The following is a 111,569-nucleotide window of genomic DNA, read 5'->3' on the forward strand; positions in this document are numbered from 1 at the left end:
TGCGAAGCCGAGCGGGTAGACGTGCCACCAGATGGTGTGCTGCGAGCTGTTCACCTCTGCCACCGTACGGGTCGCGGCTCGACGGCGGTCCGGCGCGGGCCGGGGCGGGGCGGCGCAGGCGCAGGAGCGGGCCGGGGCGGCAGGGCAGCGCGGGGTACGGCGGGCGGCCCGACCGCTCAGCTTGGCCCTCGCGCGCGCCGCTGCTGTACATCTGGATCAATGACCGATCCCCGCTCCCTGCCCTACCCCCTCGGCGTCACCCCGCTGCCCGACGGCGGCGCGCACGTCGCCGTGTACTCCGAGACCGCCGACCGCATCTGGTTCTGCCTCTTCGACGACGACGGCGCCGAGCACCGCACCGAGCTCGAGAACCGAACCGGTCACGTCTTCCACACCGTGGTCGAGGAGGCGCGGGTCGGCTCGCGCTACGGCCTCCGTGTCGCAGGCCCCTGGGACCCTGCGAACGGCGTCCGCCACAACGAGAACAAGCTGCTGCTCGACCCTTACGCGACCGCCCTCGACGGCACGTTCGACTGGGGTCAGGCCGTCTTCGGCCACGACATGAACGAGCCCGAGACGCGCGACGACACCGACTCGGCACCCGCCATGCCGCGCAACGTCATCGCCGACCGCGACTTCGACTGGGGCGACGACGAGCGCCCGCTGACGCCGATGGAGGACACCGTCGTCTACGAGGTCCACGTCAAGGGCTTCACGAAGCAGCACCCCGACGTGCCCGAGGAGATCCGCGGCACCTACGCCGGCATGGGTCACCCGGCCGCGATCAAGCACTTCACCGACCTCGGCGTCACCGCGGTCGAGCTGCTGCCGACGCACCAGTTCGTGCAGGACAGCCACCTCGAGGAGAAGGGCCTCCGCAACTACTGGGGCTACAACTCCATCGGATTCTTCGCCCCGCACGACGAGTACGCCTCGAAGGCCGCCGGCACCCGCGGCGGTCAGGTGGCGGAGTTCAAGCAGATGGTCAAGGACCTGCACGCGGCCGGTCTCGAGGTGTGGATGGACGTCGTCTACAACCACACCGCCGAGGGCAACCACATGGGCCCGACCATCTCGTTCAAGGGCATCGACAACGCCGCCTACTACCGCCTGGTCGAGGGCGACGAGGGCAACTACTTCGACACCACCGGCACCGGCAACAGCCTGAACGTCAGCCACCCCGCCGCACTCGGTCTGATCATGGACAGCCTGCGCTACTGGGTCACCGAGATGCACGTCGACGGCTTCCGCTTCGATCTCGCGACGACGCTGACCCGTCAGGGCGGCGAGGCCAGCGAGCACAGCGCGTTCCTGACGCTGATCCACCAGGACCCGGTGCTGCGAAGCGTCAAGATGATCGCCGAGCCGTGGGACACCGCCGGCTACCAGGTGGGCGGGTTCCCGGCCGACTGGTCGGAGTGGAACGGTAAGTTCCGCGACGACGTCCGCGAGTTCTGGAACGGCGAGCCCGGCGTGCTGTCGACGTTCTCCGACCGCGTGCTCGGCAGCCCCGACGTCTACGAGGCCGACCGCCGGTCGCCGCTGTCGAGCGTCAACTTCGTCACCGCGCACGACGGCTTCACGCTCGCCGACCTGACGAGCTACGCCGAGAAGCACAACGAGGAGAACGGCGAGGACAGCCAGGACGGCGAGAGCGACAACAAGTCGTTCAACGGCGGCGCCGAGGGCCCGACCGACGACCCCGCGGTGAACGAGTACCGCGACCGTCAGCGCCGCAACTTCCTCGGCACGCTGCTGGTCAGCGCCGGGGTCCCGATGATCCTCGGCGGTGACGAGATCGCCCGCAGCCAGGGCGGCAACAACAACGCCTACTGCCAGGACAGCGAGATCTCGTGGTTCGACTGGGAGCGCGCCGACCGCGACCTGCTCGCCTTCACGACCGAGCTCATCACGCTCCGTCGCGAGAACCCGGCCCTCCGCCCCGACTGGTTCCGATACGCCCCCGAGGTCGAGAGCGACGACCACGTGCAGGTGCGTCGCGCCGACGACCACTCGTTCACGAGCGGCGACTGGCAGCAGGGCGAGAACAAGGCGATCACGTTCGTGCTGACCCACAAGGACGCCGACGCGTTCGCCTACCTCGTCAACGGCTCGACGGCCGTCGTCGAGTTCAACGTGCCCGACGCGCCCCACGGCGAGTGGGAGCTCGCGCTGTCGAGCGACCCCGGCCAGCAGGTCGAGGGTGCCGTCACGACGCTGCTCGTCCGCGACGCGAGCTTCACCCTGCTGCGGAGCCGCGCCTCCTAGGCACGTGCCGCACCGCGCCTCCTCGGCCGCCGGTCAGGAGGCGCGGTGCCGGCGCCGCCGGCACGTCGCGACCCGGCGGTTCAGGAGGCGCGGTGCCGGTGCCGCCCGCATGTCGCGACCCTGCGGTTCAGGAGGCGCGGTCCGGCCGCAGAGGGCGGTCGCAGCGACGTCGGAGGCCGACACGCAGAAGGGCCCGCGCCGCCGGTCGGCGGAACGGGCCCTTCGTGTCGTGCGGGGTCAGGCGGAGGCGAGCTCCGACCGGGTGCCGCGCAGGAAGTCGGCGTAGGTGGGCTCGCTCGAGGCGGCGGGCGTCTCGGGCTGCGAGGCGAGCGCGGTGGAGGCGCGGCGTCGCTTCGGGTACGCGGTGATGCGCACGGCCGAGACGCCGACCTCGCGGCGGTAGAAGCTGTCGCTCGAGGTGTCGACGCGGCTGCGGATGTGCGCGACCAGCGCCTCGTGTGAGAGGCGCTCGAGGGATGCGGCGCTCATCGGGCGTCCGCCGCGAAGAGGGCGGCCAGGTCGAGCGGCTGGGTCTCGGCCAGGTCGAGGACGGCGGGGGAGGAGATCGAATCGGGGGTGGAGATCATGGTTCAACTCATTTCTGGTGTCCCTGTGGTCACCGTGAGGGGAACTGGTGTCGCACCGCCGTGAACCGGTGCACCGTCACTCTCGCACCGGCTCCGAGGGTCGTCCAGTCGCCGACGGAGTCCGTTCGCATCATGGACAACGGGGTTCGTCGGCTGTCTCCGCCGGTGCCGAAGGGGCGGGCCCGCGTCAGCTCCGCCGCCCGACGAGGGCCTCGCCGAGGCGCTCGGTCTCGTCGTGGTCGACGACCCGCGCGACGCCGTCGAGCGACGTGAGGGGCGCGATCTGCCGACCGCTGGAGACCAGCCAGAGCGCGTCGGCCCGACGCACCTGCTCGAGCGTCAGCAGCGCGTACTCGACGGTCACTCCGCGTCGTCCGAGTGCGTCGAACGCGGCCGCCTGGGTCGTGCCGGCGAGGATCCCCTGGTCGGTGCGCGGCGTCACGTACCGGTCGCCGAAGCGGGCGATCAGCGAGGCGGACGGACCCTCGAGCGCGTAGCCGTCGCTGCTGACGAAGAGGACGTCGTCGGCACCGCGCCGGGCGGCCTCGCGCAGCACGCTCTTGTTGACGGCGTACGACAGCGTCTTGGCCCCCTGCAGCAGCCACGGCGAGGTCTCGGCCACGTCGTGCCGGTAACCGCGGTCGAGCGAGACCACCGAGATGCCCTGTCGGCGCTCGGGCGCGGGGTCGTCCATCACGGCGGTCCGCACCCAGGCGGTGGGGGTGCCGTCGCCGCCTTCGATGCCCCGGGTGACCGCGAGCTTCTGCAGCAGGAACGGAGCCGGCTCGTGCGCGGCGGCCGAGGCGAGGCACGCGGCGCGGAAGACATCGAGGTCGAGCTCGGGGAGATCGAGCATGGCGGCCGACCGCGCCAGGCGCAGGAGGTGCGGCTCGAGCGCCTGCACCGCCCCGTCGACGACGCCCAGGCCCTCGAAGACGCCGTCGCCTCGGGTGACCCCGAGGTCGGTGACGTGGATCGTCATGCTGTCGGGGTCGACGAGCCGGAAGCCGACGTCGCCGGGGCCCCGGGGCGGCGTGCCCCGCATCGGCCGGTCGACGACGACGAGGGAGGCGGGGGGCAGGTCGGACACGGCGGTTCTCCTCGGTCGGCGGCGGTGGTGCTGGTGGTGGCGGCGGAGGCGCGGGTCAGCCGCTGAGGGGGTGCGACGCCTCGTTCGATGTGCCGGCGGCAAGTCCGCCGACGAACTCGCGCAGGGTCTCGTCGGCCGTGCGGGTCGGAGCCCAGCCCAGCTCGCGACGGGCCTTCTCGGTCGACATCGCCGGGATCTTCGCGGCGATGTCGAGCCAGCCGGGCTCGGTCGGCTGGAGGCGCAGCAGCCAGGTCACGAGCGCGGCGGTGCGGAGCACCCGGTAGGGCACGGGCACGACGCGGCTGCCGAACGCCTCGGCGATCGAGTACGAGTCGACGAGGGGCTCGGCGGCGAGGTTGAACGCGCCCCCGGCCTGCCGGTCGATGGCGCGCCAGAAGGCGTCGGCGACGTCGTCGGCGTGCACCACCTGCGAGACGAAGCGGGGCGACAACGGCAGGAACGGCGGTCGGAACCGGCTGAGCCAGGTGGTCGGCACCCAGCGCCCGGCGAAGAGCCCGACGATCTCGCGCGCCGCCGCGGCCTGGAACACCAGCCCGGGGCGCATCCGCGTCACGACGACGTCGGGGTGCTGCCGCGAGAACCCGTCGAGCACGCTCTCGTTCGTCGCCTTGTACGACGAGTAGCTCGAGTGCCGCACGCCGCGCGTCTTGTACGACTCGTCGACCCGGCGCCCCTTGGGGCCGCGGCTGTAGGCGCCGACCGAGCTGGCGATCAGCACGTGCGGAACCCGGGCGCGCACGACGGCGTCGAGGACGTGGGAGGTGCCGGTCACGTTGGTCCGGTACATGGCGTCGCGATCGTGGCTGGGTTGCAGCGCCCACCCGAGGTGGACGACGGCGTCGGCCCCGGCGAACGCGGCGGCGAGCTGCTCGGGGGCGGCGTCGTCGCCGATGTCGATGCCGAACCAGGTGACGTCGCCGTAGGGCGGCGAGGCCGAACGCGGCCCGCGGCGTGCGACACCGGCGAGCTCGGTCACGCGGGGCTCGGCCTGCAGGCGCCTGAGGAGGGCCGTGCCCAGATTGCCCGTGGCTCCGACGACGACCACGCGCATGCGGGCTCCTCCTGGTTGTGCGACAAGGGGTGCGGGCGCTGCCCGCGTGTGCTGCGAGCGTACGCCTCCGGGCTGGACGGCCGGGGTGCCGGGCCCGCCCGCAGGCCCTCCGGTCGTCATCGTCATGCGGCTCGTGTCAGTCGCGCGGCTCGGGTCAGTCGCGCGGCGGCCCGGCCTCCGCGGCGATCCGCTCGACCGTGTCGCGATCGAGTGAGAAGACCTCGTCGCCGTCGTGGGCGTCGTACACCCGCACGACCGTCGATCGGACGCCGCCGACGTGCCCGCCGCCGGGCTCGACGTCCATGGGCTCGATGTCCACGACGACGAAGCCCGACCCGCGCACGGCGCGCTCCGTGCCCTCCGGCGCCGCGACGTCGGTGTCGTTGGCGACCCCGGGGGCCACGATGACGGGCACGCCGGCGAGGTCGCCGACGATGTGGTGGTGGTAATGGCCGGCGAGCACGACCCTGACGTCGGTTCCGTCGATGACCGCAGCCAGCGCCTCCGGAGCGCGGAGGGCCAGGGCCTCGTGCAGCGTGGTCGGTGCGGGCAGCGGCGGGTGGTGCAGCACCAGGACGGTGCCCCGCGCGGCGGGGGTCGCGAGCAGATCGCGCAGCAGATCGAGCTGGCGCGGGCGGAGGTCGCCGTAGCCGGCGCCCGGCACGGAGGTGTCGAGCCCGATCACGCGCCAGCCGTCGACCTCGACGACGCGGTCGAGCGGCGCATCGGGGTCTCCGCCGAACACCTCGGCGAAGCCCGCCCGCAGATCGTGGTTGCCGGGCACCAGCGCGACGGCCGCACCCCGTGGCGCCGCCCAGGCGTCGAGCCGACCGCGCAGCTGACGGTAGGAGGCGCTGCTGCCGTCGTCGGACAGGTCGCCCGACCCGACGAGCAGTCGCACCCCCTCGACCCGCCCCGCCTCGGTCAGCACCCGGTCGAGCGCCGCGGTGGTGTCGACGACGCCCTGGTGCAGGGTGCCGTCGCCGGTCAGGTGGGAGTCGCTGACATGGACGAGGCGGAGGGCCCCCGGCGCGAGTGGCTGCATGAGGTCAGCGTAGAGACGGCCGCCGACATCCGATCGCGCCGGGCCGCGCCGCGGGCGAGCGGGGTCAGTGGGCGAAGTCGTCGGCCGGGGCGAGGCGGGCGTCGACGCGGCGGCCGAGCTCGTCGAGCACGGCTGTCACCTCGGCCCACTGCGTGCAGGTCGGGGTGTTCGGCTCGACGTACAGGCCGTAGAACCAGCGCGGCAGCGCGAGCACCTCGACGAGCACCGTCTCGCTGCGGTCGAAGAACTGGGTGCGGTCGCGGCGCAGATCACCGGCGGTGAGCCGCTCGCCGGTCACGTGGTGGAACCCGGCGCGTCGCAGCGCCCGCGCCGTCAGTCGTGCCGACAGCCGGGGCGACGCCTGGCGGGTGGCCCGGTCGCCGACCACCGCGCGCACGTGCGCGAACACGAGCTCGGCGTCGTGCACGGCGTGCGGGCCGTCGCCGGGCGAGGTGCTCATCGTGTCACTGTGCCACCCGGCGCCGAGCCCGACGAGGCCCAGTTCGGGTCGCCCCCGGACGGGAGTCGCGGATGGGGACGCCGCAAGGGGTTCCGTCGGCGGTCGACCGGTGCCATGCTGCCGTCACCGACGAAGAGGAGCGATGATGCCCACCCAGCTCACCCCGTACCTGGCCTTCCGCGACACGGCGCGCGAGGCGCTCGACTTCTACCGCTCGGTGTTCGGCGGTGAGTGCACGGTCAGCACCTTCGGCGAGTTCGGCGTGGGCGGCCCGGCCGAGAAGGACCGCCTCATGCACGGCCAGCTCATCGCGGCGAACGGCATGCTGCTGATGGCCTCCGACCGCCCCGACGACATCCCCCTCGAGAGCGAGAACTCCATCTCGCTGTCGCTGTCCGGCGACGACGCCGACGAGCTCACGGCCTACTTCGCCGGGCTCTCGGAGGGCGGCGCCGTCGGCGTCCCGCTCGAGAAGGCCCCCTGGGGCGACAGCTTCGGCATGGTCACCGACCGGTACGGCATCCACTGGATGGTCAACATCGCCGGCGAGGCCGCCTGAACGCCGCCCGCCGCTGCCGGCGCCGACCACTGCCGCCGCCCGCCGCTGCCGGCGCCGCCCGCCGCCGCCGGCGCCGACCGGCGAGAATGGCGGGATGGATGACACCGCCCGCTGCCCCTGCCTGAGCGGAGACGTCTACGGCGACTGCTGCGGCCCCCTGCACCGCGGTGCCGCGGCGCCGACCGCCGAGCGTCTGATGCGCTCGCGCTACACCGCCTACTCGCTGCGCGACGCCCCCTACCTCGCCGCCACCTGGCACCCGTCGTCCCGGCCGACCGCGCTCGAGGTCGAGGCCGGCACCCGCTGGTTCCGGCTCGACATCGTGCGCACCGAGCGCGGCGGTCCGTTCGACGACACGGGCGTCGTCGAGTTCGAGGCGCACTCGAAGACCGACGGCGAGGTGCACGTGCAGCACGAGGCGAGCCGGTTCGTGCGCGACCGCGATCGGCGCTGGCTGTACCTCGACGGCGACGTCTCCTAGGCCGGTGCGCCTCGGGCCGGGGCGCCGGGCGTGCGGCCCGACGTCTCCGGGCGGCCGAGAGCCCGCGGCGCGGGAGCCAGCCGCTGCGAGTCGCGGGCCGGCGCGAGGAGCGTCGCGCGCCTCCCTCGCTCGTCGGGTTCCGTCGCGCTGCCGAGCACCTGCAGCCGCTCGGGCGTCCGCACCCTGATCGACGCCGTCCAGGCGCAGAGCAGCGCATCGAGGAGGTCCTCCCGGTGCTTGTAGGCCCGGTCCACGAGCGGCGAGGGCTCGTCGACGAGGAGGCGCGACACCGTGTGCGACGCGAGCGACAGCGGTGGGGTGGCCGAGTCCAGGGCACTCATGCGGGCGATCAGGTCGTCGCAGACCGCGGCCCGCGCGGCCCGGCGATCGGCGAGCGGCAGCGTCGTGTCGGGTCGCTTGTAGCGCGGCCGCCGGGTCTCGTAGCCCAGCTCGGACATGCCGACCAGCGTCGTGTACGGGTAGCACTCGAAGTACGACGACCGATCGGCCGGCACCTCGGCCACGCCGTCGTCGTAGACCATCCCCGCCGACTCGAGGCGCTCGCCGAGGGTGCGACCGCCCAGCCACGCCAAGGAGGCGCTGCTCGCGTTGGCCGCGACGTGCCAGCGACCGTAGGCGCGCGCCACCTCCCGCTCGCTCGGTCGCATGCCCGTCGCGTTCGGCACGAGCACCGGGGCGTCGATCGCGATCGACGAGCCCGGGGTCGCCCAGGCGCCGATCCACTCGACGACCTCGTCGACGCCGCGCGCCCAGCCGGCGTCGAGCACCGTGCCGTCGGCGTCGATCACGGCGAGACCGGTCTCGTTCGCGGGTCGCGCCGGGGTCGAGTCGCGCCAGGCGAGGTCGATGCCGACGAAGCGGGGTGAGGTCACGTCGGGGAGGCTACCCGCGCCTCCTCGGCTCCGGGCTCCGGTGGGTTTCGGTGCTAGCCGGGTGGTTCGGCGGGTTCCCGTGCTCGCCGGGTGCTTCGGCGGGTTCCGGTCCTCGGCGGCGGGTCAGCGCTGACCCGCCACGGATGACGGGAACCCGCCGAACCCGCCCCCGCCGCGCCGAACCCGCCCGCCGCCGCGCCGAACCCGCCCGCCGAACCCGTCCGCCGCGCCCGCCCCCACGCCGCACGGGCCGCCCGCGAGCACCGATACTGGGGGCATGTCGAGCACACCGGGCGGCCCCGTCGCCGCCGCGCCCGCGCCAACGCCCGCCGATCTGCGGCGGTGGCGCCGGTTCCTCGCCGACGAGCGCGCCGAGGAGAGCACCTACCGCGACCTCGCCCGACGCCGCACGGGCGAAGAGCGCGACATCCTGCTCGCACTCGCCGACGCGGAGGCCCGTCACGCCCAGCACTGGCTCACGCTGCTCGGCGACCGGGTCGGGCGCCCCGCGCGCACCGACGTGCGCACGCGCGTGCTCGGCCTGCTGGCCCGGCGGTTCGGGTCGATCTTCGTGCTCGCCCTGGTGCAGAGCGCCGAGGCCCGCTCGCCGTACGCGACCGACGTCGACGCGACCGACGCGATGGCGGCCGACGAGCGGATCCACGGCGAGGTGGTGCGCGCTCTGGCCGAGCGCGGGCGGATGCGGCTCTCGGGGTCGTTCCGGGCGGCGGTCTTCGGCGCCAACGACGGACTCGTCAGCAACCTGGCCCTCGTGCTCGGCATCAGCGCGACGGGGGTGTCGAACCGTGTCGTGCTGCTGACCGGCCTGTCGGGGCTGCTCGCCGGGGCGCTCTCGATGGGCGCGGGGGAGTACGTCTCGGTGCGGTCGCAACGCGAACTGCTCGATGCGTCGACCCCCGACCCCGCGACCCGCGGAGTGCTCGCCGACCTCGACGTCGACGCGAACGAGTTGGCGCTGGTGTTCCGCGCGCGCGGGATGTCGGCGGTCGACGCCGATGCGCGGGCCCGCGCCGTGCTCGGCGGGACGGACCAGGGGGAGGCGCCCTTCGGTGGTCCGGACGACTCCGGCTCACGAGGAGGTGCGGTGCGCGACCTGCGGGCCGGCGGCGATGTCGAGGCCGGCGACGCGCGCGGTGATGCGGCTGGTCCGGTCTCCGCTCCCGACGACGACCGGGACGCTCTGGGCACCGCGTTCGGAGCCGCAGGCTCGAGCTTCTGCTTCTTCGCATCGGGCGCGATCATCGCCGTGCTGCCCTACCTGTTCGGCCTCGAGGGACTCACCGCCGTCGTCGTCGCCGCGGTGCTCGTCGGCATCGCGCTGCTCGGCACGGGCGCCGTCGTCGGGTTGCTGTCGGGTGCGAGTCCGCTGCGCCGTGCCCTGCGGCAGCTCGTGATCGGCTTCGGCGCGGCCGCGGTGACGTATGCGCTCGGGCTGCTGTTCGGGACCGGCGGGAGCTGAGCCCGACGGCGACCCGCGGCGGGTCCCCGCAACCCGCGCTAGCTATTACGTTTCGATGCGCAGCCGCTTCGGCGGGCACCCCCAACCCGCGCGAGCTATTACGTTCTGGTGCGTAATGGCTTCGGCGGGTTCGTGTCACTCGCGGCGGGTCAGCGCTGACCCGCCGCGGAGGACACCGACCCGCCGCACCGCTTGCGCCGCCTCCTGGGCGGTCAGGCTCGGCGGTCGAGCTTCCAGGCGATCCAGGCCGTGACGAGCACCACGCCCGCCGCGGCCAGGCGGGCGCCGTCGAGCACCCCGTACCCGGTCGACCCCGAGAGGCTCATGTCGCTGCCGATGCCGATGCCCCAGACCGCCCCCGAGGTCGCGAGGCACACCACGACCGCCAGACCGATGATGCTCGAGGTCACCGCGTGCGACTTCGCGCCGACCTGGTCGACCGTCGTCGCGGCGCGAGACCAGCGGCTCGCGGCGAACCGGACGATCCCGAGCCAGAGCAGCGCCACGGCGCACGAGCCGACCACGTCGCTGCAGCGGTGCCAGCCGTAGGCGACCGTCTGCTCGGCGACGATCGCCGCGAACGCCGTGCCGACCACGAAGAGCAAGGGCCGCAGGTGACGGCCGAACGCCGTCATCACCGCGAGCAGACCGGCGACGGCGATGGTCGCGTGCCCGCTCGGGAAGCTGTTGCTGTAGAGCTCGCCGGTCAGGTCGGGGCGGGGCACGAACTGCTTGAGCAGCTGAGACGTGACGGTCGCCCCGATGATCAGCGCTGCCGACTGGATCGCGGCACCCGGGCGGCGGCGCAGCAGCGAGACGCCGACGGTGAGCACGAGGATCGCGAGCACGGCCGTGGGCGAGATCGCATCGAGCGCGACGCCGGACTGCAGCAGCGTGTTGCCGTCGACCGACGCGAGGATGCTGTCTTCGACCCGCTGGCCGGCCGGCGTCAGCACTGCCGCGATGTACACGCCGACGAGAGCGACGGCTGCGACGCCCGAGGTGACCGCCCACCGAGTGGCACCCGGGCGGCGGACAGCCGGGGGTGCGGAGACGGTCGGGTAAGCGGACACCGACCAATGAAACAACACGGTCGCTGGGCGGAACCTCCCACGGGGCACGGAATGACCCGAAAGCCGAGGGACTCCCAGGTTCGTCGGCCTGTCTGCGGTGAGCCTGGGAGGCGCGGGTCGGGCAGGTGGAGACTGTCACCTACCCGATCGAGGAGGATCCATGAGCACGACGAACAGCAACGAGCCGCACCAGGGCGGCGTCACCGACGAGGACAGCACCTTCGGCGAGCGCGACGACACCCCCACCGTCGAGGTGTCGGAGAACAGCGGCACGGCCGACGCCCCGCCCGCGCCCGGGTCGGACGCCGGCTCCGGTGACGGATCCGACGACGTGAACGGCCGCGACGCGACCGGCGACATGCGCGAGCGGACCGGCACCGCCGACGCCGACGACATCGACGAGCTGCTCGGCGAGCGGAACGACGACGCCGAGGGTCCGCGCGCTCCCTGACCCGCGCCTCCGGCGGGGCCTGACCCGCGCCCTCCGGGCCGATTGGCGGGGAGGCCCTGCCTCGTGTAGTGTTTCCTCTGGCCAATCGGCCGGAGAAATGCGCCTGTAGCTCAACGGATAGAGCATCTGACTACGGATCAGAAGGTTGGGGGTTCGAGTCCCTCCAGGCGCACACGACAAAAAGGCGGTCCACTACGTGGGCCGCCTTTTTCGTGCGCCTTCCGGGACTCGAACCCCCAGCGGCCCGGCGTCGCTGGCGCGCCGTAGGCGACCGCCGGATGCGAGACGACCACGTCCCTCCTGCACGTCCCGCTGATAGAGCTCGGCCAGCTCTCGTTCGGAGGCGAGTGGTGGGTATCGTCCTAGATCCACAGGTCAGGAGAACACATGCGGCACTACGACATCGCCCTCTTCGACATCGACGGAACCCTCTGCGACCCGGGCTCGGGCATCACGGAGGCTGCAGCCCACGCTCTGGCCCGGATGGGTGTCGTAGAGGCCGACCCCGCGGCTCTGCGTCGATTCGTCGGCCCGCCCTTGGAGCACTCCTTCCGTGATCTCTACGGGTTCGACGCGGCGGCCGTGACCGAGGCCGTCGGGCACTACCGTGATCACTACGCAGACGGGGGGATCGCCCAGTACCGTCCGTACCCGGGCATCGGCGAGCTCCTCGAACGTCTGCTCGCTGCCGGCGTCCAGCTCGGCGTGGTGACGGCCAAGATCCAGGAATTCGCCGAGGGCGCCTTGCAGACGACGGGGCTCCGTTCCTCCTTCACGACGGTGCACGGTCGTGCTCCCGACGACGTGGTCGGCAAGGCCGTCACGCTCCGTCGCGCGCTGCAGACCAGAAGCGCTTCGCCGGGACAGGTCGTGATGATCGGCGATCGCGAGCACGATGTGGAAGCCGCCCTGGAGAACGGTGTCGACGTGATCGGGGTGCTCTACGGCTTCGGGACCGCCGAGGAGCTCCGCCGCGCGGGCGCACGGCTGACGGCGGCCGCGCCTCGAGACGTGGGAGACCTCGTCCTGGGTGGACCGATCGCCTAGCGACCCCGACCCCGAGCCACCACCCGGAATCTGGGCGACGGCGTCGACGTGCATCGAGTGCCCGACGCCGCCGCCGTCGACGCCCCGACGTGAAGCCGGCGAGACAGCCGTCGAACTGAGCGTCAGCTCTGCAGGTCGACCAGCCATCGCTCGACGGAGCGAGGGCTGAGACCGAGGCGCTCCTGGGCGCTGGCCGCCGGGTCGATCAGCTCGGACTCCTGCGTGGCGCGGCAGCGTACGAGTCGACCACGGGGTCGGACCCGGCCTATTGATGAACAGGCTCGCACGGCAACCTGCATCCCCTGGCCGGAGTCGCTCACAGGCTCTGCAGATGCCGACCCCGATCCGTCTGTCGAGCTGAGATGGATGAACCGAGCAGGACGAGCCGAAGGGTGCGTTCGGCGGCGTCCCGCAGCAGCGCCTCCCCCTGGTCGACAGCGTCCTGAAGGGGCATCGGCGAGGGCGAGTCGGGCGTCACCGCTCTCGTCGAGGCCTCCGGTCTCTCGCAGCCGCTCGTGTCGCAGCACCTCAGGGTCCTGCGGGCCGCGTGGCTGTCTCGCGTCGGCCGTGAAGCCATTTACTCGGTGGCAGACCGGCACGTGTCTCACATCGTCGACGACGCCGTCGAGCATGCAGACGAGGCGCACCAGGGCTGACTGAGGCGAAGCGCGCATGTCCCCTAAGCTCAGGATTACAACGTTGTAAAATTTGGGGGCATAGTGACAGAGGCAGCAGCAAGGGCTCGTCGGGGGTGGCTGTTCGCCATCCTCGGTGCGTTCGCGTTGGGTGGATTCACGCTGTCGAGCTGGGCGGCCCGGTTGCCGGCGATCCGCTCGGATCTCGGCCTGTCCGACGCGGAGCTGGGGTTCGTTCTCTTAGCGACGACGTTCGGGTCCATGGCTGGGCTGGCCGCCTCACGCACATTACTTTCCGGCGTCGGTGGGCGGCGCGCCCTCCTCGTCACGGCGATGACGATGGCCATCGGTGTGGTGTCCGTCGCCCTCGGTGTGGCGATGGGGAGTGTCGGAGTGCTGCTCCTCGGGCTCGGTATCGCCGGGGCCGGTGTCGGTGCGACGGATGTGCTGATCAATATCGACGGCGCAGTCATCGAACGATTGTCTCGACGGTCGCTTCTGCCCCTCATGCACGCTGCCTGGCCTGGAGGAGCCGTGATCGGCTCGGGCGTTGGTGCTGCCTGCGCCGCTCTCGGCATCCCGCCTCAGACCCAGTTGCTCACCCAAGCTGCCCTGATCGCGATTGCAGGAGTCCTGCTCGTGCGCGCTATTCCATCAGGCAGCCGCGGAACCCGCCGGTCGAGGCCAGCGCCGGGGCCAGGACGGTCGCGAATGCCACTGCTTCGCTTGATCGATGGCCGGCTCCTGGCGATCGGGGTCGTGATGCTGGCCGCGGAGTTCGGTGAGGGGGCTGCCAACGGATGGATCAGTGTCGTCGTGCGGGATGCCTTGGATCAACCGGAGACCTTCGCAGCACTGGCGATCGCGATCTACTCCGCAGCTCAAGTGGTGGTGCGAGTCGCCGCTGGACCTCTGGTCGACCGATTCGGCCGGGCGAGCATGATCCGCTGGACCTCGATCCTGGGTCTGGTGGGCGTCGTCCTGTTCATCCTCGACCTCGGCACGGTGACGCTCGTCGTGGGCGTGGTCCTCTGGTCAGTCGGGGTCTCCATGGGCTTCCCCCTCGGCATGTCCGCTGCAGCCGAGGGGAACGATCCCGCGGCACGAGTGGCTCTGGTCGCGAGCGTGGGGTACGTCGCCAGCTTCATCGGGCCACCTCTGATCGGTCTGCTCGCCCAGGGGTTCGGGCTGCTGCCGGCGCTCTGGCCCGTCGCGACCCTCTTCCTCGTCGCCGCCGTTCTCGCGCCCGCACTCACAAGACGGCGCCACAGTCATCTGACCTGAGGTCGACCGGCCTGGAACCACACCCTCACATCACACGCTTCATCACGACGAGGCCATGACATCCCTTGGGGGCAGGGCGCACCCTCGGCCGGTGACCCAGGCCACGGCGAACAAGGGCCGCAACCCCTGGGCCGGCGACAATCCGTCACGTGAGCTGGGATCGACGTTCGATGAGGATCGTGTCTCGCCAACGTCCCACGAGGGGCCCGGCCAGGGGTGCGGCGATCCGCTCCCGCCGGCCGACCACCCGGAACCCCAGCTCGGCGTGGAGCGCGAGGCTGGCCGTGTTCTCGGGGAACACGACTCCCTGCAAGGTCCAGATGCCCGCTGCCTCAGTCGACTCCACGAGGGCCCGGAGCAACCCTCGCCCGACTCCGAAGCCTCGGGCGGCGGCATCGACGTACACGGAGTGTTCGACGACGCCGCCGTAGACAGCCCGGGGAGACACCGGTGAAACAGCAGCCCAGCCGACGACGCGGCCGGAGCGGGAGGCCGCGACGATCCGGTGCTCTGCGAGCCTCGAAGCATCGAACTGCTCCGGAGTCGGTGGAGCCGACTCGAAGGTCGCGTCGCCTCCGTCGATTCCCTGCTGGTAGATCGAGAGCACGGTGGGAAGGTCCGCCTCGCTCATCGGGCGGAGGGTGTAACTGTCGTCCACGGTGATCCCATCATTCAGCAGGCCCGGCACCCCACCGTACCCAGCGTCAGCCCTGTAGATCGACCAGCCACTGTTCGACGGAGCGAGGGCTGAGACCGAGACGCTCCTGGGCGCTGGTCGCCGGGTCGATCAGCTCGGACTCCTGCGTGGCGCGCCAGCGGTACGAGTCGACCACGGGGTCGGACCCGGCCTTGCCGAAGAGCGGTTCGATCAGGCTCCCGAAGTCGTCCGGCTCCTGGGACTCGAACTGGACGGCGCGACCGGACTGCGCTGCGAAGCCGGCGGCGAGATCCGCTCCGACCAGACCGGGAAGGGCGCCGACTCCGACCACGCCGACGACGGACGCGTCGGTGAGCAGCCGTGCGGCGACGTCCGCGACATCGAGGTGCGAGCTCCACGACACGGCGTAGTCCTGACGGATCGGGTAGCGGAGCACGCCATCCTTCTCCACGCCGGCCGTGACGGGAGGCAGCAGGAGGTTCTCGAGGAAGAGGCGAGGCGCGACGATCGCGACCGAGACGCCGGTTGCCGTGAGCCCATCGATCAGCGCGGCTACGGGGTTTGCGCCCGAGCCGTCGTCCTCGGTCGGGTAGCCGCTGGTGGAGACGACGACGCGGCCGGGACGTGCCCGGTCGACCGCGGCGACGATGTTGCGGGCGTGAGCGAGCTGCTGCTCATTCGTGCCGATCGGCAGGTGGACGAAGACGCCGTCCACGCCCTCGTAGGCGGCCGCCAGCGATGCGACAGAGGTGAGGTCGACGGCGACGGCGGTGCCGTCTCCCGAGTAGGTGGAGGGGTGGCGGACAGCCGCGGCAACGGAGGCGCCGGACTTGGTGAGCGCGGCGACGACGGGGGAGCCTTGGGCGCCCGTGGCGCCGTGGATGAGATAGGTCATGGACCCATTAGTGCATCTAGTGCATCGGTTACGTCAACTGCACTATTGGCCTAAGCTCTTTTTTCATGGCTTTCTGTGGGGATATCTGGCCCGAGTGCGGCATCGCGAAGTTCCTGACCCTGCTCGACGGCCCTTGGGCGACCCTCATCGTCCGGAATCTGCTCGAGGGGCCGGCCCGGTTCTCCGAGCTGAAGGAGTCGCTGCCGGGCATCAGTGCGCACACTCTGACGAACCGTCTCCGCAAGTTCGAGACGTCGGGCCTCGTCACCAGGACGGTCTACGCCGAGATCCCCCCGCGGGTCGTCTACGAGCTGACCCCGACGGGGCTCGGGCTCCGACCCGTGCTCGAGTCGATGAACGCCTGGGCGCTGGCCGTCCCCGCCGTCGCGGACACCGACGACGCCGCGACGGCGGACTCCCACCGACCTGCGGCGTCAGCCATCTAGGCTGAGAACCGGAACGAGCGGGAGGCGGCCACAGTGCAGTCGAGATGGGGACGCCTGGCGCGTGGCTCATCGGCGACCCTCGTTGCAGTGACCCTGGCAGCGTTCTCGCACGTCGCGGGTGGCGGCTCCTCTCCTGGCGTGCTCGGCGTCGTCCTCGCGATCGCCCTCTCGTTGCCACTGGGTGTCGCCCTAGCGGGAAGAGGCCCGTCGCTCGTCCGGCTCTCGATCGTCGTCGCCGTCTCTCAGGCGGCTTTCCACCTGCTCTTCTCCCTGGGGGGAGGAGGCGCTGCTCGTGTAGCCGTCACCGGCGGCGGGCACCACGCACACGAGACTCTCGTGCTCGTGGCTGACACATCGATGGCAGCGGGGGCGATGCCGGCGATGCACCACGGCGGCGTGATGTGGATCGCGCACGCTGCCGCTTGGCTGGTGACCGTCGCCGGCCTCTGGCGCGGCGAGAGGGCCGTCCGCGCTGCCATCGGTCTGGCGGACCGGGTTTTGCTGATCGTGATCTCCGCCACGGGGATCGCGGTGACCACCGCACCGCGGATCGCCCGGCACCTCGTGCCGCGAGTCGCACGGATCATCCCCCACGCGCTCCGCGCCGCGGCGCCTGCCCAGCCCCTTCGAGGACCGCCGCTCGCCGCCTGATCCGAGCTGATGCACGATGCGCCGAGAGCGCGTGTCGTGTGCTCTGCCGTCGCTCACACGCCGGCAGAGCTTCTTGCGCATCCTCGCCGTGGACGACGTCCCGGCATGCGCCCGTCTGCGTCGCTGCGACCGGACGAGCACTTTGGAAACTCCGGCACCCCGTGCCGACCAGAACGAGACGAGTCATCTTGTCCGCAACACACAACTCCGAAACCAAACGCGAACGACGGGAGTCGGCCCGCGAGAAGGCCCGCATCACCCGTGAAGCCGAGGCCAGACGCCGTCGGCGCAACAGGTGGGCCCTTCAGGGCGGTCTCATCGTCGGCGTGCTGGCGGTGCTGGCCGTCATCGCCCTCGTGATCACGAGGTCCCTCGTGCCGGCGGGCCCCGGCCCCCGGAACATGGCGAGTGACGGCATCCTGCTGTCGGGCGATGGCACGACCGTATCGGCCGTGACGACGGACGCGACGCCAGCCGACGGCTCCCCGACACCCTCGGCGGCGGGCACGACCGAGAAGCCGAGCATCGTCGTCTACCTCGATTACATGTGCCCCTTCTGCGGTCAGTTCGACACGACGAACGCCGAACAGCTCGAGACCTGGGTGAGCGAGGGAGCGGCCGAGCTCGAGATCCACCCCCTCGGGTTCCTCGACAACGCGAGCCTCGGGTCGAAGTACTCGACCCGGTCGGCGAACGTGCTGGCCTGCGTCGCGAACTACCAGCCTGATACTGCGCTCGACGTCAACACCGCCCTGTTCGCCCAGCAGCCGACCGAGAACACCACCGGCCTGACGAACGACGAGCTGGTCACGCTGGTGGAGGGCGCCGGCGTCGACGACCCTGCCGTCGCCTCCTGCATCACCGACGGCGAGTTCACGGAGTGGGTCACCTCCGCGACGGAGCGCGCGCTGAACGACCCGGTGCCGAACTCCGACCTCGCCGCGGTGTCCGCGACGCCGACCGTGCTGGTCAACGGCCAGCAGTACCAGGGCTCGCCGACCGACGCCGCTGCGTTCGCGCAGTTCGTGGCGCAGGTGTCGGGTGGGGCGACGGGCACGGAGGCGCCGTGAGGTCCGCGGAACCCCGGGCCGTCGTGACCATCGGGGAAGCCGTCGCCCGGATAGAGTCGAGGGATGACCGACAAGTCCGACACTCCCGCCAAGCGTTCTCGCGGCGAGCTCGAGAACGAGGTCATGAGAGCCCTCTGGCGTGCGGGCGCGCCTGCCTCGGCGAAAGAGGTCCAGGCGACCTTCGAGCTCGACGCGACCCCGGCGATCACGACCGTGCTCACGATCCTCGATCGTCTCCACAAGAAGGGGTCCGTCGTCAAGGCACCCGCTGCGGGCGGCGGATTCGTCTTCTCGGCGGCACAGTCGGAGTCGGAGTCCGCTGCGAGCACGATGGTCTCCGCCCTCGTGGCGAGCAGCGACCGAAGCGCTGCGCTGCTGCGCTTCGCCGGGCAGCTCGATCCTCGCGACGTCGAGGCGCTGCGGGCGGCGCTCGAAGCCGACTGACCCCTGGACGGCTGGTCCCTGGCCAGCTCGTCTCGGGCAGGGTGATCTAGGTGGCGGTCGCCTTGATCGTGCTCGCCTGCATCGGGGCGTCGCTCGTGCTGATCGTCGGTGCACCTTTCGTGCTGGCGCACGGCCGCTGGCGGTTCCGCTGGCCGCGGCTGGCGCTCGCCTCCTGGTACACCGCGTTCCTCGGCGGCATCGCGGCGGCTGCTCTCGGGCTCGTCAACTCGATGGCCGCGGTCGCATTCTCTCGGGAAGCCTCGTCGGACCCGATGGGTGGGTGGTTCGCGTCGACGGTGCTGGTCGTGGTCGGCTGGGGCGGTCTCGTCGCCGTCGGGGGGCTGGTGGCGCTCGTCACGACGCGCTTCGAGCCGCTCGCGGCGACGGACCGGGCCTTGCACCAGCAGATGGCGCTGGTGGCGGCCTGCCACCCGAGCACACGGGTGGGAGGGGTCGATGTGACCGTCGTGCCCTTCGACCGCGCCTTCGCGATGAGCATCCCTGCCCCGAGCAACCGGGTGCTCGTCACGACGGCGCTCGAGCGGGCTCTGACCGCCATGGAGCTGGCGGCGGTCGTCGAGCACGAGCGGACGCACCTGCGGCAGCACCACGGCGTGATCGCGCAGCTCGCGCAGCTCAACAGGGCGTGCACTCCGGGCCTGGCTGGAGCCCGGCACCTGGAGCGCACCACCAGGATGCTCGTCGAGCTCATCGCCGACGACGCGGCCGCGCGGCGCCTGGGAACGGTGCACACCGCCAACGCGCTGGTCAAGATGGCGCACCTCGCCCGGGATGAGTCGTTGTCGCTCCGCGCTCGTCGCCTTGTGGAGGCGAGCAACCGGCACTCACCGTCCCGTCGGCGGTCTCCGCTGGCAGTGCGCGTGCACGGCTGACCGACGTCAGCAGAGGCGCATCACCCGCGGGGTGCGCCTCCGCTGCGGTTCGGCTCGAACGAGCGCAGCCGCAGGCTGTTCGACACGACGAGCACCGACGACAGGGCCATCGTCGCCGCTGCGATCAGCGGGTTGAGCAAGCCGACCGCAGCCAGGGGGATGGCGAGGACGTTGTACCCGAAGGCCCAGACCAGGTTGAGCCTGATCGTCCGGAGCGTCTGGCGTGACAGCTGGACGGCGTCCACCACCACACGCAGGTCGTCCCTGACCAGGATGATGTCGGCGGCCTTCATCGCGATGTCGGTGCCCTGCACCATGGCGAGCCCCAGGTTGGCGGTCGCGAGAGCAGCGGAGTCGTTCACGCCGTCACCCACCATCGCGACCCTGTGGCCGTCGGTCTGGAGGGCGGAGATCGCAGCGGCCTTGTCGGTCGGCAGGACACCCGAGATGACCTCGTCGACTCCGATGGCTGCGCCGACCGTCTGCGCGACGCCGTCCGTGTCTCCGGTCAGGAGCACGGTGCGCAGGCCGAGTGCTCGGAGCCCCGCGACCGCGGCAGGTGCGGACGGCTTGATGTCGTCGTGCACCCCGAACACGGCCGAGGCGACACCGTCGACGGCCAGGAGGACCGCGGAGGCGCCGGTCGAGCCGAGCCGTTCGACCGCCTCGGTGAGCACGGCGTCGAGCTCGATCCCGTTCTCCCGGAGGAGGCGGGCGTTGCCGATGAGGATCTGGTGGCCGTCGACGACGGCGCGGGCTCCGAGGCCGGTCAGCGCCGTGAAGCCCTCGGGCGTCGACAGGATGCCGACCTCGGCGGATGCTGCCGCTGTGACGGCGCGGGCCACAGCGTGCTCCGAGGCCGTCTCGACACTGCCGGCGAGGCGCAGCAGGGTCTCGCGATCGAGTATCCCGGTGACGACGACGTCGACGACGCGCATGCCGCCGGTGGTGACGGTGCCGGTCTTGTCGAGGACGACGGTGTCGATGACACCGCTCGCCTCGAGGGCGTCCTGTCCCTTGATGAGCACGCCGAGCTGCCCGCCGCGTCCGATGCCGACCATGAGCGCGGTCGGGGTGGCGAGGCCGAGTGCGCAGGGGCACGCGATGATCAGGACGGCGATGCCGTTGCCGACGGCCGTCGAGGGTTCGGCACCGATCAGGAGCCAGATGGCGGTCACGATGACAGCGAGAACGATCACGCAGGGCACGAAGACGGACGAGACCTTGTCGGCGAAGGTCTGCACCCCGGCCTTGCGTCTCTGGGCGTCCTCGGTGAGGGCCGCCATCTGGGCCAGGCGGGTGCGGGCGCCGACGGTGACGGCGGTGATCTCCAGACGTCCGGTGACGTTGACCGTGCCGCCGATGGCGTCGTCTCCCGGTGCGAGGTCCGCGGGGACGGACTCGCCGGTCATGGCGCTGGTGTCGACGGTGGACGTCCCGGACGAGACGGTCCCGTCGACGGCGATCCGCTCGCCAGGGAGGACGACGACCGTGTCCCCGACACGGAGCTCGGTCGACGGCACGACACGCTCGGTGCCGTCGGCGTCACGGACGCGGGCCTGCCGGACGGCCAGGTTCCCGATGGCGTTCAGCACGTCGCCCGCGCGGCGGCGCGAGCGGGTCTCGAAGTAGCGTCCGCCGAGCTGGAACGTGACCATGCCCGCAGCGACGTCGAGGTAGATGGCGTCGGCGCCGGCGGGGGTCACGCCGAAGCCGAGCCAGTAGCCCGGCTCCGTGCTCGGGGCGAAGACGAGCGTGTAGACGGCCCACCCGAAGGACACGATGCTGCCGAGCGAGACCAGGCTGTCCATGCCGAACGTGCCTCGACGCAGGCTGCGCCAGGTCGCCTTGTGGAACGGCCACGCCGCCCACGTGACGATGGGCACGGCCAGCAGGACGCAGACGAGCTGCCATCCGTCGAACCGGAAACCGGGGACGAGCGCGAGCAGGATCGTCAGGTCGCAGAGCGGGATGGTGAGTAGAGCAGCCACGGCGAGTCGGCGACGCAGCGACGTGATGGTGGTCTCGGTGGCCCTGGCGGTCCAGCTGTCGTCGTCGCCCTGTCGCATCGCGGCGGCGTAGCCCGCCTTCTCGACCGCGGCGATGGCGGTGTCGACCTGTGCGGGTGCCAGCCCCGAGACGAGCGCGCGCTCGGTGGCGTAGTTGACCGAGGCGGTCACCCCGGGGAGCTTGTTGAGCTTCCGCTCGACGGCGTTCGCGCACGACGCGCAGGTCATGCCGCCGACATCGAGCTCGAAGTACGCCTCCGACGGGGCGGTGGTCGTGTCGACGGCTGCCGTGGGCTGGGAGGTGGTGGTCACGTCTGGTCCTTCATCTCGGGCACCCGCTCGGCGGTCGCCGTCGTCTCGGGCGTTCCCGAGGGGGTGGTGCTCCGGCCGGAGAGCCGATTGAGCATGTCGTTGTAGGCCTCGAAGCTGTCGTCGATGCCGCTGTCGAGGTGGCGGTCGACTCGCTTCGCGCGTCGGGAGTCCTGCCTCGACCACTGGGTGACGAGGGCGATGACGACTGCGATCAGGGGCAGCTCGCCGGCGGCCCAGGCGATGCCGCCGCCGACGTACTGGTCGTGGGCGAGGTCGGTCATCCACCACTTGCCGATGTACTCGTAGTAGTTCCGTGCGATCACGGTCTCGCTCGACATGATGACGACGCCGAAGAAGGCGTGGAAGGGCATCGCGGCGAGGACGAGGCCGAGCTTGCCGATGTGGGGCAGAGGCCGCGGCGGGTGGTCGACGCCGATGACGAGGCTGTAGAAGACGTAGCCGATGATGAGGAAGTCGAGGTTCATCAGCTGGTGCGACCAGTGGTACCTCAGTGCTTCCCCGAAGATCGGCGTCAGGTAGAGCAGGTAGTAGGTGCCGACGAATGAGACGAAGACGTGGATGGGGTGGTAGAAGGCATGGGTCAGGCGCCAGTTGAGCATGGCGGTGATCCACTCGTGCACGCCTGCGGGCTCGTTCCTCCGGTGTGCGGTGCTGGCTCGCAGGGCGAGCGTCACGACGCCGCCCATCACGAGCAGCAGCGGCCCGAGCATGTTGAGGGACATGTGCAGGATCATGTGCAGGCTGAACGACACGCTGGAGTACTTGCCGAGACCGGATGACGTCGTGAGGAACACCGTGGCCCAGCCGAGCACCCAGGCGATCGTGCGTCCCACGGGCCAGGCATCGCCGCGCTGTCGGAGCCGTCGGACACCCCAGAGGTACAGGCCTATCCCGGCGGCGGTCAGGACGGCGAAGAGGATGTTGGGCCGCCACTCCAGGAGGAGCACGAGCGGGCTCGGCTCGCTGTCGACGTCGTAGCCGAGGAACACCTGGTCCACCGAGGTGGGGACGAAGTACTGAGGAGGCGGGATGCGCGTCATGGCACTGGTGATCCCGAGGTGCGCGGAGAGCAGCAGAGCGGCGAGTGCCGTGATGGTCCAGGTCGAGTGCTGCGGAGCGGCAGCGGGCCGTGTCGCCCGCCAACCGAGCACGCCGAGGGCGCCGAGGAGGGCGAACCGCACCAGGAACAGCCACCCCGTCGCGCTCTCCCACGGGGCCGAGCCTGCCAGCATGAACGCGGCGATGATCGTCTGGGTGCCCGCCGCGATCACGCCGGTAACGACCGCCGTCCACCGCAGGCGGCGGGCCTCGACCGCGCCGAGGGCGTCCCCTCGCGCGGCAGCCCAGGCGACCAGGAACACGAGTCCTGTGAGGATGGTCGTGGCGGGTGTGCCGATGATGGCAGCATCTCCGCCGAAGTCGTGTTGCGGTCCGACCAGGACCTGCCCGACCACGACAGGGGCGAGGACGGCGAGGATGCTGAGGGCGAGCATGATGAGGAGCGGCTGCCATGTCCCCAGGAAGTTCGCCATCAGGTAGATGGTCCACGCGACGACAGCTGCCAGCACCCACGCGCCGGGCAGGTAGGAGGCGGACATCAGGTACGCGAGCGAGCCGGGTTCCAGCAGGCGATCGAGCGACTGCCCGCTGGCGTCGGCGGCGTCGACGGCTGCGAGGCTCGTCGCACTGAGGGCCCAGAGGAGCGACGCCCACCGGACGGTGCTCAGGTCACGACCGTTGTCGACGACGAGCCGGCGGGCGCCCGAGCGTGCTCGGATGAAGGCGGCGAAGAACAATGCGCCCACCGTCACGGAGCCGGCGCACTCGGCCACGACCCGGAGCAGACCGCTCATCAGGGATGTGACGAGGTCGGGCACAGGTCGGTGCAGGGATTCGTACCCGGACGGGCCCATCACGACGACGGTCACGACGACGGCGAGCAGCGGGATGCCGACGAAGACCGAGCCGAGGGCCGCGCGCCGATCGCGAGTTCGCCGCGAGGGGCCCGCTGAGGCGGCGGCTGCGGGGGGTGGCGGGATCGTCTCAGCCATCGACGACGGTGTAGCCCGCCTCCTCGACCGCCTCGCGGACGGCCTCGGGATCGGGGGCGGAGGCGCTGGTCACGGAGAGCAGGCCCGTCACGTGGTCGGCAGTCACTGCCTCGATACCGACGACATCGCCCACCTCCCCGGTGACTCGCTTCTCGCAGTGCTCGCAGGTCATGCCGGCGACGGTGAACGTGGTCTGCACAGGGGGTCCTCTCAAGTGGAGGCCTCCCGGTCGACGCCTCACGCACCTCCCACTCTACGTGCTGTAGAACGCGGTGGCGAACGTGTTCTCTCGACGTCGACCGGTTCCTCAGTGAGCGATCGAGAACGCTCCGACCGCCGAGAGGCTGGCGCCGACCTCGGCGTCGCTCAGCTCGCGCGTACCGTGCGCAGTCACCGTCGATGTCTTCCCGGGGGCGAGGTCGACGTCGACCGAGTCGACGCCGTCGAGGCCGATGAGAGTCTCGGTGACCGTCGTCACGCAGCCGTTGCAGGTGAGGCCGTTCACGGGCCCTGTCCAAGTGGTCATCGTGCATTCCTTTCCATCGTGGGCCGCACGGGCGTGATGCCCGAGCGGTCGTCGGCAGTCTCGTCCGACATCTGGCGACTCGGCTGTGTGATCAGACCGAGCCGAAGAACTTGCGCAGGCGCGGCACTCTTCGGATGAGCAGCTGGTCCAGTGCCAGCACGAGGATCAGGGACAGCCCGAAGATCGGCAGGAAGAGCCCCAGGGCCACCATCGCGATGAGCAGGACCCTGCTGCTCCAGACGGGGAGCGCCGCCCGGGGGGCCGAGAGTCCGGAGGCGCGTCCTCGACGGGTCCACCACATGAGTGGCCCCGAGATGCAGAGGAACATCACGGCGAGGCAGAAGAGCACCGTGAGAACCGTGTTGACGGTGCCGAAGCGACGTCCTTCGTGCAGCGCGACGCCCTGTGACACCGTCTTGGCGGTGGCGCTGAAGTCGTCGTAACCATAGGTGCCGGCGACGTCGCCGGTGTACTGGTCGACGTGGACGGTCTTCTCGAGGGCCACGTCGGACTCGGAGGGGTTGCCGTTGTCGTTCCACTGGCTGCCCATGACGCTGAAGACGCCGTCGTCCCCCTCCGGGTAGACGATCGAGTACGGCTCGGGCGCGCCTTCGTCGCGAGCGGCGGCTACGGCCTCGTCGATCGAGATCATCGAGCCGGCGCCCTGGCTCGTCCCCAGAGGGCCGCCTGCGATCGCCCAGCCGGCCGGAGCTGTCGTCCCGTTGGTGTCCTCGATCAGGTCGCCGAGGGTCGATTCGGCGCCGGGGTCCGCGCCCCACAGCGATCCTCCGTCGCCCGCCGCGACCTGCTCGGCAAGTGAACCCCAGACGCCCGTCCACGGCAGGCCGGAGACGACCAGCATCAGGATGCCCAGCCCGACCGGCAGGCCTGCGATCGCGTGCATGCCGCGCAGCCTGGAGCCCGGCACCTTCTTCGCCCGAGCCGCGCCTCGGGGACGGCGACCCAGGAAGAAGATGATGAACCCCGTGATGGTCAGGACGATCGCCCAGCTGGCCCCCAGCTCGACGATCCTGTCGCCGATCTGCTCGTCGCCCAGCAGCAGGTCGCCGTGGATGCGCTCGGCCCAGTTCGAGACGAGCTCGTTCTCGGTCAGGTCCCCCGTCACGGTGGTCGAGTACGGGTCGACGTAGACGTTGCTCCCGACGCCGTCGGCGCGTTCCGTGACGAAGACGGTCGAACGGTCGCCGACCGCGTCCACGACGGAGAGGACCTCCCTGTCCGGGAACGCGTCTCTGACAGCAGCCTCCTGGCTCGACAGGGAGGCGCGCTCTGCGTCCTCGGGGGCGGTGACGGTGAGGACGCCGGGATGAGTGAACGAGTCCACCTCGGCTCGGAACATGTAGGTCAAGCCCGAGATCGAGAGGATGAACAGGACCGGGATGACGATGATCGAACCGTAGAAGTGCCACCGCCAGAAAGCGGCGAACCAGTTCGTCGGACGCCTGCCTGGACGGCCCACTCGGCCTGTCGGCCTGTTCGGGACGTCGGCTCCGGTGCGGCGGTCCATCTCGGTCGCGGTCATGCCAGCCTCTCGGTCGGGACCGGGATCGTCCGGTCGTCGAGTTGGCACTCTACAAGATGTAGAACTAACCTGTCGACGTGATCGATTACCCCTGGAACATCGTCCTGACCATCGCTTTCGCGTTCACCTTCGTGATCTGCGTGGGGGACGCCCTGGTGGGAAGGCTCCGTGCCGCGGATCGGCGAGCAGTCATCACCGACGGCGAGCTCGTCGACGTCAACCACGGCGTCATGAGCATCGCCATGATCGCCATGACCTGGTTCTTCGCGATGGACGTCGTGACCTGGGCACAGGTCCTCCTGTTCGCGATCCTCGGTCTCTCTCTCGTGCCGCCGCTCCTGCGCGCGTCGTCCCGGCGTGCGCGCACCGACCTCGCGGGCCACATCGCGCTGGACGTGGCCATGATCTGGATGCTCGCCGCGATGCCGTTGCTGATGGCCGGTGCCATGAGCCCCGGCGGGGGATCGGTCCACGCCGAGCACGCCGGAGCGGACGCCGGTGCCGACATGCTGACGGCGACCCCCATCTGGGCCGACGTCGTCAACGTCCTCTTCGTCGTCGTCTCAGTGGTCGCGGCCCTCTGGTGGCTCGTGCAGATGTTCGTCAGCCGGGGGCACCGCGTCCACCTGCTCTGCCATGTCGTGATGGCCGCGGGCATGGCGTGGATGCTCGTCCTGATGAACGCGTAGTCCCCACCTCGCGCCCATGAGGGCCCAGGCCCACGGGCCCACGTGACCGCCCATGGCTCACACGTCGAGTTCGAGGACGGGAGAGAGCGACCGCGAACAGCAGGTGTTGATGCGGGTCCCTGCAGCGTGGTCCACCTCCGTCTGGAAGTCGTCGCGATGATCGGGGACGCCGGCGAGCACGGCGGTCAGGCACGACCCGCAATGCCCCTGGCCGCAGGAGCGGTAGGTCTCGTAGCCTCGCCGTTCCAAGGCGTCCGCAATGGACTCGTCTGCCCCGACCTCGATCCTCTCGCCCGTCGAGCGGGCCACGACGGTGAAGGTCCTGTCGCCGTCTCGAGTCGGCTCGGCGGGTGGGTCGAAGCTCTCGCATCGCACCTGGTCCGTCCGCCAGCCCGCCGCGAGGGCGCGGTCACGGGCCACGCTGACGAAGCCCTCGGGACCGCAGGCGTACACCGCGCCTCCGTCGTCGACCGACTCGAGCGATCGCGGCCAGCTCGTCCGGAAGGAGTCGCCGTCGTCGCTGTGGTGCAGGGTGATGCGATCACGCCACGGGCTGGCGGTGAGGAGGGCGAGGAGGGGGAGGGCATCGGCGTCGCGGGACCAGGCGTGGAGTTCGAAGGGCGTGCCCCGCCGGTGCAGCTGCTCGGCCATCGTCACGAACGGCGTGATGCCCACACCCCCTGCCAGGAGGACCGCCGACGAGTCCGACCCGCCGAGGGGGAACGTGTTGCGGGGCCTCGACACCTCGACCACGTCGCCCACGGCGAGGCGCTCGTGCACCGCCGCCGAGCCGCCGCGACCGTTCGGGTCGTGGCGCACGCAGACGAGGTACCTCGCCGTGTCCTCGCCGTGGCTGACGAGCGAGTACTGGCGCACGAGGCGCTCGTCGAGGTGGAGGTCGATATGCGCCCCGGCTTCGAAGGCCTCGAGCTCCTGGTCTGGCTCGACGGGCCGTAGCTCGACGAGGAGCGCGTCGCGGGCCGCGCGGGAGATGTCGTGCACCCGCACGGGCTGCCTTCCATGCCGGGTCGTTCCCCGAGTCGAGGAGCTGGGCGTCCGGCGGGCGCGCAGGCCCCGGAACAGCGGTGGGGTCACGACGGGTCCTTCGGCGCTCGAGGCGTTCGAGCGAATCGGGAGGCGAGCCGCTCGGCAAGGTGTCTCAGGGAGGCGACGTCGTCGCCGAGGGTCACGGGCCGCGGGTCGTCGTCGTCCGGCGTGGGTCGAGCGAGCACCAACACGATCAAGACGGCGATGGCGGCCACCTGCGTGAGGCTCGTCGCAGTGTCTAGCCACGGGAGGTGGTCGACCTCGTCGGCGGTGGTCATCGATGCTCCCTCGGGTTGTTCGTCGGTGTCATCACGACCCTGTTCTACAGAATGTAGTTCATGGTCAAGAGGATTCTCTGGTCAGTCTTCTACGAGACGTAGAATAGCTGGCGCCACCGATTGAAGGAGTCCCATGCGATCCACCGTCCGACACGTCCTCACCGGAACCGGGGCGGCGGCCGCGTTCCTGCTCCTGACCACCGCATGCACGGCCGCGGGCGGCGAGGCAACGCCCGCGATTTCGCCTGCCGGTGTGACGTCGACGACGTATCCCGTGACCCTCGAGAACTGCGGTCGACAGATCACGATCGACGCCCCACCGGAGCGTGCGGTCAGCCTGTGGCAGTCGAACACCGAGGCGCTCCTCGCCCTGGGCCTGGGCGACCGGATCGTCGCGGTCCAGGAGAACTACGCGCCCTATCCCGAGTCGGTCGCGTCGCAGGCGACGGGGCTCAAGGACGTCGGCAGCCAGATGGGCTTCCCCTCGAAGGAGGTCCTCCTCAGCGAGAAGCCCGACTTCGTGACCGGTCAGGTCCTCGACGGCTTCGCGTTCGACGCCTCGCAGGGCTACGCGTCCGTCGAGCAGCTCGAACGGACCGGGGCTGCCGTCTACGGCGCCAACCTCTGCGGTTCGACCGACTCGCAGAGCACCGAGACCTGGAACATCGAGTCCGTCGAGAAGACGCTCCGCGACTACGGGACGATCTTCGACGTCGCTGACAGGGCTGACGAGGTCGTCGCGGAGCTCGAGGCCGACAGATCGGCCGTCGTCTCGGCTGTCGAGGGCGAGCCGACCGTCAAGACGGCCTACTTCAACGGCGGAACCGGTCCGGTGATCGTCCTCGCGGGCGGCATCTACGACGATCTCATCACGACAGCGGGAGGCGAGAACGTGTTCCCTTCGGACTCCGTCTACGTCAGCAAGGAGGAGTTCGCCGCCTCCGACGCGGACGTCGTCCTGGTGGGGACCTTTCCCGGACAGGACTTCGCGTCCCAGAAGGCGTTCCTCGAAGAGAACTTCCCCGACCTGCCCGCCGTGCAGGCCGGCAGGATCACCGAGGTGCCCACGCAGGAGACCGACTCCTCCATCTCGGTCATGGTCGGGCTGACGAAGATCGCCAACGCGATCCACTCAGACCTGGACCTGACGGTCCCCTCCTCATGAACGGCGCGGCCACCGCTTCCCGGCAGCAGATCAGGGCTCTCCAACACCCGCAGCTGATGATCGGTGTGCTCGTGGCCGCCTGCGTCGTGGCCGTCGTCCTGTCCGTGGCCGTCGGCAGCGTCGGCATCGCGCCGAGTCGAGTCCTCGAGGTCGTCGGCGGGCGCCTGGCACCGTGGGCCCTCGGTCGCGTCGACGGTCTCGACGACCAGATCGTGTGGGAGTTCCGTCTTCCTCGCGCCCTCCTCGGCCTCGTCGTCGGAGCGGCCCTCGCGGTCGCGGGCGCCGTCCTGCAGGCCGTCGTGCGGAACCCCCTGGCGGACCCGTTCGTGTTCGGCGTCTCGTCGGGCGCCTCCGTCGCCGCGGTCGCCGCGCTCACCCTCACGACCGGTGCCCTCGCCTCCGTGTCCACACCGGTGGCCGCGTTCGTCGGAGCTCTCGTCACGACTCTCCTTGTCTTCGTGCTCGCCCAGCAGGGAGGGCGCGTCACTCCGAACAGGCTGCTGCTCGCGGGCGTCGCTCTGTCGTACCTGCTGAGCTCCGTCACGAGCTACCTCGTCCTCCGGTCGAGCGGCACGAACCAGGGCGTCGGGCCGGTGCTCTCGTGGCTCGCCGGCAGCCTCGCCGCGGCGACCTGGAGCGACCTGGGGGTGCCGGCCCTCGTGCTGGTCGCATCGACGACCGTGCTGGTGCTCCTCGCCCCCGTCCTCAACGCGTTCCTCACCGGTGACGAGACGGCCGCGAGTCTCGGCGTCGACGTCGGCCGGGTGCGACTGGGGTTGTTCGTCATCACCTCGCTGCTCGTCGGCGTCGTCGTCGCGGTCAGCGGCTCCATCGGGTTCGTCGGCCTCGTCGTGCCGCACGCCGTCCGCATGGTGATCGGCTCCGACCACCGCTGGGTGCTGCCTGCGTCCGCTCTCGCCGGGGGGCTCCTCCTGGTGCTGGTGGACATCGGCGCTCGGCTGCTCCTCGCGCCGACCGAGGTGCCGGTCGGTCTCCTCACCTCCGTCGTCGGTGCGCCGTTCTTCCTCTGGCTGCTGCGCCGCTCCGGGCGGAGCGGACGATGAGCGTCAGGGCAGGCGGAGCGCTCCGCGTCGAAGGCGTCAGCGTCGACCTAGCCGGACGCCGGATCATCGAAGAGGTGGCCCTGAGTGCCCACGGGAACGTCGTCGGCCTCGTGGGCCCGAACGGGAGCGGCAAGTCGACGCTCCTGCGGACGATCTACCGCATGCTGCGGCCGGCCGAGGGGACCGTGCTCGTCGAGGATCGTGACGTCTGGTCGATGTCGGCCAAGGAGGCGGCGCGCATCACCGCAGCGGTCGTCCAGGACAGCCCCGTCGACCTCGAACTCACCGTCGTCGACTGCGTCACGACCGGACGCCTGCCGCACGGCAGCTTGCTCGGATCGGGCCGTGCCGAGGACGGGCGAGTCGTCGAACTGGCGATGAGGAGGGCCGGTGTCGAGGACTTCGCCGACCGTGACATGAGCACACTGTCGGGTGGAGAGCGTCAGCGAGTGCAGCTCGCCCGCGCGCTCGCACAGGAGCCGCGGCTCCTCGTCCTCGACGAGCCCACCAATCATCTGGACATCCGACACCAGCTCCAGCTGCTCGCTCTCGTCCGGTCGCTCGACGTCACGACCCTGGTCACGCTGCACGATCTGAACCTTGCGGCGTCTTACTGCGACGAGATCGTCGTGCTCGAACACGGCCGGGTAGTCGCCTCGGGGCTGCCGGGCGAGGTCTTCACTCCGCAGCTGCTGCAGCGCGTATTCGGCGTTCGCGCCGACACGCTCGTCAACCCGCTCACCGGTCGCCTGCAGCTCGTCTATGCGGACAGCTGACGGCCGACCTCGACCCACCACGACCATCACGAGAAGGAGAACCGGACATGAACGATGAATCCCACGACAGCACGGAGACCGAGGCGCTGCCTGGACGCACGGCAGGGAACGACCAGACTGGGAGCACCTTGTTCAGCGTCGTCGGCGACGACCCCGCCAAGCAGAACGCCATCGACCGCTCCGTCGCTGCTCACCACACCCTCGCCGCGCGGCCCGGGATGCGGTTCGCCACGGGCAAGACGATCCTGATCGTCCTGCACCCCGGCTTCGAGCTTCTCGACGTCGTCGGTCCTTTCCACTTCCTGGCAGCGACGGGCGCGGACGTGCACTTCGTCACGACGGGCTCCGCGGATGAAGCGGTGCTGAGCAGCAGCGGTGTGGCCCTGGTGCCCGCGCTGGCGCTCCACGACATGCGTGTCGCCCCAGAAGTCCTCCTCGTGCCCGGTGGCGACACGGGCATCCTCCTCCGTGACGCCCGTGCCATGGCCGACCTGCGACGCCTCGGCGACCAGGCGACCTACGTCACCAGCGTCTGCTCCGGCTCGATCGCTCTCGCCGCCGCAGGCCTCCTCGAGGGACGACGTGCGACGTCGCACTGGTCCGTCCGGCACCTCCTGGCCGGCTACGGCGCCGTCGAGGTCAACGAGCGCGTGGTGGAGGACGGCAACCGGCTGACAGCGGCAGGAGTCACCGCTGGCATGGACCTCGCCATCACGCTGGTCTCGTACCTGTGCGGGGAGGAGATGGCACGCTTCGCCGTTCTGGGCGCCGAGTACGCCCCTGAGCCCCCAATCGACACGGGCACTCCCGAGAAGGCCGGCCCGGCACTGACCGACCTCTCTCGCGACTTCCTCGCACCGCTCGTCGAAGAGCTCCGCGCCCCCGCACGCTGACACTGCACGGGCATCCGTTCGCCATGCGGCGCACGGTGTGTCGACGTGGAGGAATCCGCGTGTCGCTGTGTTCTACAACTTGTAGAGTCAATCATTCCCTCTGAAGAAAGGCCCTCCCATGCACTTCGCCAGATCACGTACCGCGCTGGCCCTTGGATCACTCGTCACCCTCACCGCCCTGGTGGGGTGCTCGGCCACTCCGTCTCCTGCCGATTCAGCCGGCCCGGTCGGCGACGGGACGACGCTCACCGGCGGGCCGACGTCGTATCCCCTCAGCATCGAGAACTGCGGCCTCACCCAGACGTTCGACGAGCGGCCCTCTCGAGTCGTCCTGATGAACGGAGCGTCGGTCTCCGAGGTGGAATCACTCGTGATGCTCGATCTCGAGGACACGATCCTCGCGAACACCCAGAACTACGGCATGTCCGACATGCCGGGACTGGTCGAGCAGATCGACGCGCTCCCGACGGGAGACGTCGACATGGCCGGCAGTTTCGAGATCCCCGCCGAGCAGCTCCTCGCGCTCGAGCCGGACCTCGTCATCGCGACGACCTCGGGAGGGTTCGACCCGAGTTCCGGTCAGTCGTCACGGGAGGAGCTCGCCGAGGCGGGCATCGAGACCCTCGTCAACCCTGCCAACTGCGCCATGGGCAAGGAGGACGCGACAGAGGAAGAACTCGGCGCGTTCGACGAGGCCACCGTGGAGTCGTCCTTCGATTTCCTCAACTTGGTCGGCAACGTCTTCGACGTGCAGGACGAGGCGCAGGTCCTCGTGGATGACCTGCGCGGTCAGATCGACGCCGTGTCGGCAGCCGTCGAGGGCAAGGAAGAGCCCACGGGGCTGATCGTGTTCCCCGGCATGTCGATGATGACGCCCAACGGGATGCCCGCCGTGTTCCTCGGGGGGATCTTCGACGACGTCCTCGCCCGCGCAGGGGTCTCGGGCGCACTGAAGGACAGCGGGTTGACCTTCACCTCGGCCATCGACGAAGAGCAGCTCTCCTCCGCCGATGTGGACATCCTGGTCGTCGGCGGGTTCACTCGGGGAGAAGACCTCGACGCTGAGGCGGCAGCGCTCTTCGCCGAGTACCCGCAGTGGGACGCAGCCAAGAACAACAGCTACGTGACCGTGTCGGACGGGGTGTACGTCGGGCCGACGAACGCCGCCGCGATCGACAAGATCGCTCGCGCTGCGCACCCCGACGCCTTCTGATCGGCCGGGGTTCGTGGAAGTTCGTGCGTCGCCGACGCGACGGGGCTCGCTGCTCGCGTGGATGGTCGTCCTGGCCGCCGCGACGACCGTCGTCGCCGTCGTGGCGGTCTCGATCGGCAGCGTCTCCGTGAGCCCCGAGGCGGTCGTGCGGACCGTCGTCGGCAACCTCAGCGGGGACAGGGGCTCGATCGATCCCCTCGACCAGAGGATCATCTGGGAGCTGCGAGCTCCCCGGGTCGTCCTAGCCGGGATCGTCGGGGCATCCTTCGCCCTCGCGGGGGCAGCTCTCCAGGGGCTGCTCCGCAACCCCCTGGCGGACCCGTACATCATCGGGGTGTCTTCGGGCGCCTCCTTCGGGGCCGTCCTGGTGATGGCCTTCGGGTCGGCCGCCCTGCTGGGCGTCACGACCTCCGTCGCCGCCTTCGTCGGGGCGATCGGGCTGCTCGGACTGGTCTTCGCGTTCGCGCAGCGGTCTGGCTCGTTCACCGACATGAGGCTCGTGCTGTCGGGGGTCGCCCTGGGCTACGTCGCCATGGCCGGCACGAGCTTCGTCCAGCTCCACGCGGATCCCGGTGAGCTGCGAGGCATCCTGTTCTGGATGATGGGGAGCGTCGCCGGGGCACGGTGGTCGGCCTTGGTCCTGCCCGCGGTGGTCCTCGTCGTCGCGGGGGCGTGGTTGCTCGCTCAGTCGCGAGGCCTGAACGCTCTCGCACTCGGCGACGACGACGCCACCGCAGTCGGCGTCGACCTGCGGCGCACCCGACTCGGGCTGCTGCTGGTCTCGGCAGTCCTCACCGCGGTGGCGGTGAGCGTGGCCGGGGGAGTGGGCTTCGTCGGCCTCATCATCCCGCACGCGATGCGGCTGCTCGTCGGGTCAGACCACAGGCGCCTGCTGCCGGTCTCAGCAATAGCGGGGGCTCTGTTCCTCATCCTCGTCGATCTCGTCGCACGCACCGTCGGCAGCCCGAACGAATACCCGCTCACCGTGTTCACCGCCCTCATCGGCGGCCCCTTCTTCCTCTGGCTGATGAACTCCGAGGGGAAGCGAGCATGAGGGTCTCCCTCGACCACGTCACCATCAGCCTGGGCGGACGCCCGTTCATCGACGACCTGAGTCTCGAGGTGGAGGAGGGCTCGTTCGTCGCGATCGTGGGCCCGAACGGCTCGGGGAAGTCGACCCTCCTCCGCGCGATGTATCGAGCCCTCCAGCCCGATTCGGGGAGCATCCTCATCGGTGACACCGACGTCTCGACGATCACGCCTCGCCACGCCGCACGACTTCGCGCAGTCGTCACCCAGCACCAGACGACGAACGACAGCCTTCTCGTCCGAGACGTGATCGCCACCGGACGCCATGCGCACCAGAGATGGTTCGCCGTGGAGTCCGCGGCGGATCGCGAGATCATGCGGCTGTCCCTCGAGAGATGCGGTGCCGTGCACCTCCTCGAGCGTCGCTATCTGACGCTCTCCGGTGGTGAGCGTCAGAGAGTGCTCCTCGCAAGGGCCCTGGCCCAGGACGCGCCTGTGCTGCTGCTCGACGAACCCACCAACCACCTCGACGTCCGGGCGCAGCACGACCTGCTCGCCCTCCTCGAGGATGTCGACCTGACCAGGGTCGTCGTGCTGCACGACCTTGACCACGCCGTCGCCCACGCCGATCATCTGTTCGTCGTGCACGAAGGGCGCATCCGCGCCTCCGGACACCCCGTTCAGGTGCTCACCTCAAGGCTCACGGAAGAGGTCTTCGGCTGCCGTTCGGCGATCATCGAGCACCCGTTGACCGGGCGCCCGCACCTCGTGACGGCGCCGATAGGCCGATGACAGACGGGACACACCAGGACCACGTCACGAGAGCGGCAGAGCTCATTTCCCCAGGCTGGTCGCCCTCGACGAACCGGGATCCGTCGTCAGCGGCACCCGAGGGATGACGCTCACGGCCAGCCACGTCCTGGACCAGAAGCACTTGGCATGGTGATCCTGCCCGGAGCGTCAGGACCCACCGTCGGGGATCCGGACATGGTCAGGACCATCCCCGTCATCCTCGCCGGCCTCGGCGAGACTGCTTTGCCCGACCTCATGCGTCGAGCCCTGGCGGCCCCCGACACACTCGTTGCCATCATCTGCGTCGGTGGCCTCGCGCTCGGCATGGCTGGCCTCCTCGAAGGGAGGACGGCAGTCACGCACACCCAGGGCAACAACGTCCTCGAGGCGACCGGGACGACCGTGGTCAGAGCTCGCGTCGTGGACGACGGCGACCTGGTCAGTGCCGGAGGTGTGACGTCTGGCCTCGACCTCGCTCTTTACCTGCTGGAGCGGGAGTTCGGGCCCCGCATCGCCCTTGCAGTCGAAAAGCTGTTCGGGTACGAGCGCCGGGGCATCGTCTGGGCCGCGCGCGGACCTGAGGCGCTCGCGCTGGGACGGCCCCGACCGCGCCGATTTCCGACGACCCGTGTGGCGCTTCCATCGGCCGCGTCACCGGCACATGGGACATCTCGATGCGAACACCCATCGGGACCATGCGAGCCGTGCTGGTCTTCTCTGTCGATGACGGAACGGTGAGGGGAAGGGCTTCAGGCAAGTCGGAGGAGGTGCCCTTGCGGGACCTTCGCGTCGAGGGCGGCGACGAGGGCGCCCGCGTCACCTGGACGCAGTCCGTCACGAAGCCCATGAGGCTCGAGCTCGCTTTCGAGGTCTCCGTCCTGGGGGATCAGATGACTGGCCATTCTCGTGCAGGACGACTGCCGAAGAGCAGTGTGTCCGGCGCTCGAAGGCCCAATTGACTTGAGTGGCGCCCCAGACCAACTCGTCAGTATTGGCTGTATAGTCAGCATATGCTGACCCTTTCGACGCGGGCCGATGTCATGAACCGCCTCGGGCGCGCCATGGCCGATCCGACCCGATCGCGCATCCTGCTGCACCTGCTCGATGAACCCGGCTACCCAGGCGCACTCGCCGATCAGCTCGAACTCACCCGGTCCAACGTGTCGAACCACCTCTCCTGCCTCCGTGGCTGCGGCATCGTCGTCGCCGTGCCCGAGGGGCGATCGACCCGCTACGAGATCGCCGATGCTCACCTCACGAAGGCGTTGACGGCCCTGGTCGACGTCGTGCTCGCCGTCGACGACGGGGAGCCCTGCACCGACGACGCCTGCGACGTCCCCCTCTGCTGCGGGACCGGCGCATGAGCACGACGACTCTTCCCGCCCTGCTCGCTCCCGCCCGCCGTCTGCTCCTACAGCGTCGCATCCGGATCATCGTCGCCGTCGCGATCACCTATAACGTTATCGAGGCGATCGTCGCGATCGCCGCCGGCACCGTCGCCTCCTCGACCGCCCTGATCGGATTCGGCCTCGACTCGATCGTGGAGGTGCTGTCGGCAGCCGCGATCGCATGGCAGTTCGCCGCCCCCGACCCGGAGAAGCGGGAACGGGTCGCGCTGCGCGTCATCGCCGTGTCGTTCTTCGGCCTGGCCGCCTACGTCACGGTCGACGCAGTGCTGTCACTCACGGGTCTCCGTGAGCCCGACCACTCCCCGGTCGGCATCGTTCTCGCCGCGGTGAGCCTCGCGATCATGCCGTTCCTCAGCCTGGTCGAGCGCCGCACCGGCACCGAGCTGGGCTCGGCGTCGGCCGTGGCGGACTCAAAGCAGACGCTCATCTGCTCGTACCTGTCGGCGGCCGTCCTCGTCGGCCTCGTGCTCAATCTCGCGTTCGGGTGGACATGGGCTGATCCGGTAGCCGGGCTCGTCATCGTCGTGTTCGCCGTGCGGGAAGGACTCGAGGCGTGGCGCGGCGACGCGTGCAAGACGCCCGTGTCGGCTCTGACGGGCGAGCGTCAGGTCGAGCCCTGCGACTGCTGCTGACCTAGCCACCACCTCCCCCCCTGACGGCACGACGTCCGTGCCGCGACCGCCAGGAGAACCATGAAGCGCACCACGAAGATCAACCTCGCCTTGATCGGCGCCCTCGCCGCGGCATCGGCGGTCGCGGCCGTCGTCCTGGTCAGACCGGCCGCACCGCAGGCCGACCCGGTTGAGGTGACCGTCGTCGCGGAGAACAGCCACCGTCTCGACACCGCCCCCGACGGGTCGGTGGTGTTCACCGAGTTCCTCGACTTCGAGTGCGAGGTCTGTGCTGCGGTGCACCCCGTCGTCGAGGAGCTGCGCGAGACGCACGCGGGCGAAGTGACCTTCGTCACCCGGTACTTCCCGCTGCCCGGACACGAGAACTCCATGAACGCTGCGATCGCCGTCGAGGCAGCAGCCGAGCAGGGTCAGTTCGAGGCGATGTACCAGCGGATGTTCGATACCCAGGCTGAGTGGGGCGAGCAGCAGGAGTCGAAGGCCGACGTGTTCCGCAGCTACGCGGAGGACCTGGGGCTCGACATGGGCCAGTACGACCACGCAGTCGGCGATCCGTCGACGGAGGCGCGGGTGCAGCAGGACTTCGACGCCGGCATGGCGCTCGGGGTCGAGGCGACGCCGACGATCTTCCTGGGTGACGAGCCGATCGAGCTGTCGACTCCGGACGAGCTGAGGCAAGCTGTCCAAGACGCCGTTGACCAGAACTAACGGCGCGGCGCCCGGTACAGAGGAGGCTGGCCCATGACCAACCTGCTCACACGGACACGGCCCAAGGTCGCCCGCCGTGCTCAGCGCATCGGGCTCCTCGTCGCTGCCGGCGTGCTCGCTGCAGTGTTCCTCGTCCGCACGCTCACGGGAGACATCGCCCTCGTCGACCTGCCCAACGCCACACAGGACCTCATCACCCTGACCGTCAGCGTGATGATCGAGTCCCTCGGGTTCGTGATCCTCGGCATCCTCATCTCTGTCCTCGTGCAGGTCTGGATCCCCGACCGGTGGATCGTGAAGGTCCTTCCTCGGAACACGGCAGCCCGGCGGGTCGTGATCTCCGTCCTCGGTGTGCTCCTGCCCGTCTGCGAGTGCGGCAACGTGCCCCTCTCGCGCGGCCTCATCGCGAAGGGGTTCTCGGTCCCGGAGGCCATGACGTTCCTCGTCGCCGCGCCGATCGTGAACCCGGTCACGATCCTCACCACCTACCAGGTGTTCGGCTTCACCGACGGCATCCTGGTCTCCCGGATCGTCGGTGGGTTCCTGATCGCGAACCTCGTCGGCTGGCTGTTCAGCCAGCACCCGACCCCCGAGAAGCTGCTCACGGAGAAGTTCGCCGCGGAGTGCGCCCTCCCCGCCACGGACGACCACGACCACAGCGGATCCCGCTGGCAGGAGAGCCGGGACCTCTTCGCCCGCGAAGCAGCCGCCGTGATGCCGGCCCTGGTCCTCGGAGCATTCATCGCCGGCCTCGTCCAGGTCGCCGTTCCCCGCTCCGTGCTGGTGACGCTCGGCAGCAACCCCGTCTGGTCGGTTCTGGCGCTGATGGCCCTCGCGTTCGTCATCTCGATCTGCTCGAACATCGACGCGTTCTTCATCCTCCCGTTCGCCTCGACGTTCATGCCCGGTGGGATCGTCGCGTTCCTGCTGTTCGGCCCCATCGTCGACATCAAGATGCTCGCCATGATGCGGACCACCTTCACGACCACGACCCTCGTCCAGATCACGACAGTCGTGGCTCTCATGAGCGCCACGATCGGATTCATGGTGAATTTCCATGCCTGACCTCAAGCGCTACCAAGGCCTCGCCCTCATCGGCGTCATGTCCGCCTCGACCCTGTGGCTCGCCGCCACCGGACAGCTCGAGCTCTACGTCGCCCCCAAGCACGCGATCTTCGCGGTCGTCATGTCGACCCTCGGCCTCGCCGCCGTCCTCGTCAGCGCCATGCGCGTCACCGTCCATCACCACGCCGAGGCGCGGCCGCGGACGCTCGGCCGCGTCACTGCAGGCATCGGCGGCACGGTCGCGGCACTCGTGACCGCAGCGATGGTCCTCCTGCCGCCGGCGACCTTGACCTCCGCCACGGCGGCGCAGCGCGACGTCAACAGCACAGCCCCGCTCGGGGACACCACGACCCTCGACGAGCAATCCGAACCCGACGCCTCGACCGCGAACCTCTCACTACTCGACTGGGCATCCCTCCTCAGGCAGACCAGCGACATCGGCTTCTACGAAGGCAAAACCGTTCAGGCCACGGGGTTCATCACCCCCGACGGAGACGACCCCGGCAACGTGTTCTACGTGTCGCGGTTCTACATCAGCCACTGCGCCATCGACGCCCAAGCCGTCGGCGTCCCCGTCTACATGCCCAACTGGGACGACACCTACGACGCCGACGAGTGGATCGACCTCGAGGGCGAGTTCGCGGTGAACGCCAGCACGAGCAGTGCTCAAGGCATCGCCGTGACGGCTGACTCCGTGAGGAACGCCGCCCAGCCCGACGATCCCTACATCTACAACTAGAAACGACTCGAGATCGCGCACGCGACCAGCACGGCCAGACGACCACGAGCCAGCATGTGAGGTTTCGTCGCGGACCGATATGGTCGTCGAGGTGCGACGCCCGGTCCGCCCTCGCTCGCGCCCCAGGAGGACGCCCGTGACGAACGCCAGCCTCAGGACCGCAGGAGGCGTGGTCTCGACGCTGCTGGCCTGCCTGCTCGTGGCCTCCTGTGCCACCGCGCCTCGCGCCTCCGTCGTCCCGGGCCTCGGGGGAGGCGCCTCCGAGCTGACGACCGCCGAGGCGAATGCCTGGCTCGACGGGTTCGTCCCGGCCGCCCTGGAGAGGGAGGGCATCGTCGGCGCGACCGTCTCGATCGTCGCCGACGGCGAGGTCGTCACCGAACGGGGCTGGGGCTGGTCCGACCTCGGTGACGAGCGGGCGGACCGACGTCCCGTCGACCCCGACCGGACGCTCTTCCGGATCGGGTCGATCTCGAAGGTCATCACGGCGACCGTCGTCATGTCGCTCGTCGAGGAGGGCGTCCTCGACCTCGACGACCCCGTCCAGGACCGCCTCGACGTCACACTGCCCAGGGCCTTCGACCGTCCGGTCACCCTCCGACATCTGCTGAGCCACACCGCGGGCTTCGAGGACGAGTTGGCCGGGGTCATCGCAGGACCGGGGCAGGGCCCGACGACGCTGCGGGATGCCGTGTCCGTCGAGCCGCCCGAGCAGATCTACGAGCCCGGCACGACGCCTGCCTACTCGAACTGGTCGAACGGAGTCGCGGCGTACGTCGCAGAACAGGCCACGGGGCGTCCGTGGTCCGATCTCGTGCAGGAGCGGGTCTTCGACCCGGCCGGCATGACGACCGCGACGCTCGACCAGCCCCTGACCGCCGACGACGCGGCCCTGGTCTCGGGGGGCTGGGATGCAGCCGGGGCAGCAGCTGTGCCCTTCGAGATCGTCTCGCCGGCACCGGCCGGTGCGATCTCGGCGACGGCGTCGGACATGAGCGCCTTCATGCTCGCCCAGCTCGGACACGCGGACGGGATGCTGAAGCCCGAGACCCTGACGGAGATGCACGCCCCCGCGCTCGGGCGTGACGACCTGGGCGGTCTCGCTGCGGGGCCTCGCATGACGCTCGGCCTCTTCGAGGAGGACCGGAACGGTCGCCGGGTCCTCGGGCACGGCGGTGACCTCACGGCCTTCCACGCCCAGATGGACCTCTGGCCCGACGACGACGCGGGCATCTACGTCTCCCTCAACAGCACGGGCGCTCGGGGCGACGCCACGACTGCCGTGCGGGACGCCCTCGTGGACGGCTTCGCCGACCGGTGGTTCCCCTCCGACGCTGCGGAGGCGACGGCCGTGACGGCCACGGCGACCGCCGGCGACCATGCGGACGCCCTGGCGGGCAGCTACCAGGTGTCCAGGCGTGCGGAGTCGACCTTCGTCCGGCTCTTCTACGCCCTGTCACCTGTAGACATCTCCCGAGGTACCGGCGACTCCGTCCTGATCTCGGCCCTCACGGACACGTCGGGGGCGCCGGTCGAGCTGGTGGAGGTCGAGCCGTGGGTCTGGCAGGAGATCGACGGCGACCGCAGGGTCGCCGTCGACCAGGTCGACGGTGCCGTCCAGGCCGTCGGGCTGAACCCGGCGTTCACCCTGCAGCCGATGCCGGCGACGCGGCAGGTGTTGCCCCTCGTCCTCGTCGCGTCGCTGTCCGTGCTGGTGCTGACTCTGCTGGGCACCATCGTCGCAGCGGGACGCCGGATCTGGTCCGGGAGGTGCGTGACGGGGTCCGTCGAGTCGCGTGCGGAGACGATCGGTCGAGTCGGGGTCGCCGTCGCCCTGCTGGCACTCGTGGTCGCCGGCGTGCTCTGGGCCACGGTCGCGTCCGCCCTCCTCAGCGACGCCGGACCGCCCGCTGCGTTCGTGCTGCGGACGGCGCAGGTCCTGACGGCCGTCGCCGTGGCCGGGGTGCTGCCTGCGGTGGTCGTACTCGTCGGGCGGGTCAGGCGCGCGCCTGCTCAGCGGGTCGCCGGGGGCGGAGCGCCTCCACGCCTCCGGAAGCTCGTCGCCGTCGCCGGTCAGGCGCTGCTGGTCCTCGCGTTCACGGGGCTCGGGTACGCCGCCGTCACCGGTGGCCTGCTGCTCCCTGACATCTCCTACTGACCTGCGCGATCTGTGCCTCCACGACCGGATCGATGTCCCGTTGTCGGTGAAGGGCCCCGCCTAAGATGGACGGGCGCCATCCAGAACCTCCACTCCGGCGCAGATGACGCCGAGCTGCGTTGCGAAGCGTGCAGGATGGAGTCCGGGTGAGCGTCAGAGGCGGCGGTGAACGTCTCGGTCTTCGCGAGGTGGCAGAGCGTGCCGGTGTGTCGCACATGACCGTGTCCCGCGTACTCAATGGTCACCCGCAGGTCAAGGAGTCCACGCGCCAGCGCGTGCTCGAGGTCGTCGCCGAGCTCGACTTCCGGCCCAACAGCGCCGCGCGCGAGCTCGTGACCCAGCGAGCCCTCCGGATCGGCGTGCTGATCGAGAGCGCCGTCGAGTTCGGTCCGTCGAGCATCCTGCGGGCCATCGAGCGATCGGCACGCGACGGCGGGTACTCCGTGGCGTCGTTCGCGCTCCGCGACGACTCGGCGACGCCCGAGGAGGCCGTGCGCCACCTCACAGGCCAGGGCATCGACGCACTCTGCGTGGTCGCTCCGCGCTCGTCGTCCGTGGCCGTGCTCCGGACCATCACGACGGGGCTGCCGACCCTGGTCGTCAAGGCCGAGAAGGACCCGGCCTTCCTCACGGTCTCCGTCGACCAGGCTGCCGGCACGAAGCTGGCCGTCGATCACCTCGCGTCGCTGGGTCACCGCGACGTCCTCCATCTCTCAGGGCCACTCGACTGGTTCGACGCACGCGCTCGCGAGCGTGCCTTCCATACGCGCACCCGGGCCTGGGGCATGCACGAGCGGCCCATCGTCATCGGTGACTGGTCGAGCGACTTCGGCTACGACTACGCACGCGGACTGGCCGGAGTTCCGGAGTACACCGCCGTGTTCGTCGCCAATGACGAGATGGCGCTCGGGGTGATCCACGGCCTCCACGACCGCGGCATCCGCGTGCCGGAGGACCTGAGCGTCGTCGGCTTCGACGACCTGCCCGTCTCGCGCCACTTCCTCCCGCCGCTCACGACCGTGCGGCAGGACTTCCCGGCGCTCGGGTCGCTCGTGGTGGACGTCCTCATCGCAGCGATCGAGGGCCGCGAGATCCCGCAGAACAGCCGGATCCCCGCCGAGCTCGTGGTGCGTGACTCCAGCGCGGCTGCGCGCCGGCTCGACTGAGATGGCCATCTGAGGTAATCCGGCTCGTCGTCATTCGTCCGCGTGCATCACGACAGCTACAGTCGTGCACGTCGGGCACCGCCCGGCACGAGGCCGTCGAGGCCTCCGACCCGAGGAGCACCACGTGCGTCACGTACGGGCATCGACGACGATGCGCCCGATCGGCTCTCAGGCCGCCGGCCCGACCTGGTCCGGTCACGGTGACCGGCGGGACGGACCTGCCCACCCCACGGTGCAGATGCGGGGGATCACCGTCGCCTTCTCGAACGGCGTCGCGCTCGACGGGGTCGACCTCGACCTCCACTCGGGCGAGGTGCACGCTCTCCTCGGCGAGAACGGAGCGGGGAAGTCCACGCTCATCAAGGCGCTGCTCGGCGTGTACCCGATCGAAGCAGGGGAGGTCCTCGTGGACGGCGAGCCCGTCCGTCTCGGCGGTCCGGCCGACGCGCGGGCCCTCGGCATCCAGGCCGCATTCCAGGAATCGCACCTGGTCGAGAACTTGAGCGTCGGCGAGAACGTGATGCTGGGCCACGAGGTGCACGGTCGCGTCGGCATCTCCTGGCGTGCGACGCATGAACGCGCCGCCACGATGCTGGCCGAGCTCGGACTGGCCGAGCTGGACCCGCGAGCCCTGCTGGCGGACCTCACTCCCGCCAGCCGCCAGCTCGTCTCCATCGCCCGCGCCATGGTCGACCGACCACGGGTGCTCGTGCTGGACGAGCCCACGTCGAGCCTCGATGCCGTCGATGTCGCACAGCTCTTCGAGGTGATCCGCCGCCTCCGTGACCAGGGTGTGGCCATCCTCTTCGTCTCGCACTTCCTCGAGCAGGTGCTGGCACTCAGTGACCGGATGACGATCCTTCGCGGCGGTGTGAAGAAGGGCGACTACCTGCCGCACGAGATCGGCCGCGCCGAACTGGTTGCGCGGATGATCGGCAAGGACATCGCGCACCTGCAACGCATCGGGTCGGAGCGCCGCGCCCATCGTGTGGATCCGGTCGGCCCGCCGCTGTACCGGGCCACCGGTGTAGGACGCCGCGGGATGCTGCGGCCGGTCGACTTCGAGCTGCACGCGGGCGAAGTGGTCGGCATCGCGGGGCTTCGCGGCTCCGGGCGAACCGAGCTCGCGCGCCTGCTGGCCGGCGCCGACCGAGCCGACGGCGGCGTGGTCACGCTCGGCGGCCGGGCCGTCGTGATCGACCGCCCTGCGGACGCGCTACGGAACCGGGTGGCGCTGTCCGCCGAGGACCGAGGGGCGGAGGGGCTCATCAACGAGCTCAGCGTGCGGGAGAACATCGTCCTCGCGCTGCAAGCTCTGCGTGGGTGGGCGCACCCGCTCTCCAAGGCCGAGCGCGAGGACCTCGTCGAGCGGCACATCGAACACTTCGACATCACGCCGGTCGACCCGGGGACGCTGGCCGGCGAGCTCTCGGGCGGCAACCAGCAGAAGGTGCTCCTCGCTCGTTGGCTGGCGATCCGGCCGCGCGTGCTGATCCTCGACGAGCCGACCCGCGGCGTCGACATCGGCGCCAAGGTCGACATCCAGGCGCACATCGCGCAGCTCGCGCTCGAGGGCGTCGCCGTCGTGTTCATCTCGAGCGCATTCGACGAGCTCGTGCGTGTGAGCGACCGGATCGTCGTCCTCAAGGACCGGGAGAAGATCGGCGAGCTGAGCAACGGGCCCGGCGTCACGGTCGACACGCTCGTCGAGCTCATCGCCGCCCCGGACGACGAGGACGACGAGGACGACTTCCCTCCGGCGCGGCCCGACGCACCACTCCTGCGGCTGAGGCCGTAGCGCCGCTGGGGCTGACGCCGCAGTCCACCGTCAGCCGGATGTTTCTCGAAGCCCTTGTCTTCTCAGGACTGTTACCGGTAACATTCCCGACAAGCGGAAGCACCCGAGCCCACGCAGCACGAACGGCCCCATGGCCACGACCGGACGTAGACGTCCGGTCGCATCTCAAGGAGGAGATCCATGTCCACGAAGAGGCGCATCGCCACCATCGCCGCCGCAGGGGCCATCGCCCTCGGTCTCGCAGCCTGCAGTTCCGGCACAGGGTCGACGGACGGCGGTGACGACCTGGCGACGGTCGGCTTCGTCGCGGTCGGCCCCGAGGGCGCCTGGCGCCAGGCCAACGAGACGAACATCCAGGACACCTTCACGAAGGAAGCCGGGTTCGATCTCAAGTACGCCCCGGCGACCAACAACGACCAGAAGTCGCAGATCGACGCGTTCACGTCGTTCGTGGACGAGGGGGTCGACGTGATCCTGCTCTCGGCCACCGAGGGCTCCGGCTGGGAGGACTCGCTCGAGCGGGCGAAGGAGGCCGAGATCCCCGTCGTCCTCATCGACCGTGGCATCGAGCCGGACGACACCTCGCTCTACGCGACCCGGATCGCACCCGACAACATCGCCGTCAGCGAGTCCGTCGCCGAGTGGGCCAAGGCCGCGCTTCCCGAGGGTGGGAAGTACTTCACCCTCGAGGGCCCGGCGGGCGTCTCGGTCGTGAACGAGCGCAACAAAGGTTGGGACGAGGTGATCGGCGCCGACAGCGCCTTCACGGAGATCGGCGCGCAGACGGCCAACTGGTCGACCGAAGAGGCCAAGAGCGTCTTCGAGACGGTGCTGAAGTCGAACGGCAACGACGTCCAGATGGTCTTCGCCCAGAACGACGAGATGGGACTCGGCGCCGTGCAGGCGGTCGAGGAGGCGGGTCTCACGCCCGGCGAGGACGTCAAGATCGCCACCATCGACGGCACGAAGAGCGCCCTCGAGGCGTTGTCCGAGTCCAAGCTCAGCTTCGTCGCCGAGTACAACCCCCTCTTCGGCGACACCGCACTCGACGCCGTGCAGAAGCTGCTCGACGGAGAGACCGTCGACTCGTCGATCGTCGTCGAGTCGGCCACGTTCGACTCGCCCGAGGCGGCCACCGCGGCACTTCCCGACCGCAAGTTCTGATCCGTTCGCACGGCCACACCCGGCGGCGAGGCAGACGAGTCCGCCTCGCCGCCCCATCCGCCCGCTGCCACGGCAGCGGGCGGATGGGCAGTCGGCAGACAAGGAGTCACACGCATGAAGGCACCCGGCCCCATCGTCGAGATGCAAGCCATCACCATCGCTTTTCCCGGGGTCAAAGCCCTCGACGGGGTCGACCTCCGTCTCTACCCCGGCGAGGTCCACACGCTCATGGGGGAGAACGGCGCCGGTAAGTCGACGCTCATCAAGGCGCTCACGGGCGTCTACGGCATCGATTCCGGACGCGTCGTCGTCGATGGCCTCGAACGTCGTCTCTCCGGCACCGCGGACGCGCAGGCTGCGGGGATCTCGACGGTCTACCAGGAGGTCAACCTGTGCAGCAACCTCACCATCGGTGAGAACGTCATGCTCGGCCACGAGAAGCGCGGCCGGTTCGGCATCGACTGGAAGGGAACGCACGCCGCCGCCTCCGAGGTCCTGGCGCGTGTGGGGCTCGGTCACCTGGACGCGCGCACCCCCCTCTCGTCGCTCAGCCTCGCCCTCCAGCAGCTCGTCGCGATCAGTCGCGCCACGGTCGTCGAGGCGAAGGTGCTGATCCTCGACGAGCCGACCTCCAGCCTCGACGCGGACGAGGTCGAAGGCCTCTTCCAGGTCATGCGACGCCTTCGTGACGAAGGCGTCGCCATCCTCTTCGTCTCTCACTTCCTCGACCAGGTCTTCGCGATCAGCGACCGACTCACCGTGCTGCGCAACGGAAGGTTCGTGGGCGAGCACCTCACGCGGGACATCGATCGTGCCGGACTCATCTCGGAGATGATCGGCAAGGACCTGCAGAGCCTCCGCTCCCTCGACCGGGACCGGGCGAGCCGACAGGTGGCCGAGGGCGAGCCCGTCTACCGGGCCACCGGAATCGGCCGCAAGGGCTCGCTCGACGCGACGGACGTCGACCTGCGTCGCGGCGAGGTCGTGGGCGTCGCCGGCCTCCTCGGCTCCGGCCGCACGGAGCTCGCCCGTCTCCTCTACGGAGTCGATCGCCCCGACTCGGGATCCGTGACCATGGACGGCGTCCCCGTGGCGATCTCGTCCCCTGCGAAGGCCCTGAAGCACCGCATCGCGTTCTCGAGCGAGAACCGTCGCGACGAGGGGATCATCCGCGACCTGAGCGTCCGCGAGAACCTCGTGCTCGCCGTGCAGGCGAAACGGGGCTGGGCCCGCCCGCTTTCGGCCAAGGAGAAGGACCGCATGGTGACGAAATATCTCACCGAGCTCAACGTGCGACCTGCGGATCCCGATCGACCCATCCGCAACCTCTCCGGCGGCAACCAGCAGAAGGTCCTGCTCGGCCGGTGGCTGGCGACCGAGCCGGAGCTGCTGATCCTCGACGAGCCCACACGCGGTATCGACGTCGGCGCCAAGGCCGAGATCCAGGAACAGGTCGCCGCCCTCGCCGACACGGGAGTCGCCGTCGTGTTCATCTCCTCGGAGCTCGAGGAGGTCGTACGGCTCAGCGACCGGATCGTCGTGCTGAAGGACCACCGCAAGATCGCCGAGCTCGCGGCGGGACCGGACGTCACCGCCGAGTCCATCGTCGCCGCCATCGCCGAGGAGGGCGTCTCCGAGATCCCCCTCGAGACCATCCCCCGCACCACGCCCGAGGAGGCAACCCGATGAGTGACCCGACGACCACCGTGACCCGGCGCCTGGGTGCCCGCGGGCTCGGTGACCTGCTGCACCGGCCCTGGGTCTGGGGCACGGTCGCGATCGTGCTGCTGCTGGCGATCAACGTGGCGAAGGACCCCGGCTACCTCGCACTGTCCGTCAACCCGGACACGGGCAACCTCGTGGGCAACCTCGTCGACATCCTCCGGGCCGCTGCCCCCGTGCTCATGATCGCGGTGGGCATGTGCCTCGTGGTCGCCACCGGCGGCATCGACCTGAGCGTCGGCTCGATCATGGTCGTCGCCGGTGCCGTCTCGATGGAGTTCCTGAAGGCGGCAGGCTCCGACTCCCTCGGCGTCGCGCTCGCCGCGATGGGCCTGGCGCTCCTCATCGCCGGGATCCTCGGCGCGGTCAACGGCATGCTCGTCTCGGTCGTGGGGCTGCAGCCGTTCATCAGCACGCTCGTGATCATGCTCGCCGGCCGCGGCCTGGCCAAGGTCATCACGGGAGGCCAGAACACGGCCGCGGCCAACGAGCCCTTCCGCTGGGTCGCCAACGGCTACCTCGTCGGACTACCCGTCGTGTTCCTGCTGGCGGTGCTGATCACGCTCGGCGTCGCCGCCCTCGTGCGGCGCAGCGCCCTGGGGCTCATGATCGAGGCGATCGGAATGGACCCGAAGGCCGCGCGCCTCGCGGGGCTCGACCGCCGAGCCCTCCTGTTCACCGCCTACATCGGGAGCGGCCTGCTCGCCGGCGTGGCCGGGATCTTCGCCACGTCTAGCGTCATGACGGTCGACGTCTCGCGCACCGGTTACCAGCTCGAGCTCGACGCCATCCTCGCTGTCGTCATCGGCGGGACGTCGCTGGCCGGCGGCAAGTTCCACCTGCTCGGAGCCGCCGTCGGGGCGCTCCTCATCGCGACGCTCGACAAGACCGTCGTGTTCCTCGGCGTCTCCTCCTCGGCGACGCCCGCCTTCAAGGCGATCGTGATCGTGGCGATCGTGCTGTTGCAGTCCCGGCGCGTCCGCGCCCTGTTCACGAGGCGCCGCCGCCCGGCGCCGACCTCCGTGCCGACCGAGAAGGAGGCCGTGTCCGCATGAGCGCCACGACGATCCGCCCGCCCCTCACCCCCACGCCGACCCCCGGTCCGGGCCCCGGCAACGGGCCCCTAGAGTCGCGTCGCCGCATGCGGCTCCGACTCGATTCCCTGCCGACGGTCGCCGCCCTGGTGATCCTGATCGCCATGCTGGCCTACGGAGAGATCGCATACGGCCGCATCGTGCAGGCCGCGACCCTGTCGAACCTGCTCATCAACAACGCCCATGTGATCGTCCTGGCCGTGGGGCTCACGTTCGTGATCCTCACGGGGGGCATCGACCTCTCCGTCGGTGCGATCGTCGCGGTCAGCAGCGTCGCGGGCGTACTGCTCGCGAACGCCGGCTGGAACCCCTGGGTCGTGATGGTGCTGATGATCCTCATCGGCACGGCATCCGGCGTCGTCTCGGGCGTGCTGATCCAGTTCTTCGACGTGCAGCCGTTCATCGCGACGCTCGCGATGATGTTCCTCGGACGGGGCCTCGCCTCCATCCTCAGCACGGTGCCCGAGCGACTCGCCGACGAGTCGCCCATCCGCTCGCTCGCGACGAACATGAAGGTCGTCGACGGTCCGAGGGTGAACGACGTCGTGACGACTCCTGGGGTGCTCATCGCTCTCGTGGTGGTCGCCGTCGCGTTCTTCGTGCTGCACCGCACACGTCTGGGTCGCACCGTGTACGCGATCGGTGGATCCGAGCAGTCGGCCGCCCTCATGGGGCTCCCCGTCCGCCGCGCCAAGCTCGCGGTCTACGTCATCAGCGGTTCCCTCGCCGGGCTCGCCTCGGTCATCTACACGGCCCGGCTCGGGAGCGCCCAGAACATCACCGGCATCGGCTGGGAGCTCGACTCGATCGCCGCCACGGTGATCGGCGGCACCCTCCTCACCGGCGGCGTCGGCTTCGTGCTCGGGTCCGTCGTGGGAGCGCTCGTGCTCGGCCTCATGAACGTGCTCATCACGCGAGACGGAGGCATCCCGCCCGAGGCGACCACCATCATCACCGGTGGGATACTCCTGGTCTTCGTTCTCCTGCAGCGCGCTGTGATGGCGAGACGTCGGCAGACCTGATGACCACGACGGAGCCGATCCCACACGCTCGGGGTCAGGCCCCGACGTCCCTGACCGGTGCGACCACGAACGACCTCGCTGCCTCGAGAACCGGCGCGCGGAGATCGCTGACCACCGTGCACACCGACAAGCTGAACGAGCGACAGAGCGAGACGACGTCGAACTTGCTGCTGTCGGCGAGCACGACGGTCTCGCGGCTGTGCGCTTGCACGATGCGCTTCTTGTTGGCCTCTCGGATGTCGAAGGTGGTGACGCCCGCAGCGACGTCGATGCCGGTGACGCCGATGAACGCACGGTCGAAGTAGAGATCCTCGAGCTGGCGGTCGGTCATCGTGCCGGCCACGGAGCCGATGTCGGGGAGGTAGTCGCCCCCGAGCGCCGTGACGGTGACCCTGGGGCGCGGCACCATCCCGAGAACCTGGGTGTTCGACGTGATGACGTGGACACCGATGTTGGGGAGCGCGATCATGAACTCGGTCAGCGACGTGCCGGAGTCGACGTAGATCGTCTCGCCCTCGACGACCATCGCGGCGGCGGCGCGGGCGATGGCGACCTTCTCGTCGCGGTTGATCTGCGACTTCAGGGCCGCCGGCAGCTCCGCCGCGCGTTCCTCGGCACGGATGGCGCCCCCGCGCAGGCTGACGACCTGGCCGGAGCGCTCGAGCTCGCGGATGTCGCGGCGCACGGTCGAGGGGGACGCGCCCGTCGCGGTGACGAGGTCGTCGATGAGGATCGAGTCACCCAGCGCGACCCGGTCGAGGATCAGCTGGTGTCTCGCGAACGACTTCATGGTCGAGTTCCTCCCGTGTCGGCATGCTGGACTGGGCACCCATCCCCGCCACCGTGATCGAGGCGACCAGGGCCGCCGTCTGGGACGCCTGGAACGGGTCGACCCCGTCAGCGATCGCCGTGGCGAACGCGCCGATGAAGGAGTCACCTGCGCCTGTCGTGTCGACCGCCCGGGCCTCCACGGCCCCGACGAACTCCACTCGCCGATCTGCAGAAACATAGCAGCCGTGACTGCCCAGGGTCAGGACGACGTTCGCGCAGAAGGACGTCAGCTCCTCGATGACTGCACGCATGGCGTCGTCGTCGGCGACGTCGCCGAGGGCGTGCCCCAGGTACTCGGCGGCCTCGTCCTCGTTCACCACGAACCACGTGCAGGCGCGGGTCGTCGCGAGCGGCACGGGCCTGGCTGGTGCCGCGTTGTAGATGACTGGCACGCCAGCTGCTGCCGCCAGGACAACCGCGCGGTCGTTCGCCGAGGCCGGTACCTCGTTCTGCAGCACGACGACCGCGGCGGAGGTGACGAGGTCGGCGGCGGCGTCGACCCAGTCACCGGTCACGACGGCGTTGGCGCCCTCGACGATCGTCGCGTGCACCTCCCCGTCGCCCACGACGTTCACGAGTCCCAGGCCGCTCACCGCGTCCGTCGGGCGCAGACGGCACTCGACGCCCTCGCGCTCCAAGTTCGCGCGACACATCGCCCCGTAGTGGTCCGCGCCCACCGCACCCACGAACTGGACTCGGGCGCCGAGTCGCGCCGCCTGGACCGCCTGGTTCGCGCCCTTGCCGCCGAAGTCGCTGCGGAAGCCGGTCGACACGAGCGTCTCACCGCGGCGGGGGAGTCGATCCTGACTGACGATCAGGTCGTAGTTGATGCTCCCGATAACCACGATGGCGTTCGCCGTCATGCCGTTCTCCACTCCATCGTGCCGACGACACAGCGTCGCCTGGCTTGACATTAGGCGAGCGTGACAATCGTTGTCAAAGCACCGAGAGTTGAATCTACGGACTAAACAACGCCTGCTGGGCGATCGCGGTTGACCAAAAATGACAACGCTTGACAATAGTGATCATGCTCCGTACGGTCTCCCTCATGAAGTTCGCCACGCGCCTCAACTCGTTCATCGCCGGTGGAGACACCGCCGCAGCCCTCCGTCGCATCAGCGCGACGAAGGGCATCGACTACGTCGACCTCAACTACCCCGAGCACTTCGTCGGCATCGAGCCCGCCGACATGAAGCCCCTCCTCGACGAGCTCGGACTGACCCTCAACAGCGTCGCCATGCGGTTCCGCAAGGACTTCGTCCACGGCGAGTACAGCAACCGCGACGAGGCGGTGCGCCGCGAGGCCATCGAGCTCACGAAGGCGGGCATCGACGCCGCGGCCCTCGGCGGCAGCGACCTCGTCACGGTCTGGCTCGGCTTCGACGGCTTCGACTACACGTTCCAGAAGGACTACGCGCGTGACCTCGGCCGCATCGTCGAGGCCTTCCAGGAGCTCGCCGACTACCGCCCCGACGTCCGCATCAGCATCGAGTACAAGCCCTACGAGGAACGCGTCCACTCCGTCATCCGCAGCGTCGGCCAGACCCTGCACGTCCTCCAGCTCATCGACCGGCCGAACGTCGGCGCGACCCTCGACTTCGCCCACATGCTCATGGCTGGCGACGCTCCCGGCTTCGGTGCCGCGCTCCTCCTCGCCGAGGGCAAGCTCTGGGGCGTCCACCTCAACGACGGCAACAACGACCACGACGACGGGCTCATGATCGGCTCGATCCACCCCTTCGAGACGATCGAGTTCCTGTACTACCTGCTCCGCCACGACTACGACGGCGTCATCTACTTCGACACCTTCCCGATCCGCGAAGACGCACAGGAGGAGGCGGAGACCAACCGCGCCACCGTCGAGCTCCTCATCGCGAAGATCGAGGCCGTCGGCGTCGACCACATCACCTCGGTCATCGACCAGGCCGACGGCATCGCCTCACAGCGCCTCCGCAACCAGCTGCTGAGCATCACCCCCGCAGGCCACACCGCCTGACCCACGAGCCACCAGGCTCCCGGGCCGGTGCCCGCGACGGTCCCCGTCGAGCGAGGCACCGGCCCCTCCCAGAACACCTCGAACACGAACACCCGAACCCTTCTCACACCTAGGTGGACACGCAATGGCGCGATCTAGAACTGTCTTCTCCCTGTCCCTCGTAGCGGCGATCGCCCTCGTCGCCCTCGTTCTCGGCGTCGTCGGCGGCCGGGCAACGGTCTCCGAAGCCGCCTCGAGCGGAGGTGGGGACGGAGGCGCGGCGGCCGGCGTGAAGGTCGACGTCATCATCCGCGCCAGCGACTCCGCCTACTGGCAGACCCTCCTCGCCGGGTCCGAGGCGGCGGCAGCCGACTACGGCATCGAGGTGAACACCTTCGGCCCCACCTCCGAGACGGACATCGCCGGCCAGGTGCAGCTCGTCGAGAACTCCGTCTCACGCGGAGCCGACGCGATCCTCATCGCCCCGAGCTCCAGCGAGGCCCTTAACGCCTCGATCGACACCGCCCGCGAGGCGGGCATCAAGGTCATCACCGCGGACACGAAGGTCACGGCCGAGATCGAGGGCCACATCGGCACGAACAACATCCTCGCCGGCACGGCCGCCGGTGAGCGCATGTGCCAGCTGCTCACCGAGCAGGGCACCACCACCGGCAAGGTCCTCGTCGAGGCGCCCATCGCCGGCATCGAGGCCAACCAGGACCGTGACGCCGGCTTCCGCGCAGGCCTCGCGACCGACTGCCCCGACATCGACTCCAGCCTGCAGAGCTACAACAACAACGACATCGGCACCGCCGCCTCACAGGTGAACGACGCGATCTCGGCGAACTCGGACCTCGTGGGCGTCTTCGCGGACAACAACAGCTCGGGCGTCGGCGCGGCCACCGCCATCAAGGACAACGACGCCGCCGACGACATCGCCGTGGTCGCGTTCGACTCCGACCCGGCGGAGAACGCGGCCCTAGCCGACGGCAGCATCGACGCCCTGGTCGTGCAGAACCCGTGGTTCCTCGGTTACCAGGGAGTCGTCGAGGCCGCGATGGCGACCCAGGGCCGCATCCCGCCGGCCAGCCTCGACCCCGGCGTCGCGGTGGCCGACCGCGACAACATGGACAGCCCCGAGATCAAGTCGCTCCTCGAGCCGCAGACTGCCGAGACCAACGGATGACCGTCCGCGAGCCCGAGGGCACTGCGGTCCTGCAGCTCACCGACGTCTCCAAGGCCTACGGTGCCGTCCAGGCCCTCAGCGGTGTCTCGCTGAAGCTCGTCCCCGGTCAGGTGCACTGCCTGGCAGGCGAGAACGGTGCCGGCAAGTCGACTCTGATCAGAGTCCTGACCGGTGCCGTGCACCGAGACTCGGGTGACTACGACATCGACGGGGCCACCGTGACCACCGCCTCCCCGGGGGCCCTCCGCACCGCGGGCGTCCAGGCCGTCTACCAGGAGCTCAGCCTCCTGCCGCACCTGTCCGTCGGCGAGAACATGTTCATGGGCCGCTTGCCGTCACGCTCCGGCGTGATCCGGGCCCGTGACCTGCACGACCGGTGCCGGTTCGTCCTCGACTCGCTCGGCCTCGCCGACGTCGACCCCGACGTCATCGTCGAGCGGCTGCCGGCAGCGACGAAGCAGCTTGTCGAGGTCGCCAAGGTCGTCACGGCCGACGCGGTCAAGGTCATCGTCTTCGACGAGCCGACCACGGCGCTGACCGAGGCCGAGTCGGACCGTCTGCTCGACCAGATCCGCAAGTTCAAACGCGAGGGCGTCGCGATCCTCTACGTCACGCACCGGCTCGAGGAGATGTTCGCGATCGGTGACTGGGTGACGGTGCTGCGCGACGGCGAGCTGTCCCAGAGCGGCCCCATGAGCGACTACACCGAGGACACCCTGATCAACGCCATGGTCGGCCGGGAAGTGTCGTCGCTCTACCCGGATGAGGCACGAGAGGTCTATCCCGCCCGCCTGAGCCTCCGCGCCCTCCGGCGCACGCCGGACAGCCCTGCCGTCGACCTCGAGGCTCGAGGCGGCGAGATCCTCGGCATCGGCGGCCTGCTCGGCTCGGGGCGGAGCGAGCTGCTGCTCAGCGTCTTCGGCTCCGAGCCCGTCGCATCGGGGGACATCCTGATCGACGGCGCCGTCGTCCGGCCTGACGGCCCGCGCACGATGATGGACGCCGGCGTCGCCCTGCTTACCGAGGACCGGAAGGTGCTCGGCCTGCTGCCGGAGCTCTCCATCCGGGAGAACGTCACGATCGCGAGCCTCCGGGTCGGGTCCCGCCGAGGGCTGCTGCCCGGCAAGGCCCAGTCAGACGAGGCCGACGCGTTGCTCGACAGTCTGCGCATCCGCGCCGGCTCCTACGACCAGCCGGTCTCGACGCTCTCCGGCGGCAACCAGCAGAAGGTGCTCCTCGCACGTTGGCTGCTGACCAAGCCCAAGGTCATCATGTTCGACGAGCCGACGAAGGGCATCGACGTCGGCGCCAAGGGCGAGCTCTACGACGTCATCAACGACCTGGCCCGCCGCGGACTCGCCGTCATCGTCGTCTCGTCCTACCTCCCTGAGCTGCTCGGCCTCGCCGATCGCGTCGTCGTCCTCCGCGAGGGCGCCGTCGCCGGTGAGCTGCCGGGCGGCGCCTCCGAGGAGGACGTGCTCCGCCTCGCCAGCGGCGGGGTCGACGACCCCTCCGACCACCTGCACGGCATCACGCCGCTCAGCCACGACCCCCACTCCGACCCGGTCACCCGACAGAACATCGAGGAAGTCCCCCATGCCTAAGTTGATGTGGCGCGAACCCATCGAGACCACGACCATCCGGGTGGTGCGGAACGGCGACGACGCCGCGGCCGCAGCCGCCCGCGCGTCGTCCAAGCCGCGGGTCACGACCCTCGGCAGCATCGCCGGCCGCGAGAGCGGCGTGCTCATCGTCCTCCTCGTCGTGTTCGGCGCCCTGACGCTCGCGAGCGACGACTTCCTGACCGGCAACAACCTCGCGAACCTCGCCCGGCAGGTGTCCATCTTCGGCATCCTGGCGATCGGCCAGTTGATGGTGATCCTCACCGGCGGCATCGACCTCTCGGTCGGGTCGATCCTCGGCCTGGCCGGCGCGGTCACTGCTCAGCTGCTCGTCGCGGGGGTCCCGATCCCCCTCGCGCTCCTCCTCGGGGCCCTGGTCGGCGCCGTGCTGGGCATCATCACCGGCCTGCTCGTGACGAGGTTCAAGCTCCCGCCCTTCATCGCGACCCTGGGCATGCTCGGCATCGCTCGAGGAGTCGTGCTCGTCATCACCGACGCCAACACGATCCAGGGCCTGCCCGAGGAGTTCCAGACCATCGCCAACGGTTCGGTCGCCGGCATCCCGAACCTGCTGATCCTGTTCGTCGTCATCGCGGCGATCGCGGCCTTCGTCCTCAAGCGCACCGTCTTCGGCCGGTACGTCTACGCCGTGGGCTCGAACCCGGAAGCGGCCCGCCTGGCCGGCGTCCCGGTGCGCTTGGTGACCATCACGGTCTACGGCATCGCCGGCCTGCTCTCCGCCGTCGGGGGCGTCCTCCTGACCTCCCGCCTCGGGGCGGGAGTCCCGACAGCCGGCACCGGTTTCGAGCTGCAGGCAATCGCGGCCTGCGTCATCGGCGGGGCCAGCCTGTCCGGCGCACGGGGAAGCGCGATCGGCGCCGCCTGCGGCGCGCTGCTGATCGGGGTCCTGAACAACGGCGGCAACCTGCTCGCGGTGAACTCGTTCTACCTGCAGATCGCGATCGGCCTGCTGATCCTCGTCGCGGTCGCGTTCGACCAGCTCAACACCCGCGCCGCTGCCCGGGAGTGACCATGGCGGCGGGGTCAGGTGCCACAGGCGCCCTGACCCCTCCGCCGTCCCGTCCAGCCACCACTCACCGAAGGAGTCGTCATGCTCAAGGGCATCGACAGTGCACTGACCGCCGAGCTGCTGTTCGTCCTCATGTCGATGGGGCACGGAGACGATCTGCTCCTCTGCGACGTGAACCACCCGGCAGCCTCCATCGCGGCCCACACGACCCACGGCAAGGTCGTCGACCTCGCTGGCTGCGACCTCCCTCGAGCCTGTACTGCGATCCTCTCGCTGATGCCTCTCGACACGTTCGTCGAAGCCCCCGTCAAGAGGATGGCAGTCGTCGACGACCCTGAGCGCCTCGTGCCGGTGCAACTGGAGTTCCAAGCCACGCTCGACGGGATCACCGGCCACCCGGTCACCGTGGAGGCAGTGGAACGGTTCGACTTCTACGCCGCGGCTCGCCGGTCCTTCGCCGTCGTCCGGACGTCGGACCCTGGCCCGTACGGCTGCTTCATCCTCCGTAAAGGCGTCATCGACGTCGACCGCGGCTCCGTGTCGTCGTGATCCGCCGTCGCCGCCGGTCTCTACTTCGGTGATCGCGTCGAACGGCGGAGCACGAGGCCGCCGAGAGGTCGTCGGGCCGGGGTCGGTGTGACCTGCCCGACGGCATTCAGGCCCGCAGTGAGCGACTGCCAGTTCTTGCCGTAACGGCAACCCTCCCAGGCATCTGACTACGGATCAGGAGGTCGGGGGTTCGAGTCCCTCCAGGTGCACACAATAAAAAGGCGGTCCACTACGTGGGCCGCCTTTTTCGTGCGACTTCGCCGACCTAGCCGCCGTCGAACTCGCTGTCGGTGATGTGCTCGAGCCAGGTGGTGGTCGTGGCGGGGTCGTCGCCGTTCTCGAGCATCGCGATGTGCTCCATGAACACACCGGGGGCGGCGGCGTGGAAGTGCTCCTGCCCGGGCGGGGTGTAGATCGTCTGGCCGGGGTGGACGTCGATGATCTGGCCGTCGCGGGTGCCGAAGCGGCCGACGCCGGCGGTGACGCGCAGGTACTGGCCCTTCTCGTGGGAGTGCCACGCGGTCCGGGCGCCCGGGGCGAAGCGGACGGTGGCGACGACCATGTGCTGGCCGTCCTCGTGGGGCAGCGCGATCGGGTCGAGCCAGACGTCGCCGGCGAACTGCTCGGGCGGGTTCTTGCTCGTAGGAGTGGCGGGCTCGATGTTCACGACTTCTCCTGGTCTTCTGTGGTGAAGAGCTTCTTGGCGACCCCCATGGCGGCCATGCCGTTCGGCCAGCCGGCGTAGAGGGTGACGTGGGTGATGTCCTCGATCAGCTCCTCCTGGGTCACGCCGTTCTCGACGGCGCGGCCCAGGTGGAACTCGAGCTGCCCCGTGTGCCCACCGGCGGCGAGGACGGCGACGGTCACGAGGCTCCGATCCCGGGCGGAGAGCTCGGGTCTGTTCCAGACGTCCTCGAACAGGACGTCGTCGGTGAGGGCGGCGAGCTTCGGGGCGAAGTCGCCGAACATGTTCCGTCCACCCCCGACCTGCTTCGGCTGTTCTGCCACGGTCGTTCTCCTCAACTTCTCGTCGTCGACGACCACGTCTCATGGCCGCGATCTCCAGCGAACGCCCTGCGGAGAACAGCTGGGGGGCACTGCTGTGGCACCCCACGAGGGCCGCTCCACGCCTCCGTCGCTCGGCGGATGGTCCGGCCCGGCGCTGCGTGCCAGACTTTCGCCCGATCGGGGGTGATGCTCGTGGGCGCGGATCTCACGACGTCGAGGCGGGTGTCCACCTCGCTCTCCACGGCCGGAGCCGTGGGTGGCGTGGTGGAGGTGCTGGGGTTCCTCGTGCCGCTCTGGGCTGCGGCCTCGCTCGGTGCCTCGTCGACGCTCGTCGGCGTGGTGGTCGGCGTGGAGCTCGTGGTGTCCTTCCTCGCCCGAGCCGCGGCGGGACGCCTCGCCGACACCAGAGCCAGGAACCGCGTCGCCGCCCTCGGCGCCGCCACGCTCGCGCTCGGGGCCGCCGGGTACGCGCTCAGCCCCGACGTGCCGACCGCCATCGTGTCCGCTGCCGTCGCCGGCCTCGGTGCGAGTCTCTTCCGCGTGCCCGTGCGGGCGATGGTGGCCGAGGGCTCCGCCGACGAGCCCGCCGTCTTCGCCCGCCTCACCTCCAGCGAGGCCACCGGCACCTGGGTCGGCTACGTGGTCGGGTTGTCCGCCCTGGGGCTGGTGGGCAGCAGGGGCGTCTTCGCCCTCGGGGCCGCGGCCGCCCTCGCCTGCTGCGCGGCCCTGCTGAGGCTCGACCACCGTCGCACCGTGACCGAGCGCGACCGCGTCGCGTCGCGGGCGCTGCGACGTCGCCTCCTGCCTCTGCTCGTTCTCGTCTCCGTCGTCGCCCTCGTCGAGAGCGCGGTGGGCCTCGCCGTCCTCCTCAAGCTGCAGGGGCAGGGGCTCGGCGTCGATGCGATCGCCCTGGCCTTCCTCCCCGGCCTCGTCGTGTGGTCCCTGCTGCCCGTCCCGGGGCGACGCCTGGCAGCCCGCCTCGGCGCCCCCCGCACGCTGGCGCTCGCCACCGCCGCCAGCACGGTGGCCTCGGCGGCGCTGTTCCTCGTCGACCAGCCCCTCGCCATCGGCATCGCCTGGGTGCTCGCCTGCTCCGCCTGGGCGCTGGTCGAGCCCGTGGAGCTCGAGCTCGTGACGGGGTCGGCCGACGGCCGCGTCGGCGAGGCCCTCGGCACCTACGAGGCGGCAGCGCTGCTGGGCGGGGCGATCGGCGCCGTCGCGGGCGGGGCCACCCTCGCCCTGGAGCCCCGTGTCGTCACCGTCGCGGTGGTCCTGGTCGTCGGCGCCTGCGCGGCGGCCATGGCGCCCCGCGCGGTGCGCGCCCTGAACGCCGCGGCCTCTTCCGCTCCGCATGGACCTCGTGACCATGACGACTAGTCGGCGACCGCACCCCATGCCGCACGACCGCACCCCGCCCGCGCCTGCGCACGCGCCCGCACCGCGCCCGTGCCTCAGCGTCGCGCGACGACCGCCCAGCCGTGCGGCCCGACCGACAGCACGTCGCCGTCGAGCCCCGCGTCGCGGCCGGCCAGCCACTCGCCCGGCGCCGGCTCGGCCACGCGCAGCTCGTCGTCGCCCAGGTTCAGCGCCACGACGAGCGCCTCGCCCGGCCCGTCGCCGACGACCTCGAGCACGAGCGTCTCGTTCGACACCGAGACGGTGCGGCTGCGGGCGGTGTGCAGCCACGGGTGCCGGCGTCGCACGCCGATCAGTCGCTGGTGGAGGGCGAGGACCTCGGGGAGGGCGCCGGGCACGCCGACACCCGGGGCGTCGACGGGCGCCGGGGGGAACGCCGGGCGCACGGCGTCGTCGCCGCCGACCCGCTCCTCCTTCAGGGCCCGGAGTCCGAGCTCGTCGCCGTAGTAGACGGACGGCGTGCCGCCGAGCGTGAAGAGCAGCGCGAGGGCGTGGTCGTGGTGCCGGTCGTCGTCGATCTGACTCGCGATGCGGGTGACGTCGTGGTTGCCGACGAAGGTGAGCGGCACGAAGTGGTCGAGGAACCCGTCGTGGCGCTGCAGGGCCCACTCGAGCTCGTGCAGGTTGACGTCGTTCAGCCCGTGCCAGACGCCCTGCCACAGCTCGTACTGCGTCACGCTGTCGAGACCGCCGTCGGCCACCGCCGCGACGTAGTCGCCGTGCAGCACCTCGCCGACCACGTACACGTCGGGGTGGCGCTCGCGCAGCACCGGCAGCACGGTCGCCCAGAACGTCGACGGCACCGCGTACGCCGCATCGAGTCGCCAGGCGTCGACGCCGCGGTCGGCCCAGTAGGTGAGCACCTCGGTCACCAGACGGGCGACCTCGGGCGAGTCGTGGTCGAGCGCGATCAGCCCGCCGTGGCCCTCGAAGGTGCCCAGGCTGCCGTCGTCGTCACGGCGGAACAACGAGGCCGCCGGCGACGAGGGGTCGTTCCGCGCCTCGATCAGCGCCGGGAACTCGGGCCCGACGTGGTTGAAGACGCCGTCGAGCATCACCTTCACGCCCTTCGCGTGCGCCGCCTCGATCAGGGTGACCAGGTCGGCCTCGATCCCGAGACGCGGATCGACCGCGAGCCAGTCGATCGTGTCATAGCCGTGCGTCGACGACTCGAAGACCGGCCCGAGGGCGAGTCCGTTCGCACCGAGAGCCAGCAGATGGTCGAGCCAGGGCACGAGGTCGAGGAGGCGCGGTGCCGGCGAGCGATCCGCCCCGGTCGTGTCCGCACCTGCGAAGCCGAGCGGGTAGACGTGCCACCAGATGGTGTGCTGCGAGCTGTTCACCTCTGCCACCGTACGGGTCGCGGCTCGACGGCGGCCCGGCGCGGGCCGGGAACCGAGGAGGCGCGGTGCCGGTCTCGAGGACCGGCACCGCGCCTCCTGGGGTGCAGTGCTACTCAGCGAGCAGTGCTACTTCGCGAGGAAGGCGAGCACGACGCGGTTGAACTCGTCGGCGTCGCTCACGTTGGCGCCGTGAGGCGCGCCCGCGATGACGTGCAGCTCGGAGCCCGCGATCGCCTTGTGCGTACGAGCACCCGAACCCTCGTAGGGGACCGTCGCATCGCCGTCGCCGTGGATGACCAGCGTGGGCACGGTCACCTTGGCGAGGTCGTCACGGAAGTCCGTGTTCGCGAACGAGGCCATGGCCTCGAGCGCGGCGGCCTTGTCGGCCTGCTTCGCGAGACGCAGGGCGTCCTGGCGGTCGGCCTCGGAGACCTTGAGCACGCCGTCGACCGAGAAGAAGCCGGTGGTGAACTCGTCGTAGAAGGAGTCCTCGTCCTTGGTGAGGCCGGCGGTCATGTCGGCCGCCGCCTCCTTGGTGAGAGGGCCCTCGGGGTTGTCGTCGGTCTTCATCAGGTACGGCGGGACGGCCGAGGCGAAGACGACGCTGTGCAGACGCTCGGTGCCGTACTTCGTGAAGTAGCGGGCGACCTCGCCGCCGCCCATCGAGAACCCGACGAGCGTGACGTCGTTCAGGTCGAGCTCGGTGAGGACCGTGTGCAGGTCTTCGGTCAGGTGGTCGTAGTCGTAACCGGTCTTCGGCTTGTCGCTGCGTCCGAAGCCTCGGCGGTCGTAGGCGACGACGCGGTAGCCGGCGTCGCGGAACGCGGGGACCTGCTTGCTCCACGACTCGCCGGAGAGGGGCCAGCCGTGGATGAGCACGACGGTGCGTCCCGAGCCGCCGAAGTCGTCGACGTGGAGGTTCGTGTCTTTGAAGAGCCCGTGGTGGGCGGTGATCTCAGTCATGAGGTTGTGCCTTCCCGGCCGCTGCTGCGGCCTTCCCCCACGTTCGTACCCGGGCCGGCTGACGGTTCGGTCAGCCGGCTGTCGGGGTTGCGCAATGCGGATAACCGGTGCCTATCGCTCGGGCACTGAGGACGGAGCCTCGGAGCCTGGGCCCCGGGCCGAGAGCTCGGGGCCCGGAGCTCGGAAGCCCCGGGCCGCCGGGCCTGGGCTCAGGCGAACGTCGCGGCGTCGATGACGAAGCGGTAGCGGACGTCGGACTTCAGCACGCGCTCGTACGCCTCGTTGATCTGGTCGGCGTCGATGAGCTCGGTCTCGGGCACGATGCCGTGCTCGGCGCAGAAGTCGAGCATCTCCTGCGTCTCGCGGATGCCGCCGATGGCCGAACCGGCCCAGCTGCGACGCGCGGGGATGAGCGCGAACGCGGGCACCTCGAGCGGCTCGGACGGGGCGCCGACGTTGACGAGCGTGCCGTCGACGGCCAGCAGACCGAGGTACGCGCCCATGTCGACCTTCGCCGAGACGGTGTTGATGATCAGGTCGAACGAGTTCGCCAGGTCGGTGAAGGTCTGCTCGTCGCTGGTCGCGTAGTGCGCCTTGGCGCCGAAGCGCAGCGAGTCGTCCTTCTTCGAGGTGGTCTGCGACAGCACGGTGACCTCGGCGCCGAGGGCGGCGGCGATCTTGACGCCCATGTGGCCGAGTCCACCCATGCCGACGATGGCGACCTTGGTGCCCTCGGTCACGCCCCAGTGGTGCAGGGGCGAGTACAGGGTGATGCCGGCGCAGAGCAGCGGGGCGACCTTGTCGTAGTCGAGCGACTCGGGCACGCGGAGCACGAAGTCCTCCGTGACGACGACGGCCTGCGAGTAGCCGCCCTGCGTGATGGTGCCGTCGGCGGGGTCGACGCCCGTGTAGGTGCCGACGTTGCCCTTGGCGCAGTACTGCTCGTCGCCGCGCTTGCAGTACTCGCACTCGCCGCACGAGTTGACCATGCAGCCGACGCCGACGCGGTCGCCGACCTTGTGCTTGGTGACCTCGGAGCCGACCTCCGAGACGGTGCCGACGATCTCGTGACCGACGACCTGCGGGTACTGGATCTCGCCCCACTCGCCGCGGACGGTGTGGATGTCGCTGTGGCAGATGCCGGCGTAGGCGATGTCGATCATGACGTCCTTCGGGCCGACGTCGCGGCGCTCGATGGTGGTCTTGACGAGGGGCTCGGTGGCGGACGGTGCCGCGTAGGCGTTGACGGTGCGCATGGTTCTCCTGGGGGTGGTGGGTTCGGTTCGCGGGGGTTCGAGGGGCGGGTCGGAACACGGTGCTCGACGACGGGCCCTCCGTCTGCGACGTTACGCTCCCGCGCCGACCGTGGGTGGCCCTGAGAGGGCCCCCCGAGGAGACGGCCTGCAGGAGGCGCGGTGCGAGTCCGACCGGCACCGCGCCTCCTGCGGGTGGCCCGGCAGAGCGACGGCCCCCGTGAGACACGCCTCCGGATGGGAAAGTGCCCTGACTAGCGACACGGCTCGCACGGTGCGGGGCGTAGCAAGGATCAGACGCTGCATCGGGCATTCCGGTGGCGGACGAAGGAGTCGACATGGCAAGCGGAGTGGCAACAGTGTGGGTGCCCGTGACCGACATGGGGCGGGCGACGGCGTTCTACCGTGACGCACTCGGTCTCACGGTGACGAACGAGAGCGACGACTGGACCGAGATCGACGCGAACGGCCTGATGATCGGCCTGAACGGTCGCGAGGAGGCCGCGGCGTCGAGCGAGGGTGGCGCGGTCATCACGTTCCAGCCCGACGGCACCCTCGAGGACGCCTTGGCCGACCTGCAGTCGCGCAGCGCCGACGTGACCGGCACGATCAGCGAGCACCCGTGGGGCCGCATCCTGCCGTTCAAGGACACCGAGGGCAACGACCTGCAGTTCTACACGCCCCCGACCGACTGACCTCGGGGCCTGCAGGAGGCGCGGTGTCGGTCGGACCGGCACCGCGCCGGCACCGAGCGGCGACGACCTCCTCGCTATTGTCATCTAGACTCGACAACTGTCATCATGAGTTCGGTCGTCGACGAGAGGATGCCCGATGGCGGAGTGGCCGGCCCACACGACGCGAACCGTGCCCTGGGCTAGCGCGAGCCGCCGCGGCACGCGGGAAGACCGGATGCTCTCCGAGGTCCGGGCGTCGATCCCCCCGATGATCGCCGATCTCGAGGTACCCGTCGTCTCAAGTCGCGATCTCTCTCGAGCCCGCCACGAGGCGACCGACCTCGAGCGGGTCGCCGACGGTGTGCTCAGCCCGCTCGCCGGCTTCCTGATCCGCATGGAGTCGGTGGCCTCGAGTCGTATCGAACACGTCGAGGCATCGCCCCTCGCGTTCGCACGGGCCATCGGCGGCCTGAAGGAGAACGACTCGGCGATGTCGATGGTGGCCGCCGGGGCCGCCATCACGAAGCTCATCGCTGCTTCCGGTGCGACCATCGCGCTCGACGAGATCCTCACCGCGCACGGGGCGCTCATGCGAGACGACCCGGACGTGACCGAGCGCCCGTACGCCGGACGCGTGCGCGACGTGCAGAACTGGATCGGCGGCTCGCAGCACTCCCCGCGGAACGCGCTCTACGTCCCGCCGCCCCCGGATGACGTCCCCGCCCTCCTCCGCGATCTGGTCGTCTTCTCGAACCGGGCCGACGTCGAACCGATCACTCAGGCGGCGATCGCCCACGCGCAGTTCGAGAGCATCCACCCGTTCACCGACGGCAACGGCCGCATCGGCCGGGCGCTCATCGGGGCGATCCTCCGCCGCCGCGGCGTGACGCCGCACACGGTGCTGCCTGTGGCGAGCGCCCTCGCTGCGGACACGACCCACTACTTCTCGCTGCTCACCGCCTACCGCACCGGCGACGTCGCGCCGATCGTCACCGACCTCGCGCTCTCTGTCGAGACCGCGGCCCGTGAGGCGCGAGGCACTGCGCGCCGATTCGCCCGGTACGTGGAGGACTGGCGGGAACAGGCCCGACCTCGGGCAGGCAGTGCAGCCGACCGGATCCTGCCCGTTCTGCTGACGCTGCCCGTCTTCACGGTCGAGCAGCTCGTCGACGAGCTGCGCGACCTCCCTGAGCGGAGCGTGTATCGCGGCGTCGAGGTGCTGGCGGAGAACCACATCGTCGAAGCCGTCACGGAGCGCGTCCGCGGCCGGGCCTACGCGGCGATGGACGTCCTCGACGAGTTCGACGATCTCGACTCCCGCATCCGCGAGCGCATCACCCGACTGCGGGGGGCGTGACGCACGTCCGCTGAGACGCCGAGACCCCAGCGGGTCGCCGAGACCCCCGCCTGCGCGCTGGGGTCTTGGCCACCTCCTGGGGTCTGAGCGCCGCGCCTCCGCCGCGCGCTCCGCCGTGCGGGCGAGCCGCTCGCGGTCGGAGGCTCGTAGGGTCGAGGGATGACGACGACATGGACGACCCTGCAGCTCATCCTCTCCGCCGTGGTGGTCGTGTGCGGTGCGCTGCTCACGCGAGGTGACAGCGGCCTCCTGGGCGTGCTGATGATCGTCAGCGGTTCGTTCTCGATCGTGGTCGGGCTGCGGGCGATGGCCGTGAACCGACGCGTCGAGAGGCAGCACGCCGCCCTCCAGGCCGGCGACGCCCCGACGCACGAGCGCTGAGGCCGCCGGCGCCACCGCTGCCGCCGCTGCCGCCGTCACCCCCGACGACCACCGAGAACGAGGACGCCATGACCGACATCGCCTGGACCACCGGCACCTGGACCACCGAGCCGACAGCGGTCGCCGTCGCCGTCGACGGGATGCGGGTCACGGCGACGGAGGGCAGCGACGCCTGGCGCCTCACCTCGTACGGGTTCGTCCATGACACCGAGCACGCCCTGATCGCGCCCTTCCCGCAGGGCACGGCGATGGAGGTGTCGTTCGTGCTCGACTTCGCCGCCCAGTTCGATCAGGCCGGCCTCTTCGTCTCGGTCGACCCCGAGACCTGGGTCAAGGCCGGGGTGGAGCTCAGCGACGGCGAGCAGAGCCTCGGTGCCGTGGTGACGCGAGGAGAGTCCGACTGGTCGCTGTCACCGGTCGACTGGACCGGCCGGACCGTGACGATCCGAGCCAGCCGCTCGGGGGATGCGCTCACGGTCCGGGCGCGGGTCGACGCCGAGCCCTGGCGTCTGGTGCGGGTCGCCCCGCTCGCTCCCGATGCCGCGGCGAGCGCCGGCCCCTTCTGCTGCGCCCCGTCGCGCGCCGACCTCACCGTGCACTTCACCGCATGGAGGACGATGCCCGCCGATGAGAGCCTGCACCCCGAGGACTGACCGCTCGGGCTAGGGTCGTGGCACCAGCACCACCATCCAGGTCTCGGGCACCATCGATTTCGACTCCCCGGACGAGCTCCGCTTCATCCACGGCGAGCAGACGCAGTACGGGTTCAACTTTCCTCGTCTTATCCTCGGCCCCGACGAGATGTTGGTCCGAGGGTGCTTGGAGCGTGGCCGAATGCTTGCATCGAGGAGAGCCCCCCTAAACAGAGGACGGTGCGACTAGCTCGCGCCGTGTCTTACGCCGACCAAACGACTTCGACCAACTCTCAGAGGGTCAGCCAGACGCGACAGCCCCTTCTGCGACGGTGATCCCGGTTCCGACATTCAGACGATGGCTGTGTAGTCGTACCTGGCGTCGAGCACTCCCCAGTCGATCGTCAGCTCCACTTTTCAGGTGCTCGACGAAACCATCGACCCGGGCCGCGTGTTCGACCGCAAAGTGCGCCTGTGGGAGATCGCGGAGGGCTGCCAACTGATGGACTCCCACGAGGCGTTCAGGGTGCTGATCCGCCCGTAGTCCCGCGCATCACCGCAGGCGATGAAGCCAGGGCGAAGGCTCTCCCGAACGTTCGGCAGGGCCTTCGTCGCGGGCGACCCAGCGACGGTCAGAGTGCCGCGGGGAACGCGTCGCGCCGCCCGTACACGGTCAGCGCGAACGCCACGACCCCGAACCCGATCATCAGCACAGGCAGCACGAGCCCGTCGGTCGCGGTCAGCAGAGCCGCCCCGACGATGCCGGCGAAGAAGATCGCCACGTTGAACGCCACCGGCAGGAACGCGTTCGCGACGTCGGCGTTGTCTCCGCCGACGGTCGTGAGGGCCGCCTGCAGCTGAGCCGACGCCCCGCCGAACGTCACGCCCCAGAGCACCGCGGCGGCGACGACGGCCGGCACCGACGCGTGACCCGCGAGCAGGATCACCCCGGCGACCACGAAGAGCGCGACGCTGCCGTGCAGCAGCGCCCGCGGGTACCGGTCGAGCAGCGCCCCGGTGACGACGATCCCGCCGATCGAGGCGACGCCGTAGATCAGCAGCATCACGTCGACTCCGAGCCCCGAGCCGCCGGCCCGCAGGTACGGCGAGACGTACGTGTAGATCGTGTTGTGCGCGAGCATCCAGGCGGCGATCACCGCGAGGATCACCGCGATGCCGGGGATGCGGAACACGCGCCCGAGCGACAGGCGCGCCCCCTCGGGTGCCGGTGCGGCGTCGGGGACGACCGCGGCCACGAGCGCGAACACCACGACGCCGATCAGGGTCAATCCGCCGAACGACCAGCGCCAGTCGAAGGTCATGCCGAGCCACGAGCCGAGCGGCGTGCCGAACGCGAAGCCGACGGGTGCGCCGGCCGAGACGACGGCGAGCGAGAGACCGGCGCGGCTCGGCGGGCTGATGCGGCGGCCGTAGGCGGCGAGCATGCCCCAGATCACGCCCGAGAAGGCCCCGGCGACGAACCGCGACACCAGGGCGAGCGCGATCACGGGCGAGAGCGCCGTCACGGTGTTCGCCACGACCAGCCCGGTGATGGCGATCAGGAGGAGCGGCTTGCGTCGCATCCCCCGGGTGAGCGCGATGGCCGGCACGGTCGCCAGCACAGTGCCGAGCGCGTAGGCGCTGATGAGCAGACCCACGGCGCCTTCGCTCGTGTCGAGGCCGTCCGCGATGACGGGCAGCAGACCCGCCGGCATCGTCTCCATCGCGACGAGGATGAACCCCATCGTCGCGAGGACGACGAGCGAGAGCAGCGGCAGACGGTCGACGGGCGCGGTGGGGCCGGAGGCGCGGGTCGAGCGGGTGGGGACGGGCGCGGTGGTCATCGTGAGGTCCTTTCGGGCGCGGAGCCGCGCCTCCTCGGGGCGTGCCCGGTGGTGGGGGATGCCGCGGTGCGGCGGAGGGTCGAGGGTCAGGAGACGGTGTCGATCGCGCGGGCGCGCTCGACGATGCTCTCGGTGGCCGCCCACGAGGCGAGGAGCCTGAGCCCTTCGTCGGAGGGCGAGCCGGGCACGGCCGTGTAGACGGTGAGCGAGTGGCCCGGGGTGTCTTGCAGCTCCATCGCCTGGAAGTCGAGTTCGAGCAGGCCGACCACCGGGTGCCGGAACTGCTTCGCGCCGGTGTAGTGGCGGCGGACGTCGTGCGCCGCCCAGCGGGTGCGGAACTCGTCGCTGCGGATCGAGAGCTCGCCGACGAGCGCGGCGATCCCGGCGTCGTGGGGGTTGCGCCCGGCGTCGCGGCGGAGGATGGCGACGTTGACGTTGGCCGCGCGCTCCCAGTCGGGGTAGAAGTCGTGCGCGCCCGGGTCGAGGAAGATGTAGCGCGAGTGGTTGCCGGGGCGCAGCGTGCCGCGGTACATGTCGGAGTACAGGGCGAAGCCGAGCGTGTTGGCGGCGACGAGGTCCATGCGGGTGTTCGTCACCATGGCGGGCGCGCCGGTCATCGCGTCGAGCATGTGCTGCACGGGCGACTGGGCGATCTTCAGATCGGAGCCGACGGGCGGCCTGCGGCGCGACGGGGCGAACGCCTTGGCGAGGTCGTGGAGGTGGTCGGTCTCGGCCTGGTCGAGCCCGAGGGCACGGGAGATCGCGTCGAGGACGCTGTCGGACACCCCGCCGAGGTTCCCCCGCTCGAGACGCGTGTAGTAGTCGACGCTGACACCGGCCAGACGGGCGACCTCGTCACGGCGCAGCCCGGGGACGCGTCGACGCCCGCCGGCGCTGACGACGCCCGCCTGCTCGGGCGACAGCCGTGCCCGGCGTGAAGCGAGGAACTCGCGGACCTCGGCTCGTTCATCCATGTCAACGACCCTAGGGCCGCCCGTCAGGCCCAGCCAGGCCCTGCCGGAACCCCCGTCCGGTGGGTCGGGCGAGCGGAGACGGGCCGGCGCGGGCGCCGGCGCGGGCGGGCCGCGCCTCCTCGTCGCTCAGCCGCGGGGGAAGCGCGCGGCGCCCGCCGTCGCCGATTCGGGCAGGTTGCTCGCGGCGAGCGGCTGGCCCGCCGACACCGCGGTCGTCCACCCCTTCGTCGTGGCGACGGCCGCGAAGTTCGAATCGAGGAGGGCCATGAGGGTGCGGTGCACGGTCTCGGCGTCGACGTGGCCGGCGTCGTTCCCGAGGCTGATGGCGCCCGTCGCGTCGGACAGCACCTCGGCGGTGATGCCGACCGCCTCGGCCCCGGCGGCCGAGGCGAGGATGCAGTTGTTCGTCATGTACCCGACCAGGGTGACGGTGTCGAGCGAGTTCTCGTGCAGCCAGTCGAGCAGGTCGGTGTCGGCGAAGACCGAGCTGTACTGCTTGGTGATCGACTTCCAGTCGGAGCGGCGACGCCCCTCGATCTCGGGGTGCAGGGCGAACGCCTCGGTGCTCGGATCGAATACGGGGGAGCCCTCGCCCGACGTGTGCTGGAACACCACGACGGGGATGCCGGCGGCCGAGGCGGCGTCGATGGCCTCGGCGACACGGGCCAGCGAGTCGTCGACGGAGGGGTACTGGATCTCGAGCGGGCCGGCGAAGTACTCCTGCTGGACGTCGACGACGATGAGGGCGCGGTTCGGTGTGGTCATGGGGGCTCCTTGTTCGAGGGCGTCGGCGCGGGATGCGATCCACCGACGATCCTCCTCGCGGGGGGCGCCTCGCACGAGTGGCCCGTGTGCGTCGATACGATGGATCCAGGCCATCGAGGAGGTCCGCCCGTGAAGATCGCCGTCTACGCCTTCGAGGGCGTCTCCATGTTCCATCTGTCGGTGCCGCAGATCGTCTTCGACGAGGTCGCCCGCCAGGGGCTCGGACCATGGTGGACGACGCTGTTCTCCGAGCGGGCCGGCTCGATCACGACCGCCGAGGGCTACTCGCTCGGCGGCGTCGCCGGTCTCGACGCCGTGGCCGACGCCGATCTGATCGTCGTCCCGTCGTGGGTCGACGACGGCCGCGAGCCCGGCGCCGCGTTGCGCCGGGTCGTGCTCGCGGCGCACGACCGGGGTTCGACGATCGTCGGTCTCTGCCTCGGCGCCCTCGCCGTGGCGGACCTCGGCCTGCTGGAGGGTCGCAGCGCGGTCACCCACTGGCACGCCGTCGAGGGGCTGGCGCGGAGGCACCCGGGGATCACCGTCGAGCCGGGCGTCCTCTATCTCGACCACGGCGACGTGCTGACCTCGGCGGGCACCGCCTCCGGCATCGACGCGTGCCTGCACGTCGTGCGGACCCGCCTCGGGGCGGAGGCCGCGAACAGGGTGGCCCGCAGCCTGGTCGTCGCACCGCATCGCGAAGGCGGTCAGGCGCAGTACATCGAGCGACCCGTCGCGCAGCATGCGGCGACGGATCCGATCGCGGTCGCGACCGCCTGGGCCCTCGAGCATCTCGGCGACGAACTCGGCGTCGACCGTCTGGCGTCGGAGGCGCGGCTGAGTCGCCGGACGTTCGTGCGGGCGTTCCGGGCGTCGACCGGGACGACACCGGCCGCCTGGGTGCGATCACGACGCCTCGACGAGGCGCGACGCCTGCTCGAGACGACCGACCTCCCGATCGACCAGGTCGCCGCGTCGTGCGGGTTCGGCAACCCCGTCACGCTGCGGCAGAACTTCGCGAGCGCCTTCGGCAGCACGCCGTCGAGTTACCGACGCCGGTTCGACGCCCGGGCGTGACGGGGCGTGTCAGAACCCGGTGGTCGCGAGAAGGGGTCTAATGGGGGTGCGGCCCGAAGCGCACCGACAGCGTCACGACTCGGGCCCGTCGTCAGAATCAGGCCGTCTCACCGTCGATCGGCGTCCACGACAGGAGCGTCCCGACATGACCACCCCGAGCAGAAGGTCCGTCCAGGCCCGCGCGGTGCGGCCGACGCCCACGTCATGGACGGTCGTCGTGACCGGATCCGGCGCAGAGGGCGGCGTCCGCACCACCGGCACGTTCACCGCCCACGGCTCGGTGGTCGACGTCGACACCCTGGTCGACGAGGCCCGCGAGCTGGCCGCCCTCTGGCTGGCCCTCCGCCCGGAGGACATCGACGTGCGCCTCGTGATCGACATCCCCGACGACGCACGGCGTCGTTGGGTGGCCGCGACCCGACCAGATCTCCCGGACGAGGAGGCGCGGGTCGAGCAGCGACGCATCGCACGCGAACTCGGCGCGGCCGGCTACACCGCCTCCGCCCTCGCCGTGGCCTTCGACGTGTCGAGGTCGCGGGCGGCCCGTCTGCTGCGGGTGGACGCCATCGCGCTCGCACGCGACGTGACGGAGGCGGCGACCCGCGCGCTCGACGGCAGCGCCGTCGACGACCGCGGCGCCGACGACCGTGCGCTCGACGAGCGGGTCGCCGGCGACCGCGTGGCCGACCTGCAGGGCGACGCTCAGTAGGCGACGCCCGTCAGGCGACGCCCGTCAGATGATGCCCGCCAGGCGACGCTCAGTAGGCGACGCTGAAGTGCGCGCGGCGGTGCTTCGGGGTGTCGATCTCGTCGACGATCGCGAGCGCGAAGTCCTGCCCGCTCACGGCCGAGACGCCCTCGGCGTCGGTGAAGGCCAGGTCGCCGCCGGTGCGGTACTCGCCGCGCGCCTCGCCGGGGGCGTACGCGCCGAACAGCTGGGCGGGCGAGACGAAGAACCAGTCGAGGCTGTCGTCCGTGCCGCCGAGCAGCTCGAGCACCTCGTTCATCTGCTTGGCCTCGCTCGCGAACTCGGGGGGCAGCTGATCGGTGTCGGCCTGACGCGGGCCGCCCTCCTCGAGACGGAGCGAGCTGTAGCCGCCGACGACGCCGAAACGGACGCCGTGCTCGGCCGCGAGGGCGGCGAGGGCCAGATCGGCCTCGACGATCTTCCCGTCGAGCTCGCCGCGGGGTGAGAGCGACGAGACCACGACGTCGCTGCCGGTGACGGCACGGAGGCGGGCCTCGGCGTCGAGCATCGAACCGGTCTCGTAGCGGACGCCGTCGACCCGCGCCTCCTCGGCGGGGACGGAACGGCTGAACGAGACGACCTCGTGACCGCGCGATGCGGCCTCGCGGACGATGGCGCTGCCGGCGTAGCCGGTTCCTCCGACGACGGTGATGGTGCTCATGGCGTGCTCCTTCTTGTGCTGGGGCTTCCCCGCTGCGGGGTCGCACGGCTACGGTAGAACCATTAGTCACTTTTGGGAAGTAGGCACTTCTTGGTAACCGACCCCTCTCTCACGCTCGACCCCTACGCCGACGGCTGCCCCACGCGGCGGGTGCTCGATCGCATCGGCGACCGGTGGACGGTGCTGATCGTCGGCACCCTCGAGGCGGGCCCGCATCGATTCACCGAGATCCGCAAGAGCGTGTCGGGCATCTCGCAGAAGATGCTGACGCAGACGCTGCGCGGTCTCGAGCGCGACGGGCTCGTGACCCGCACGGTGTTCGCCGAGGTGCCGCCCCGCGTCGAGTACGAGCTCACGACGGCCGGTCGCACCCTCTGCGCGCCGCTCAAGGCCCTCGAAGAATGGTCGATCGAGCACTTCGGCGACGTGCGAGAGGCCTGGGGCGAATACGACGAGCGGATCGCCTAGGAGGCGCGGGTCGGGTCCCGATCGGCACCCGCCCGCCGGAGTGACCCTGGCAATCGGCCTGCGCTTCCGATGCATCCGCATCGATCGCACCGATCCGTGAGATGGTTGAGATAAGCAGACATCCCGGTGGATCCACCGGTCCTGCATGCAGATACCGTCCCCTGCCTGTGCCGCCTCCCGCGGCATCTCAAGTGCCTCCTCCCGACGGTCGCCCTCTCCCTGAACCGAGTGGAGCCGACCACGGTCGCCAGGAGCCGGGACACCAGCCGACGGCACCCGTGCCGCCCGGAAGGACCGCACCATGAAGACCATCGTCAAGGGCACCATCGCCACCGCCACCGGCGTCACCCTCCTCCTGGGGGGCGCGGGCACGTTCGCGCTCTGGAACACCAGCGCCGAGACGGCCGGCGGCACGATCGTCTCCGGTGGCCTCGAGGTCGAACCCAGCGCCGAGGCCGCCACCTGGACGGTCAACGGAGGCGCACCGCAGTCGACCATCGCCGGCTACCCGATCGTGCCCGGCGACGTCGTCGTCTACTCGCGCGACATGACCGTCACCGCGCACGGAGACGGTCTGAACGCGGCCTTCACCCTCGACCCCGCCTCGATCGAGGCCAGCTCGACGTCGTCGTCCGACGTGGCGCTCGCCGACTACCTCTCGTCGACGGCCCAGCTGACCGCCACCGGCGACGGCATCACGACGACCCCCGACGCCGTGACCGTGACCGGGCGCGACGGCCTCGAGGAGGACGTCACCGTGGCGGTCACCATCGAGTTCCCGAAGAGCACCACGGTCGGCTTCGAGAACGACACGCAGCTCGGCTCGGTGGACCTCGGGGCCGTCGCCGTGACCCTGACCCAGATCTAGTGGGCGCCCGCGGCACGTGGCTCGTCGTGGGGGTCGTCGCGACCGTCGTGGCGGCCGTCGTGTCGCTCGGCGAGGTGGGCGGTTCGTCGGCCCGACTCAGCGACTCGGCCAGCACCTCCGACGGTCCTGTCGTCGTGACGTCGGGGTCGGCGTCGCTGACCCTCGACGCGCTCGCCCTGCCCGCCGACCCGCTCTACCCCGGGCTCACCCTGCGCGGCCCCGTCACGGCGACGAACACCGGCACCGTCGGGCTCTCGCTCGGGGTGGCCGCGGCGACCGTGACGAGCGTCCACGCCGACACGGCGCCCGTGCCCGCCCTGCTGCTTGGGCTGGGCACGGCGAACTCGGCGACCGACTGCCGGGCGGGCCGCGCGGCCTCCGTCTGGTCGGGCACCGCGACCGCTCGACCTGCCGCCGCGTCGGCGCCGACCAGCGTCGTCCTCGCCGCGGGGGAGTCCCGCACGCTCTGCGTCTCCGTCGCGATGGGCGACGACGGTCGGAGCACCTCGCAGGGACTCGGCGACCTCGCCCTCGCCCTGCGTCTCACCGGAACGCAGGTCTGACCGTGCCCACGAACACCCGATCGCATCGCGGGTCGCGCCGGCCACCGAGCCCGCGCCGCTCGGTGCGTCGCGCCCCGGTGTGGGGCGCCGCCCTCGTCGTCGCCGTGCTCACGGCGCTGATCGCCGTGCCCGCCGAGGCGACCTGGACGGCACCCGTGCAGACCGCGTCGGCGACGACCTCGACCGGGCGGCTGGCCATCGCGCTGACCGGTGTCGAGAGCCTGGCCACGACCTACTCGTCGTCCGCCCTCTCGCATCTGGCGACCGTCACGGTCGCCAACACCGGCACCGTGCCCGCCCCGTGGACTCTCGCCATCACCCCCGCGGGCGGCTCGACCCTCGCCACCGCGACCCGCGTCTCACTCTGGCCGCTGACCTCGGGTCGCTGCGGCAGCCGACCCGCCGATGCCTCGTCGGGAACGTGGGCGACGGTCGGCGCACCCTCCGGGACCCTGCCGGTCGGCGCCTCCTCGTCCTGGTGCGTCCAGACGTCGATCACCCAGGCCGACCGGTTCGACTCGGTGGGCCAGACGGCGAGGCTCACCGCCGCGCTCACCGCGCGCCTCGGTTCATGGACCAGCGCCGGCTCGGCGACGTCGACGCAGACCGTCGCCGACACCCTCACGCCCGGGGCGCCGACCAAGACCTCCGAGACGGACAGCAGCATCTCGCTGACCTGGGCCGCCTCGTCGGACTCGGCCGCGGTGTCCCGCTACGGCGTCTACCGCGACGGGGTGCTCGTCGGCACCGTGCCGGCGTCGACGCGCAGCTACACCGACACCGGGCTGGGGGCCTTCCGGTACTACGCGTACGCCATCCGCGCGCTCGACGCGTCGAACCCGGCCCGCACCTCCCCGGCGTCACCGGCCATCCGGCACGCGACCGCGTACTTCACCAACAGCGATCGGTACGTCGTCCGCGACGTCGCCACGAACCGGTGCGCGACGGTCGGCGGCTCGACGAGCGGATCACCGCTCTGGTCGAGCGGCTGCCGGGGCACCACGACGCAGCTGTGGCAGTTCGTCGCCGAGGGGCAGTACCTGAAGATCACCTCGCCCGCGGTCTCGGGTCTGTACTGGGACAGCGCCAGCGATCGCCAGTCCGTGCTGCGCTCGGACAACGCGATCAGCGCTCAGCGCTGGACCGCCGTGCCGGTCGGCACCGGGACGGGCATGTTCCAGTTCCGAGACAGGAACTCGCTGTGCCTGACCAGCACCGGGTCGGGTGTGACGACGCAGATGCAGGTGTCGGCGTGCACGTCGTCGGAGACCCAGCTGTTCACCCTCGGGGCGTCGTCGTGACGCACGCGGCGCCGCCGTCGGGGTCGCGGGCGGGGTCGCGGTCGGGCTCCCGCTCGCGGTCGGGCTCGGGCTCGGGCTCGCACGCGCGGGGCGGGTCGGAGCGGCAGGGTCGGAGCCTCGGCTCGATGCTCGCGCAGGCCGTCGCAGTGGTCGTGCTGATCGGCGTCGTGGCGGTCGGGCTGCTCGCCGTGGTCGTGCCCCGGCTGGTGGGTGGCGTGCCGCTGACCATCCTGACCGGCTCGATGGAGCCCGGTCTGCCGCCCGGAACGCTCGTGGTGGTGCGCCCGGTCGATCCGGCCGACATCCGGGTCGGCGACGTCGTGACCTATCAGATCCGCCCCGGGGTGCCCGGCGTCATCTCGCATCGTGTGGTGGGGGTGACCGTCGGGGAGGCGGGCCGCACGTTCACGCTGAAGGGCGACGCCAACGCCGAGCCCGACCGCGACGCCGTCGTCGAGGGGCAGGTCATGGGCGAGGTCTGGTACTCGGTGCCGTGGCTGGGGCGGCTGAACACGGGTGTCTCGGCGGGGGCGCGTGCGTGGCTCGTGCCGGCCGTCGGAGTCGGGCTGCTCGGGTACGCGGCGTTCCTCACCGGGCGCGGCGTCGTCCGCCGTCGCCGCGCGGACCGGCAGGGCTGACCGCTCTATCCTGACGAGAGGGGATCGGCTGCGACGATTGGAACCGCGATGAGCATGGAAGGCGCGGCCTGGAGCTCGCTCTACAAGATCTCGAGCGCGAGAGACGGCGAGCACGGCATCTCCCGCGAGGCCGTACGGCGCATCATGAAGTTCGCGGTGCCCTACCGGTCCAGGCTGGTGGTGTTCATCGCCCTGTCGATCGTCGGGGCCTTCCTCGCGGTCGCGACGCCGGTGCTGGCCGGCCGGGTGGTCGACGTCATCGTCGCGCGGGGCGAGGTGGCCACGATCGTGCGGCTCGCCGTCCTCATCGCCGCGGTCGCCGTGGCCGACGCCGCCGTGTCGCTCGTGACGCGATGGTTCTCGGCGCGGATCGGCGAGGGCGTGATCCTCGACCTCCGCACCGCCGTGTTCGACCACGTGCAGAAGATGCCGATCGCGTTCTTCACGCGCACCCGGACGGGCGCCCTCGTGAGCCGTCTGAACAACGACGTCATCGGCGCCCAGCAGGCCTTCAGCGGCACGCTGTCGGGCGTGGTCACGAACATCGTGGCCCTCGTCCTCACCCTGATCGTCATGCTCAGCACGTCCTGGCTCGTCACGGTCCTCGCCGTGATCATGCTTCCCATCTTCCTGGTGCCCGCGCGGCGCATGGGCAGCCGTCTCGCCGCGCTCCGTCGCGAGGCCGCCGACCACAACTCCGCGATGAGCACCCAGATGACCGAGCGCTTCTCGGCACCCGGCGCCACCCTCGTCAAGCTGTTCGGCCGCCCCGACGAGGAGGCCGAGGAGTTCCGCGTCCGGGCCGCCCGGGTCCGCGACATCGGCGTCCGCAGTGCGCTGCTGCAGTTCGTCTTCGTCACCGCGCTGACGCTGGTCTCCGCGCTCGCCTTGGCGCTCGTCTACGGGCTCGGCGGGTTCCTCGCCCTGGCCGGTCAGCTGGACACCGGCGAGGTGGTCACCCTGGCGCTCCTCCTCACCCGCCTCTACGTGCCGCTGACCGGTCTCGCGAACGCCCGGGTGGAGATCATGAGCGCCGTGGTCAGCTTCGAGCGCGTCTTCGAGGTGCTCGACCTCGAACCGCTCATCACCGAGAAGCCCGACGCCGTCGTCGTGCCCGAGGGCCCGGTGGCCGTCGAGTTCGACGACGTCCGCTTCGCCTACCCGTCCGCCGACAAGGTGTCCCTCGCCTCCCTCGAGGAGGTGTCCACACTGGACACCCGCGGTGGCGACGAGGTGCTGCACGGTGTGTCGTTCCGCATCGAGCCGGGGCAGACGGTCGCCCTAGTCGGCACGTCCGGTGCCGGCAAGTCGACGATCGCGCAGCTGCTCTCGCGCCTGTACGACGTCGACGGCGGCGCCGTCCGCCTCGCGGGGACGGATGTCCGCGACGTGACCTCCGCCTCCCTGCGGCGCACCCTGGGCATGGTGACCCAGGACGGCCATCTGTTCCACGAGACGATCCTCTCCAACCTGCGGTTCGCGAGGCCCGAGGCGTCCGACGACGAGGTGTGGGACGCCATCCGCCGTGCGCGGCTCGAGCCGCTCATCCGCTCGCTGCCCGACCAGCTCGACACGATGGTGGGGGAGCGCGGCTACCGGCTCTCGGGAGGCGAGCGTCAGCGGATGACCATCGCGCGCCTCCTGATCGCCCAGCCGCGCGTCGTCATCCTCGACGAGGCGACGGCGGCCCTGGACTCCACGTCCGAGGCGGCCGTGCAGGCGGCGCTGAGCGAGGCGCTCGAGGGTCGGACGGCGATGGTGATCGCGCACCGCCTCTCCACCATCCGCAGCGCGGACATGATCCTGGTGGTGGAGGACGGCTCCATCGTGGAGCGCGGCACGCACGACGAGCTGATCGCCGCGGCGGGCCGCTACGAAGAGCTGCACCGGACCCAGTTCGCCGTGCAGAAGGACGTCGCGGCCGACGAGGAGGCGCGGGGCGGGTCGTAGCCCCCGAAGCGTCGAGCCCTGCGCCGACGTCTCGCCGCTCGCGGGCGCGCAGGCGGACGGGTCAGTGGCCGGCGCCCAGCCTGCCGGCGAGCCGGTCGTGCATCCGGCTGGAGGCCTCGTTCATCCCCTCGAGGACGACGTGCTTGCCGCGCCGCTCGTATCTCGTCGTGACCGCGTCGAGGGCGGCGACGGTGGAGGCGTCCCAGACGTGCGCCTGCGTGAGGTCGATGACGATGCGCTCGGGGTCGTCGCCGTACCGGAAGAGGGTGGTGAGATCGTTGCTGGAGGCGAAGAACAGCGCCCCGGTGACGGTGTAGTGCGCTGCGGTGCCGTCATCGGCGAGTGTGCGCTCCACCGTGGCGAGGCGGGCGACGCCGCGCGCGAAGACGACCATCGCGGTGATGACGCCGACGACGACGCCGATCGCGAGGTTGTGGGTGACGACGACGCACGCGACGGTCGCGACCATGACGATGGTCTCGCCGATCGGCATCCGCCTCAGGGTCGAGGGGCGGATGCTGTGCCAGTCGAAGGTCGCGACGGCGACCATGATCATGACGGCGACGAGGGCGGCCATCGGGATGATGGCGACGACGTCGCCGAGCGCGACGACGAGGATCAGCAGGAACACGCCGGCGAGGAACGTCGAGATGCGGGTGCGGGCGCCGGAGGCCTTCACGTTGATCATCGTCTGGCCGATCATGGCGCAGCCGCCCATCCCGCCGAAGAGGCCGGAGAGGATGTTCGCCGCGCCCTGACCGAGCGACTCGCGTGTCTTCTGCGAGGGGGTGTCGGTGATGTCGTCGACGAGCTTCGCGGTCATCAGCGACTCGAGGAGTCCGACGAGCGCCATCGCGAACGCGTACGGGGCGATGATGCTCAGGGTGTCCCAGGTCAGGGGGACGCCGGGGATGAGGAGCTCGGGCAGGCTGCGGGGCAGCTCGCCTTCGTCGCCGACGGTGGGCACGTCGATCGCGGTCACGACGACGGCGACGGTGATCAGCACGATCGCGACGAGCGGAGCGGGGACGACCCGCGTCAGGCGCGGCATGAGGATCATGACGACGATGCCGACCGCCACGAGCGGGTAGACCAGCCACGGCACGCCGATCAGGTTCGGCAGCTGAGCGGTGAAGATGAGGATCGCCAGGGCGTTGACGAAGCCGACCATGACGCTGCGGGGGATGAAGCGCATGAGTCTGGCGACGCCGAGGACGCCGAGCACGATCTGGATGATCCCGGCGAGGATGACCGTCGCGATGAAGTAGTCCAGTCCGTGGTCGCGGGCGACGGGTGCGATGACGAGCGCGATCGCGCCCGTGGCCGCGGTGATCATCGCGGGGCGCCCGCCGAGGAACGCGATCGAGACGGCCATGACGAACGAGGAGAAGAGGCCGACCCGGGGGTCGACGCCGGCGATGATCGAGAAGGAGATCGCCTCGGGGATGAGGGCCAGCGCGACGACGAGGCCGGCGAGGACCTCCCGGCTGAGGATCTTCGGGGTGCGGAGCGCGGTCAGCACCGAGGGCTCGGCGCGGTCCCGGCTCGTGGTGGACGGGGTGGTCGCTGTCGTCATGAGGACTCCTGGGGAGAGGGGCTCGCATCGTGCGAGCCGGGTGGGTGTCGACGGGGGTCGGCGCACGTCGGCGCCACGCCAGCTGCTCGACCGCATCTGATGGCGGGAGAATGGCGGGAGGAAGTTCTGGTGCTCGGCTGCTCAGCCGACGAATTGAACTCTACCCTAACGTAAGGGTCGAGTTGGGAGGTCGGTCACACATGGCGACGTCGAACGGCATGATGCACATCGGTGAGCTCGCCGAGCGTTCCGAGATGTCGCTGCGCAGTCTGCGGCACTACGACGAGATCGGCCTGCTGTCGGCCTCGGGTCGGACCGAGGGCGGTTTCCGGCTCTACACCGAGACGGACTACGAGCGGCTCATCCTCATCCGTCGCATGAAGCCCCTCGGCTTCAGTCTCGACGAGATGGCGGACCTGCTCCGGATCATCGATGCTCTCGAGAGCGGCTCGGACGAGAACCGTCGGGCGGAGCTGCGTGCGGAGCTGAGCGGCTTCGTCGAGCAGACGATCACGCGGCGGGAGAAGCTGCGCCGGCAGCTCGAGATGGCCGACGAGTTCCTCGAGCTCCTCCGCACCCGCTGACCGGCCGCCTACCGGGGAGGGTGCTCTCCGGCGAGCACGGCGAAGACCAGGCTGTCGGTCCATTCGCCCTTGCTCCAGAAGTCCTGACGGTGGTGCGCCTCCTGTCGCATGCCGACCCGGGTCGCGAGGCGAGCGGACGACGTGTTGCGGGCGTCCATCTGAGCGACGACGCGATGGACGTCGTCCTGTCCGAACGCGATCCGCAGACCAGCCGAGACCGCCTCGGTCGCGTAGCCGCTGCCTCCGTGCTCGGGATCCACCGTCCACCCGAGCTCGACCGTGCGCCGTTCCGCGTCCGTCCGCCAGATCGAGATCGCCCCGATCGCCAGACCCGCCCGCTCGATCACGAGCGAGAGCGCACCCACGGGCTCGGCCAGACCCGTCCGACGCAGCCGTCGATCGAGCTGGACCCGGCCGGACTCGACCGTCCACGGCTCCTCCAGGAGGTACCTGGCGACGTCCGGCCGGGAGTAGATCGCGACCAGTCGATCGAGGTCGCTCTCGCGATGCAGGCGGAGGGTCAGGCGAGGAGTCGACGCCACCGTGTCACCGTCCATGACCTCGATCCTCCTGCATGCGCCGTGTGCGCAGCCGGCTAAGGGCTCCGCATCGGGCATGAGTCCATGATGGGCCCGTCGGGCGATCGAGCGCGACATGGTCCCGCCCCGCGCGACGACCCGCTGGGGCGAACCCGGAGCCGTCGCCGCGACGTGACGCGCTCGCGTCCTAGCCTGGAGGGACGGACGGACGGCTCCGGATGAGAGGACGCATGATGCGACGTGACGAGCTCCAGCAGCGGGCCGCGGCTCGGGCGGACGAGCTGCCCGGGGCCGAGCTGACCCATCCCTTCGGCGAGGAGTGGGACGTCTACAAGGTCCGCGACAAGGTCTTCATGCTGCAGACGGCGCTGAGCGGCGACCCGATCGTCGTCCTCAAATCGTCACCCGCCGACTCGGAGGCGCTCCGCAGCGACCACGACGACATCACTCCCGGCTATCACATGAACAAACGGCACTGGATCACGCTGCACCCCGACGGCGGCCTCGATGCCGGCCTCGTCGACGAGCTCGTCACGGAGTCGTATCTGCTGGTCGTGCAGGGGCTCCCGAGGGCCCGGCGACCGGTCGACCCCGACGCCTTCGCGGCGCAGCAGGTGCGGGTCGATGCGCTCAGGCAAGGTGGGGCTGTTCCAGGCAGCTGAGGTCCCGCCCCCATCAGAATCGGGTAGGGCGTCTGCCGTCGATTGTGTCGTCGCGGGCGGCGACGACATCTGGAAGGCGTGAATTGCTGCTGATCCAGGTGGCTAGATCGGCGTCTACATACAGCCCCAGTTCGCACATGTAGCGGTGGTCGACCATGAGGTCTCGCGCATGAACGGGTTCATGGTGGGCGGCTCGGTTTCGGAGCAGTCGCAACCGCTCCATGCGCTCGTGCAGATCGCCACGGCGTCCGGTGAAATTCGGGAACGCGTTCTTCAACGCTGGCTCCCAGAGTGAGCGATGGTATCGATTCACCAGCAGGCTCTCCCAGAACGATGCCTTCAGCTCGGCGACTACGTGCCCCGAGGACCATCGCCCCGCCCCGCGCCGACGCTCGAGAAATTTGATGGCCTCGCGGATCTGGTCGTCTTCATTCGACCGCAGCGGAAGAGAGTCCCACCACGATTCCCGTGTCGAGTACGTCGTGAGCTCTCGATGCATTGCGTTTCGTATGCCGACTTCAAGAGCAGCACTCGCGCCGAGGATGGCGGTGCTCGCTTCGATGTTCCAGCTATACAGACGAATGGCGGCTGCGGGATCATCACCGCAGGAAGCCAGGTAGGGGGCCAGTCGGCTGCTTCCGATGAGGATGGGCAGATTCGGCAAGGTCGATGGGTCGACTGGGTTCACGAGAGTCCTGGGCTAGATCGGAGGGCGCGGCCCTGGTAGCCTCGCAGGTGTAAGCCCCAGACGGGATGCGAGAGCATCGGCGCGCTGGGGCAATCACTTTTAACCCCTCAGGCTCGGCACGAGTCGGGGGACGACTCGGACGAGCACCACCATGCCGACGAGTTCGACGAGGGTCTGGGTCACGACGACCACCGGCGCCAGTGACATCGACGCCGGGAGCGCGAGTGCGAGGGGCAGCACGACGAGCGAGTTGCGGGTCGTGCCGCTGAACACCAGCGCCCGGGTCGCGGGCGGGTCGAACCGGAACATCCGTCCCGCCCCCACGCCGAGGGCGACCATGACGACGACGAACCCCGCGTAGATCGGCACCAGCACGAGCAGCCGCCCGAACGACGCGCCCACGGCTCCGGCCTGCGATGCGACGACCAGGAACAGCGTCGCCGTCATCAGCGGGACCATCAGCGCCAGCATCGTCCGCTCGATCGCGACACCGGCTCGATGACGGCGCGCGACGGCCTGCACCGCCGCGGCCGCCGCCAGCGGGACGGCGATGAGCACGACGAACGCGCGGGCGAAGGGCCCGATCTCGACGACGGCCACGCCGTCGGGGCCGATCATCAGCAGCAGGTACAGGGGGAGCAGGAGGATCTGGGCCAGCATCAGCACCGGTGCCGCCGCGAGCAGACGGGCGGAGGCTCCGCCTGCGAGGCCCGCGAAGACGATGACGTAGTCGATGCACGGGGTGAGCAGCACCAGGAGCACCCCGAACAGCAGGGCGGGTTCGTCGTCGACGAACCGCGACAGGCCGAACGCCACCACCGGGACGACGACGAAGTTCAGCACCCCGATCGCGACGAGGAAGCGCCCGTCGCGGAGCGCCCGCCGGATGGTCGCGAACGGCACACCGAGGAACGTCGCGAAGAGCAGCAGGGCGAGCACGGGCTCGATCGCCACCTCGAGGGTGTGCGCGGCCGGCACGGTGAGCCCGACGAGGCCCGCTGCGACGATCGCCGCCAGGTAGAGGCCGATCTGGTGCCGCTCGAGCCAGGACACGGCGCCGGTCAGGTGGGCGTCGACGGGCGGGGAGGAGGGCACCCGAACGACGGTAGGGCCTCGCGGGGGCGGCCGGGCACGCCCCGCCGTCTCCGCGAGCGGTCGTGGTGGGTCATGATGAGCGTGTGGGCGCATCGGATCACTTCTCAGGCGACGAGGTCGGGGTTCCGCTCGGCACCGGTCCCGACGTGCGGTCGCCCACTCGCGAGCTGGCCCGCGAGGTGCTCATCCACGGGCCGATCGCCCGCAGCGACCTGATCCGCCGGCTGGGGCTCTCGGCCGCCAGCCTCACGCGTCTGAGCAGGCCGCTCATCGACGACGGGTTCCTCATCGAGAGCGACGAGCACGCCCGGGGCGGCATCGGACGCCCGGTGCGACCGCTGGACGTCCGGGTCGACGCCCACTGGCACGTGGGTGTCAAGCTCACCGGAGAGCACGCCTTCGGGGTCGCGACGGACCTCCGTGCGGCGGTCCTCGCCGAGGCCGTGGTCGAGCTCGGCGACCACTCGCCGGAGCGCATCGTGGAGGCGGTGGCCGAGATCGTCGCGGAGCTCACGAGCGCGGTCGGCACCGTCGCGCCCACCGCTCTCGGCGTCTCGATCGGCGGCCGGGTGTCGGGCTCGCGCGTCGTCGTCCGAGCGCCCTTCCTCGGCTGGGCCGACATCGACCTCGGGGGGCTCCTGGCGACCCGGCTGGCTCTGCCGGTCGTCGTGGCGAACGACGTCGTCGCGCTCACCGAGGCCGAGCACTGGTTCGGACTGGGCCGGGGGGTCGACGACTTCGCGGTCATCACGATCGGTGCCGGTGTCGGGTACGGCCTGGTCGTGCACGGGCGTCAGCGGATCACCAGAGACACCGGGCTGGGGCTCGGGGCGCACCACCCCCTCGACCCGACCGGGCCGCTGTGCTCGGACGGGCATCGCGGGTGCTCGAGCGCCATGCTGTCGATCCCGAGCATCCGCGCCTCCGTCTCGGAGGGGTCGGGGAGGGACGTCTCGTACGACGACGTCCTCGCTCTGGCCGGTGCGGGCGACCCGGCGGCCCGGACGGTGACGGAGCAGGCCGGTCGTGCCCTGGGGCGGTTCATCGCCGCGGTCGCCAATCTCACGATGGTCGACACCGTCGTGCTGGCCGGCGAGGGCATCGGGCTGGTGCCGCTCGTGCGGACGCGGATCGAGGAGGCGCTGGCCGAGGATCGAGACCCCGACGCGTCGGTCGTCGAGCTCCTGATCGGCGCCTCGGACTTCGGCATCTGGGCTCGCGGGGCCGCCACCATGGCCATCCAGTCCCGCATCGGGCGGATCGGCTGAGCCGCGTCGGTGTGGGGTCGCGGCGGGGACATCACGTGACGATGGTTCCGGTTCTCATCATCGATTGGATAAACGTATTGCCATAGATGCATGCGTCTGATGTGATGGGTGCATCCCCCCGATGAGAGAGGCACCACCATGACCGATGCAGAAGTCCACGCCGAGCACACCGTCACCGAGCACGAGCACGGCACCGAGTGCGGCCACGAGACCGTCACTCACGACGACCACGTCGACTACGTCCACGGCGAGCACAAGCACGCCCAGCACGGCGACCACTACGACGAGCACTGATCGTCCGACGGCCGACCGCGCCGCATGATCGAGGGTCCCACCGGTCGGTGGGGCCCTCGTCGCATTCGCGGAGGCTAATGTGTCGGTCATGAGCACCGATGCCCTCGACTCCGCGGCGGAGCTCTTCAAGGCCCTGTCGTCGGCCTCGAGACTCAGACTCCTCCGCCTCCTCGGCGAGGGGCAGGCGGGCGTGACCGCGCTCGTGGAGGCCTCGGGTCTGGCTCAGCCCCTGGTGTCGCAGCATCTGCGCGTCCTCCGGTCGGCAGGTCTCGTCGAGGTCACGCGCGTCGGCCGCGAGGCGATCTACTCGGTCGCCGACCGACACGTCTCGCACATCGTCGACGACGCCGTCGAGCATGCCGGCGAGGCGTCTCGAGCCTGAGCCTCGTCGCCCTGCGCGCCGAGCCGGTCGCGCATCCGTGTCAGGTCGCGATGCGTCGGACGACCCTCGCCGGGTTGCCGACGGCGACGACTCCCGACGGGATGTCGCGGGTGACGACGGCCCCGGCGCCGATGACGCTGTCGTCGCCGATGGTCACGCCGGGGCAGACGATGACTCCGCCGCCGAGCCAGACGTTGTCGCCGATCGTGATGGGCCGGGCGGCCTCGAGCTTGTCGCGTCGCGGCTGCGGGTCGACGGGGTGCGTGGGGGTGAGCAGCTGGACGTTCGGCCCGATCTGGCAGTCGTCGCCGATGGTGATCGTGGCGACGTCGAGCGCCGTGAGGTTGTAGTTGACGAACGTGCGGGCCCCGATGTGGATGTTCTCGCCGTAGTCGACGAACAGAGGCGGCTTGACGAACGCGTCGACGCCGAGTGATCCGACCAGCTCTTCGAGGAGGGGCCTGGCGGCGGCCTCGTCCTCCACGGCCGCCCGATGGTAGGCGTCGGCGAGGCGCACGGCCCGTTGCGCGAGGCGCGCGTTCTCGGGGTCGTCGGCGATGTAGAGGTCTCCGGCGAGCATCCGTTCGCGGTTGCTGCGGTCGTCTCCGGCGAAGTGGTCGACAGTCATGTGGACGACCGTACACATCGAACCCCCGCCGTGTCGGCTCGGCCCGTCGGCTCGGCCCGTCGGCGCTGCCCGTCGGCGTCGCTGTCGCCGTCGTCGCTGACGGCTCGCCGACCGGTCACCGACCGGCCGGCTCCTCATGCAGCACCTTGCGGGCGACGAGGTTGCCGAGCAGCTGCGCGACCTGCACGAGCACGATGATCAGCACGATCACGGTCACCATGACGAACGTGTCGAACCGCTGGTAGCCGTAGGTGATGGCGAGGTTGCCGAGTCCGCCTCCGCCGACGAGTCCGGCCACGGCGGTCGCGTCGACCAGGGCGACGAAGATGTAGGTGAGGCCGAGCACGAGGGGTCCGAGGGCCTCGGGTACGACGATCGTCGCGAGCACCCGCACGGGCGACGCCCCCATCGCGGCGCCCGCCTCGACCGAGCCTCGGTCGACGGCCACCAGGTTCGTCTCGGCGATGCGCGCGATCGAGAACGTCGCGACGATCGTCAACGCGAAGATCGCGGCCTCCGTGCCGATGCTCGTGCCGATCACGACACGGGTCAGTGGCGAGATCGCGACGATCAGGATGATGAACGGGATGGGCCTGATCACGTTGATCACCGCGTTCAGCGACGTGAAGACCACCGCGTTCTGCAGCAGGTTGCCGCGCCGGGTCGAGTAGAGCACCAGCCCGAGCACGAGACCGAGCACAGTCGCCAGGACGAACGACACGGTCACCATCTGCAGGGTCTGCAGCAGCGCCGTCACGATCTTCGGCCAGAGGACGGCGGGGTCGATGTCACGCACCGGTGGTCACCTCCGTCACGGTCGTCGTCCGTCGGAGGTCGACGACCGCCCGGTCGATCGCCGCGTCGTCGCCGAGCAGCTCGACGGTGAGATCGCCGAACAGCCTCGACTGCAGCTCGCTGATGCCGCCGTAGACGACGTTGAAGTCGATGCCGTGCGTGCGGGCGACGCGGGAGAGGAACGGGTCGTTCGATTCGCGGTCCTCGACGTGGAGGCGCACGATGCGTCCCGTGTGCACCTCACGGATCCGCGCGAGGGCTCCGGGAGTCGCCTCGTGGTGCAGCACCGACGAGACGAACCGCCTCGACGTGGGGTGCTGCGGGTCGGCGAAGAGGTCGTAGACCGATCCGCTCTCGACGACCCGGCCGCCCTGCATCACGGCGACGCTGTCGGCGAGCTCGCGGATGACGTCCATCTCGTGGGTGACCAGCAGCACCGTCAGGCCGTACTCGTCGTTGACCCGGCGCAGAAGGTCGAGCACCTCGCCGGTCGTCTGCGGATCGAGCGCGCTGGTGGCCTCGTCGGAGATCAGCACGTCGGGCCGGTTGGCGAGGGCGCGGGCGATCCCGACCCGTTGCTTCTGCCCGCCCGACAGTCTGGCCGGGTACTCGAGCGCCTTGTCGGCGAGTCCGACGAAGTCGAGCAGCTCGTCGACCCGGTCGACGGTGTCGTCTCGGGACAGCCCCGACAGCCGCAGGGGATAGGCGATGTTGCCGTAGACGGTGCGCGACGACAGCAGGTTGAACTGCTGGAACACCATGCCGATCCGGCGGCGGGCCGCGTACAGCTCCCTGCCCTTCAGCGACGACACCTCCCGCCCGTCGACCACGACCCGACCGCTCGTCGGCCGCTCGAGCGCGTTCACCGTGCGCAGCAGCGTCGACTTGCCGGCCCCCGAGTAGCCGACGATGCCGAAGACCTCGCCGCGCCGCACCTCCAGGTTCACGTCGCTGAGCGCCTCGAAGCGCCGGCCCTGCACGGTGTACGACTTCGAGACCTCCTCGAAGGTCACGACCGGGGCGGCGGTCACGAGTCCAGCTCGCGCGCGGCGGTCTCGAGCTCGGCGAGCGTGCTGCGGAGATCGGCGGCCGACACATCGACGAGCTGCGTGGCGCCGAACGACTCCTCCTCGAGCGCGTCCGCCACTCGCGGGTCGGCGTAGGCGTCGGCGAGGAGGGTCCACGCCTCGTCGTCCGCGTCGTCGGCGCGCGTGACGACGGCGTTGACGTAGGGCCGCGACTCGGCGCTCAGCGAGTCGTCGAGGTAGAGGGCGTCGTCGGCGTCGACGTCCTGCGAGGGGTCGAAGTACGACGTGCCGACCACCACGGCGTCGAGGCTCGGGTCGTCGAACTGGGTGGGGATCGTCGTCGCGCCGATCGGCACGAACTCGAGCCCGAGGTCGTTGCCCGTCACGTCGTCGACGGTCGGGTAGACGCCCACGTCGGGGCCCAGCTCGATCAATCCCGCGGCCTGGAGGATGAACAGGGCGCGGCCGCCGTTCGAGGCGTCGTCGGGGATGGCGATCCGGGCCCCCTGTCCGATGTCCTCGATCGAGTCCAGGGTCGCCGAGAAGACGCCCCACTGCGTGATCGTGGTGGAGAACACCGGGGTCAGGTCGGTGTCGTTCGCGACGTTGTAGGCGCTGAGGAACGCCGTGTGCTGGAAGGCGTTCGCGTCCACCTCGCCGGCGACGAGCGCGGAGTTCGTCAGCGTCCAGTCGTCGAAGTTGACCCACGTGACGTCGAGCCCCTCCTCGGCCGCCACCGTCCTCACGGCGTCCTGGAGGTCGCTCTCGCCACTGCCCGCGATCCGCACGCTGAGCCGTTCGCCCGACCCGCCCGAACCCGCGGCCTGCGCGTCGGCGCCCCCGACGGCGGTGCCCGCCCAGAAGCCGCCGCCGACGAGCGCCGCCGCGACGGCCACCCCGACGCCGGCGAGCAGCCCGCGACGTCGCCGTCGCCGCGAGTCGTCGAGGGAGGCGCGGAGCCCGCTGGGTGCACGTCCTCCGCCTGCGGACTGCTGCGTATCGGACTCCTGCGCATCGGACTCCTGCGCATCGGACTGCTGCGGTGCGGACTGCTGCGGTGCGTCGTGATCGGACACGGTGACTCCTGACGTCGAGGGGTGGGTGATGGCTGTGAACCCTGCCAGAGCCCCGCGCCGCGCCGTGCGACATGTGTCGCCGTCTTTCGCCGTGTGTCACGACGTGTCGTCATGTGACGGGGCACTGTCGCGACCGGTCCCGCCCGTGACACAAAGGACGGCATGAGCGAACAGAACCGCGACCTCGACGAGCGCCTCGAGTCGGCCTTCGGCCCCGTGATCGAGGCGATCGCAGACGGCGCCGTGGCGCGCGAACGCGACCGCCGCCTCCCTCGTGACGAGGTCGCCGCCCTGAAGGAGGCGGGCTTCGGGGCCCTGCGCGTGCCGACCGGCTTCGGCGGCTGGGGGATCTCCCTCGAACAGGAGTTCCGCCTCCTCATCCGCCTCGGCGCCGCCGATTCCAACCTGCCCCAGCTGCTGCGCGGTCACGTCGCGTTCGTCGAGACGCAGCGGGCGCAGCCCGAGGGGGCGCTCCGCACCGAATGGCTCAGGAGGCTCGGTGCCGGTCGCACCCTCGTGGGCAACGCCCAGGCGGAACGCGGCGACGCGACCGTCACCGAGACGCGCCTCGACGAGAGAGACGGTCGCCTGCTGCTGTCGGGGCGGAAGTTCTACAGCACGGGCACGATCTACGCCGACTGGATCTGGGTCGGGGCGAGGCGGGGCGACGAGGCCGTGGCTCTGGCGGTGCCGGCCGATGCGCCGGGGGTCACCCGCGTCGACGACTGGAACGGGTTCGGTCAGCGCCTCACGGGCAGCGGCACGACCGTGTTCGACGACGTCGAGGTCGACCCTCGACAGGTGCTGCCCTGGAGCGAGAACGCCGAGCGCCGACCGCTGGCCTACACGCAGGCGCTGTACCAGCTGGTGCTGCTCGCGGCGCAGGCCGGCACGGCGCGGGCCGTGCTGCGCGACGCGGTCGGGTTCGTCCGACCGCGCGCCCGCACCTTCGGAGTGGCGGGCGTGTCGCTGCCCCGGGAGGATCCGTCTGTCCAGAGCGTCGTCGGTCGTCTCTCGGCGATCGCGTCGTCGGTCGAGGCGATCACGCTGTCCGCCGTGCGGGGTCTCGACGCGCTCGACGGCGACGACGGGGCCGGCGAAGACGAGTACCAGCGGGCGCTGGCCACCGTCTTCGAGGCGCAGCAGGTCGTGCTGCCCCTGGTGCTGGAGGCGGCGACCTCGCTCTTCGAGGTGGGAGGCGCGTCGGCCGTCGACGCGGACCGGTCGCTCGACCGGCACTGGCGCAACGCGCGCACGATCGCCTCGCACAACCCCGCGATCCACCGCGAGCGGGCCCTGGGCGACCACCGGCTGAACGGCACGCCGTTCCGCACCGGCCCGCACGCCGCCGCCGCTGCCGCAGGCACTGCCGCTGCCCGCGTAGGCTCCGCTGCCGCTGCCGCTGCCGGCAAGTGAGCCGATATCAGCGACCGCCGCGACCTCCCGCCGAGCCGGCGCCGTCGAAGAGGAGCGTGACCGTGGCGCCGAGCGCGGTCGCGTCGGGCTCGCGGCGGGTCAGCACGTTGAGCAGCACGACGCCGACCAGCGCCTCGACCAGCGCGTCGAGGGGGGCCTCGGCGTCGACCTGACCGTCGCGCCGACCGGACTCGAGCCGGGCGACGAGCTCGGCCCGGGCGACGGAGGTGACGTGGTCGTCGTAGTGCCGGGCCACGTCGGCGTCCTCGGCCGTCGCCGCGATCGTCGCACGGATGAGACCCCCCGTCGTCGGCTCGGTCAGCGACGCGGAGGTCTCGATCAGCCAGTGCGTGACGTCGCGGCGCACATCACCGCTGCTGGGCACGGCGACCCGGGGGAGGAGGTGCCCCGAGAGCATCCCCTCGGCGACCAGCGCCCCCTTGTTCGGGTACCAGCGGTAGATGGTCGCCTTGCCGACCCCGGCGGCCGCCGCGATCCGGTCGAGCGACAGCTTGTCGTAGCCGCGCTCGGCGAGCTCGCTCGTCGTCGCCTCGAGGATGGCCAGGCGCGCCGCCTCGCTGCGGACCCGGCCGGGGCGTGCTGTCGTCATACGGTCATCCTCGTGCACGGCGCGGGCCGGTGATCGCCGACCCGCGCCTCCTGGGCTTCGCCGACCCGCGCCTCCTGAGATGCGCCGCCTGCAGAGGCGCGCCGCCTACTGGACCGACCAGCCGCCGTCCGAGGCGAGCACCGCGCCGTTGATGTTGACCGCGTCGTCGCTCAGCAGGAACGTGATCGACGCGGCGAGCTCCTCGGCCGTGGCGACGGTCGGGATGGCCGCCTGGAAGGGCCGCAGTCGCGCCGACCCCGCCTCCGACACGTTCGCGGGGAACGGGATGCCGGTGGCGACGCCGCCGGGGGCGACAGCGTTGACCCGCAGGCCCTGCTTCGCGTACATGAACGCGGCCGACTTCGTCAGCCCGACGACGCCGTGCTTCGACACCGTGTAGGCGTTGCCCGACGCGTTGCCGCGCAGACCCGCCTCGGAGGCGACGTTCACGATCGAGCCCCGGCCCGCCGCGAGCATGACCGGGATGACGGCGCGCGAGAGCTTGAACCCACCGGTCAGGTTGATGCCGATGACGCGCTCCCACATCGCGTCGCTCGTCTCGTGCAGCGGCGAGAAGTCGTCGTTGATGCCGGCGATGTTCGCCAGCGCGTCGATGCGGCCGCCCGCGACCTCGACGATGCGGTCGATGTCGGCCTGGCTGGTGATGTCGCCGACCACGGTCTCGACGGTGCTGTCGGGCAGGGAGGCGACCAGCGCCTCCAGCCCCGGTGCGGTGATGTCGACGGCGACCACGCGCCCGCCCTCTCGGGCGACACGCGACGCGGTGGCCTTGCCGATGCCGCCCGCGGCCCCGGTCACGACGACCGTCCGCCCTGCGAAGCGACCGGCGGTGATGGTCTCGCGCCACGGGCCGTCGGCGTCGTCGGTCTCATCGGGCCGGACCCCGCCGTTGACCTGCAGCACGAGGCCGTCGACGAGCTCCTGGGGCAGTCGGCCCTGGCTGAGCGACACGAGCTGCTGCAGGGGTAGGCCGAGCACCGGGGTGAGGGTGCTCTCGTCGAACTCCCCGCCCTGGGCGAGCGCGCCCCGCAGGGCCGGCCCGCCTTCGGAGTGCTCGAGCCAGCGGCCGATCGTGCTCGAACCGGTCAGGGGGGCGGTGTTCTCGGGCATGCGGGTCTCTTCTCCATGGGTCGGGCGGCTTATTTCGAGACAGTTTGTCTCGTTTTGCTGGGAGCGGGCCGGATGTCGTCGCCGCACGACCTGGGGGGAGGGTAAAGCGACAGGTGTAGCGTGAAACGAGGTGCGCGACGTCGCGTGCCGAGGGCTCGGCGAAGCGTCGGGTCCGCCGAGTCACCGAGAGAACCGGAGTCATCCCCATGGAGCGTTTCACCGACAAGGTCGTCCTCATCACCGGCGGGGGGTCCGGCCTCGGCCGCGCCGCCGCCGTCCGCGTCGCACAGGAAGGTGCGCGCGTCGCGCTCGTCGACATCTCCGAGAAGGGCCTCGCTGCCTCGCAGGAGGCCGTGCTCGACGCCGTCCCCGGTGCCGAGGTGCTGACCGCCGTCGCCGACGTGTCGAGCGCAGCCGACGTCGACGCCTACGTGACCGCCACGCTCGAGCGCTTCGGACGCATCGACGCGTTCTTCAACAACGCCGGCATCGAGGGTCGGCAGAACCTCACCGAGGACTTCGGGGCCGACGAGTTCGACAAGGTCGTGTCGATCAACCTCCGCGGCGTCTTCCTCGGGCTCGAGAAGGTGCTCGGCGTCATGCGCGCCCAGGGCGACGGCGGCGCGGTCGTCAACACGGCGAGCGTCGGCGGCATCCGCGGCGTCGGCAACCAGTCGGGTTACGCCGCCGCGAAGCACGGCGTCGTCGGGCTGACCCGCAACTCGGCCGTCGAGTACGGCCAGTTCGGCATCCGCGTCAACGCCATCGCGCCGGGAGCGATCTGGACCCCCATGGTCGAGGCCTCCATGCGCCAGCTCGACGCCGACGACCCCAAGGGCGCCGCCGAGCAGTTCATCCAGATCAACCCGACCAAGCGCTACGGCGAGGCCGCCGAGATCGCCTCGGTCGTCGCGTTCCTGCTGTCGGACGACGCGACGTACGTCAACGCGGCGGTCGTGCCGATCGACGGCGGGCAGTCGGCCAAGTACTAGCGTTCGGCTCAGACCCCAGCAATTCGCTTTGACCCCAGTGCGCGCACGGGGGTCAAAGCGAATTGCTGGGGTCTCGTCGCGCTACGCGTCGCGCGGCACCCGCACGCGCAGCGCCCCGGCGTCCATCGTCGTGCGGAACCCGATCGCCTTGCCGAAGCCGTCGCCGTCGAGCTCGATCTCCTGGGGCTCCGACAGGCGGGCCGTCAGCTGCTTCGCCTTGACGTAGTTCATCGCCGCGATCTCGCGCGAGCCGACGATGCGCTTGAGCGGAGTGCGCTGCACGAGGCCGTTCTCGATCAGCACCTTCCCGATGATCTGCAGCCAGTGGCCGAGACCCTCGGGGCGCAGCAGCATGATGTCGAACTGGCCGTCGTCGAGCGCCGCGTCGGGCAGCAGCAGGATGTTGCCGGTGAGGGTGCCGCAGTTGCCGACGATCACCGTGTTCACGTGCGATCGCTTCGTGGGCCCGTCGTCGAACCGGTACCGCAGCTTGAGGGTGTTCTCGTCGCGCAGGGCGACGACGATCGCCTTGACGTAGGCGAGCCAGCCGATCTTCGCCTTGAGGTCCTCGTCGGTGGCGGCGAGCATCTTCGCGTCGATGCCGACCCCCGCCATCACCAGGAACGCGTGCTTCGAGATGGAGCCGTCGGCGGCGCGGATCTCGATGCGTCCGAGGTCGATGGCGCGGTCCTGACCGGTGAACGCGGTGTGGATCGAGTGGTCGACGTCGTCGAGCGTCAGGTTCATGTTGCGCGCGAGGAGGTTGCCGGTGCCCGACGGCAGCAGGGCGAAGGCGACGTCGTGATCGGCGAGCGTCTCGGCGACGATGCGCACCGTCCCGTCACCGCCGGCTGCGATGACCAGGTCGACCCCCGCCTCCAGCGCCTCCAGCGTGGCGCCGCGCCCCGGGTCCTCCTTCGACGTGTCGAACCAGAGCGTGTCATCCCATCCCGCGGCCTTCTGCTCGCGATCGACGACCGCCTTGACGGCGTCGAGATCGATCTTGATGGGGTTGTAGACGACGGCTGCGCGCATGGACGACCTTCTGAGTGCGGGGTGGTCCTCCATGAAACCGCAGAACGCACGCCGAAGGTCGCCGAGCCGAGGAGGCGCGGTGCCCGTCGCGTCCGGAGCCCCGGCGGGTCACGGGGTCGCCATCCGACCCCCAGCCCCCCGGCGCATCGGCGCCAGGCCCTGGACCGCGACACCGTCGCGTGGTCCCGCGGCGCGGTCAGACCGAGGCGGGGCCACTCGGTCCGTCGACGAGATTCGCCGTCACGGTCACGAGCGTCTCGGCGCGCTCGCCGTCGACGCCCGCGCCTTCGCCCGCGTCGTCCGCGCCCTGCTCGACCCGTGCCTTCAGGGCCTCGGCTGCACGCGCGAGGATCTCCGGCGTCGAGCCGTCGAGGTCGGTCGCGACCTTCGCCGTGACGGCGACGATCCCGGGGGAGCGGTGCACGTGCACGAGCCCCGTCGACTCGGCCCAGTCGAGCTCGGCCGCGACGGCGCGCACGGTCGACTCGACGGCGGGATGCGCGTCGAACACGTCGATCACGCCCTCGATCCGCCGCAGCAGGTCGGTCAGGTTCTGCGAGAGTCGGTCGTCGGTGCTCATCGGTCGTCCGCTCGGGGGAGGAGGACGTCGTCGATCACGATGTCGACGGCGGCGATCGTCAGATGGGTGTGTCGGGTCAGCGTCTCGACGATGCGGGCGCGCAGCTCGTCGGCGACGAGTCTCATGTCGCGGCCGTAGCGGACGGCGGCCGTGACCTCGACCGTGATGGGCTCGCCCGGCTGGGTGACGTCGCCCGAGAAGGTCGTGGCGCCGAGCACGACGCCGCTGTCCGCGTCGCCCGTCCGCCGCACGAGACCGCGGGCGGCGGCCTCGGTGATGCGCAGGTCGATGCCGGGGTCGGGGTGCCTGACCGGGATCTCGCGGCCGCCGACGACCTCGCGCCTGATCGACTCGAGCAGGCTGCTGATCCACAGTCCGTCGCGGTCGGGCTCGCGGGTGGCCTCGCTCTCGAGGGAGGCGCGCGAGAGCTCGTGCACCTGGGCCAGCGAGATCAGATAGAGACGGCACGCGGCGGACCCCTCGATGCCGGCGTCGCGGGGGGACCTGCCGCTGTCGAGGTAGTCGCTCAGACGCTCGACCGAGTACCCGTCGACGGTCTCGTCGGGGAGCGCCTCGTCGGGCAGCACGCCGTCGGGAGGCGTCGCGCCGGACACGGCACCGGGCAGGGCGTCGTCGGGTGTCGTCATCGCCATGCCTCCATCTCCGTCATCAGGAAGGTGCGTGCTCGGGCTATCCGCCCGCGGACGGTCGAGACCGACATGCCCAGGGCCTCGGCGATCTCGGCGTACGAGTACTCGGCGGTCTCGCGCAGCAGCCAACAGCGTCGCTGGTCGAGGGGGAGCTTGTCGAGCGCCGTCCACATGGCGTCCATCTGGAGGCGGGCCTCGACGACCCGGTCGGGCGACTGCGACCGGGGGGCCGCGGGGTCGCGCTGATCGATGTCGTCGTGGTCGCGCCGGGCGCGCAGGCGGTCGATGCTCTTGTTGCTGACGATGCGCATCATCCAGTTGCGGACCTGCGCGGGGTTCTCCAGATCTCCGAGTCGTCGCCATGCGGTGAGGAACGCGTCCTGCACGACGTCGTCGGATTCGAGATCGGAGCCGAGGAGGCGCGAGGCGTACACGCGCATCAGGGGACCGTGCCGACGGGCCAGGACCTCGTAGGCGTGGACGTCGCCGTCGCGGGCTCGAGCGGCGAGGAGTGCGTCGCCGGCGTCGAGGAGGGGATCGTCGGTGGTGATGACGACCTCCTCATGGCGTGCGGTGCGCGGGTCGATCACCCGCGCCCTTCGTGGATACCACCTCGTCGCGGGCGGTGCGGCCGCGCTGGCCGGTAACGGTGGAGGCCCCCCGACCGGGGCTGCCGTCCGGCCGGAAAACGAGTGGCCCGTCGATCGTTCCTGATAGGAACCTGAACGACCGTGACCTCCGAGATGCTCGATGCGTCTGAATGATGTGTCCCGCTTCACGGGCATCGCGGACCTCCCCGGGTCGGCGACCACGACATCCAGCGACAACGACATCAAGGAGCAATCCCATGAGCAACGTCACCCCCACCACGACCGGCTCCGCCGCCGCGAAGACCTCGGGCTCGTCGGCCACCGGCAAGAACACGATCGCCGACGGCGTCGTCTCGAAGGTCGCCGGCATCGCCGCCCGCGAGGTCCGTGGAGTCCACGACCTCGGCAACGGAGCGGCCCGTGCCATCGGCGCCATCCGCAACGCCATCAACCAGCAGGACCGCAGCCAGGGCGTCTCCGTCGAGGTCGGCGAGAAGCAGGTCGCCGCCGACATCGTCATCGTCGCCGAGTACCCCGTCGAGCTGCAGCGCGTCGCCGACGACGTCCGCAAGTCGGTCGCCGAGGCCATCTCGCAGGTCGTCGGCATGGAGGTCGCCGAGATCAACGTCACCGTCTCCGACGTCTACATCCCCTCGGACGACAACGACGACGACACCGACGACAGCCGCGTCAAGTGACCGCCACGACAACCGGCATCCTCGTCGGCGCGGTCCTCGCGCTGACGGCGGTGGCCTTCGGATTCTGGGCCTTCGTCTTCGTGGCCATCGCCATGGCGATCGGCTTCGGCGTCGGTCGTGTCGTCGAGGGCAAGCTCGACGTCCGCGGTCTCGCGGACGCCCTCCGCGGGCGGCGGTCGTCGTGACCGCGGCGGTGACGGCCGACCAGACCCTCCACGGCCGGAACAAGATCACGTCGCGTGCCGTCCGCCGGGTCGTGTCGGCCGTCACCGCGGAGGCCCTCGAGGTCACCGCGTCCGATGTGTCGGTCGAACTGGCCGACCGCGACGGCGCGCTCAGCGTGATCGCCAAGACCCCCATCCGGATCACTCCGCTGGGGATCCCCGCCCGCTCGTCGGGCACCCTGCTCGAACGCCTCACCTCGGCGCAGGGCACCATCCGCGACCGGGTCCTGCAGTTGACCGGGTCGTCCATCGATCGCGTCGATCTCCAGATCACCGGCGCCGAACTCCGTGAAAGGAAGCGGGTCTCATGAGCAGCAGCTCGCTCTACCGCCGCGTCGTGCGTCGTGAGACGCACTCGTCGCGTGCGGTCATCGCGATCACCCTCGCGGTGATCCTGATCGTCGTCCTCGCCTGGATCGGCACGGAGTCCGTGCTCGCCGCGATCGGGCAGCAGCCGCTGCTCGTCGCTCCGGCCGACGCCGCCAGCGCCGTGCTCGGCGCCGCCGGGGCCGCCGTGGGCGTGCTCACGGCCATCGGCGCCGTCGTCGCCGTGATCGGCATCGTCCTCATCGTCGTCGCACTCGCCCCCGGGCGCCGCGGTCGTCGAGGCGGTCAGGTCGGTCGCACCGCGGCGATCGTCGACGACCGGGTCATCGCCCGCTCGCTGGCCCGCACCGCGAGCTACGCCGGCGACGTCGACCCCTCGCAGGTCAGCGTCAGCGTCGGCAAGCGGAAGGCCCTGATCGAGGTGACCCGCACCTCCGGTCGCAACACCGACGTGCGCAGCATCGACGAGGCCGTCCGCGACGAGCTCGACGCGTACGACTTCAGCCCCGCGCTCACGCACACCGTGCGTCTGTCCAAGAAAGGAACGGTCGGAGCATGAACAACACCAATCGCGCCCTCAACCGTCTCCTCGTCTTCGTGATCGGCCTCGTGCTGCTCGCCGGCGGTGCGGCCGTGGCGGTCGGGGCCCTCTGGCCCGACGTCCGCGACACCGTCTCCGGCGCCGCCTCCGACGCGTCCGGTCCGGTCTCCGACGCCCTGTCGGGTGACCAGGTCTGGATCCTCTGGGTCGTCGCCGCCGCCTCCCTGGTGCTGATCCTCCTGCTCGTCTGGTTCGCGCTCCGTCAGGGGCACGGTCAGACCGGCGAGCTGCTGACCGTCCACGAGGGGTCGGGCCGTGACGAGCCGACCGGTGGACGCCTCGTCATCGACGCGAAGGTCGCCGAGCAGGTCCTCGAGGAGGCGCTGGCCGACACCGCGGGGATCGTCTCGATCGACGTCACCGCCTTCCGCGTCAAGGGCGAGAACGTCCTCCGCGTCACGGCGGACGCTCGCAAGGGCGCCTCGCCCGTGGAGATCCGTCGCAGCATCGACCAGGCGGTCGCCCGCTGGGACGAGCTGCTCGGCACCGAGACGCCCGTGGTCATCCAGATCAACGGCGGTCTCCGCACGCAGATGGCCTCGGCCACGCGCCTCGACTGAGAAGCGCTCCGCAGCAGCATCCGCACCACCCCGGTGATGGCCCTCGACCTCCGACGAGGACGAGGGCCATCGCCGTCCCCCGACCCGCACGACCCCGCCGCCTGCATCGAGCAGCGTGCCTCCCGCATCACGAAGAAAGGACGGCCTCATGTCCGAGTCCACCCACCACGTCACCCCCATCGACCTCGACTCGGCCGGTCAGTCCGCTCCCGAGACGCCCGAGCAGCGACTCGAGCGCACCATCGCGGTCACCGTGCTCGGCGTGACCGGCGTGCATCGTCTCGGCACCGGAGCGGCTCGCGTCGTCGGCGCCGTCCGCAACGCCGTCGGCTCGGCGGACTCGGCCGGGGTGAAGGTCACCACGACCGACACGGGTCTGGCCGTCGACGTGTCCGTCGTCGCCGAGTACCCGACCAACGTGTCCGAGCTGGCGGACACCATCCGCACCCAGGTCCGTCACGCGGTCGGTCAGCTCGACGGCGAGCCGGTGACGATCGACGTGACCGTGACCGATGTGCACGGCCCGTTCGACGAGGCCGACGCCGCCAAGGCCGCGGCCGACGCCGAGAAGAAGGAGCAGCGCGAGCGGGCGATCGCCGAGAAGAAGGCCCAGGCGAAGGAGGCGCTCGACACCGCCGGTGCGAAGGCCTCCGAGACCGCCGACAAGGCCAAGGCGGGTGCGTCCGACGCGCTCGAGAACGGTAAGAAGGGCGCGTCCGACGCGCTCGAGACCACGAAGACGGTCGCCGCCGACGTCGTCGACACGGCCAAGAGCAAGACGGCCGACGCCCTCGACGGCATCGCCGACGCCGTGGACGACGAGAAGGGCCGCCGCGACGCCGACCGCCGTGACGCCGCCGACGACGCTGATGCGGCTGCCGACGCGGCCGAGAGCGACGCCCGCCGCGCCCGCGAAGCGGCCGACGACGCAGAGCGTTCTGGCGACGCGAACGAGACCTCGGATGACGCGAGCGAGACCTCGTCCGACGCGAGCGGGACCCCGACGGCCGCCCCCTCCGCCGCGCAGGCCGCAGCGGACGCGGCGCAGGCTGCCGCCGACGCCGCGCAGGCTGCTGCGGACGTCGCCGCCGACGTGGCCGCCGCGGAGGCGGCCCGCGACGAGAACGGCCAGGCCCGCTGATGCGCGGCGCCCGGTCGGGCTCGACCCGACGCCCCCGCCCGCGGGCGGTCTGGGCGGCGCTGATCACCTCGGCGATCGTCTGCTTCCTGATCGTCGTCGGGGTGCTCGTGCCCGTGCTGACGCTGATCGGCGCGGCGGACGGCGGCACGGCCGGCGCCCTCGACGTGCCCGTCGGCCAGATCGTCGCGGCGATCGCGATCGGCTACATCCTCGCCCTCGTGCTGCTGGCGCTGATCATCAAGGTCCGCAACGGCGCGCTCGCCTGGATCCTCGGTGTCGCGGCCGTCATCTCGACGCTGCTGGTGTCGCTGTGGCCGCTGGTCGCCGTGGCGATCGCCGGCGTCGACCAGGTGCAGGACGTCGTCCCGTTCATCCAGGACCTCATCCGGCAGTACTTCCCCGGGGCCTGATCCGCACCAGGAATGACCACAGCGGCTCCGCGGTTGCACGACGCATGACGTCTCCTGCCACCATCGGAATACTCGGCGCCGGCAAGGTCGGCACGGTGCTCGCCCGCCTCCTGCACGCCGCGGGGCACCCGGTGCTCCTCTCCGGGTCGGGCGACCCCGCGCGCATCCGTCTGATCGTCGACGTGATCGCCCCGGGTGCCCGGGCCGTCTGGTCGGAGGAGGCGGCGCGCGAGGCCGACATCGTCGTGCTCGCGCTCCCGCTCGGCAAGCTCGACTCCGTGCCGGTCGACGCCCTCGCCGGCAAGATCGTCGTCGATGCGATGAACTACTGGTGGGAGACCGACGGCATCCGCGACGACCTGGCCGACGTGCGCCAGTCGACCAGCGAGCTCGTGCAGCGGCACCTGCCCGACTCGATCATCGTCAAGGGCTTCAATCACATGGGCTATCACGACCTCGATGAGGGCGCGCTGCCCGCAGGCGACCCCGAGCGCAAGGCGATCGCGCTGGCCGCCGACGACGAGGCGGCCCTGGCTCGCGTCGCCGAGATCGTCGATGCGATCGGCTTCGACCCGGTCGCGCTGCCGAGCCTCGCCGACGGCATCTCGCTCGAGCCCGGCTCGCTTGCCTTCGGCGCGAACGTCGGCGCCGCCGAACTCGTCGAGACCGCCCGCTCGTTCTGGTCGTCGCAGCGCGGTCTCGCCGTCGGTCGTGCGCGTTCGCGTGACGCGGCGGTCGAGCCCGCCTGACCCGCGCCTCCTTCTCCGAGGCGTCGACACCGCACCTCACTGACCATGGTCATCGAGGCAACCATGGCTGAGAGATTCTCTTAACCATGGTTAAGTCCATAACCATGGCTAAGATCGTCGCATGGAGTCAGTCGCGTCCTCTGCCGCATCGGCGGCATGGCCAGGCGTCCGGTTCGAGTCGTACGCGTGGGACGACGACGAGCATGCACCGGCCTCGCGCCGTGCCAGACTCCGGGCGCGGGGTCCGTATCTCGCAGCGGTGACGCCCGAGATCGCCGCCACCGCGCCTCCCGGGCTGTCCGCCGATCTCGTCGTCGATGCGGAGGACGCCGTCGCCGAGCTGTCCCGCTTCGACACCGAGGTCGGGGCCTTCACCGCTCCCTTCGCCGCCATCCTGCTGCGGAGCGAGAGCGCCTCGAGCTCCGAGATCGAGAATCTCACGGCTCTGCCCCGAGGCATCGCCCTGGCGGCCCTCGGTAAGAAGGCCGGCCCGAACGCACGGCTGGTCGTGGCGAACGTGCACGCGATGGAGGCGGCGCTCACCCTGGCGGACGACCTCGACGAGGCTGCGGTGATCGGCATGCACGCGGCGCTGCTGGCCGACGACCAGCCGCACCTCACGGGCTCGTGGCGTGATCAGCAGGTCTGGATCGGGGGCTCCGGTCGCAGCCCGCACACCGCCGACTTCGTCCCGCCGCACGCCGACCGGGTGCCCGCCGCCATGGACGACCTGATCCGCTTCGCACGACGGGTCGACATCCCGGCCCTCGCCCATGTCGCCCTGACGCACGCGCAGTTCGAGACCATCCATCCGTTCCCCGACGGCAATGGGCGGACGGGTCGGGCCATCGTGCACTCCATGCTCCGCCGACTGCGCATCACGAGGCAGGTCACCGTGCCCGTCTCGGCCGGGTTGCTCAGTGACACGTCCGGGTACTTTGCGGCGCTCGGGGCCTATCGCGAGGGCGAGGTCGAGCCCGTCGTCCGGGCCTTCGTCGACGCGACGCTCGCAGCGGTCGTCAACGGCAGGGCGCTCGTCACGGATCTGACCGAACTCCGCCTCGAGTGGGGTGATCTGACGAGCGCTCGCCAGGGCTCGGCAGGGCACCGGATGCTCGATCTGCTGCAGCGCCAGCCCGTGGTCGACGTGTCGCTCGTGGCCCGTGAGCTCGGTGTCGCGACCAACAACGCGCGGGCCGGCATCGACCGGCTCGCCGCCGACGGGATCATCCGGCCGATCGGCGAGGCGCGGCGAGACCGGGTGTTCGAGGCGCCGGACGTGCTCGTCGCCCTCGATGCGTTCGCGCAGCGGGCCAAGCGCAGACACCCGTGACCCCTGAGCGCCCGACGCGCGGATTCTGCGTTTCTCTTCGTTGATCTTGTTTTCTGTGGGTTCATCGACGTAGAGTCTCGTCAGCACGACGAGAGCACCCGTCGTGAGAGCACGCAGACGACGAAGAGGTCACCGGGATGTACGCGACAGAGCGCTACGAGTCCATCGCCGACGACCTGCGCACCGTGGGCCGCGTCTCCGTCGCCGATCTGGCCGTCCGCTTCGACGTCACCCCCGAGACCGTCCGCCGCGACCTCGATCAGCTCGAGCAGTCCGGTCTCCTCCAGCGCGTGCACGGCGGAGCCGTCGCCGCGGGGCGCTCCAGCATCCGCGAGCTGAGTCTCAGCGAGCGCGAGGGGCAGCACTCGCCCGAGAAGACCGCCGTCGCCTCCGCCGCCGCGCGGCTCGTCCCCGCCACCTTCACCGGCTCCATCGCGATCGACGCCGGCACGACCACCGCGGCCGTCGCGGCGCAGCTCGCCACGTGGGTCCCGGCCGAGACCGGCACCGTGCTCACGGTCATCACGAACGCCGTTCCGATCGCCGCGCTGCTGCAGCACAGCCCGCACATCGAGCTGCACCTGCTCGGCGGTCGCGTGCGCGGGCTCACCAGCGCGGCCGTCGGCACGACCACCGTCGAGCAGATCCAGGCCCTCCGCCCCGACATCGTCTTCGTCGGGGCCAACGGCGTCAGCGCCGGGTTCGGCCTGTCGACCCCCGACGAGTTCGAGGGCGCGGTCAAGGCCGCCTACGTCCGTGCCGGGCGTCGGATCGTCGCCGTGGTCGACCGCACCAAGCACGGCGAGGAGGCGCTGGTCCGGTTCGCGCGCCTCCCCGAGATCGACACCGTGGTCACCGACGCCGCCCCCGCCCCCGATCTGGCCGACGCGCTCGCCGAGGCCGACGTCGAGGTGATCGTCGCATGACCGCCACCCCGCAGCCGGTCTCCGAGAGCCCGAGCCCGCAGCATCTCGACCCCCAGCACGCCGATCCGCACCGAGCCGATCCGCAGAGAGCAGCCCGCATGATCCTCACCGTCACCGCGAACCCCTCGCTCGACCGCACCATCGAGCTCTCGGGTCACCTGCAGCGCGGTGCCGTCCAGCGGTCCGTGAGCACAACCGACGAGCCGGGCGGCAAGGGCGTCAACGTCTCGCGCGCACTGGTCGCCTCGGGTGCCGAGACGGTCGCCGTGCTGCCCGGCGCGCTCGACGACCCGGTGCTCGTCGCCCTCCGCGAGCGGGGCGTGCCGACGGTCAACCTCCCGATCGACGTGCGCCTGCGCTCGAACGTCACCGTCACCGAGCCCGGCGGCACCACCACCAAGATCAACGAGCTCGGCCCCGATCTCAGCGCCCACGCCGACGCGCTGACCGCGCTGATCGTCGAGCACGCGCCGCTCGCCTCGTGGCTGGTGCTGGCCGGCTCGCTGCCGCCCGGCCTGCCGACCACCTGGCTGGCCGACGTCGTCCGGGCCGTGCGCGCCTCCTGCGGTGACGACGCACCCCGCATCGCGGTCGACTCGTCGGGCGAGCCCTTCGCCGCTCTCATCGCCTCGGGCGTCGGCGTCGATCTGGTCAAGCCGAACGCGGAGGAGCTCGCCGAGATCGTCGGCGGCGACCCCGCCGAGTACGAGGCCGACCCCGCGTCCGCCGTCGAGGGCGCGCGTCGCCTCCGCGGGCTCGGCGTCGAGACCGTCCTGCTGACCCTCGGCAGCGCCGGCGCCCTGCTGATCGACGGCGAGGGCTCGTGGTTCGCCGCGGCCCCCGTCATCACCGCCCTGAGCACGGTGGGCGCCGGCGACTCGTCGCTGTCCGGCTACCTGCTCGCCGAGACGACGGGCGCTCCCGCCCCCGCGCGCCTCGCCCAGGCCGTCGCGTCGGGAGCCGCCGCGGCGGCCCTGCCCGGCAGCATCGTCCCCTCCCTCGACCAGACCTTCCCTGACGACATCGACGTCGTCCCGGTGGCCCCCGCGGCCGTCGGGCACCTCTGAGCAGCGTCGCCCACACCCAAGGAGCAGAACACCATGTCATCCCTCATCAGCACCGACCTCGTCGGTCTCGACGAAGACCTGGGCGGCACGTCGACCGACGTGATCCGCGCCCTGGCCGCCCGTGTCGCGGCGACCGGACGCGCCGGCTCGGCCGACTCGCTCGCCGACGACGCCATCAAGCGCGAGGCCTCCGTCGGCACCGGCGTGCCCGGCGGCATCGCCATCCCGCACGCCCGGTCGGCCTCGGTCACCGAGCCCACGCTGGCGTTCTCGCGCCTCGCCCGTACCGTGCCCTTCGGCGCACCCGACGGCGACGCCGACATCGTCTTCATGATCGCGGTGCCCGAGGGCGCCGACAGCGACCACATGACGGTGCTCTCGACGCTCGCCCGTGCGCTCATCCGCGACGACTTCACCGCGGCCCTCCGCGCGGCGAAGACCCCCGCCGACATCGTGAAGCTCGTCGACGACGAGGTCAGCGGCGAGGTCGCCGAGACGCGCGGCGCGACCGCGGCGTCCGCGACCGACGCGGCCGGCGCCTCCTCGGCCGCCGGTGCCGCCGGCTCGACCGACGGCGCCCGCCGCCCGAAGCTGGTCGGCGTCACCGCCTGCCCGACCGGCATCGCGCACACCTTCATGGCCGCCGACGCCCTCGTCGCCGCGGCGAAGCGCCTCGGCGCGGACCTGCAGATCGAGCCGCAGGGCTCGGGCAAGGTCACCCCGCTCGACCCGGCCGTCATCGCCGAGGCCGACGCGGTGATCTTCGCCGTCGACGTCGACGTGCGCGACCAGGGCCGCTTCGCCGGCAAGCCCGTCGTCCGCGGACCGGTCAAGCGCGGCGTCGACGCTCCCGACGCCATGGTGAAAGAGGCCCTGGCCGCCGCCACGGACCCGAACGCCGCCCGCGTGGGCGGCACGGCCGGTGCCGCCGGTGCCGCCGCGGGCTCGACCGCCGAGAAGCAGGGCTTCGGCTCATCGCTCAAGCGCTGGCTGCTGACCGGCGTGTCGTACATGATCCCGTTCGTCGCCGGCGGGGGTCTGCTGCTCGCGCTCGGGTTCCTGCTGTCGGGCTACGAGATCGCGGGCAACGCCGCGACCGTGCTGACCGACTACTCGCTGACCAACCTGCCGCCCGAGGGTCTGCAGTACTTCCTCGGTGCCGCCGCGTTCCAGATCGGCAATCTGTCGATGGGCTTCCTGGTCGCCGCCCTGGCCGGTTACATCGCCTACGCCATCGCCGATCGACCCGGCATCGCGCCCGGCTTCGTCGCCGGTGCCGTCGCCGTCTTCATGGGCGCCGGCTTCATCGGCGGTCTCGTCGGCGGTCTGCTCGCCGGCTTCGCCGCCTACTGGATCGGTCGTCTGAGCGTGCCGCGGTGGCTGCGCGGTCTGATGCCCGTCGTGATCATCCCGCTGTTGGGCTCGATCTTCGCGTCCGGTCTGCTCGTCCTCGTGCTCGGCGGCCCCATCGCCGCGCTGACCGTCGCCTTGACCGACTTCCTCAACGGCCTCAACGGCGGCGGGGCGATCATCCTCGGCGTCATCCTCGGTCTGATGATGTGCGTCGACCTCGGCGGACCCGTCAACAAGGTCGCGTACTCGTTCGCGGTCGCCGGTCTCTCGGCCGGCTCGCTGACCGACAACCCCGCACCGCTGATGATCATGGCCGCCGTCATGGGCGCCGGCATGGTGCCCCCGCTCGCGATGGCGCTCGCGTCGACCGTGCTGTACCGCAAGGGCTTCACCCAGGTCGAGCGCTCGAACGGCACCGCGGCCTGGCTGCTGGGCGCGTCGTTCATCTCCGAAGGCGCCATCCCGTTCGCCGCAGCCGACCCGCTGCGCGTGATCCCCGCCAGCATGGTGGGAGGCGCGGTGACGGGTGCCATCTCGATGGCTGCCGGAGTCACGTCGCAGGCTCCGCACGGAGGCTTCTTCGTGTTCTTCGCGATCACGGGTCTCGGCATGTGGGTCGTCGCGATCCTCGCCGGCACCGTGGTGAGCGCGGTCGTGCTCGTGCTGCTGAAGAAGTTCGTCCGTCGCTCGACGCCGGCCGGTGCCGACGCGTCGGTCGAGGCGGCCGAGGCCGGTTCGGTCGTCGGTCAGCGCAGCCCCGTCGTCGCCTAGGCCCCACGCCGCCACACACTCGACAGCCCGCCACCGAATCCGGTGGCGGGCTGTTGAATTCGTGGCGGGGTGGCCGAGGAGGCGCTACTCGGTCTTCTCCGTCTGCCACTTCTCGGGCGCACGGTCGCCGTTCGGGCGCACCGGGCGCACGTCGCCGACGATCGGGATGGCCCGCTTGCGCATCGCCCAGAGGTACCGGACGGTGAAGTGGGTGAGGGTCGACAGGCGGTTGCCGTTGCCGAGCAGGCTCGTGATGTGCACGAAGACCCAGAGCAGCCAGGCGATCGGGCCGGTCAGGGTGAAGCCGTTCGGCAGCTGGACGACGGCGGCGTTGGTGCCGACCGTGGCCATGGTGCCCTTGTCGTGGTACTTGAACCTGGTCAGCGGCTTGCCCGCGAACATCCGCTGGATCTGCTCGCCGATGTGCTCGCCGCCCTGGATGGCCGGCTGGGCCAGCTGCGCGAGGGCGTCGTCGGTGGCGGCGATGTCGCCGGCGGCGAAGATGCAGTTCAGGCCCTTGACCGTGAGGTCGTCGTTCACCTGGATGCGCCCGCCGTGGGTCTGCGGCACACCCCAGCCGGCGACCTCGGCGTGCGCGGCGACGCCGGTCGCCCAGATGACGAGCTCGGCGGGGATGAACTCGCCGTCGGCGGCGACGACCCCGTCGGGGCGCACCTCTTCGACACCGGTGTCGAGGCGGAGGTCGACGCCGCGCTTGCGCAGCACCTTGGCGGCGTAGCGGCGGAGGCGCGGGGCGAAGGGCTTCAGCAGCTCGCCGCTGCGGTGCACGAGGGTGATCGTGATGCTCGACGCGTCGATCTCGGGGTAGGCGTCTTTCAGGGCCTGGTCGCGCAGCTCGGCCAGCGAGCCGGCCATCTCGACGCCGGTCGCACCGCCGCCGACGATGACGACCCGCACCTCCCCGCTGCCCTGCGACGCGGCCGCGTTCTCGAGCTGGGTGAAGAGCTCGTCGCGGATCCGCAGCGCCTGCGAGCGCGAGTACATCGAGTAGGCGTACTCGTACGCGCCCTTGGTGCCGAAGTAGCTGGTGTTCACGCCGTTCGCGAGCACGAGGGCGTCGTAGGCGATCTCCTCGCCGTCGCGCAGGGTGATGATGCGCTCGTCCGGGCGGATGGTGGTGAGCAGACCGTGACGGAAGTCGGCGTTCGACTGCCGCGAGCGGAGGCTCCGCAGGAAGTAGGTGACGTCGCCGGCGTTGAGGCCGCCGGTCGCGACCTGGTACATGAGCGGCTGGAACATGTTGTAGACGTGGCGATCGACGAGGGTCACGCGGACGTCGGCATCGCGCAGCGCCCTGACGGCGGCGATGCCGGCGAACCCTCCGCCGACGATGACGACGTGCTTACGGTGATCTTCGCTCATGCTGAGCTCCTGCAGGTGTCGATGGTGTGCGGATCCCCATCGACCCTTGAATTCGCGGCCCTCGTGCGGCCAGCCGCGAGCTTACTCGCCTCGGCGCGCCTCCGAAGTCCCAGTCGATCCCCAGCCCCGCACCGTGCACCGAGTGCGTCGGTGCACTTAGTGTAGGCACGTGACCGTCAAGACCCTCGCGCCCGATCGCCGTGCCGCCCTCAAGGCCAGGCACCGCCTCGCGATCGTCGACGCCGCCGACGCCCTGATCGCCGAACGGGGCGCCCCGAGGTTCAGCGTCGACGAGCTCGCCGAGCGGGCCGACGTCTCGCGCCGCACCGTCTTCAACCACTTCGCCTCGCTCGACGAGGTCGTCATGACGGCCTGCACCCGCGTGCTCACCGGCGCCGTCGACGAGTTCCGGGCCGCGACCGCGGCGACGCCCGTCGGAGACGGCTCGCCGGCGTCGATGTTCTCCGAGATCACCGCCGCCATGCGCGGCATCGACCTGCCCGCCGTGATCGCCTACCTCTGGACGGTGCTCGGCGACGACGGCACCGATCCGCGATCGCACCACCTCATCCAGGACGTCTTCACCCGCACGACCGAAGAGCTCTCCGCCGAGCTCGCCGTCCGTGGCAGCGACGCCGACGGTCTCGAGGCGGAGATCCTGGTCAGCTCGATGATGAACGGCATCGCCGTCGTCTCGCACCGCTGGATCACCGCGACCGGCGCCTCCCTCGACCCCGCCTCGCGCGCCGAGTGGGACGCCCTCCTCGACCGACTCGTCTCGACCGTCCGACGCGGGTACGCACCCGCCGACTGACCGCCCCCGACCGCCCCCCCCGGCCGCCGCCCGCGACGGCCGACCCGCACCTCCTTCCCGACGACGCGACGCGAGGCTCCACCACCCCCACCGCAGCACACCCCGCTTCACCTTCTGGAGGAACCCAGCACCATGGCATCTCTGCTCTATCGACTCGGACGGTTCGCCGCCCGCCGGGCCTGGACGGTCGTCGTCGCCTGGCTCGTCGTGCTCGGCCTCGCCGGCGGCGCGTTCGCGTTGTTCGGCGGCACGCTCACGAGCGCCGTCAGCATCCCCGGCACCGCCACCCAGGAGGTCAGCGACGAGCTGGCCGACAAGTTCCCGCAGGCCAGCGGCGGCACCGGCACCGTGGTGTTCACCACGACCGACGACGCCCCCTTCACCGACGCCCAGAAGACCGCCGTCGGCGATCTTCTGACGTCCACCGAAGAGCTCGACGACGTCAAGGGCAGCACGAACCCCTTCGACACGCAGCAGCAGCTCGACGATCAGCAGCAGCAGGTCGCCGACGGTCGTCAGCAGATCACCGACGGCACCGCGCAGCTCGAGGCGGGCCAGTCGCAGATCGACGCGGCGCAAGACCAGCTCACCGCCGGTCAGCAGCAGCTCGACGCCGCGCGCGCCCAGGCCGAGGCCGCGGGTCAGCTCGCCGCCGCGCAGCCGCAGCTCGACGCGCAGCAGGCTCAGATCGACGCCGGCCAGCAGCAGATCGACGAGCAGCAGGCGACCCTCGACTCCAGCCGCACCGAGCTCGAGACGCAGAGCTCTACCCTGGAGGACGGCGCGGCCCTGCTCGCCCTCGCCGAGGACATCCGTCAGGTCTCGACCGACGAGACGACCGCCGTCGCGACCATCCAGTTCGACGAGGCGCTGAACCTCGTCCCGGCCGAGTCGAAGGAGGCCGTGGTCGCCGAGATGAACGAGGCCGACATCGACGGCGTCCGCGCCGAGGTGTCGAACGACATCGCCGCCTCCATCCCCGAGATCCTCGGACCGGGCGAGGTGGCGGGTGTCGTCATCGCCGCCATCGTTCTGCTCGTCATGCTCGGCACCCTCATCGGCGCCGGTCTGCCGCTCATCAACGCGCTGATCGGCGTGGGTGTCGGCGTGCTCGCCTCGCTCGCCCTCTCGGGCACCGTCGAGATGCTGTCGGTCACGCCCGTGCTGGGGGTGATGCTGGGTCTCGCGGTCGGCATCGACTACTCGCTGTTCATCCTGAACCGGCACCGCACGCAGCTCCGCGACGGCACCCCGCTGCCCGAGTCGATCGGGCTGGCCAACGGCACGTCGGGCAACGCGGTCGTCTTCGCCGGCTCGACGGTGCTCATCGCCCTGCTCGCGCTGAACCTCACGGGCATCCCGTTCCTCGGCCTGATGGGGACGGTCGGCGCAGTCTGCGTGCTGGCCGCCATCCTCATCGCGATCACGCTCACGCCGGCGCTCCTCTCGATCGTCGGGATGCGCATCCTGCCGAAGAAGGTCCGCGCCCGAGTCGGTCACACCGGCCCGGTGCGTGTGCCGAGCAAGCCCATGAAGACCAGCCGTGCCGTTCTCACCCTGATCGGCGGCGTCATCGTGCTGCTGATCGTGGCGATCCCCGCGCTCTCGATGCGTCTCGGTCTGCCGGCCGGCTCGTCCGAGCCCGTCGACTCGAGCGCGTACAAGGCGTACACGCTCGTCGCCGACAAGTTCGGCGCCGGGGTCAACGGCCCGCTGCTCGTCGTCGCCGATCTCGACGAGGCCGTGTCCGACGACGATCTCGTCGCCGAGCAGGTCCGCGTCGGGACACTGCTGAAAGACCAGTCCGACGTGGTCGCCGTCGCGCCCATCGGCGCCTCCGACGACGACACGCTGCTGGCCTTCCAGGTCGTGCCCGACGGTGGTCCCACCGACGAGTCGACCGAGCAGCTCGTCCGCGATCTGCGCGGTCTCGAGCTCGACGGGGTGTCCGAGTTCGGAGTCGCCGGCAACGCCTCCGGCAACATCGACGTCAGCGAGAAGCTGTCGGCCGCGCTGCCCCTCTACCTGCTCGTCGTCGTGGGGCTCTCGCTGATCATCCTGATCTTCGTGTTCCGGTCGATCCTCGTGCCGATCACGGCGACCATCGGGTTCGTGCTGTCGCTGTTCGCGGCGTTCGGCGGGGTGACCGCGGTGTTCCAGTGGGGCTGGCTGGCGCCCGTCTTCGGCGTGCACGACCCGGGGCCCATCCTGAGCTTCCTGCCGATCCTGATGGTCGGCGTGCTGTTCGGGCTCGCGATGGACTACCAGCTGTTCCTCGTCAGCGGCATGCGCGAGTCGTACGCGCATGGCGCGGGGGCGCGTCTCGCCGTGCAGCGCGGGGTCCACGCGGGGCGCACCGTCGTCACCGCGGCCGCGCTGATCATGACCGCGGTGTTCGCCGGCTTCGTGTTCTCGAACTCGGTGATGATCCAGTCGATCGGTCTGGGGCTCGCGCTCGGCGTGCTGGTCGACGCCTTCGTCGTCCGCCTGCTGCTGATCCCCGCGGTGATGCACCTGCTGGGCGACGCCGCGTGGTGGATCCCGAAGTGGCTCGACCGGATCCTGCCCGACGTCGACGTCGAGGGAGCCTCGCTCGAGCGGTCGCACCCCGGCAGCTCGACCGACGCCGCAGCGAACGCCGACGGTGAGCACGCGTCTCACGTGATCGAGGGTGCCGCACCCGACGGTGCTCCGCACGTGCAGGGGTCGGACGGCCCGCCCGCGCACCGGGCGTAGCGGAACCGAGGAGGCGCGGGGCGGGGAGATCCCGCACCGCGCCTCCTGCATGTCCCGAGGGGGCTCGGCGGGTTCCCGTCATCCGCGGCGGGTCAGCGCTGACCCGCCGCCGCCGACACGGACCCGCCGCACCCCCGCCGCGTCAGCCCAGCGCACCCGCCGCCGCCGACACGGACCCGCCGAACCCCCGCGGCGGCCAGGCGACGCGTCAGTCCAGCGCCCCCACGGCCGACTCGGCCGCAGCCCGCACCCGGCCCGACACGACGGCGGCGTGCGCGAAGTCGATCTCCGGCGCGAGCCAGCGATCCGGCCCCGGTCCGCCCACCTCGGGCCGCAGGGCCTCGACGACCGCGCGCGCCGGAGCCCCCATCTCGAGCGGGGCGCGCAGCTCGAGGGCGCGAGCAGCGGCCAGCACCTCGATGCCCACGACGCGGGCGAGTCCGTCGACGGCGGTCCGCAGCTTGCGGGCGGCCGACCAGCCCATCGACACGTGGTCCTCCTGCATGGCCGACGACGGGATCGAGTCCACCGACGCCGGCACGGCCAGCCGCTTCAGCGTCGAGACGATGCCCGCCGACGTGTACTGCGCGATCATCAGCCCGCTGTCGACCCCGGCGTCGTGCGCCAGGAACGCCGGCAGCCCGTGGTTGCGATGCGGATCGAGGAGGCGGTCGGTGCGCCGCTCGGACATGCTCGCGACGTCCGCGACGACGATCGCCAGGAAGTCGAGCACGTAGGCGACCGGCGCCCCGTGGAAGTTCCCGTTCGACTGCACGCGCCCGTCGACGGTGACGACGGGGTTGTCGACCGCCGAGGCGAGCTCGCGGTCGGCGACCAGGCGGGCGTGGTCGACGGTGTCGCGCGCGCCGCCGTGCACCTGCGGGGCGCAGCGCAGCGAGTAGGCGTCCTGCACGACGGTGTGACCCGGGTGGGCGTGACTCGCGACGATGGGCGACCCGGCGAGCAGTCGGCGGAGGTTCGAGGCCGACGACTGCTGCCCGGCCTGCGGGCGGAGCGCGTGCAGATCGGCCGCGAACACGGCGTCGGTGCCGAGCAGCGCCTCGATCGACAGCGCGGCCGAGACGTCGGCCGTGGCGAGCAGCAGGTCGAGGTCGGCGAGGGCGAGGGTCAGCATGCCGAGCATGCCGTCGGTGCCGTTGATCAGCGCCAGACCCTCCTTCTCGGCGAGCACGACCGGTTCGATGCCGGCGGC

Annotated in this window: 117 protein-coding genes and 2 tRNA genes (1 of these 119 running past the window's edge); 76 read left to right on the forward strand and 43 right to left on the reverse strand. The window is 70.7% G+C overall.

The annotated features are described in order from the left end of the window. The first annotated feature begins 219 nt into the window (after nt 1-219). Complete coding sequence (glgX, locus tag SOM13_RS10605; RefSeq protein ID WP_243216372.1) at nt 220-2,268, forward strand: glycogen debranching protein GlgX; 2,049 nt, start codon at nt 220-222, stop codon at nt 2,266-2,268. A 237-nt stretch (nt 2,269-2,505) separates the two neighbouring features. Here glgX and SOM13_RS10610 read toward each other — a convergent pair whose 3' ends face one another. From SOM13_RS10610 to SOM13_RS10630, 5 genes are all read right to left on the reverse strand, one after another. Beyond that, complete coding sequence (locus SOM13_RS10610) at nt 2,506-2,757, reverse strand: hypothetical protein (protein ID WP_243216371.1); 252 nt, start codon at nt 2,755-2,757, stop codon at nt 2,506-2,508. Nucleotides 2,758-3,042: 285 nt separating this feature from the next. Further along, entirely contained in the window at nt 3,043-3,945 is a 903-nt protein-coding gene (locus SOM13_RS10615) for an aminotransferase class IV (protein WP_320477923.1), read from the reverse strand. Nucleotides 3,946-4,000: 55 nt separating this feature from the next. Next, nucleotides 4,001-5,017: an NAD-dependent epimerase/dehydratase family protein gene (locus tag SOM13_RS10620; RefSeq protein WP_320479704.1), complete on the reverse strand. Its 1,017-nt coding sequence runs from the start codon at nt 5,015-5,017 to the stop codon at nt 4,001-4,003. A 154-nt stretch (nt 5,018-5,171) separates the two neighbouring features. Next, nucleotides 5,172-6,062: a metallophosphoesterase gene (locus tag SOM13_RS10625; protein ID WP_243216369.1), complete on the reverse strand. Its 891-nt coding sequence runs from the start codon at nt 6,060-6,062 to the stop codon at nt 5,172-5,174. 64 nt (nt 6,063-6,126) lie between these two features. Then, nucleotides 6,127-6,522: a hypothetical protein gene (locus SOM13_RS10630; protein WP_192060720.1), complete on the reverse strand. Its 396-nt coding sequence runs from the start codon at nt 6,520-6,522 to the stop codon at nt 6,127-6,129. A 145-nt stretch (nt 6,523-6,667) separates the two neighbouring features. Here SOM13_RS10630 and SOM13_RS10635 point away from each other — a divergent pair, with 145 nt between their 5' ends. Together SOM13_RS10635 and SOM13_RS10640 are read left to right on the forward strand one after the other, a co-directional pair. Beyond that, entirely contained in the window at nt 6,668-7,081 is a 414-nt protein-coding gene (locus SOM13_RS10635) for a VOC family protein (protein WP_320479705.1), read from the forward strand. A gap of 94 nt (nt 7,082-7,175) precedes the next feature. Continuing rightward, nucleotides 7,176-7,562 (forward strand): YchJ family protein, encoded by a 387-nt coding sequence (locus SOM13_RS10640; protein WP_243216596.1) that lies wholly within the window; start codon nt 7,176-7,178, stop codon nt 7,560-7,562. Here SOM13_RS10640 and SOM13_RS10645 read toward each other — a convergent pair. Beyond that, nucleotides 7,559-8,455, reverse strand: a complete 897-nt coding sequence (locus SOM13_RS10645; RefSeq protein WP_320479706.1) for a DUF429 domain-containing protein — start codon at nt 8,453-8,455, stop codon at nt 7,559-7,561. The two genes, SOM13_RS10640 and SOM13_RS10645, sit on opposite strands and share 4 nt — an antisense overlap. Nucleotides 8,456-8,732: 277 nt before the next feature. Here SOM13_RS10645 and SOM13_RS10650 point away from each other — a divergent pair, with 277 nt between their 5' ends. Continuing rightward, nucleotides 8,733-9,935: a VIT1/CCC1 family protein gene (locus tag SOM13_RS10650; RefSeq protein ID WP_320479707.1), complete on the forward strand. Its 1,203-nt coding sequence runs from the start codon at nt 8,733-8,735 to the stop codon at nt 9,933-9,935. A 212-nt stretch (nt 9,936-10,147) separates the two neighbouring features. On the opposite strand, the gene SOM13_RS10655 is transcribed toward SOM13_RS10650, so the two are convergent. After that, nucleotides 10,148-11,008 (reverse strand): phosphatase PAP2 family protein, encoded by an 861-nt coding sequence (locus tag SOM13_RS10655; RefSeq protein ID WP_243214292.1) that lies wholly within the window; start codon nt 11,006-11,008, stop codon nt 10,148-10,150. A 160-nt stretch (nt 11,009-11,168) separates the two neighbouring features. On the opposite strand from SOM13_RS10655, the gene SOM13_RS10660 reads away from it, so the two are divergent. The 5 genes from SOM13_RS10660 to SOM13_RS10680 all read left to right on the forward strand — a co-directional run bounded on the left by SOM13_RS10660 (nt 11,169) and on the right by SOM13_RS10680 (nt 14,425). Beyond that, nucleotides 11,169-11,459 carry a hypothetical protein gene (locus SOM13_RS10660; protein WP_320479708.1) on the forward strand — a complete coding sequence of 97 codons (291 nt, stop codon included), beginning with the start codon at nt 11,169-11,171 and terminating at the stop codon, nt 11,457-11,459. Between the two features lie 99 nt (nt 11,460-11,558). Next, a tRNA-Arg gene (locus SOM13_RS10665) sits at nt 11,559-11,631 on the forward strand. A gap of 215 nt (nt 11,632-11,846) precedes the next feature. After that, nucleotides 11,847-12,506, forward strand: coding sequence for an HAD hydrolase-like protein (locus tag SOM13_RS10670; protein ID WP_192060713.1), 660 nt, complete (start codon nt 11,847-11,849; stop codon nt 12,504-12,506). Between the two features lie 452 nt (nt 12,507-12,958). Further along, a complete protein-coding gene (locus SOM13_RS10675) occupies nt 12,959-13,162 on the forward strand; it encodes an ArsR/SmtB family transcription factor (RefSeq protein ID WP_192060881.1) in 204 nt (67 codons plus the stop codon). Nucleotides 13,163-13,225: 63 nt separating this feature from the next. Further along, the gene (locus tag SOM13_RS10680; RefSeq protein WP_320479709.1) at nt 13,226-14,425 is read left to right on the forward strand and encodes an MFS transporter; all 1,200 of its coding nucleotides are present in this window, start codon (nt 13,226-13,228) and stop codon (nt 14,423-14,425) included. 145 nt (nt 14,426-14,570) lie between these two features. Here SOM13_RS10680 and SOM13_RS10685 read toward each other — a convergent pair whose 3' ends face one another. Further along, a complete protein-coding gene (locus SOM13_RS10685) occupies nt 14,571-15,056 on the reverse strand; it encodes a GNAT family N-acetyltransferase (RefSeq protein WP_192060711.1) in 486 nt (161 codons plus the stop codon). A gap of 73 nt (nt 15,057-15,129) precedes the next feature. Beyond that, nucleotides 15,130-15,978 carry an SDR family oxidoreductase gene (locus tag SOM13_RS10690; RefSeq protein WP_320479710.1) on the reverse strand — a complete coding sequence of 283 codons (849 nt, stop codon included), beginning with the start codon at nt 15,976-15,978 and terminating at the stop codon, nt 15,130-15,132. A gap of 65 nt (nt 15,979-16,043) precedes the next feature. On the opposite strand from SOM13_RS10690, the gene SOM13_RS10695 reads away from it, so the two are divergent. The 5 genes from SOM13_RS10695 to SOM13_RS10715 all read left to right on the forward strand — a co-directional run bounded on the left by SOM13_RS10695 (nt 16,044) and on the right by SOM13_RS10715 (nt 19,482). After that, nucleotides 16,044-16,424: a winged helix-turn-helix transcriptional regulator gene (locus tag SOM13_RS10695; RefSeq protein WP_192060709.1), complete on the forward strand. Its 381-nt coding sequence runs from the start codon at nt 16,044-16,046 to the stop codon at nt 16,422-16,424. Nucleotides 16,425-16,511: 87 nt separating this feature from the next. Next, nucleotides 16,512-17,075, forward strand: a complete 564-nt coding sequence (locus SOM13_RS10700) for a hypothetical protein (RefSeq protein ID WP_192060708.1) — start codon at nt 16,512-16,514, stop codon at nt 17,073-17,075. Between the two features lie 188 nt (nt 17,076-17,263). Next, the gene (locus SOM13_RS10705; protein WP_320479711.1) at nt 17,264-18,145 is read left to right on the forward strand and encodes a DsbA family protein; all 882 of its coding nucleotides are present in this window, start codon (nt 17,264-17,266) and stop codon (nt 18,143-18,145) included. A gap of 63 nt (nt 18,146-18,208) precedes the next feature. Next, a complete protein-coding gene (locus SOM13_RS10710) occupies nt 18,209-18,589 on the forward strand; it encodes a BlaI/MecI/CopY family transcriptional regulator (RefSeq protein ID WP_192060706.1) in 381 nt (126 codons plus the stop codon). A 50-nt stretch (nt 18,590-18,639) separates the two neighbouring features. Then, nucleotides 18,640-19,482, forward strand: a complete 843-nt coding sequence (locus SOM13_RS10715) for a M56 family metallopeptidase (protein ID WP_192060705.1) — start codon at nt 18,640-18,642, stop codon at nt 19,480-19,482. Nucleotides 19,483-19,502: 20 nt separating this feature from the next. Here SOM13_RS10715 and SOM13_RS10720 read toward each other — a convergent pair whose 3' ends face one another. The 5 genes from SOM13_RS10720 to SOM13_RS10740 all read right to left on the reverse strand — a co-directional run bounded on the left by SOM13_RS10720 (nt 19,503) and on the right by SOM13_RS10740 (nt 25,944). Further along, nucleotides 19,503-21,803: a heavy metal translocating P-type ATPase gene (locus SOM13_RS10720; protein ID WP_320477915.1), complete on the reverse strand. Its 2,301-nt coding sequence runs from the start codon at nt 21,801-21,803 to the stop codon at nt 19,503-19,505. Continuing rightward, entirely contained in the window at nt 21,800-23,875 is a 2,076-nt protein-coding gene (locus tag SOM13_RS10725) for a cytochrome c oxidase assembly protein (protein ID WP_320479712.1), read from the reverse strand. Before SOM13_RS10725 ends, SOM13_RS10720 begins: the two co-directional genes overlap by 4 nt. After that, a complete protein-coding gene (locus SOM13_RS10730) occupies nt 23,868-24,074 on the reverse strand; it encodes a heavy-metal-associated domain-containing protein (protein WP_243214286.1) in 207 nt (68 codons plus the stop codon). Before SOM13_RS10730 ends, SOM13_RS10725 begins: the two co-directional genes overlap by 8 nt. A 108-nt stretch (nt 24,075-24,182) precedes the next feature. After that, the gene (locus SOM13_RS10735; protein WP_320479713.1) at nt 24,183-24,401 is read right to left on the reverse strand and encodes a heavy metal-associated domain-containing protein; all 219 of its coding nucleotides are present in this window, start codon (nt 24,399-24,401) and stop codon (nt 24,183-24,185) included. 91 nt (nt 24,402-24,492) lie between these two features. Continuing rightward, entirely contained in the window at nt 24,493-25,944 is a 1,452-nt protein-coding gene (locus tag SOM13_RS10740; RefSeq protein WP_243214285.1) for a PepSY-associated TM helix domain-containing protein, read from the reverse strand. A 77-nt stretch (nt 25,945-26,021) separates the two neighbouring features. On the opposite strand from SOM13_RS10740, the gene SOM13_RS10745 reads away from it, so the two are divergent. Next, the gene (locus tag SOM13_RS10745; protein ID WP_320479714.1) at nt 26,022-26,633 is read left to right on the forward strand and encodes a DUF5134 domain-containing protein; all 612 of its coding nucleotides are present in this window, start codon (nt 26,022-26,024) and stop codon (nt 26,631-26,633) included. A 57-nt stretch (nt 26,634-26,690) separates the two neighbouring features. Here SOM13_RS10745 and SOM13_RS10750 read toward each other — a convergent pair whose 3' ends face one another. Continuing rightward, nucleotides 26,691-27,635 (reverse strand): PDR/VanB family oxidoreductase, encoded by a 945-nt coding sequence (locus SOM13_RS10750; protein ID WP_320479715.1) that lies wholly within the window; start codon nt 27,633-27,635, stop codon nt 26,691-26,693. An 89-nt stretch (nt 27,636-27,724) separates the two neighbouring features. Then, nucleotides 27,725-27,958, reverse strand: coding sequence for a hypothetical protein (locus SOM13_RS10755; RefSeq protein WP_320479716.1), 234 nt, complete (start codon nt 27,956-27,958; stop codon nt 27,725-27,727). Nucleotides 27,959-28,091: 133 nt separating this feature from the next. Here SOM13_RS10755 and SOM13_RS10760 point away from each other — a divergent pair, with 133 nt between their 5' ends. From SOM13_RS10760 to SOM13_RS10855, 20 genes are all read left to right on the forward strand, one after another. After that, nucleotides 28,092-29,123 carry an ABC transporter substrate-binding protein gene (locus tag SOM13_RS10760; protein ID WP_320479717.1) on the forward strand — a complete coding sequence of 344 codons (1,032 nt, stop codon included), beginning with the start codon at nt 28,092-28,094 and terminating at the stop codon, nt 29,121-29,123. Further along, nucleotides 29,120-30,187, forward strand: coding sequence for an iron ABC transporter permease (locus SOM13_RS10765; RefSeq protein WP_320479718.1), 1,068 nt, complete (start codon nt 29,120-29,122; stop codon nt 30,185-30,187). The genes SOM13_RS10760 and SOM13_RS10765 overlap by 4 nt, the downstream gene beginning before the upstream one ends. Continuing rightward, a complete protein-coding gene (locus SOM13_RS10770; RefSeq protein WP_320479719.1) occupies nt 30,184-30,963 on the forward strand; it encodes an ABC transporter ATP-binding protein in 780 nt (259 codons plus the stop codon). The genes SOM13_RS10765 and SOM13_RS10770 overlap by 4 nt, the downstream gene beginning before the upstream one ends. A 47-nt stretch (nt 30,964-31,010) precedes the next feature. Continuing rightward, nucleotides 31,011-31,856 (forward strand): DJ-1/PfpI family protein, encoded by an 846-nt coding sequence (locus SOM13_RS10775; protein ID WP_243214280.1) that lies wholly within the window; start codon nt 31,011-31,013, stop codon nt 31,854-31,856. Nucleotides 31,857-31,974: 118 nt separating this feature from the next. Next, nucleotides 31,975-33,069, forward strand: a complete 1,095-nt coding sequence (locus SOM13_RS10780) for an ABC transporter substrate-binding protein (protein WP_192060694.1) — start codon at nt 31,975-31,977, stop codon at nt 33,067-33,069. Nucleotides 33,070-33,082: 13 nt separating this feature from the next. Further along, the gene (locus SOM13_RS10785) at nt 33,083-34,123 is read left to right on the forward strand and encodes a FecCD family ABC transporter permease (protein WP_243214279.1); all 1,041 of its coding nucleotides are present in this window, start codon (nt 33,083-33,085) and stop codon (nt 34,121-34,123) included. Beyond that, nucleotides 34,120-34,890, forward strand: a complete 771-nt coding sequence (locus SOM13_RS10790) for an ABC transporter ATP-binding protein (protein WP_192060693.1) — start codon at nt 34,120-34,122, stop codon at nt 34,888-34,890. Before SOM13_RS10785 ends, SOM13_RS10790 begins: the two co-directional genes overlap by 4 nt. 147 nt (nt 34,891-35,037) lie before the next feature. Next, nucleotides 35,038-35,628, forward strand: coding sequence for a DJ-1/PfpI family protein (locus tag SOM13_RS10795; RefSeq protein ID WP_320479720.1), 591 nt, complete (start codon nt 35,038-35,040; stop codon nt 35,626-35,628). 272 nt (nt 35,629-35,900) lie between these two features. Then, on the forward strand, nt 35,901-36,254 hold the full coding sequence (cmtR, locus tag SOM13_RS10800) for a Cd(II)/Pb(II)-sensing metalloregulatory transcriptional regulator CmtR (RefSeq protein WP_192060692.1): 354 nt from the start codon (nt 35,901-35,903) through the stop codon (nt 36,252-36,254). Beyond that, entirely contained in the window at nt 36,251-36,931 is a 681-nt protein-coding gene (locus SOM13_RS10805; RefSeq protein WP_192060691.1) for a cation diffusion facilitator family transporter, read from the forward strand. Before cmtR ends, SOM13_RS10805 begins: the two co-directional genes overlap by 4 nt. Nucleotides 36,932-36,991: 60 nt before the next feature. Beyond that, nucleotides 36,992-37,639: a DsbA family protein gene (locus tag SOM13_RS10810; protein WP_243214277.1), complete on the forward strand. Its 648-nt coding sequence runs from the start codon at nt 36,992-36,994 to the stop codon at nt 37,637-37,639. Between the two features lie 33 nt (nt 37,640-37,672). Continuing rightward, on the forward strand, nt 37,673-38,704 hold the full coding sequence (locus SOM13_RS10815; RefSeq protein ID WP_320479721.1) for a permease: 1,032 nt from the start codon (nt 37,673-37,675) through the stop codon (nt 38,702-38,704). Then, a complete protein-coding gene (locus SOM13_RS10820) occupies nt 38,697-39,443 on the forward strand; it encodes a TIGR03943 family putative permease subunit (RefSeq protein ID WP_243214275.1) in 747 nt (248 codons plus the stop codon). Before SOM13_RS10815 ends, SOM13_RS10820 begins: the two co-directional genes overlap by 8 nt. A 136-nt stretch (nt 39,444-39,579) precedes the next feature. After that, nucleotides 39,580-41,601, forward strand: a complete 2,022-nt coding sequence (locus SOM13_RS10825) for a serine hydrolase domain-containing protein (RefSeq protein ID WP_320479722.1) — start codon at nt 39,580-39,582, stop codon at nt 41,599-41,601. 188 nt (nt 41,602-41,789) lie between these two features. Next, a complete protein-coding gene (locus SOM13_RS10830) occupies nt 41,790-42,767 on the forward strand; it encodes a LacI family DNA-binding transcriptional regulator (protein ID WP_320479762.1) in 978 nt (325 codons plus the stop codon). A 124-nt stretch (nt 42,768-42,891) separates the two neighbouring features. After that, nucleotides 42,892-44,565: a sugar ABC transporter ATP-binding protein gene (locus tag SOM13_RS10835; protein WP_320479723.1), complete on the forward strand. Its 1,674-nt coding sequence runs from the start codon at nt 42,892-42,894 to the stop codon at nt 44,563-44,565. Nucleotides 44,566-44,745: 180 nt separating this feature from the next. Next, nucleotides 44,746-45,729 carry an ABC transporter substrate-binding protein gene (locus tag SOM13_RS10840; protein WP_320479724.1) on the forward strand — a complete coding sequence of 328 codons (984 nt, stop codon included), beginning with the start codon at nt 44,746-44,748 and terminating at the stop codon, nt 45,727-45,729. A gap of 114 nt (nt 45,730-45,843) precedes the next feature. Continuing rightward, the gene (locus SOM13_RS10845) at nt 45,844-47,418 is read left to right on the forward strand and encodes a sugar ABC transporter ATP-binding protein (protein WP_320479725.1); all 1,575 of its coding nucleotides are present in this window, start codon (nt 45,844-45,846) and stop codon (nt 47,416-47,418) included. After that, nucleotides 47,415-48,506: an ABC transporter permease gene (locus tag SOM13_RS10850; protein WP_320479726.1), complete on the forward strand. Its 1,092-nt coding sequence runs from the start codon at nt 47,415-47,417 to the stop codon at nt 48,504-48,506. Before SOM13_RS10845 ends, SOM13_RS10850 begins: the two co-directional genes overlap by 4 nt. Beyond that, the gene (locus SOM13_RS10855) at nt 48,503-49,567 is read left to right on the forward strand and encodes an ABC transporter permease (protein WP_320479727.1); all 1,065 of its coding nucleotides are present in this window, start codon (nt 48,503-48,505) and stop codon (nt 49,565-49,567) included. The genes SOM13_RS10850 and SOM13_RS10855 overlap by 4 nt, the downstream gene beginning before the upstream one ends. 34 nt (nt 49,568-49,601) lie before the next feature. Here SOM13_RS10855 and SOM13_RS10860 read toward each other — a convergent pair whose 3' ends face one another. Both SOM13_RS10860 and SOM13_RS10865 read right to left on the reverse strand, forming a co-directional pair. After that, nucleotides 49,602-50,357, reverse strand: a complete 756-nt coding sequence (locus SOM13_RS10860; protein ID WP_192060686.1) for a DeoR/GlpR family DNA-binding transcription regulator — start codon at nt 50,355-50,357, stop codon at nt 49,602-49,604. Next, entirely contained in the window at nt 50,305-51,261 is a 957-nt protein-coding gene (locus tag SOM13_RS10865; RefSeq protein WP_320477903.1) for a ribokinase, read from the reverse strand. The genes SOM13_RS10860 and SOM13_RS10865 overlap by 53 nt, the downstream gene beginning before the upstream one ends. Nucleotides 51,262-51,446: 185 nt before the next feature. Here SOM13_RS10865 and SOM13_RS10870 point away from each other — a divergent pair, with 185 nt between their 5' ends. From SOM13_RS10870 to SOM13_RS10895, 6 genes are all read left to right on the forward strand, one after another. After that, nucleotides 51,447-52,394 (forward strand): sugar phosphate isomerase/epimerase family protein, encoded by a 948-nt coding sequence (locus tag SOM13_RS10870; protein ID WP_192060684.1) that lies wholly within the window; start codon nt 51,447-51,449, stop codon nt 52,392-52,394. Nucleotides 52,395-52,662: 268 nt separating this feature from the next. Next, nucleotides 52,663-53,559 (forward strand): ABC transporter substrate-binding protein, encoded by an 897-nt coding sequence (locus SOM13_RS10875; RefSeq protein ID WP_320479728.1) that lies wholly within the window; start codon nt 52,663-52,665, stop codon nt 53,557-53,559. Next, nucleotides 53,556-55,163 (forward strand): sugar ABC transporter ATP-binding protein, encoded by a 1,608-nt coding sequence (locus SOM13_RS10880; protein WP_320479729.1) that lies wholly within the window; start codon nt 53,556-53,558, stop codon nt 55,161-55,163. The genes SOM13_RS10875 and SOM13_RS10880 overlap by 4 nt, the downstream gene beginning before the upstream one ends. Continuing rightward, the gene (locus SOM13_RS10885) at nt 55,156-56,211 is read left to right on the forward strand and encodes an ABC transporter permease (RefSeq protein ID WP_192060681.1); all 1,056 of its coding nucleotides are present in this window, start codon (nt 55,156-55,158) and stop codon (nt 56,209-56,211) included. The genes SOM13_RS10880 and SOM13_RS10885 overlap by 8 nt, the downstream gene beginning before the upstream one ends. A gap of 81 nt (nt 56,212-56,292) precedes the next feature. Then, nucleotides 56,293-56,760 (forward strand): RbsD/FucU family protein, encoded by a 468-nt coding sequence (locus tag SOM13_RS10890; RefSeq protein WP_192060680.1) that lies wholly within the window; start codon nt 56,293-56,295, stop codon nt 56,758-56,760. A gap of 136 nt (nt 56,761-56,896) precedes the next feature. Then, a tRNA-Arg gene (locus SOM13_RS10895) sits at nt 56,897-56,966 on the forward strand. A 59-nt stretch (nt 56,967-57,025) separates the two neighbouring features. Here the strand turns inward: SOM13_RS10895 and SOM13_RS10900 are convergent. Continuing rightward, a complete protein-coding gene (locus SOM13_RS10900; RefSeq protein WP_320477900.1) occupies nt 57,026-57,427 on the reverse strand; it encodes a cupin domain-containing protein in 402 nt (133 codons plus the stop codon). Further along, entirely contained in the window at nt 57,424-57,768 is a 345-nt protein-coding gene (locus SOM13_RS10905) for a carboxymuconolactone decarboxylase family protein (protein WP_320479730.1), read from the reverse strand. The genes SOM13_RS10900 and SOM13_RS10905 overlap by 4 nt, the downstream gene beginning before the upstream one ends. 222 nt (nt 57,769-57,990) lie before the next feature. Here SOM13_RS10905 and SOM13_RS10910 point away from each other — a divergent pair, with 222 nt between their 5' ends. Continuing rightward, on the forward strand, nt 57,991-59,145 hold the full coding sequence (locus tag SOM13_RS10910) for an MFS transporter (RefSeq protein WP_320479731.1): 1,155 nt from the start codon (nt 57,991-57,993) through the stop codon (nt 59,143-59,145). A gap of 74 nt (nt 59,146-59,219) precedes the next feature. On the opposite strand, the gene SOM13_RS10915 is transcribed toward SOM13_RS10910, so the two are convergent. The 3 genes from SOM13_RS10915 to SOM13_RS10925 form a co-directional block, all read right to left on the reverse strand. Then, nucleotides 59,220-60,527, reverse strand: a complete 1,308-nt coding sequence (locus SOM13_RS10915) for an alpha-amylase family glycosyl hydrolase (RefSeq protein ID WP_320479732.1) — start codon at nt 60,525-60,527, stop codon at nt 59,220-59,222. Nucleotides 60,528-60,653: 126 nt separating this feature from the next. Beyond that, nucleotides 60,654-61,490 (reverse strand): alpha/beta hydrolase, encoded by an 837-nt coding sequence (locus SOM13_RS10920; RefSeq protein WP_320479733.1) that lies wholly within the window; start codon nt 61,488-61,490, stop codon nt 60,654-60,656. Nucleotides 61,491-61,699: 209 nt separating this feature from the next. Beyond that, a complete protein-coding gene (locus SOM13_RS10925; protein WP_192060675.1) occupies nt 61,700-62,746 on the reverse strand; it encodes an NAD(P)-dependent alcohol dehydrogenase in 1,047 nt (348 codons plus the stop codon). 335 nt (nt 62,747-63,081) lie between these two features. Here SOM13_RS10925 and SOM13_RS10930 point away from each other — a divergent pair, with 335 nt between their 5' ends. The 5 genes from SOM13_RS10930 to SOM13_RS10950 all read left to right on the forward strand — a co-directional run bounded on the left by SOM13_RS10930 (nt 63,082) and on the right by SOM13_RS10950 (nt 66,331). Next, on the forward strand, nt 63,082-63,438 hold the full coding sequence (locus tag SOM13_RS10930) for a VOC family protein (RefSeq protein ID WP_320479734.1): 357 nt from the start codon (nt 63,082-63,084) through the stop codon (nt 63,436-63,438). A 214-nt stretch (nt 63,439-63,652) separates the two neighbouring features. Further along, nucleotides 63,653-64,774 (forward strand): Fic family protein, encoded by a 1,122-nt coding sequence (locus SOM13_RS10935; protein ID WP_320479735.1) that lies wholly within the window; start codon nt 63,653-63,655, stop codon nt 64,772-64,774. Between the two features lie 159 nt (nt 64,775-64,933). Further along, a complete protein-coding gene (locus SOM13_RS10940; RefSeq protein WP_192060672.1) occupies nt 64,934-65,155 on the forward strand; it encodes a hypothetical protein in 222 nt (73 codons plus the stop codon). A gap of 68 nt (nt 65,156-65,223) precedes the next feature. Continuing rightward, nucleotides 65,224-65,808 carry a DUF1349 domain-containing protein gene (locus SOM13_RS10945; protein WP_320479736.1) on the forward strand — a complete coding sequence of 195 codons (585 nt, stop codon included), beginning with the start codon at nt 65,224-65,226 and terminating at the stop codon, nt 65,806-65,808. Nucleotides 65,809-66,208: 400 nt separating this feature from the next. Further along, a complete protein-coding gene (locus SOM13_RS10950; RefSeq protein ID WP_256415638.1) occupies nt 66,209-66,331 on the forward strand; it encodes a hypothetical protein in 123 nt (40 codons plus the stop codon). An 88-nt stretch (nt 66,332-66,419) separates the two neighbouring features. On the opposite strand, the gene SOM13_RS10955 is transcribed toward SOM13_RS10950, so the two are convergent. The 3 genes from SOM13_RS10955 to SOM13_RS10965 all read right to left on the reverse strand — a co-directional run bounded on the left by SOM13_RS10955 (nt 66,420) and on the right by SOM13_RS10965 (nt 69,370). Beyond that, nucleotides 66,420-67,631 (reverse strand): MFS transporter, encoded by a 1,212-nt coding sequence (locus tag SOM13_RS10955; protein WP_320479737.1) that lies wholly within the window; start codon nt 67,629-67,631, stop codon nt 66,420-66,422. 86 nt (nt 67,632-67,717) lie between these two features. Then, nucleotides 67,718-68,605 carry a helix-turn-helix transcriptional regulator gene (locus SOM13_RS10960; RefSeq protein WP_320479738.1) on the reverse strand — a complete coding sequence of 296 codons (888 nt, stop codon included), beginning with the start codon at nt 68,603-68,605 and terminating at the stop codon, nt 67,718-67,720. 126 nt (nt 68,606-68,731) lie between these two features. Next, nucleotides 68,732-69,370 carry an isochorismatase family protein gene (locus tag SOM13_RS10965; protein ID WP_320479739.1) on the reverse strand — a complete coding sequence of 213 codons (639 nt, stop codon included), beginning with the start codon at nt 69,368-69,370 and terminating at the stop codon, nt 68,732-68,734. A 129-nt stretch (nt 69,371-69,499) separates the two neighbouring features. On the opposite strand from SOM13_RS10965, the gene SOM13_RS10970 reads away from it, so the two are divergent. Both SOM13_RS10970 and SOM13_RS10975 read left to right on the forward strand, forming a co-directional pair. Beyond that, entirely contained in the window at nt 69,500-70,447 is a 948-nt protein-coding gene (locus tag SOM13_RS10970; protein ID WP_320479740.1) for a GlxA family transcriptional regulator, read from the forward strand. Nucleotides 70,448-70,592: 145 nt separating this feature from the next. Further along, nucleotides 70,593-71,156, forward strand: coding sequence for a hypothetical protein (locus tag SOM13_RS10975; protein WP_320479741.1), 564 nt, complete (start codon nt 70,593-70,595; stop codon nt 71,154-71,156). Between the two features lie 49 nt (nt 71,157-71,205). Here the strand turns inward: SOM13_RS10975 and SOM13_RS10980 are convergent, their stop codons facing one another. Further along, nucleotides 71,206-71,856: an NAD(P)-dependent oxidoreductase gene (locus SOM13_RS10980; RefSeq protein WP_320477891.1), complete on the reverse strand. Its 651-nt coding sequence runs from the start codon at nt 71,854-71,856 to the stop codon at nt 71,206-71,208. A 90-nt stretch (nt 71,857-71,946) separates the two neighbouring features. Between SOM13_RS10980 and SOM13_RS10985 the strand changes: the two genes are divergently transcribed. From SOM13_RS10985 to SOM13_RS11010, 6 genes are all read left to right on the forward strand, one after another. Next, complete coding sequence (locus SOM13_RS10985; protein ID WP_320479742.1) at nt 71,947-72,324, forward strand: helix-turn-helix domain-containing protein; 378 nt, start codon at nt 71,947-71,949, stop codon at nt 72,322-72,324. Nucleotides 72,325-72,625: 301 nt separating this feature from the next. Next, nucleotides 72,626-73,192 carry an alternate-type signal peptide domain-containing protein gene (locus SOM13_RS10990; protein ID WP_192060662.1) on the forward strand — a complete coding sequence of 189 codons (567 nt, stop codon included), beginning with the start codon at nt 72,626-72,628 and terminating at the stop codon, nt 73,190-73,192. Beyond that, a complete protein-coding gene (locus tag SOM13_RS10995; protein WP_320479743.1) occupies nt 73,192-73,755 on the forward strand; it encodes a hypothetical protein in 564 nt (187 codons plus the stop codon). The genes SOM13_RS10990 and SOM13_RS10995 overlap by 1 nt, the downstream gene beginning before the upstream one ends. A 2-nt stretch (nt 73,756-73,757) precedes the next feature. After that, nucleotides 73,758-75,056, forward strand: a complete 1,299-nt coding sequence (locus SOM13_RS11000; protein ID WP_320479744.1) for an RICIN domain-containing protein — start codon at nt 73,758-73,760, stop codon at nt 75,054-75,056. 125 nt (nt 75,057-75,181) lie between these two features. Beyond that, on the forward strand, nt 75,182-75,694 hold the full coding sequence (locus tag SOM13_RS11005; protein ID WP_320477888.1) for a signal peptidase I: 513 nt from the start codon (nt 75,182-75,184) through the stop codon (nt 75,692-75,694). Nucleotides 75,695-75,742: 48 nt separating this feature from the next. After that, nucleotides 75,743-77,644 (forward strand): ABC transporter ATP-binding protein, encoded by a 1,902-nt coding sequence (locus SOM13_RS11010; protein ID WP_320479745.1) that lies wholly within the window; start codon nt 75,743-75,745, stop codon nt 77,642-77,644. A gap of 61 nt (nt 77,645-77,705) precedes the next feature. On the opposite strand, the gene SOM13_RS11015 is transcribed toward SOM13_RS11010, so the two are convergent. Next, nucleotides 77,706-79,220, reverse strand: coding sequence for a SulP family inorganic anion transporter (locus SOM13_RS11015; RefSeq protein ID WP_320479746.1), 1,515 nt, complete (start codon nt 79,218-79,220; stop codon nt 77,706-77,708). A 200-nt stretch (nt 79,221-79,420) separates the two neighbouring features. Here SOM13_RS11015 and SOM13_RS11020 point away from each other — a divergent pair, with 200 nt between their 5' ends. Then, nucleotides 79,421-79,804, forward strand: a complete 384-nt coding sequence (locus SOM13_RS11020; RefSeq protein ID WP_320479747.1) for a MerR family transcriptional regulator — start codon at nt 79,421-79,423, stop codon at nt 79,802-79,804. A gap of 8 nt (nt 79,805-79,812) precedes the next feature. Here the strand turns inward: SOM13_RS11020 and SOM13_RS11025 are convergent, their stop codons facing one another. Beyond that, nucleotides 79,813-80,361 carry a GNAT family N-acetyltransferase gene (locus tag SOM13_RS11025; protein WP_320479748.1) on the reverse strand — a complete coding sequence of 183 codons (549 nt, stop codon included), beginning with the start codon at nt 80,359-80,361 and terminating at the stop codon, nt 79,813-79,815. 215 nt (nt 80,362-80,576) lie between these two features. On the opposite strand from SOM13_RS11025, the gene SOM13_RS11030 reads away from it, so the two are divergent. Next, nucleotides 80,577-81,005 (forward strand): MmcQ/YjbR family DNA-binding protein, encoded by a 429-nt coding sequence (locus SOM13_RS11030; protein WP_320479763.1) that lies wholly within the window; start codon nt 80,577-80,579, stop codon nt 81,003-81,005. Nucleotides 81,006-81,018: 13 nt separating this feature from the next. Here the strand turns inward: SOM13_RS11030 and SOM13_RS11035 are convergent, their stop codons facing one another. After that, nucleotides 81,019-81,693: a hypothetical protein gene (locus SOM13_RS11035; protein ID WP_320479749.1), complete on the reverse strand. Its 675-nt coding sequence runs from the start codon at nt 81,691-81,693 to the stop codon at nt 81,019-81,021. 99 nt (nt 81,694-81,792) lie between these two features. Next, nucleotides 81,793-82,788, reverse strand: a complete 996-nt coding sequence (locus SOM13_RS11040; protein WP_320479750.1) for a bile acid:sodium symporter — start codon at nt 82,786-82,788, stop codon at nt 81,793-81,795. Nucleotides 82,789-82,871: 83 nt separating this feature from the next. On the opposite strand from SOM13_RS11040, the gene SOM13_RS11045 reads away from it, so the two are divergent. The 3 genes from SOM13_RS11045 (at nt 82,872) to SOM13_RS11055 (ending at nt 84,732) form a co-directional block, all read left to right on the forward strand. Continuing rightward, on the forward strand, nt 82,872-84,056 hold the full coding sequence (locus SOM13_RS11045; RefSeq protein WP_320479751.1) for an ROK family transcriptional regulator: 1,185 nt from the start codon (nt 82,872-82,874) through the stop codon (nt 84,054-84,056). Nucleotides 84,057-84,194: 138 nt separating this feature from the next. Then, nucleotides 84,195-84,350 carry a zinc transporter permease gene (locus SOM13_RS11050; protein WP_192060652.1) on the forward strand — a complete coding sequence of 52 codons (156 nt, stop codon included), beginning with the start codon at nt 84,195-84,197 and terminating at the stop codon, nt 84,348-84,350. 88 nt (nt 84,351-84,438) lie between these two features. After that, complete coding sequence (locus SOM13_RS11055) at nt 84,439-84,732, forward strand: ArsR/SmtB family transcription factor (RefSeq protein WP_192060651.1); 294 nt, start codon at nt 84,439-84,441, stop codon at nt 84,730-84,732. Nucleotides 84,733-84,772: 40 nt separating this feature from the next. On the opposite strand, the gene SOM13_RS11060 is transcribed toward SOM13_RS11055, so the two are convergent. The 4 genes from SOM13_RS11060 to SOM13_RS11075 all read right to left on the reverse strand — a co-directional run bounded on the left by SOM13_RS11060 (nt 84,773) and on the right by SOM13_RS11075 (nt 88,259). Continuing rightward, nucleotides 84,773-85,360 (reverse strand): sugar O-acetyltransferase, encoded by a 588-nt coding sequence (locus tag SOM13_RS11060; protein ID WP_192060650.1) that lies wholly within the window; start codon nt 85,358-85,360, stop codon nt 84,773-84,775. A gap of 115 nt (nt 85,361-85,475) precedes the next feature. Next, a complete protein-coding gene (locus SOM13_RS11065; RefSeq protein ID WP_243215034.1) occupies nt 85,476-86,156 on the reverse strand; it encodes a methionine ABC transporter permease in 681 nt (226 codons plus the stop codon). After that, the gene (locus SOM13_RS11070; protein WP_243215033.1) at nt 86,149-87,186 is read right to left on the reverse strand and encodes a methionine ABC transporter ATP-binding protein; all 1,038 of its coding nucleotides are present in this window, start codon (nt 87,184-87,186) and stop codon (nt 86,149-86,151) included. Before SOM13_RS11070 ends, SOM13_RS11065 begins: the two co-directional genes overlap by 8 nt. Then, nucleotides 87,183-88,259, reverse strand: coding sequence for a MetQ/NlpA family ABC transporter substrate-binding protein (locus tag SOM13_RS11075; protein WP_320479752.1), 1,077 nt, complete (start codon nt 88,257-88,259; stop codon nt 87,183-87,185). The genes SOM13_RS11070 and SOM13_RS11075 overlap by 4 nt, the downstream gene beginning before the upstream one ends. A 162-nt stretch (nt 88,260-88,421) precedes the next feature. Between SOM13_RS11075 and SOM13_RS11080 the strand changes: the two genes are divergently transcribed. After that, a complete protein-coding gene (locus tag SOM13_RS11080; protein WP_320479753.1) occupies nt 88,422-89,675 on the forward strand; it encodes an acyl-CoA dehydrogenase family protein in 1,254 nt (417 codons plus the stop codon). Nucleotides 89,676-89,682: 7 nt separating this feature from the next. Here the strand turns inward: SOM13_RS11080 and SOM13_RS11085 are convergent, their stop codons facing one another. Then, a complete protein-coding gene (locus tag SOM13_RS11085) occupies nt 89,683-90,285 on the reverse strand; it encodes a TetR/AcrR family transcriptional regulator (protein WP_320479754.1) in 603 nt (200 codons plus the stop codon). A 105-nt stretch (nt 90,286-90,390) separates the two neighbouring features. Further along, the gene (locus SOM13_RS11090) at nt 90,391-91,416 is read right to left on the reverse strand and encodes an SDR family NAD(P)-dependent oxidoreductase (RefSeq protein ID WP_320479755.1); all 1,026 of its coding nucleotides are present in this window, start codon (nt 91,414-91,416) and stop codon (nt 90,391-90,393) included. A 206-nt stretch (nt 91,417-91,622) separates the two neighbouring features. Here SOM13_RS11090 and SOM13_RS11095 point away from each other — a divergent pair, with 206 nt between their 5' ends. Beyond that, the gene (locus tag SOM13_RS11095) at nt 91,623-92,408 is read left to right on the forward strand and encodes an SDR family oxidoreductase (protein ID WP_192060644.1); all 786 of its coding nucleotides are present in this window, start codon (nt 91,623-91,625) and stop codon (nt 92,406-92,408) included. A gap of 81 nt (nt 92,409-92,489) precedes the next feature. On the opposite strand, the gene SOM13_RS11100 is transcribed toward SOM13_RS11095, so the two are convergent. The 4 genes from SOM13_RS11100 to SOM13_RS11115 all read right to left on the reverse strand — a co-directional run bounded on the left by SOM13_RS11100 (nt 92,490) and on the right by SOM13_RS11115 (nt 95,263). Further along, nucleotides 92,490-93,443, reverse strand: coding sequence for a diacylglycerol/lipid kinase family protein (locus tag SOM13_RS11100; RefSeq protein ID WP_243216421.1), 954 nt, complete (start codon nt 93,441-93,443; stop codon nt 92,490-92,492). Nucleotides 93,444-93,639: 196 nt separating this feature from the next. Then, the gene (locus tag SOM13_RS11105) at nt 93,640-94,023 is read right to left on the reverse strand and encodes a hypothetical protein (RefSeq protein WP_320479756.1); all 384 of its coding nucleotides are present in this window, start codon (nt 94,021-94,023) and stop codon (nt 93,640-93,642) included. Beyond that, the gene (locus SOM13_RS11110) at nt 94,020-94,670 is read right to left on the reverse strand and encodes a hypothetical protein (RefSeq protein WP_320479757.1); all 651 of its coding nucleotides are present in this window, start codon (nt 94,668-94,670) and stop codon (nt 94,020-94,022) included. The genes SOM13_RS11105 and SOM13_RS11110 overlap by 4 nt, the downstream gene beginning before the upstream one ends. Then, nucleotides 94,667-95,263: an RNA polymerase sigma factor gene (locus tag SOM13_RS11115; RefSeq protein WP_243216454.1), complete on the reverse strand. Its 597-nt coding sequence runs from the start codon at nt 95,261-95,263 to the stop codon at nt 94,667-94,669. The genes SOM13_RS11110 and SOM13_RS11115 overlap by 4 nt, the downstream gene beginning before the upstream one ends. 257 nt (nt 95,264-95,520) lie before the next feature. On the opposite strand from SOM13_RS11115, the gene SOM13_RS11120 reads away from it, so the two are divergent. The 12 genes from SOM13_RS11120 (at nt 95,521) to SOM13_RS11175 (ending at nt 105,423) form a co-directional block, all read left to right on the forward strand. Beyond that, nucleotides 95,521-95,961, forward strand: a complete 441-nt coding sequence (locus SOM13_RS11120; RefSeq protein WP_192060640.1) for an Asp23/Gls24 family envelope stress response protein — start codon at nt 95,521-95,523, stop codon at nt 95,959-95,961. Next, nucleotides 95,958-96,146, forward strand: coding sequence for a DUF2273 domain-containing protein (locus tag SOM13_RS11125; RefSeq protein WP_192060639.1), 189 nt, complete (start codon nt 95,958-95,960; stop codon nt 96,144-96,146). The genes SOM13_RS11120 and SOM13_RS11125 overlap by 4 nt, the downstream gene beginning before the upstream one ends. After that, the gene (locus SOM13_RS11130; RefSeq protein WP_192060638.1) at nt 96,143-96,496 is read left to right on the forward strand and encodes a hypothetical protein; all 354 of its coding nucleotides are present in this window, start codon (nt 96,143-96,145) and stop codon (nt 96,494-96,496) included. Before SOM13_RS11125 ends, SOM13_RS11130 begins: the two co-directional genes overlap by 4 nt. Continuing rightward, nucleotides 96,493-97,071: a DUF6286 domain-containing protein gene (locus tag SOM13_RS11135; protein WP_320479758.1), complete on the forward strand. Its 579-nt coding sequence runs from the start codon at nt 96,493-96,495 to the stop codon at nt 97,069-97,071. Before SOM13_RS11130 ends, SOM13_RS11135 begins: the two co-directional genes overlap by 4 nt. Then, nucleotides 97,068-97,673, forward strand: a complete 606-nt coding sequence (locus SOM13_RS11140; RefSeq protein ID WP_192060636.1) for a hypothetical protein — start codon at nt 97,068-97,070, stop codon at nt 97,671-97,673. The genes SOM13_RS11135 and SOM13_RS11140 overlap by 4 nt, the downstream gene beginning before the upstream one ends. 148 nt (nt 97,674-97,821) lie before the next feature. Next, entirely contained in the window at nt 97,822-98,814 is a 993-nt protein-coding gene (locus SOM13_RS11145) for an Asp23/Gls24 family envelope stress response protein (RefSeq protein WP_320479759.1), read from the forward strand. Beyond that, nucleotides 98,814-99,224: a hypothetical protein gene (locus SOM13_RS11150; protein ID WP_320477871.1), complete on the forward strand. Its 411-nt coding sequence runs from the start codon at nt 98,814-98,816 to the stop codon at nt 99,222-99,224. Before SOM13_RS11145 ends, SOM13_RS11150 begins: the two co-directional genes overlap by 1 nt. A 44-nt stretch (nt 99,225-99,268) precedes the next feature. Then, nucleotides 99,269-99,973 (forward strand): NADPH-dependent F420 reductase, encoded by a 705-nt coding sequence (locus tag SOM13_RS11155; protein WP_320477870.1) that lies wholly within the window; start codon nt 99,269-99,271, stop codon nt 99,971-99,973. 121 nt (nt 99,974-100,094) lie between these two features. After that, nucleotides 100,095-101,306 carry a Fic family protein gene (locus SOM13_RS11160; RefSeq protein WP_192060632.1) on the forward strand — a complete coding sequence of 404 codons (1,212 nt, stop codon included), beginning with the start codon at nt 100,095-100,097 and terminating at the stop codon, nt 101,304-101,306. 137 nt (nt 101,307-101,443) lie between these two features. Then, on the forward strand, nt 101,444-102,232 hold the full coding sequence (locus SOM13_RS11165) for a DeoR/GlpR family DNA-binding transcription regulator (protein WP_243216470.1): 789 nt from the start codon (nt 101,444-101,446) through the stop codon (nt 102,230-102,232). A gap of 98 nt (nt 102,233-102,330) precedes the next feature. Continuing rightward, a complete protein-coding gene (locus SOM13_RS11170) occupies nt 102,331-103,299 on the forward strand; it encodes a 1-phosphofructokinase family hexose kinase (RefSeq protein WP_243216471.1) in 969 nt (322 codons plus the stop codon). Between the two features lie 33 nt (nt 103,300-103,332). Continuing rightward, nucleotides 103,333-105,423: a fructose-specific PTS transporter subunit EIIC gene (locus tag SOM13_RS11175; protein ID WP_320479760.1), complete on the forward strand. Its 2,091-nt coding sequence runs from the start codon at nt 103,333-103,335 to the stop codon at nt 105,421-105,423. 84 nt (nt 105,424-105,507) lie between these two features. On the opposite strand, the gene SOM13_RS11180 is transcribed toward SOM13_RS11175, so the two are convergent. After that, a complete protein-coding gene (locus tag SOM13_RS11180) occupies nt 105,508-106,806 on the reverse strand; it encodes an NAD(P)/FAD-dependent oxidoreductase (RefSeq protein ID WP_192060629.1) in 1,299 nt (432 codons plus the stop codon). A gap of 169 nt (nt 106,807-106,975) precedes the next feature. Between SOM13_RS11180 and SOM13_RS11185 the strand changes: the two genes are divergently transcribed. Together SOM13_RS11185 and SOM13_RS11190 are read left to right on the forward strand one after the other, a co-directional pair. Then, complete coding sequence (locus SOM13_RS11185) at nt 106,976-107,620, forward strand: TetR/AcrR family transcriptional regulator (protein WP_192060628.1); 645 nt, start codon at nt 106,976-106,978, stop codon at nt 107,618-107,620. A 132-nt stretch (nt 107,621-107,752) separates the two neighbouring features. Continuing rightward, the gene (locus tag SOM13_RS11190; RefSeq protein WP_192060627.1) at nt 107,753-110,356 is read left to right on the forward strand and encodes an MMPL family transporter; all 2,604 of its coding nucleotides are present in this window, start codon (nt 107,753-107,755) and stop codon (nt 110,354-110,356) included. 208 nt (nt 110,357-110,564) lie between these two features. Here the strand turns inward: SOM13_RS11190 and hutH are convergent, their stop codons facing one another. After that, nucleotides 110,565-111,569: the 3' portion of a histidine ammonia-lyase gene (gene hutH, locus SOM13_RS11195; RefSeq protein WP_320479761.1), read on the reverse strand. Its footprint extends 579 nt past the window's final position; the window shows 1,005 of its 1,584 coding nt (coding positions 580-1,584); its start codon lies off the right edge, out of view; it ends in the stop codon at nt 110,565-110,567.

It is taken from the genome of Frigoribacterium sp. CFBP9030 (assembly GCF_034045195.1).
Lineage (GTDB): Bacteria > Actinomycetota > Actinomycetes > Actinomycetales > Microbacteriaceae > Frigoribacterium.

Coding starts and splice junctions, on each gene's coding strand:
- glgX (WP_243216372.1), top strand. CDS start 220: ATGACCGATCCCCGCTCCCTGCCCTACCCCCTCGGCGTCACCCCGCTG.
- SOM13_RS10610 (WP_243216371.1), bottom strand. CDS start 2,757: ATGAGCGCCGCATCCCTCGAGCGCCTCTCACACGAGGCGCTGGTCGCG.
- SOM13_RS10620 (WP_320479704.1), bottom strand. CDS start 5,017: ATGCGCGTGGTCGTCGTCGGAGCCACGGGCAATCTGGGCACGGCCCTC.
- SOM13_RS10625 (WP_243216369.1), bottom strand. CDS start 6,062: ATGCAGCCACTCGCGCCGGGGGCCCTCCGCCTCGTCCATGTCAGCGAC.
- SOM13_RS10630 (WP_192060720.1), bottom strand. CDS start 6,522: ATGAGCACCTCGCCCGGCGACGGCCCGCACGCCGTGCACGACGCCGAG.
- SOM13_RS10635 (WP_320479705.1), top strand. CDS start 6,668: ATGCCCACCCAGCTCACCCCGTACCTGGCCTTCCGCGACACGGCGCGC.
- SOM13_RS10640 (WP_243216596.1), top strand. CDS start 7,176: ATGGATGACACCGCCCGCTGCCCCTGCCTGAGCGGAGACGTCTACGGC.
- SOM13_RS10650 (WP_320479707.1), top strand. CDS start 8,733: ATGTCGAGCACACCGGGCGGCCCCGTCGCCGCCGCGCCCGCGCCAACG.
- SOM13_RS10660 (WP_320479708.1), top strand. CDS start 11,169: ATGAGCACGACGAACAGCAACGAGCCGCACCAGGGCGGCGTCACCGAC.
- SOM13_RS10670 (WP_192060713.1), top strand. CDS start 11,847: ATGCGGCACTACGACATCGCCCTCTTCGACATCGACGGAACCCTCTGC.
- SOM13_RS10685 (WP_192060711.1), bottom strand. CDS start 15,056: ATGAGCGAGGCGGACCTTCCCACCGTGCTCTCGATCTACCAGCAGGGA.
- SOM13_RS10690 (WP_320479710.1), bottom strand. CDS start 15,978: ATGACCTATCTCATCCACGGCGCCACGGGCGCCCAAGGCTCCCCCGTC.
- SOM13_RS10695 (WP_192060709.1), top strand. CDS start 16,044: ATGGCTTTCTGTGGGGATATCTGGCCCGAGTGCGGCATCGCGAAGTTC.
- SOM13_RS10710 (WP_192060706.1), top strand. CDS start 18,209: ATGACCGACAAGTCCGACACTCCCGCCAAGCGTTCTCGCGGCGAGCTC.
- SOM13_RS10725 (WP_320479712.1), bottom strand. CDS start 23,875: ATGGCTGAGACGATCCCGCCACCCCCCGCAGCCGCCGCCTCAGCGGGC.
- SOM13_RS10735 (WP_320479713.1), bottom strand. CDS start 24,401: ATGACCACTTGGACAGGGCCCGTGAACGGCCTCACCTGCAACGGCTGC.
- SOM13_RS10740 (WP_243214285.1), bottom strand. CDS start 25,944: ATGACCGCGACCGAGATGGACCGCCGCACCGGAGCCGACGTCCCGAAC.
- SOM13_RS10755 (WP_320479716.1), bottom strand. CDS start 27,958: ATGACCACCGCCGACGAGGTCGACCACCTCCCGTGGCTAGACACTGCG.
- SOM13_RS10760 (WP_320479717.1), top strand. CDS start 28,092: ATGCGATCCACCGTCCGACACGTCCTCACCGGAACCGGGGCGGCGGCC.
- SOM13_RS10765 (WP_320479718.1), top strand. CDS start 29,120: ATGAACGGCGCGGCCACCGCTTCCCGGCAGCAGATCAGGGCTCTCCAA.
- SOM13_RS10770 (WP_320479719.1), top strand. CDS start 30,184: ATGAGCGTCAGGGCAGGCGGAGCGCTCCGCGTCGAAGGCGTCAGCGTC.
- SOM13_RS10775 (WP_243214280.1), top strand. CDS start 31,011: ATGAACGATGAATCCCACGACAGCACGGAGACCGAGGCGCTGCCTGGA.
- SOM13_RS10780 (WP_192060694.1), top strand. CDS start 31,975: ATGCACTTCGCCAGATCACGTACCGCGCTGGCCCTTGGATCACTCGTC.
- SOM13_RS10790 (WP_192060693.1), top strand. CDS start 34,120: ATGAGGGTCTCCCTCGACCACGTCACCATCAGCCTGGGCGGACGCCCG.
- SOM13_RS10795 (WP_320479720.1), top strand. CDS start 35,038: ATGGTGATCCTGCCCGGAGCGTCAGGACCCACCGTCGGGGATCCGGAC.
- cmtR (WP_192060692.1), top strand. CDS start 35,901: ATGCTGACCCTTTCGACGCGGGCCGATGTCATGAACCGCCTCGGGCGC.
- SOM13_RS10805 (WP_192060691.1), top strand. CDS start 36,251: ATGAGCACGACGACTCTTCCCGCCCTGCTCGCTCCCGCCCGCCGTCTG.
- SOM13_RS10810 (WP_243214277.1), top strand. CDS start 36,992: ATGAAGCGCACCACGAAGATCAACCTCGCCTTGATCGGCGCCCTCGCC.
- SOM13_RS10815 (WP_320479721.1), top strand. CDS start 37,673: ATGACCAACCTGCTCACACGGACACGGCCCAAGGTCGCCCGCCGTGCT.
- SOM13_RS10820 (WP_243214275.1), top strand. CDS start 38,697: ATGCCTGACCTCAAGCGCTACCAAGGCCTCGCCCTCATCGGCGTCATG.
- SOM13_RS10840 (WP_320479724.1), top strand. CDS start 44,746: ATGTCCACGAAGAGGCGCATCGCCACCATCGCCGCCGCAGGGGCCATC.
- SOM13_RS10845 (WP_320479725.1), top strand. CDS start 45,844: ATGAAGGCACCCGGCCCCATCGTCGAGATGCAAGCCATCACCATCGCT.
- SOM13_RS10850 (WP_320479726.1), top strand. CDS start 47,415: ATGAGTGACCCGACGACCACCGTGACCCGGCGCCTGGGTGCCCGCGGG.
- SOM13_RS10855 (WP_320479727.1), top strand. CDS start 48,503: ATGAGCGCCACGACGATCCGCCCGCCCCTCACCCCCACGCCGACCCCC.
- SOM13_RS10860 (WP_192060686.1), bottom strand. CDS start 50,357: ATGAAGTCGTTCGCGAGACACCAGCTGATCCTCGACCGGGTCGCGCTG.
- SOM13_RS10865 (WP_320477903.1), bottom strand. CDS start 51,261: ATGACGGCGAACGCCATCGTGGTTATCGGGAGCATCAACTACGACCTG.
- SOM13_RS10870 (WP_192060684.1), top strand. CDS start 51,447: ATGAAGTTCGCCACGCGCCTCAACTCGTTCATCGCCGGTGGAGACACC.
- SOM13_RS10880 (WP_320479729.1), top strand. CDS start 53,556: ATGACCGTCCGCGAGCCCGAGGGCACTGCGGTCCTGCAGCTCACCGAC.
- SOM13_RS10885 (WP_192060681.1), top strand. CDS start 55,156: ATGCCTAAGTTGATGTGGCGCGAACCCATCGAGACCACGACCATCCGG.
- SOM13_RS10890 (WP_192060680.1), top strand. CDS start 56,293: ATGCTCAAGGGCATCGACAGTGCACTGACCGCCGAGCTGCTGTTCGTC.
- SOM13_RS10920 (WP_320479733.1), bottom strand. CDS start 61,490: ATGACTGAGATCACCGCCCACCACGGGCTCTTCAAAGACACGAACCTC.
- SOM13_RS10925 (WP_192060675.1), bottom strand. CDS start 62,746: ATGCGCACCGTCAACGCCTACGCGGCACCGTCCGCCACCGAGCCCCTC.
- SOM13_RS10930 (WP_320479734.1), top strand. CDS start 63,082: ATGGCAAGCGGAGTGGCAACAGTGTGGGTGCCCGTGACCGACATGGGG.
- SOM13_RS10935 (WP_320479735.1), top strand. CDS start 63,653: ATGCTCTCCGAGGTCCGGGCGTCGATCCCCCCGATGATCGCCGATCTC.
- SOM13_RS10940 (WP_192060672.1), top strand. CDS start 64,934: ATGACGACGACATGGACGACCCTGCAGCTCATCCTCTCCGCCGTGGTG.
- SOM13_RS10945 (WP_320479736.1), top strand. CDS start 65,224: ATGACCGACATCGCCTGGACCACCGGCACCTGGACCACCGAGCCGACA.
- SOM13_RS10955 (WP_320479737.1), bottom strand. CDS start 67,631: ATGACCACCGCGCCCGTCCCCACCCGCTCGACCCGCGCCTCCGGCCCC.
- SOM13_RS10960 (WP_320479738.1), bottom strand. CDS start 68,605: ATGGATGAACGAGCCGAGGTCCGCGAGTTCCTCGCTTCACGCCGGGCA.
- SOM13_RS10965 (WP_320479739.1), bottom strand. CDS start 69,370: ATGACCACACCGAACCGCGCCCTCATCGTCGTCGACGTCCAGCAGGAG.
- SOM13_RS10975 (WP_320479741.1), top strand. CDS start 70,593: ATGACCACCCCGAGCAGAAGGTCCGTCCAGGCCCGCGCGGTGCGGCCG.
- SOM13_RS10980 (WP_320477891.1), bottom strand. CDS start 71,856: ATGAGCACCATCACCGTCGTCGGAGGAACCGGCTACGCCGGCAGCGCC.
- SOM13_RS10990 (WP_192060662.1), top strand. CDS start 72,626: ATGAAGACCATCGTCAAGGGCACCATCGCCACCGCCACCGGCGTCACC.
- SOM13_RS11005 (WP_320477888.1), top strand. CDS start 75,182: ATGCTCGCGCAGGCCGTCGCAGTGGTCGTGCTGATCGGCGTCGTGGCG.
- SOM13_RS11010 (WP_320479745.1), top strand. CDS start 75,743: ATGAGCATGGAAGGCGCGGCCTGGAGCTCGCTCTACAAGATCTCGAGC.
- SOM13_RS11015 (WP_320479746.1), bottom strand. CDS start 79,220: ATGACGACAGCGACCACCCCGTCCACCACGAGCCGGGACCGCGCCGAG.
- SOM13_RS11020 (WP_320479747.1), top strand. CDS start 79,421: ATGGCGACGTCGAACGGCATGATGCACATCGGTGAGCTCGCCGAGCGT.
- SOM13_RS11025 (WP_320479748.1), bottom strand. CDS start 80,361: ATGGACGGTGACACGGTGGCGTCGACTCCTCGCCTGACCCTCCGCCTG.
- SOM13_RS11030 (WP_320479763.1), top strand. CDS start 80,577: ATGCGACGTGACGAGCTCCAGCAGCGGGCCGCGGCTCGGGCGGACGAG.
- SOM13_RS11050 (WP_192060652.1), top strand. CDS start 84,195: ATGACCGATGCAGAAGTCCACGCCGAGCACACCGTCACCGAGCACGAG.
- SOM13_RS11055 (WP_192060651.1), top strand. CDS start 84,439: ATGAGCACCGATGCCCTCGACTCCGCGGCGGAGCTCTTCAAGGCCCTG.
- SOM13_RS11060 (WP_192060650.1), bottom strand. CDS start 85,360: ATGACTGTCGACCACTTCGCCGGAGACGACCGCAGCAACCGCGAACGG.
- SOM13_RS11080 (WP_320479753.1), top strand. CDS start 88,422: ATGAGCGAACAGAACCGCGACCTCGACGAGCGCCTCGAGTCGGCCTTC.
- SOM13_RS11085 (WP_320479754.1), bottom strand. CDS start 90,285: ATGACGACAGCACGCCCCGGCCGGGTCCGCAGCGAGGCGGCGCGCCTG.
- SOM13_RS11090 (WP_320479755.1), bottom strand. CDS start 91,416: ATGCCCGAGAACACCGCCCCCCTGACCGGTTCGAGCACGATCGGCCGC.
- SOM13_RS11095 (WP_192060644.1), top strand. CDS start 91,623: ATGGAGCGTTTCACCGACAAGGTCGTCCTCATCACCGGCGGGGGGTCC.
- SOM13_RS11100 (WP_243216421.1), bottom strand. CDS start 93,443: ATGCGCGCAGCCGTCGTCTACAACCCCATCAAGATCGATCTCGACGCC.
- SOM13_RS11105 (WP_320479756.1), bottom strand. CDS start 94,023: ATGAGCACCGACGACCGACTCTCGCAGAACCTGACCGACCTGCTGCGG.
- SOM13_RS11110 (WP_320479757.1), bottom strand. CDS start 94,670: ATGACGACACCCGACGACGCCCTGCCCGGTGCCGTGTCCGGCGCGACG.
- SOM13_RS11120 (WP_192060640.1), top strand. CDS start 95,521: ATGAGCAACGTCACCCCCACCACGACCGGCTCCGCCGCCGCGAAGACC.
- SOM13_RS11135 (WP_320479758.1), top strand. CDS start 96,493: ATGAGCAGCAGCTCGCTCTACCGCCGCGTCGTGCGTCGTGAGACGCAC.
- SOM13_RS11140 (WP_192060636.1), top strand. CDS start 97,068: ATGAACAACACCAATCGCGCCCTCAACCGTCTCCTCGTCTTCGTGATC.
- SOM13_RS11145 (WP_320479759.1), top strand. CDS start 97,822: ATGTCCGAGTCCACCCACCACGTCACCCCCATCGACCTCGACTCGGCC.
- SOM13_RS11150 (WP_320477871.1), top strand. CDS start 98,814: ATGCGCGGCGCCCGGTCGGGCTCGACCCGACGCCCCCGCCCGCGGGCG.
- SOM13_RS11155 (WP_320477870.1), top strand. CDS start 99,269: ATGACGTCTCCTGCCACCATCGGAATACTCGGCGCCGGCAAGGTCGGC.
- SOM13_RS11160 (WP_192060632.1), top strand. CDS start 100,095: ATGGAGTCAGTCGCGTCCTCTGCCGCATCGGCGGCATGGCCAGGCGTC.
- SOM13_RS11165 (WP_243216470.1), top strand. CDS start 101,444: ATGTACGCGACAGAGCGCTACGAGTCCATCGCCGACGACCTGCGCACC.
- SOM13_RS11170 (WP_243216471.1), top strand. CDS start 102,331: ATGATCCTCACCGTCACCGCGAACCCCTCGCTCGACCGCACCATCGAG.
- SOM13_RS11175 (WP_320479760.1), top strand. CDS start 103,333: ATGTCATCCCTCATCAGCACCGACCTCGTCGGTCTCGACGAAGACCTG.
- SOM13_RS11180 (WP_192060629.1), bottom strand. CDS start 106,806: ATGAGCGAAGATCACCGTAAGCACGTCGTCATCGTCGGCGGAGGGTTC.
- SOM13_RS11190 (WP_192060627.1), top strand. CDS start 107,753: ATGGCATCTCTGCTCTATCGACTCGGACGGTTCGCCGCCCGCCGGGCC.